The sequence below is a fragment of the Intrasporangium sp. DVR genome (assembly GCF_040365325.1).
In the GTDB taxonomy this organism is placed as follows: Bacteria; Actinomycetota; Actinomycetes; order Actinomycetales; family Dermatophilaceae; genus Intrasporangium.
On record NZ_BAABZW010000013.1, the window covers coordinates 57,672 to 172,008 of the forward strand.

Below are 114,337 nucleotides of genomic sequence, written 5' to 3' on the forward strand. Positions count from 1 at the left end.
GACCGGCGCGGAGCTCGTCGTGCTGCCCGAGTCGGCCACGACCGGCTTCACACCCGGCTGCTCCACGGAGGAGCTCTGGGACCTCGTCACCGAGCTACCCGGCGCGATGATCGAACCGATCCAGCAGGTCGCCCGTGAGACCGGCGCGCACGTGTGCCTCGGGACGTACGAGCGGGGGCAGGAGCGCGGGGTCGTCCACAACGCGTCTGCGCTCATCTCCCCCGCCGGCGAGCTGCTCGACGTCTACCGCAAGACGCACCCGTTCTGCACCGAGGCGGTCAGCGGCGGCGGCTGGGTGACGCCAGGCTCGTCCGTGACGGTCTGCGACACCGACCTGGGCAGGATCGGCATGATCATCTGCTTCGACGGTGACTACCCGGAGCTCACGCGGATCCAGGCCGTGCAGGGTGCCGAGATCATCTGCCGGCCCTCGGCGCTGCTGCGCTCGGCCGACATCTGGGACCTCACCTCGCGTGCCCGCGCCTACGACAACCACGTCTACGTCATCGGGGCCAACGCGACCGGGATCGACCCGGCCGGGGTGATCTACTTCGGCAACTCCCACATCGTCACCCCGATCGGGCACGTCGTCGCGAGGGCGGCGAGCCACGAGAGCTGGATCTCGGCGCGGCTCGACCCCGCAGAGGCGCTCGCCTCGCTCACGCCGGGGTCGAGCGTCGGCCAGGGCTTCGACCACCTGCGGGACCGCAACCTCGACCTGATCCGTGGTCATCGCGACGAGCTCGAGCGCCCGGCTGCCAGCTCGTTCTGGCACGACCCGGCCAGGCGCGGCAACGACGGCTGACCCCGCCGGCCGGGCCGGGCCGCGTCGGGCCGCGTCGGGCCGCGACGGGCCGCGTCCTCGTCGCCCTCGTCGCCCTCGTCGCCCTCGAATCAGCCCGACCCCTCGTCGAACCGCCGCAGCAGCTCCCGGATCGCGCGCATCTCCTCCTCCAGCGCCTGCCGCCCGGTCCGCGTGATCGTGACCCGCGTGCGGGGGCGCCGGCCCGAGTAGCCCTTCTCCACCTGGACGAGGCCCTGGCCCGCGAGCACCTCGAGGTGGCGTCCGAGGTTGCCGTCGGTCAGCTGGAGCAGCGACTTGAGGTAGGTGAAGTCGGCCCGGTCGGCCTCCGCGAGGACGGCGAGGATGCCGAGTCGCGCCTTCTGGTGGACGACGTCGTTGATCGTGCTCGTCGGGTGCGGCGCGCCCTCCGCGTTCACTCCCCCTCGCCACCCAGGGATGCCCGCTCTCGGAGGTCGGCCTGCCGGGCGCGCCATCCGGTCACGAGCAGGAGAGCCCCCAGCGTGGTCAGCGCCAGCACGTCAGCGGTCCCCCCGATGGCGTGCGCCGCGTCCGACGGGACCCTGAGCATCTCGAGGAGGTCGTAGGTGCGGTTGTTGACGAAACCACGGACGCGAGCACGGTCACGACCCCGAAGAGCAGCACCCACCGGGCCAGTCGACCGTTGTGCCGCCGCCGCGCCACGAGGAGAAGGGCCAGGGTGATCAGGGCGGTGGGATAGAGGAACCCGATCACCCACAGGAACACGCCGAGGATCGGCACGACGTCACTGACGACCATCAACATGAGGACGCCGACACCTGCGGCGATCCACGTCGAGGCACCCGCGCCGGCCCCGGTCTGCCGACCCCGCCACCAGAACCAGAGGCCGATCCCGATCAGGCCCAGGGCCCCGATGGTGCCCCAGTAGGTCTGGACGACGGTGTCGAGAGCCAAGCGGGCCCCGGTCAGCTGGCCGGCCGCCCCCGGGACCTCGTCCGTGAAGAGCCACACCTGCTCGGCCAGGAGCAGAGCGGCGTAGACGACCGTCAGCGGCCCCAGCACCAGGAGGGGAATCGCGACGCCCTGCTGGTCAGCGCGGGCGAGCCGCCGCACTGCCTCGGTGCGGGTGAGCACGTCGCGCGCGGACGCGGCGGCCGCAGCCTCCCGTTGTCCGTCGGTCATCTGGGCCCCTTCGTCGGATCCGCGCTGCTCCATGCGTTGACTCTGCACCGCAGAGTAGTCGAGAGTCAAGAGTGACGGCGCGACGGGTAGGAGCAGGACCATGAGCATCCACGACGAGACCAACCCCCGCGGCTCCTTCCCCCGGCTCGCCGTCGTCACGGGCGCCGACTCCGGGATCGGCCGCGCGACCGCCCTGCTGCTGGCGGCGGAGGGCTTCGACATCGGGCTCACCGTCCATGACGACGTCGCCGGCGCCGAGGAGACGGCCCGTGAGGTCGCCACTCGCGGCCAGCGATGCGTGCAGGCGCGGTTCGACGCGTCAGGGCCGGACGCCGGCGAGGTCGTCGACCAGCTCGCCGACCAGCTCGGCGGGCTCGGCGTCCTCGTCAACGTCGCCGGCACGGGGCAGTCCGAGCTCGCGGCGGACCTGCCCCTCGAGACCTGGAACCATGTCCTCGCCACCGACCTGACGGGCCCGTTCCTCTGTGCCCAACGGGCCGCGCGCAGGATGGTCGCGGCGGGCCACGGAGGACGGATCATCAACGTCACGAGCGTCCACGAGCACGTCCCCCGTGTCGGTTCGGCCGCCTACTGCGCCGCCAAGGCCGGGCTCGGCATGCTGACCAAGGTCCTCGCCCTCGAGCTGGCCGAGCACGGGATCACCGTGAACTCGGTCGCGCCGGGCGAGATCGCGACGGAGATGACGGGCCAGCAGGAGCAGGACGCCTACCGGGAGGAGCGGCCGGGCAACCCGCTCGGCCGCCCGGGCCACGTCAACGAGGTGGCCTCCGTCATCGGCTTCCTCGCGTCGCCTCGGTCGGCCTACGTCACGGGGTCGTCCTACGCCGTCGACGGCGGGCTCATGCTCATGGCCGCGCACGGCCACGACGAGGCCGGCTCCTCCTGGCGCCGCCCCTGACCCCCATCCCGTATGCCGCTGAGCTCCCCGAGTGCCCACGCGCGGTGGGCAGCCTCCCGTCCCATCAGGAGGCCGGGTCGGGCTCGGCGGCGCGGCTGGGCCACACGCCGGAGGTCAGCCGCTCGTAGGACCGGCGGACGAGCTCGCACAGGAGACGCTCGGGGGCCCGACCGAGCGGTCGGGGCCCCGAGAAGGCGATGTCGGTGGCGCGTCAGTAGGCGAGCGCGTGGGTCAGGGCCCAGGCGTTGTAGCCGCCGACGATGTCGGAGACGTCGGTGAAGCCCTTGGCGCGAAGCAGGCTCGCCCCGACGTTGCTCCGCCAGCCGCCGGCGCAGTAGAGGACGACGGGCTTCTGCGGGTCGAGCTCGCCCATCCGACCCGGCAGCTCGGCCAGGGGCAGGTGCACGGCGCCGGGGATCGTCCCGCCCGCGAGCTCACCGATGTTGCGGATGTCGAGGAGCTGGACCTGCTCGCTCTCGCAGATCTCCTCGACCTGCGAGACGGTGAGCCGGCTCGAGCGCTCGACGCGGTCCTCGCGGGCGAGCAGGTAGCTCTCCGGGTCGGCGACGTGGCCGAGGACGTGGTCGAAGCCGATCCGGTGGAAGCGCACCGCCGTCTCCTGGGCCTCCTCGTCCGAGGCGAGGATGACGAACTGCTGCGTCGGGTCGAGCACGGTGCCCACGGTCTCGGCGAGGCGGCCGTCGGTGGGGATGCTGATCGAGCCCTTGAGGTGGCCGGCGGCGAACTCCTGCTGGTCGCGGGCGTCGACGAGGATCGCACCGGCGGCGAGGGCCTCGTCGACCTGCTCATCCGTCAGCGGTGGGATCGTCGCGTCCGTGTCGCGGACCGAACGCTCGGCCTTGTTGAGCGTCGCGTTGTAGACGAAGTAGGCGGGGGCAGCCGACTGGCCCTCGGTGACGACGTCGAGGAAGGCCTCCTCGCTCATCGGCTGGCAGGCGTAGTTGAGCTTGCGCTGCTCGCCGATCGTGGACTGCTTCTCGGTCGAGAGGTTCTTGCCGCACGCCGAGCCGGCACCGTGGGCGGGGAAGACGCGGACCTCGTCGGGCAGGCCCATGAGCTTGTGCTGGACCGAGTCGTAGAGCATCCGGCCCAGCTCCTCGGCGGTGACGCCGACCGAGGCGAGCAGGTCGGGGCGGCCGACGTCGCCGATGAAGAGCGCGTCGCCGGTGAGGACGCCGTAGGCGACCTCGTCGTCGGCGTGCTCGTAGACGAGGACGCTGACCGACTCGGGGGTGTGGCCCGGGGTGGACATGATCTCGAGGGTGACGTCGCCGAGGCTGATGCGCTCACCGTCGTCCAGCGAACGGACCTCGAACTCCGGCTGCGCCGCGGCGCCGTAGCCGATCCAGGCGCCCGTCTCGCGAGCCAGCTCGAGATGGCCGGAGAGGAAGTCGGCGTGGAAGTGGGTGTTGATGATCCCGACGATGGTCAGGCCGTGCTCACGGGCGTCCGCGAGGTACTCGGCGACGTCGCGGCGCGGGTCGACGATGACGGCCTGGCCGGTGGTGTCGTCGGCGACGAGGTAGGACGCCTGAGAGAGGCAGTCGAGGTAGTACTGCGTGAAACGCATTGCGTGCTCCTTGGCTGGGCGGTTGCCTGTTTCACCGATCCTAACTCATACCCCCGGGGGTATATTTCCCGAGCTCGTCTCAGGCATGCTCTCAGCATGACCGTCATCAAGATCAATGCCATCACCGTCTCCGCCGACAGCGGCGACGAGCTCGCCCGGCGCTTCGCCGCCCGGGCCGGCGCGGTCGACGACCAGGACGGCTTCGAAGGCTTCGAGCTGCTCAAGCCGACCGACGACCGGACGACGTGGCTCGTCGTGACGCGGTGGCGTGACGAGGCGGCCTTCGAGGCGTGGACCAGCTCGAGGGCCTTCGGCCAGGGCCACGCGCGCCCCGCGACGGGCGAGGGTGAGGCCGCGCGGCCCGTCGGCATGAGCGCCGAGCTGTGGTCCTACGAGGTGGCAGGCGGCTCCACCCCCTGACGCACGAACCTCACCGATGCGGCCTCAAAAGTCGCCGCTCCACCGTGCCACCCAGTCGGTGCGGGCGCCCACGCGACCCACCCTCGCAACCCTTTTCGGGATGTTTCACGTATCGGTGGGTGTCGGTCATCTGCCGACGTCTCACCACCAGGCGAAGGACACGGGGGTATGAGCGCAAGCGACGACGAATTCACCGAGCTCGTCAGGGCGAACCAGTCTCGACTGGTCCATGCAGCAACGCTGATCACAGGCAGTCGGGCCCGCGGCGAGGACCTGGGCCCAGGAAGCACTCCTCAAGACGTATCTCGCGTGGGGACGCGTCCGGCAGGGCCAGGCGTACGCCTACACCCGGCGGGTCATGGTCAACCACAACATCGACCGCTGGCGGCTGCGCCACCGCGAACCGGATCATGGTCTTCGGTTCCGAGGAGGACGCCGTCAGTGCGATGGCCTGGCTGGTGGACAACGGGGACGGATGCCCGTCAGGCTCCCCCGACAAGCCGGGGACGGCGGCTGCTGACCGGCACCGGACCGCGCGAGCCGGGAGGCGGGTCCGCCTCCCGGCTCGTGGCGGATCTACGCGGCCCGAGTGGCTTCCATTGGCAGGTTGTGCCAACGAAAGCGCCCCACCGGCCCGGTTGAATCGCTGGAGCACCACAGCACGGAGACGACCGAGGAGCGCGCATGCCCGCAGGAGGGGCCCCGGCCCGACGGATCAGGATCGGCATCGACACCGGGGGGACCTTCACGGACGTGGTCGCTCTCGACGAGCACACCGGCGAGCTGGTGACGACGAAGACCCCGTCGACGCCGAGCAACCCCGCCGACGGCTTCATCAACGGCCTGCGCAAGGTGCTCGAGGTCATGGGTGCGACCGGCGAGGACATCTCGGCCGTCTCACACGGCACCACGGTGGCGACGAACAAGCTCCTCGAGGGCAAGGTCGACCGGCTCGGCTTCATCACGACCGAGGGCTACGAGTTCATCCTCGAGATCGCCCGACAGGCCGTGCCCGACGGGTACGGCAACTCGTACTTCTGGGTCAAGCCGCCGCGCATCGTGCCCGCGGACCTCGTGCGCACCGTCGGGGGGCGATTCGACTTCGAGGGCAACGAGGTCCGGCCCTTCGACGAGGAGGGCGCCGTCGCCGCCGCCCGCTGGTTCCGCCACCGCGGGATCACCACCATCGGCGTGTGCCTGCTGCACTCCTACGCCAACGACACGCACGAGCTCGCGCTGCGCGAGGTGCTGCTGAGGGAGCACCCCGAGGCCGTCGTGTCGATCAGCTCGGAGGTGCTGCGGGAGTACCGCGAGTACGAGCGCTCCATGACGACCCTCGTCGATGCCGCGGTCAAGCCCAGCGTCTCCCGCTACGTCGCCAACATCCACCGACGACTCGATGATTTCCTGAGCCAGCCACGCGGGTCTTCCGGGGGGAGCACGGGGGGCGAAGCCCCCCGTGGGTTGCCCTTCTACGTCATGAAGAGCAACGGCGGGGTGCTCTCTGCCGACGAGGTGGTCCACCAGCCGATCACGACCGTCCTGTCGGGTCCGGCGGCCGGCGCGCTCGGCGCCGGCCTCATCGCCCGGCGGGCCGGCTTCCCGAAGGTGCTCACCTGTGACGGCGGCGGCACCTCCACCGACGTCTCGGTCGTCCTCGACGGCGAGCCGACCCTCACGACGGAAGGCACGGTCGGCGCCTACCCGAGCAAGATCCCGATGATCGACGTGGTGACGGTCGGGGCGGGCGGAGGCTCCATCGCGTGGATCTCGCCGGAGGGCACGCTCAAGGTGGGCCCGCAGTCGGCCGGCGCCGACCCGGGGCCGCTCTGCTACGCCAAGGGCGGCACGGAGCCGACGATCACCGACGCCCACGTCGTGCTCGGCCGCATCCCGCCACATCTCCTCGGCGGCGAGATCCCCCTCGACGTCGAGGCGGCCCGTAGCGGCATCGAGGCGCTGGCCGGGCGACTCGGCCTCGACGTCGACCGCTGCGCCACCGGGATCCTCGAGATCTCCGCGTGGAACCAGGCCAACGCCCTGCGCCAGGTCAGCGTCAAACGCGGTCTCGATGTCCGCGACTTCATGCTGACCACCTTCGGGGGTTCCGGCTCGCTGCTGGCCTGCCGACTCGTCGACATCCTCGGGCTCGCGGGGGTCGTCGTCCCGCAGAACCCCGGCAACGTCTCGGCGTTCGGGCTACTCACCGTCGACGTCAAGAACGACTACGTCCAGACGGCGGTCGCCCGCCACGCCCACCTCGACCACGGCGCTGTCCAGAAGACCTTCGCCGAGCTGACCGACCGGGCGGCGAAGGCCCTCGACGTGGAGGGCTTCCCCCGGGACACGCACCGCTACACGCGGACCGTCGACCTCCGCTACTTCGGGCAGGCCTACGAGGTTCGCGTCCCCGCCCCGGAGGGTGACGTCGACGAGCCGTATGCCGCTGACGTCGCCTCCCGCTTCCACGCCGGGCACCGCGCCACGTACGGCTACGACTTCCGTGACGACCCCACGCAGCAGGTCGAGTGGGTCAACCTGCGCGTCACCGGCATCGGCCCGATCACTCGCCCTGAGCTCCGCGAGATCGCCTCGGCGACGGCCGAGTCGACCCCCTTGGCAGAGCGGGCCCTGACGTCGCGCCGGCCGGTCTGCTTCGAGGCCGCCGACGGCTACGTCGAGACGGCGGTCTGGTGGCGGCCCGACCTGCGCGCCGGCGACGAGATCGAGGGCCCGGCGGTCATCGAGGAGTTCGGCTCGACCGTGCCGGTCCATCCCGGTTTCACGGTCCGCGTCGACGCGCTCGGAAACCTCGTCATCACCGGGGGAGCCTGACATGTGCCTGTCCTGCCAGACCGCCGTCACCAAGCTCGCCCCCCAGGACGGGGCCGCTTCGAGCGGCAGCGAGCCCAGCGGCATACGGCCTGGTTCTGCTGAGCCACCGGCGAACCCGGCCGGCCTGCCCACCGCCTACGAGCACGGGAACCGGCTCACCCCGGAAGGGACGACGGTCGACCCGATCCTCGTCGAGATCGTCGAGGGCACCCTCGCCAGTGTCGAGATGGAGGTCGAGACGGCGATCTCACGCACGTCCCGGTCCCCGATGATCCGCGACGCCCACGACTTCCGCGCCGGCATCCACGACCGCCAGCTGCGCAAGCTGACCGGCCGGTCCTACTCCGCCCTCGTCCACCCCATCGTCCGCGACTTCCCGGTCGCGGAGATGAACGAGGGCGACGTGTTCTTCCACAACGACGTCTACGAGTCGGAGGGCGGCATCGGACACCTGCCCGACCTGTGCGTCACCGTTCCGGTCTTCCACCTCGGGGAGGTCGTCGCGTTCGTCCAGGCCTTCGGCCACCACGACGACATCGGCGGGGCCGTGCCCGGGTCGATGCCCTCCAACGCCCGATCAGTCTTCGAGGAGGGCCTGTCCGTCCCACCGATCAAGCTGTGGGACAGCGGAGTTCCCAACAAGTCCGCCCTGCGGATCATGACCCGCAACTCCCGGATGCCGGACTCCCTCGCCGCCGACCTCGACGCCGAGTGCTCCGCCTGCCTCATGGGCGCCCGGCGGCTGGCGGAGCTCTTCGAGCGCTACGGCCGCGACACCATCGAGGCGGCGTTCGACGCGATCCTCGACAGGACGACCGAGACCTACCGCCGCGAGATCCTCTCCAAGATCCCTGACGGGACGTACGTGTGGGAGGACTACGCCGAGCACGACGGCGTGGACCAGCCGCGTCTGCACACCCAGCGGATCACCCTGACCAAGACGAGCGACGACGGTGGTCGGATCATCATCGACTTCACCGGGACGAGCCCGCAGGCCAAGGGGCCGATCAACCACTGCGGCGACTACGTCGGCGGCAACTTCCTCAAGAAGTGGCTCGCCCCGATCCTCCGCAACCTCGCCGACACCCCCGAGCGGATGGCCGAGCTCGACGTCAACGAGGGCATCGTGCCGCTCATCGAGATGCGGTTCCCGCCCAAGGGGACGTTGCTGACGCCGATCTACCCCGCGCCGACCAACGCGCGGACCTTCGTCATCCTCCGCCTCCTCGGCGTGCTGGCCGGCGTCGTGGCCAAGGCTGTCGACGGGAAGATGCCCGCGGACCAGGAGACGATCCGCTACACCGGCGTCTACGGCAAGGACCGCGACGGCAACGACTACCTCATGCGCGAGGTGCTCGGCGGCGGGTCGGGCGGGCGCTACTACGCCGACGGCGAGGACACCATCCACGTCGTCCCCGACAGCCGCAACCTGCCGACCGAGTTCACCGAGAGCCGGTTCCCGTTCATCGTCGAGCGGCTCGGGCTCGCGGTCGACTCGGGTGGCGCGGGGCGCCATCGGGGCGGGCTCGGCTACGAGAAGCACATCCGGATGCTGCGCGACGCGAGCTTCATGTCCATCGCGGACCGTTCGATCCTCTCCTGCTGGGGGGTCAAGGGCGGCAAGGCGGGCCGCCCCTTCGAGGTGACCATCGACGTCGGCGGCCCGACCGAGCGGGTCGTGGACGCCCTCGCCAACGACGAGCCCGTGCGGGCCGGCCAGGTGATCCGGATCCGCACGACCGGCGGGGGCGGGTGGGGCGACCCGCTGGAACGGCCCTATGACGAGGTCGAGCGCGACCTGCGGTGGGGGAAGGTGTCCTTCGACGGCGCGCGATCGGACTACGGGGTGGTCGCCGCGGGCACCAAGGACGAGCCCGTCGTCGACGTGGCCGCCTCGGACGGTTTGCGTGCGCAGCTGCGCGCGGCGCGCGAGATGACCCCGCAGCCGTTCTTCGACCGCGGGCCGGGCTACGCGCGGCTGGCGTCCGGCGCGACGGCGGCGGAGGTCGACTGGGTGTGACCTGAGCGGCCGGATGCCGCTGGGCTCGCTCCCCGGGTCCCGTGGGGTCCCGCTCCAGCCCCCCGCGTCGCACGCGTCGAGTGGCCCAGCTGTCCCCACCCACCGGGGGACACCGGGGCCACTCGAGTGGGACGGGAGGCTCCCGACCTGCCGGGGCTCAGGTGCGCAGCAGGGTCCGCATCGCGTCGACGGCGCCGGTGAGGTAGGTCTCGACGACAGCGCGCTCGCCATCGGTGAGCGAGGCCTCCAGGGAGGCGAGCGCCTCGAACATCGGGCGGAGCCAGCCGATCACCTCTGCCCGGCCCGAGGCGGTCACGACGACGACCGTCCGCCGGCCGTCGTCCGGGTGCGGTCGCCGCTCCGCATGGCCGTGGGCGACGAGGCGGTCGACGACTCCGGACGAGGCCGCCGAGGTGATCCGCAGCCGGCGCGCGAGCTCGACCGGCCCGAGCGGCTCCGCCGACAGGTGCTTCAAGGCGTGCAGCTCGCTGACCGACATGCCCGCTCGCCGGGCCACGACGTCGGGCAGCTCGTCGGCCACGTCGAGAAGCTCCTGGAGGGCCTCCAAGGTGCGGCTGGGTCGCCACGCGGGCACCGCTGACTGCATCGCCTCGGACGGGGCATTCGCCATTTCGCTAACCAACTTAGTAAGATCCTTACAGACTTTCCCTCATCGTATCTGGAGAAACCGTGTCACGACTGGCCGATCGTCTCACCGCCCGGTGGTGGGCCGGGCTCATCGCCACCATCGCCCTGCTCGCCTCCGGGACCGTCATCGGTCTGGTCGGCGACGCCGACCGCACACCACGGGTCACCGACACCGTGGCGGCAGGGGCCGACAGCACCAGCGCCGCGGAGCTTCGCGAGCGCCTGCCCCAGTCCAACGACTCCACTGCCGTCGTGCTCTTCAGCCGAGATGGCGCACCACTGACCCAGGAGGACCGGACCGCCATCGCGGAGCGAGCGGCGAGCCTGCCCGGCGCGACCGGGATGCCTGCGGTGCCCAGCGAGGACGGGACCGCCGCGCTGGTCGTCGTGCCGGTGTCGGCCGCCAACGCGCCCGCCGCGGCCGACGTGGTCGGCGAGATCCGCACGGCTGCCAAGGCAGACCTCCCGGAGGGCCTCAGCGCACAGGTGACCGGGCCCGCGGCGATCGAGGCCGACCTCTCAGCGGTCTTCGACGGGGCCAACGTCCGGCTGCTCATCACGACGGCCTCGATCGTCGCGATCCTCCTCGTGGTCACCTACCGAAGTCCGATCCTCTGGCTCATCCCGCTGACCGTCGTCGGCATCGCCGATCGCGTCGCCACCGTGGTCGCCACTCACACCCTCCAGCTCTTCGACGTCGCCTGGGACGAGTCGACCGTCGGGATCCTCTCCGTCCTCGTCTTCGGCGCCGGCACCGACTACGCCCTGCTGCTCATCTCGAGGTACCGCGACGAGCTGCGCCGCTACGCTGACCGCCGACGCGCGATGGCGGTGGCCGTGTCGCGCACGGCTGAGGCCGTCATCAGCAGTGCATCGACGGTCGTCCTCGGGGTGCTCACCCTCGCCCTGTCGGCCTTCCCCGCCACGCGCGGCCTCGGCGTGGCATCCGCGGTCGGGATCGTCGTTGCCGCGGCCTTCGCGCTCCTCGTGCTGCCCCCCGCCCTCGTCGTCTTCGGTCGATGGGTCTTCTGGCCCAAGATCCCGCACGAGGGCGAGCCGGCCCTCGCCGACTCCCGCTCCGTCTGGCGCAGGATCGGCGACGTCGTCGCAGCGCGCCCCAGGACCGTCGTCGCCGTGAGCGCAGCGGCGCTCTTCGCCATGTCCCTGGGTGCCCTCGGCATCAACACCGGCCTGTCCGTCTCGGACCAGTTCCTCGAGAAGCCCGAGGCGATCACGGCGTCCGAGCGCCTCGCCGAGTCGTTCCCCGCCAGCGCCGCCGACCCGGCCATCGTGATGACCACGGGCGACGCGCAGGCGGTGCTCGCTGCCGTCGAGCGAGCCGACGGGGTCGCCTCTGCCAAGGTCAGCGCGCAGGGCAACGGCGTGACCCAGATCGACGCGGTCCTCTCGGGAGCACCGTCCACCGACGAGGCGCGGCAGGGCGTCGAGAGCCTCCGTGCGGCAGTGGCGGGGCAGGCCGGCACCCACGTCGGAGGCACGGAGGCAGCTGCCCTCGACACGGCCGAGGCCTCGGCGAGCGATCGCGCCCTCATCCTCCCGCTCATCCTCGTGCTCGTCCTGGTCGTCCTCATGCTGCTGCTGCGCTCGGTCGTCGCCCCGATCGTCCTCGTGACGACGGTCGTCGCCACGTTCGTCGCGAGCCTCGGCCTGTCGTGGGTGCTCTTCACCCAGGTCTTCGGGTTCCAGCGGCTCGACGACACCGCCCCGCTCTACGCCTTCGTCTTCCTCGTCGCCCTCGGCGTGGACTACAACATCTTCCTCGTCAGCCGGGCACGGGAGGAGGCCCGCGACCACGGCGCGAGGCAGGGCATGCTGCGCGGCCTCGCCGCCACCGGCGGGGTCATCACGAGTGCCGGCATCCTGCTCGCCGCCGTCTTCGCCGTCCTCGGCGTCCTGCCGCTCGTCGTCCTGGCCCAGGTCGGTGTCATCATCTGCGTCGGCGTCCTGCTCGACACCCTCGTCGTCCGGACCCTCGTGGTCCCGGCCATCGCGCTCATCCTCGGTGACCGGTTCTGGTGGCCACGTCGTGTCTCCCGTGTCGAGGACCAGGTCGAGGCAGCGCCCCAGCCCGTCTAGGGGAGGGCGTCGCCGCGGCCGGTCAGTCGACCCGTGCCGGCGTGAGCGATTTGGCTGATTTGGAGCATGGCGAGATCGGGCATACGGCTGATTTGATGGCATGAACGACCTCGACGAAGAGGGTGGATCATGAACGTCACAGCCAGCCACGTCCCCGACGGCGATGTCCACACGCAGAGCGCCGGCACGCGCCGCACGGTCCGTTACGTCGCCGCCGCCATGAGCGCCGCGGTCGCGCTCCTCTACGTGGTGCTCATGCTCCTCGTCAGGAACGCCGAGCTCGAGCCGGGCGCGACGGACACGACGACCTACGGGGGCTACCTCGGGCTCGCCGTCGCCTACGGGATCGGTGCGGTGATCCTGTTCGCGCTCGACAACCGGACCCTCCACCTGCTGGGAGCCGGCGTCCAGATCGCTGTGCTCCTGCTCTTCGTCGTCTTCGGCATCGGGCTGCTCGGCGAGGGCGTCTTCGAGTACGAGGCGATCAGCGACCTTCCCATCGGTCTGTGGGCAGCAGTCATCACCGGCGCCCAGGTCGTCCTCCTGGCCCTGCTCGGCTACCTGGCGGACCGCCGCTTCGAGCAGCCGACGACCTGACCCGCTGCCCGCACCCACCCCCTGAGCGGGAGCGCGCTCCACGTGCGCCGCTGCCTCAGCAGACGTGGATGGGGTCCTCCGTGTAGGTGCCGTCGGGCTCCAACCGGATCTCGAACTCCATGGCGCCCTCGGTCCCGACCACGGTCAGCAGTGAGCACGCCTGACACTCCCCCGGCCCCGCGCAGAATGGCAGAGTGGAGGCTCACGCCGGCCCAGCGGCATACGGCATCGAAGGAGCGCCCGTGAGCGGACCCCTGGACGACGTCGTCGTCATCGACCTCTCCCGCGCGCTCGCAGGCCCCCATGCGGGCATGATGCTCGGCGACATGGGAGCCCGCGTCATCAAGGTCGAGACGCCCGGCCACGGGGACGACACGCGAGGGTGGGGACCCCCCTTCGTCGGCCCCGAGGACGACCCGATCTCGACGTACTACCTGTCGTGCAACCGCAACAAGGAGTCCGTCACCCTCGACCTCAAGTCCGACGACGGGCGCGACACCCTGACCCGCCTCGTCCGCCACGGCGACGTCCTCATCGAGAACTTCCGGCCCGGCGTCCTCGACCGGCTCGGTTTCCCCACCGCACGCCTGCACGAGATCAACCCCCGGCTCGTCATCCTCTCGATCAGCGGCTTCGGCCACGACGGGCCGGAGGGCGGGCGCGCGGGCTACGACCAGATCGCGCAGGGCGAGGCCGGGCTGATGTCGCTGACCGGCTCGTCGCCCGACGAGCCGCAGCGGGTGGGGGTGCCGATCGGCGACCTCCTCGCCGGGATGTACGGCGCCTACGGCGTCGTCGCCGCCCTGCACGAGCGGCACCGCACGGGTCGGGGTCGCGTCGTGCGCACGTCCCTGCTCGCAGCGATCGTCGGGGTCCACGCCTTCCAGGGCACCCGCTACACGGTCGCCGGTGAGGTCGGGCACGCCCAGGGCAACCACCATCCCTCGATCGCGCCGTACGGCCTCTTCCATGCGCAGGACGGGATCATCCAGCTTGCTTGTGGCAGTGAGGGCCTGTGGGTCAAGCTGGCGGACGCCTTCGGCATCGACCCCGCGACAGCCGGTCTGGCCACCAACCGCGAGCGCGTCCGGCACCGGGACCGGCTCATCGAGATCCTCGAGGCGGCCTTCGCCGGCTACGACGTCGTGACGCTGCTCGCCCGGCTCGCCGAGGCCGGGGTCCCCGCCGGGGAGGTCCGGTCGATCGACCGGGTCTACGAGTGGGACCAGACGAGGTCACAGGGCCTCATCCTCGACGTCGACCACCCGGTCCTGGGCGGCATCAGGATCCCCGGCCCGCCGATCCGGCTGGACGACAACGCCTTTGCCGGAGGACGCACCGAGCACCTCCACCCACCGCTGCTCGGGGAGCACAACGAGCTCGTCCGTGCGTGGCTCGACCAGCAGGACGCGGATGGCTGAGAAGGCGCGCCGACTCGGCGCACGCGAGCTCCTCGGCACCGTCCTCGACGATGGTTCCTGGGTCGGCTGGGACACGGCGCCCGTGCAGCCCACGACCGAGGGGAGCCCGTATGCCGCTGAGCTGGCTGCCGCTCGCCAGCGCAGCGGGTGCGACGAGGCGATCATCACCGGCGAGGGTCGGATTCACGGGCGTCGCGTGGCCATCATCGCGGGTGAGTTCCGGTTCCTCGCCGGCTCCATCGGGGCGGTCGCGGCCGAGCGGGTCGTCGTCGCCTTCGAGCGGGCCCGCCGCGAGGAGCTGCCCATGTTCGCGGCACCCAGCTCCGGTGGGACGCGGATGCAGGAGGGCACCCCGGCGTTCGTCGCGATGGTGAAGATCAGCGCCGCCTGTGCGCAGTTCAAGGCGGCGCGGCTGCCCTACCTCGTCTACCTGCGGCATCCGACCACGGGTGGGGTCCTCGCGTCCTGGGGCTCGCTCGGGCAGGTGACCGTCGCCGAGCCCGGGGCGATGATCGGCTTCCTCGGGCCACGGGTCTACGAGGCGCTCTACGGCCGGCCGTTTCCGGAGGGCGTGCAGACCGCCGAGAACCTCTTCGAGCACGGCCTCATCGACGCCATCCTGCCCGTCGAGGCCCTCGCCGAGACCGCCGACCGGGCCCTCAACGTGCTCATGGGTCCTCGTGAGGCCCTGCCCGACGTGCCCGACGTCGTCACGGAACCGCTGCCCGACATCCCGGCGTGGGAGTCGATCGAGCGCTCGCGACGGGAGCACCGTCCGGGCGTCCGAGCCCTGCTCAAGCTCGGGGCGACCGACGTGCTTCCGCTGCACGGGTCGGGGTCCGGGGAGTACGACCCCGGGCTGCTCATGGCCCTGGCCCGCTTCGGCGGCGCACCCTGCGTCGTCCTCGGCCAGGACCGCCGCGGCCAGACCCTCGAGGAGCCCCTCTCCCCCAAGGGCCTTCGGGTCGCCCGGCGCGGCATGGGCCTGGCCCGCGAGCTCAACCTCCCGCTCGTCAGCATCATCGACACCGCCGGCGCCGCCCTGTCCAAGGAGGCGGAGGAAGGGGGAATGGCCGGCGAGATCGCCCGATCCCTGGCGGACCTCGTCACCCTGGAGGCCCCGACGCTCTGCGTCCTCCTCGGCCAGGGCACCGGTGGTGGTGCGCTCGCACTCATGCCGGCCGACCGCGTCATCTGCGCGCAGCACTCGTGGCTCTCACCGCTCCCACCCGAGGGCGCGTCGGCCATCCTGCACCGCGACACGACGCACGCCCCCGAGCTCGCGACGGCGCAGCGTGTCCGCTCCCTCGACCTGCTCGCCGACGGCATCGTCGACCGCATCGTCGCCGAGCACCCGGACGCCGCTGACGAGCCCGAAGCCTTCTGCCGGCGCATGAGCCAGGCGATCCAGCAGGAGCTGGCGACACTGGCCCACGAGCACCCACGAGAACGGCTCGAGGCGCGGCTCGCCCGCTACCGCACGCTGTGACAGGGCGGGAGGAGCGGGCGGGGCGGACGTCGGGAGCGCGCTCAGCGGCATACCGACAAGTGACAAGGGGGAAGCCCGCGTTGGGCAGGACCTGCCAACGCGCCCACCCCGTGCGCCTGCCTAGGCTCGCGGCAACGACACCGAGGAGAGTGGCATGAGGGTGCTCGTCGCACTCGGCGGCAACGCGATGACCGGCCCCGATGGGAGCGCGGCCCCGCACGAGCAGCGCCGCGCGATCCGCAGGGCGATGTCCCACGTCGCCGACCTCGTGGCCGCAGGGCACGACGTCGCGATCACCCACGGCAACGGCCCCCAGGTCGGCAACATCCTCGTCAAGAACGAGCTCGCCGCCCATGTCGTCCCGCCCGTCCCGCTGGACTGGTGTGGGGCGCAGACCCAGGGAACCATCGGGTTCACCATGCTCGACGCGCTCGAGGCCTCGCTCGCCAGGCGCGGCGTGGACCGTCCCGTCGCCGCCATCGTCACCCGGACCCTCGTCGATGCCGACGACCCCGGTTTCACCAAGCCCACCAAGCCCATCGGCCGCTACCTCAGCAAGGACGAGGCCGCCCCGCTCATCGCGCTCGGCCAGGTCTGGGAGGACCGCGGCGAGAAGGGCTGGCGCCGCGTCGTCGCCTCCCCCGAGCCCCTCGAGGTGCTCGACGCCCACACGCTGCTCACCCTGATGCGCGCCGGCTACGTCGTCGTGGCCGCCGGCGGGGGCGGCATCCCGGTCGTGCGCTCCGACGCCGCCACCGTGCACGGCGTCGAGGCCGTCATCGACAAGGACCGCACCGCGGCCCTGCTCGCCCGGGCCATCGACGCCGACGCGCTCGTCATCGCCACCGACGTCCCCCACGCCGTCGTCGGCTGGGGAACCCCGGAGGCGCGGCCGCTCGAGCGCGTGACGCCCGAGGAGCTCGAGGAGTACGCCGCCGCCGGCCACTTCGCCTCGGGCTCGATGGGGCCGAAGGTCGAGGCCGCGTTGCGGTTCGTGCGGTCGGGCGGCCGGCGGAGCATCATCACCGCCCTCGACCGGATCACCGACGCCGTGGAGCACGGAGTCGGCACAGTCATCGAGAACCCTACGCCCGCAAACGATTTCGAGAGGTGAGTCCCGTGCCAGAAGCCATCGAGGTACGCAAGGTCCCGATCCACTCCGTCGCCGACGCGTCCGAGCTCGCCCGGCTCATCGACGACGGTGTCATGGAGGCGGGCCGGGTCGTCGCGATCATCGGCAAGACCGAGGGCAACGGCGGGGTGAACGACTACACGCGCATCATCGCCGACCGGGCCTTTCGTGAGGTGCTCGTCGACAAGGGAGCCCCGGCCGAGCAGGTGAAGCAGATCCCGATCGTGTGGTCCGGGGGGACCGACGGGGTGATCAGCCCGCACGCGACCATCTTCGCCACCCTGCCGGCGGACCGGGTCGAGCCGTCCGACGAGCTCAGGCTGACCGTCGGCTTCGCGATGAGCGAGCCGATCAAGCCCGAGGAGATCGGCTATACCGCGATGGTCGAGAAGGTCGCGGCCGGAGTGAGAGCCGCGATGGAGAAGGCCGGGATCACCGACCCTGCCGATGTCCACTACGTCCAGACGAAGACCCCCCTGCTGACGATCCACACGATCCGGGACGCCAAGGCGCGTGGGATGAAGGTGTGGACCGAGCACACGCACGAGTCGATGGACCTGTCGAACGGCACGACCGGGCTCGGCGTCGCCGTCGCCCTCGGCGAGATCGACATGCCGACGGACGCGGACATCATGCACAACCGGTCGCTGTTCTCCTCGGTGGCCTCGTGCTCCTCCGGCGTCGAGCTGGACCAGGCGCAGGTCGTCGTCGTCGGCAACACCCGTGGGGTCGGCGGGCGCTACCGCATCGGTCACTCGGTGATGCGCGACGCGCTCGATGCCGACGGCATCTGGGAGGCCATCAAGGACGCGGGCCTCGAGCTGCCCGAGCGACCGCACTGGACCGACATCGACGGGCGCCTCGTCAACGTCTTCCTCAAGTGCGAGGTGAGTCAGGACGGGATGGTCCACGGGCGGCGCAACGCCATGCTCGACGACTCGGACGTCCACTGGCACCGCCAGATCAAGGCCGCCGTCGGCGGCGTGACGGCCGCGGTGACCGGTGACCCAGCGGTCTTCGTGTCGGTGTCGGCGGCGCACCAGGGGCCGGACGGGGGCGGGCCGGTCGCGGCGATCGTCGACCTGGGAGAGGGCGAGCCGACGGGCTACCGCTGGACCCGCTGAGCCGAGCTGCCCACCATCGAGAGAGCACTTCGCGACACGGGTTGTCGCGAAGTGCTCTCTCGACTGACGCCGGTCAGTGGGCGAAGTGGCGCGTGCCCGTGAAGTACATCGTCACGCCCGCGGCCTGCGCCGCCTCGATGACCTCGGCGTCACGCACCGACCCACCCGGGGCCACCACGGCGCGCACCCCTGCGTCGAGGAGGATCTGCAGTCCGTCCGCGAACGGGAAGAACGCGTCCGACGCGGCAACCGAGGCCCGGGCCCGGTCCTCCCCCGCACGACGCACCGCCAGGTAGCACGAGTCGACCCGGTTGACCTGCCCCATGCCGATGCCGACCGCGGCGCCGTCGTCGGCGAGCAGGATCGCGTTGGACCGCACCGCTCGGATCGCCCGCCACGCGAACTGCAGGTCCGCCAGCGTCGCCTCGTCCGCCGCCGCGCCGGACACGAGCCGCCACGAGGAGGCGTCGTCCCCGCCCGTCACGGCCCCGGCGGCATCGCGCACGACGGCGTCGACCCGGTCCGGGCTCTGCATGAGCAGCCCCCCGGAGATCGGGCGGGTCTCCAGCGCAGCGCTGTCCACGGCCAGCTCAGCAGGGAGCCGAAGGATGCGGATGTTCTTCTTGCCCTGGAGGATCGACAGCGCCTCGTCCTCGAAGTCCGGTGCCACGATGACCTCGGTGAAGACGTCCTTGACCCGGTCGGCCATCGCCGCCGTCACCGGCCGGTTCGCGGCGATGATGCCACCGAACGCGGAGACGGGGTCCGTCGCGTGGGCCCGCTCGTAGGCCTCCTCGATCGTCGAGCCGACCGCGACCCCGCACGGGTTGGCGTGCTTGATGATGGCGACGGTCGGCTGGTCGCCGTGGTCGTGGGCCGCACGGACCGCGGCATCGGTGTCGACGTAGTTGTTGTAGGACATCTCCTTGCCGTGCAGCTGCTCCGCCGAGGCGACGCCCGGCGTCCCACTGCGATAGAGCGCAGCCTGCTGGTGCGGGTTCTCGCCGTAGCGCAGCGTCGTCGCGAGTGCGTAGTCGCCGCCGGTCCAGGCGGGGAAGCCGCCCTCGCCCGCCTCGGCATAGTCCTGCATCCAGCCGGCCACCGCGTTGTCGTAGCTCGCCGTGTGGACGAACGCCTCCGCCGCCAGCCGCTTGCGCTGGGCCAGCGTGAAGCCGCCGGCTCCCAGCGCCTCCGAGACGAGGCCGTATGCCGCTGGGCTCGTCACGATCGCGACGCTGGGGTGGTTCTTGGCTGCGGCGCGCACCATCGAGGGCCCGCCGATGTCGATCTGCTCGACACACTCGTCGTCCCCGGCGCCGGAGGCCACGGTCTCGCGGAAGGGGTAGAGGTTGACGACGACGAGCTCGAACGCCTCGACGCCGAGGTCGGCGAGCTGCTCGAGGTGGTCCGGCTTGCGGGTGTCGGCGAGGATGCCGGCGTGCACCTTCGGGTGCAGGGTCTTGACGCGGCCCTCCAGGCACTCGGGGAAACCCGTCAGCTCCTCCACGGGTGTGACGTCGATGCCGAGGGCGGCGATCGTCCTGGCCGTGGACCCGGTGGAGACGATGGCCACGCCGGCGCCGTCGAGAGCACGGGCCAGGTCCTCGAGACCGGTCTTGTCGTAGACGGAGATGAGTGCGCGCTTGATCGGGCGGCGACCGTCGGGCATTGCTGGCTCCTGCGCTGTGAGGACGGGACTACGGATCACGGGAGCACCCAGGCGGTCGATGCTCCGACGGTCACTCCCCGGTGGTTGCCCACCTGCGCCAGTCGTGTGGTGCCAGCGTACCGGCCGGGCACCCGGCGGCCCCAATCGACCGACGTGCCTCAGCCGCCGAGGCGGACGCGCCGACCCTCCACGGCGAAGCCCTCTCGCGCGAGCCGTCCCACGTAGTCGACGAGCTGCGGCCGCTCGGCCTCCTTGATCCGCTCCGTGAGGCTGTCGACGGTGTCGTCGTCGAGGACGGGCACGGCGCACTGGGCGACGATGGCCCCGGTGTCGACGCCCTCGTCGACGACGAAGAGCGTCGCCCCGGCGAGCTTGACGCCGTAGTCGAGCGCGTCGCGGGGCCCATGAATGCCGGGGAAGGCGGGCAGCAGGGCATTGTGGCTGTTGAGGTACCGGCCCCCGAACCTGCCGAGGAAAGTCGCCCCGACAAGCTTGAGGAAGCCGGCCGAGACGACGAGCGCGGGGTCGTGTCGCGCGACGCGGTCGGTGAGCGCGCCGTCCCACTCCTCACGGGTCGCGAAGTCCCCGACCTCGAGAACGAAGGTCTCGATGCCTGCGCGCTCCGCCCGCTCGATCCCCACGCACGGGCGGTCTGCGCCGACGGCGGCGATGCGCACCCCGTAGGCCGGGTCCTCGGCGGCGTCGATCAGAGCCTGGAGGAGGGTGCCCGACCCGGACACGAGCACGACGATGTCGACAGGGGCTGCTTCCGCGGACGTCACGCGCGGAGTCTAGCGAGCGACCCACCGGCGGGCGTCGGGCGCTGATGGGTGAGGATGGAGCAATGAGCACCCCCGACCAGCGGCCGGACCTGGCCTTCGCGCGCGAGAAGGCCCGACGAACCTTCCCGGTGACGCTGCTCGTCCTGCTGGGCATCATCGCGATGTACCTGCCGCTGCCGAAGCGGTTCGTCGCCGTGGTCCCCTTGGCGCTGGCGGCGGTCCTCACCATCCGGCTGCTCCGGTTCCTCGCGCTGCGTCGAGGCCGCGAGAAGGTCTGGCCGGCCGTCACCCTCGGGATCGTCGGGCTGATGCTCTCCACCCTTGCCGTGCAGGCGGTCTTCTACGACGACGTCAGCGCCTACGAGCAGTGCATCGAGTCGGCCCAGACCCAGCAGGCGCGAGGCGCATGCGAGCAGCTGCGCGAGGACAGCTCCTTCGGGGCCCGGTTCCTGCTCCAGTGACCGCCCTACGGGCTGACGCCACGAGCCTGCTCGTCGACCGGCTCCGGCTCCCCCTGCGGGCTCGCGTCCGGCCGTGCCTGCTCGGGCCCCTGCGCGGATCCCCCCGGCCCGGGCTGCGCCGAGTCGTCCGGCTCGGGCACGCCGGCGGCTGACTCCTCCGGCGACGCCGCACGATCCCGCCACAGGCTCCATCCCGCCCAGGCGAGTGCGCCCACCAGCACCTCGACGAGCAGGGCGCCGACCATCGGAGCCACGGCCGGGCCCACGGCCGCCAGTCGTTCGACACCGACGGACCCGTTGGCCAGCCAGGTGAGCAGGCCGATGACCGTCACCGCGATCACCGCCGCCGCGCTCGTCGCGATCAGCCGCGCGCGCACGTTGCCGAAGAACTCGACCTCCCGGTCGAGCCACCGTCCGATGGCGATCCCGCACGCGACGGGCAGGAGGACCACGGCGAACAGGGCCGCCGGGTAGTCCGCCTGGCTGGGCAGCGCGCCCAGGATCGGCACCATCGGCATCAGGCCCGGCTCGGCCGACGCGGGCGAGATCATCGAGTCGGTCGCGATCGAGAAGCCTGGCCCCGCCAGGAACGCCAGAGCCCAGGTCGTGGCGTTGCCGAGCAGCATGGCCTGGGCGAGGACGACGACGACCCCGGCCGCGAGGTTCAGCCCGTAGTCGCCCTGGATGCGCAGCACCTCGGGCGCACTCACCAGCAGCCGCAGGACGACGACACCCAGCCCGACGAGCAGGAGCATCCCGGCACCGCGCCAACCGACGCGCCAGGCGAACGGCAGCCAGCTCGGACCCCGCAGGAACCACGCCCGCACGAATCCCGGAGCATCAGCGTCGGCTGGACGCAGGAGTAGGTAGCCCAGGGCGGCCAGGGGCACCACCGCCGTGCCCGGAACCGCGGCGACGCCCGGAGCGACCGGCGCGCCGAGAGTCAGGAGCGAGAAGACCGCGCCGGCGCCGACGTAGCCGACGAGGAACCCCGGCACGATTCCGCGCTGGGCGACCCGGTTCCACTCGGACCGGGATGCGACCGCCCGCTCGATGGCGATCAGCCGCCTGCACCAGCGGACCGCGACGTAGCCGAAGAGCAGGAAGAGGACCAGCGGCGTCAGCGAGATGCTCACCCCGCCGCCGCCGATCGACTGGCCGTGGCCGACGAACCAGATCGCAGCCCCGACCTGCACGGCAGAGAACCACCCCAGGGTCCCCTCCGGCGCCGCCAGCCAGCCGACCAGCGCCGGCAGGACCACGATGGCGAGCGTGCCGGCCGCCGCGAGCGCACCGGCTCGGATCGCCGCCGAACGGGCTCGCGACGTGGCGGAGACGTGGTGGGCGTAGGACAGGTGACTCACTCCAGACAGGCGACTCGAGGACCGGTGCCCCCATGGTCACAAGCCGCACGGCCGAGGGCGAGCCCCCACGCCGACGCAACACACCCGCATATCGCCTGCCACCCCCATCTGCAGCCGGCACCGGCAGTCCAGGAGCGGGTGTGTTGCGGAGGGACGCGGCGGGAGGGCTGGGAGGGCTGGGAGGGCTGGGAGGTCAGGGAGGTCAGGGACGTGCGGGCGCGAGCTCAGCGGCATACGGCCATGGGAACGGCGGCCACCCCGTGAGGGATGGCCGCCGTCGGGACGTGCCGGAGGCCTACGCGGACAGGCCCCGCATGATCTCGCGCATCAGGGCGGCCGTCTCGGACGGCGTCTTGCCGACCTTGACACCGGCGGCCTCGAGGGCCTCCTTCTTCGCCTGCGCCGTGCCCGAGGAGCCGGACACGATCGCCCCGGCGTGGCCCATCGTCTTGCCCTCTGGGGCCGTGAAGCCGGCGACGTAGCCGACGACCGGCTTCGTGACGTGGTCCTTGATGTAGGCCGCGGCGCGCTCCTCGGCGTCGCCGCCGATCTCACCGATCATGACGATCGCGTCGGTGTCGGGGTCCTCCTGGAAGGCAGCCAGGCAGTCGATGTGCGTCGTGCCGATGATCGGGTCGCCGCCGATGCCGACGGCCGTGGAGAAGCCGAAGTCACGCAGCTCGTACATCATCTGGTAGGTCAGCGTCCCCGACTTCGAGACGAGACCGATGCGGCCGCCGCCGGAGATGTCGGCGGGGATGATGCCCGCGTTGGACACGCCGGGAGTGATCAGGCCGGGGCAGTTCGGGCCGACGATGCGCGTCGTGCCCTTCTCCTGCGCGTAGTTGAAGAACTCCGCCGTGTCCTTGACGGCAACGCCCTCGGTGATGACGACCGCGAGCGGGATCTCGGCATCGATCGCCTCGAGGGCCGCGTCCTTGGTGAACGTCGCAGGCACGAAGATGACCGTGACGTTGGCCCCGGTCGCATCCATCGCCTCCTGGACCGTGCCGAAGACCGGCACCGACACGCCGCCCTCGAAGTCGACCGTCGTGCCCGCCTTGCGCGGGTTGACGCCGCCGACGATGGTCGTGCCGGACTTGAGCATGCGCTGCGTGTGCTTCATGCCCTCCGAGCCGGTCATGCCCTGGACGATGACCTTGGAGTCAGCGTTGAGGAAGATAGCCATGTTCTGTGTCTCTCTCTGGTCTCTGCTGTCTCGGGCGGTTCAGTTCGCGGCCGCGGCGAGCTCGGCGGCGCGGCGCGCGGCGCCGTCCATCGTCTCCTCGATGATGACGCGGGGGTGGTTGCGCTCGGCGAGGATGCGGCGCCCCTCCTCCACGTTGTTGCCGTCGAGGCGCACGACGAGCGGTCGGTCCTCTTCGTCACCGAGCGCGTCGAGCGCGCCCACGATGCCGTTGGCCACCGCGTCACACGAGGTGATGCCGCCGAAGACGTTGACGAACACGGACTTGACCTGCGGGTCGGACAGGATGATGTGCAGGCCGTTGGCCATCACCTCGGCGCTCGCACCGCCGCCGATGTCGAGGAAGTTCGCGGGCTTCTGGCCGCCGAACTCCTCACCGGCGTAGGCGACGACGTCAAGGGTGCTCATGACCAGGCCGGCGCCGTTGCCGATGATGCCGACGGAGCCCTCGAGACGGACGTAGTTGAGGTCCTTCGCCTTCGCCTCCGCCTCGAACGGGTCGGCAGCGGACTTGTCCTCGAGCGCCTCGTGGTCGGGGTGACGGAAGCCGGCGTTCTCGTCGAGGGTGACCTTGCCGTCCAGCGCGATGATCTCGCCGTCCTCGGTCTTGACGAGGGGGTTGACCTCGACGAGGGTCGCGTCCTCGTCGCGGTAGACCTCCCAGAGACGCAGGAGCACGGGCACGATCTTGGCGCCGGTCTCGGCGTCGAAGCCGGCCGTGTCGACGATCTCGCGGGCCTTGGCCTCGTCGATGCCGACGTTGGGGTCCACCTGGACCTTGGCGAGCGCCTCGGGCCGCTCGACGGCGAGCTGCTCGATGTCCATGCCGCCCTCCTTGGAGCACATGGCCAGGTAGCTGCGGTTGGCCCGGTCGAGCAGGATCGAGAAGTAGTACTCCTCGGCGATCCGAGCGCCCTGGGCGATCATCACCGTGTGGACGGTGTGGCCCTTGATGTCCATGCCGAGGATCTGCTCGGCGTGCGCCTGCGCCTCGTCGGTGGACTTGGCGACCTTGACACCGCCGGCCTTGCCGCGGCCTCCCGTCTTGACCTGGGCCTTGACGACCGTGACGCCGCCCGACGTCTGCCCGATTCGCTCGGCCGCGGCGCGGGCCTCCTCGGGGGTGGTGGCGATGGCGCCGGCGAGAACCGGGACGCCGTGCGCCTCGAACATGTCGCGCGCTTGGTACTCGAAGAGATCCACGGGTGCTTTCCGTCCTCATCATCGATCGGGAGTCGGCTTACCCTCGGACTCTAGTGCCCGGCGCAAGACGCCCCGAAGTCGGCTGTTGCCGACCGGACGAAGATCACACGGCCGTCTCAGCACCCGGCCGCCGCACCAGATGCCGTATGCCGCTTGGCCGGCTGGGTGCCTCAGTCGGCGTTGACGTGGGCGCGGACCCAGTCGACGATCTCGTGCGTCGTCGCACCGGGGGTGAAGACCCTGGCGACGCCCATCTCCGCGAGCTGCGGGATGTCGCCGTCCGGGATGATCCCGCCCCCGAAGACGACGATGTCACTGGCGTCGCGCTCCGCGAGCAGCTCCACGACACGCTTGAACAGCGTCAGGTGCGCACCGCTGAGCACCGAGAGCCCGATCGCGTCCGCGTCCTCCTGGATCGCCGCCTCGACGATCTGCTCGGGCGTCTGGTGCAGCCCGGTGTAGATGACCTCCATCCCGGCGTCGCGCAGGGCGCGGGCGACCACCTTGGCGCCACGGTCATGGCCGTCCAGACCCGGCTTGGCCACGATGACGCGGATGACGGCTCCGGTGGGCGCGCTTGAGTCAGAGGAGGTAGTCATGCGGCGCACTCTAGCCAGCCGCTGCAGTCGGAGGAACCAAACGTGATTGATCGCCCACCGGCGCGGGTACCGTCAGCGCGTGCCTGTCGCAGCGCGGTCCACGACGTCGCCGGATGAGCCGACCCCTGCGAGTCGGCCGAGCCGGCCGAGCCGGCCGAGCGGCGTCCTCGGACACGTCGGCGCGATCGCCAAGGCCCTGCTCACCCCGACCGGCCTCGTGGGAGCCGCCCTGGAGGCGACCTGGCTCGGGCTGCACCTCGGTCTCTACCCCCTCGGGCTGATCGGCGTCGGGGCCTCGCACCACCGCGACGGCTACCGGGTCGACCATCTGCCCCCGAGCCAGCGGGGGCTCTCCGTGTGCGACCTCGACGCCGCGCAGACGCCGATCGTGCTCATCCACGGGATGGTCGACAACCGGTCGATCTTCACCGTGCTGCGCCGGGGCCTGGTGCGGCGAGGCTTCGGCCGGATCGAGACGGTCACCTACCCGATCGGCACCCGCGACGTGCGGGCGGCAGCGGCGCGGCTCGGTGACGAGGTGGACCGGATCGTCGCCGAGACCGGGTACGAGCGGATCCACGTCATCGGGCACTCCCTGGGTGGACTGATCGCCCGCTACTACGTGACGCGCCTCGGTGGCGACCAACGGGTCCACACCCTCGTCACGCTCGGGACCCCCCATCACGGCAGCTACCTCGCGTACGCCTGGAACACCGGCCTGACGCGCCAGCTGCGACCGGGCAGCGAGCTGCTGAGGGAGCTCGCCCAGCCGGTGCGTGACTGCCGGACACGGTTCATTGCCTACTGGTCCGACCTCGACCAGGTGGTGGTGCCCCAGCACCACGCCGCGCTTCGCCATCCCGACCTCAACGTCCACAACATCGAGCTCCACGGGGTCGGGCACGGGAGCCTGCCGTTCACCCGCACCGTCGTCCGCGGGATCTCGACCGCGCTGGCTCACCTGGACACGGCGGGGACGACGGTGACACCGGGTGTGAGCGAGGTCACACGACGTCGGGTCGGGCAGGTCTGACAGGCGGATCCAGCAGGCCCTCGCGAGGGGCGCCGCTGATTTCGCGGCAGATCCGCCAAATCGGGAGAAATTCGGTTGCGCGGGTGCTTTCTCTTCCGGGCCTTCATCCCCTAGTGTCATGGCTGGTCGTGATCCCTCCTCCACGACGCAAACCAAAGGAGAACCGTGACCGATTTTTCGATAACGAATCGGTCACGGTACTCTCGGGTTTCGCAATCGGTCTGAGATAGGTAAGCGCTGCGTGTCCACACACCACTACGTGGGTCGTCATCGGCCCGCGACGAAGCCCGCGCGGGGTCGGCAGTTCATCGTCCCCGTGGCCCTGCTCTCCTCCACCGTCGCTGCTGGACTCATCGTCCGTGACGCGGGTGCCACCCCGCTGAGCGCCGAGGCCGCGGCCATGAAGAACGTGTCGAACTCCGTCGCGGGCCTGGGGCTCGTGGCCGACACCGACGCCATCGCGGCCGCCACCGGCGACCGCGGCAGCCTGCGGGCCTCGCGTGACGGCGTCCGCGCCGAGGCCGCCCTCGGGCTGGCCGCGAGCTCGGCCGCCGAGGTGGGCGCCGAGGCTGCGTCGGAGGCACTGGAGCGGATCGCCGCCGAGAAGGCCGCGGCCAAGAAGGCCGCAGCGGCCAAGGCCGCGGCTGCCAAGAAGAAGGCTGAGGCGGAGGCCAAGCGCCGCCTCGCTCTTGCCCAGCGCTGGATCACCCCCTTCCACGGCTACACCCTCACCTCCGGCTACGGCTGGCGTTGGGGCCGGATGCACCCCGCACAGGACCTCGCCGCCCCGACCGGGACCCCGGTCTACGCGTTGTCCACCGGCACGGTGATCTTCTCCGGCTGGTCCAACGAGGGCTACGGCTACATGGTGAAGATCCGCTACTGGGACGGCACGGTCTCGTGGTACGCGCACAACAGCCGTCTCCTCGTCAGCATCGGCGAGGAGGTCTCCCCCGGCCAGCGGGTCTCCTACAGCGGCAACACCGGCAACTCCACCGGCCCGCACCTGCACCTTGAGATCCACCCGGGCGGTGGCGCTGCTGTCGCCCCGCGCAGCTGGCTCGCCGCTCGCGGCGTCTACCTCTGACCCCAGGTCAAGCGCACGTCGCGACACCGCCCGCGCTCGATCGAGAGAGCAGTTCGCGACACCTCTGCGCCGGGTTCGACCCGCGCAGGCGTGTCGCGAACTGCTCTCTCGATCGGCGTGGGGGCGCGTGCTCTCTCGCCGGTGAGTGACCAGTGACCTCGCGCCTCAGAGCTTGACCACGGGGGCATAGCGCAGCAGGAGCCGCTTGACACCGAGGTCGGCGCCGAAGTCGACGTGCGCCAGGGACTTGTCCCCCTCGCCCTCGACCCGCACCACGGTGCCGAGCCCGAACGCGTCGTGGGTGACCCGGTCCCCCGCCTTGAGCGAGATGACCGTGCGGTTGCCCGGGCTGCGCACACCCGGCCGCGCCGCCAACGTGGCGACCGCCGGCTGCCCCGAGCCACGCGCACCGGAGAAGCTCGGGCCGAGCCGCTGCCAGTCGAGCAGGTCGCCGGGGATCTCGTCGAGGAAGCGCGACGGCGGGCCGTACTGCGGCGCCCCCCAGGCAGATCGGACGGCGGCCCGGGTCAGGTAGAGCCGCTCCCGGGCGCGGGTGATGCCGACGTACGCGAGCCGGCGCTCCTCCTCGAGCTCCTTGGGGTCACCGAGGGATCGCAGGTGCGGGAACGTCCCGTCCTCCAGCCCGGTGAGGAAGACGACCGGGAACTCCAGCCCCTTGGCGGTGTGCAGGGTCATCAGGGTCACCACGCCCTGTGCCTTGGCGTCGGGCGAGTCCGGGATCTCGTCCGCATCGGCCACGAGGGAGACCTGCTCGAGGAACTCCTCCAGGGCCCCGGCAGGTCCGACGTCCTCGGGCTCCTGACCGGGGGGCAGCTCGCCCTCGGCCACCGCGACGGCGCTCTCCTCCGCCTTGCGCTCGTCGAACTCCTGGGCGACGGCGACGAGCTCGGCGAGGTTCTCGAGCCGGGTCTCGTCCTGGGGGTCATGGCTGGCCCTGAGCTCGGCGACGTAACCGCTCTGCTCGAGAGTGGCCTCGAGCAGGCCGGCGATCCCGGCGCCGCCGTCGTACACTGTGCGCAGCGCCTCGAGGAGCTGGGTGAAGCCCTTGATCGCCGCAACAGAGCGGGTGGCGATGCCGGGCGCGTCCTCCGGCCGGCCGAGGGCCGCGACGAAGGGGATGCGCTCCCGCTCGGCGAGCGCCGCGATGCACGCCTCAGCGCGGTCGCCGATCCCGCGCTTGGGGACGTTGAGGATGCGGCGGAGGTTGACCGTGTCGGTCGGGTTGGAGATGACGCGCAGGTAGGCCAGGGCGTCCTTGATCTCGCGCCGCTCGTAGAACCGCGTCCCCCCGACGACCTTGTAGGGCAACCCGACCCGGACGAGCACCTCCTCGATGGCCCGGGACTGGGCGTTGGTGCGGTAGAAGATGGCGACGTCACCGGGCCGCACACCGTGCTCGGCGAGCTCGTCGATCTGCTTGGCGACGAAGGCGGCCTCGTCGTGCTCGTTGTCGGCGACGTAGCCCACGATCAGCGGCCCGTCGCCGGAGTCGGTCCAGAGGTTCTTGGCGCGCCGGCTCTCGTTGCGGGCGATGACGGAGTTCGCGGCGCGGAGGATGCGCTGGGTGGACCGGTAGTTCTGCTCGAGCAGGATGGTGCGCGCGTCGGGGTAGTCCTGCTCGAACTCGAGGATGTTGCGGATCGTCGCGCCCCGGAAGGCGTAGATGGACTGGTCGGAGTCCCCGACCACGCACAGCTCACCGGGCGGCACCACGTAGTCGTCCTCGCCCGGACCGCGCACGCCCTCGCCGACCAGCTCCTTGATCAGCTGGTACTGCGCCTGGTTGGTGTCCTGGTACTCGTCGACGAGGATGTGCCGGAAGCGCCGCCGGTAGTACTCCGCGACGTCGGGGAAGGCCTGGAGCATGTTGACGGTCATCATGATGATGTCGTCGAAGTCGAGCGCGTTGGCCTGCCGCAGGCGTCGTTGGTACTGCGTGTAGGCCGCCGACAGGGTGCGCTCGTGGTGCGAGTGGGCGCTGGTGCCCTCCCCGACTCGGGAAGCGTAGGTCTCCTCGTCGATGAGCTCGTTCTTCAGGTTGCTCACCTGCGCCGAGAAGCTCCGGGGCGCGTAGCGCTTCGGGTCGAGGTTGAGGTCGCGGATGACGAGGCTCATCAGGCGCTGACTGTCGGCCGCGTCGTAGATCGAGAACGTCGACTTCATCCCGACCTTGGCGGCCTCGCGGCGCAGGATCCGCACGCAGGCCGAGTGGAAGGTCATCACCCACATCGACCGGGCGCGCGGGCCGACGAGCGCCTCGACCCGCTCCCGCATCTCGGCGGCGGCCTTGTTGGTGAAGGTGATGGCGAGGATCTGCCCGGGCTGGGCACCCCGCTTGCCGAGGAGCCAGGCGATCCGGTGCGTCAGCACCCGGGTCTTGCCCGAGCCTGCGCCGGCGACGATGAGCAGCGGGCTCCCCTCGTGGACGACAGCCTCGCGCTGGTGCGGGTTGAGCCCCTCGAGCAGCGTCTCGGGGTCGGCTGAGCCCCACGGGGCAGCCGTATGCCGCTGGGCTGGGTCCGCGGCCGACTCTCCTCCGCGCGCAGCCGCGTCCGCCCACGTGGGCACGCCACTGGCCGTCACGTGCGGGTCGGTCGGGTGCTGACCGCCGGGAGGGCTCGCCTGCCGCACCGACGACGTCGGCCCCGGTCCCGTCTGCGGCGGCCCGTCGGGCCCGAAGAGGTCGTCGAAGAGCGTGCTCATGATCGTCCAAGCCTACGTCGGCGGCCCGACAGCACCGACCAGCCTCGCGCACGGGCTGACCTCTCCTGCGAGGGTGCCGACAGTGCAGACAGTGCCGACAGTGCCGACACGGACTGCGCCCCGCGACGTGGAGGATGATGGCGCCGTGCCTGATTCCGCCCCCGAACCAGCCGGGCCCCCGTTCACCATTCGTCCGGCGACCGTTGACGATGTCGACGACCTCGCCCGGCTCGTGCGGGAACTGGCCCGCTACGAGAAGGAGCCCGACGCGGCCGTCGCCACACCCGACCACTTCCGCGAGGCGCTCTTCCCCCGGGGAGCGAGCCCAGCGGCATACGCCCATGTCGCGGAGCGGGACGGAACCGTCGTGGGGATGGCGGTGTGGTTCGTCAGCTTCTCCACCTGGACGGGGCGGCACGGCCTGTGGCTCGAGGACCTCTTCGTCGAGCCGCCGCAGCGCGGGCTCGGCATCGGCAAGGCCCTGCTCACGGAGCTCGCCCGGATCTGCACCGACCGCGGCTGGACCCGTCTCGAGTGGGTCGTCCTGGACTGGAACGCCCCGGCGATCGAGTTCTACCGGGCGCAGGGCGCGCACGCCCTGGACGAGTGGACGACCTACCGCGTCGCGGGTGAGGCACTTCACCGCCTCGCGGGAGGGTGACGGGCGCCATAGGTCCCGGTCCGACACCGGATTCGGCACCATGCTGAGGAGAGGAACCCCCGACACCGGAGACGCCATGCCTGCACCCACGAGGCGACGCATCGGGCCTGTTGACACCATCTGGCTCAACATGGACCGGCCCAACAACCTCATGGTCATCGAGTCGCTGATGTTCCTCGACGGCGTCCCCGACTGGGACGAGGTGACCGAGCTCATCCGCAGTCGGGTGGTCGAGCCGTTCCCCGTCTTCCGCCAGCGCCCCGAGTCGCCATCCATCGTCGGGCAGCCCTGGTGGGTCGACGACGAGGACTTCTCCCTGGCCCGGCACGTCCGGCGCGTCACCCTGCCGGGGCCCGGCGACGACGCCGCCCTGCAGTCGCACATCGAGGCCGAGCTCGACGTCCCCCTGGAACGCAGCCACCCCCTCTGGCGGCTGCACCTCATCGACGGCTACGGGGACGGCTCCGTCCTGCTGCTGCGCATCCACCACTCGCTGGCCGACGGCATCGCGCTGACCCGGGTCCTCATGTCCCTCACCGACGGCGACCCGGACGAGATCGCGGGCATGGCCGTCACGACGCACGCCGTCCCGGAGGCGAGCCTGACGGGGGCGCTGGACGACCCGCCCGTCGTGGAGGCGGCCGAGGCGACGTCGCACCCGCTGGAGCTGCCGATCGTCGGGCCGGGCCTCCGGCTCGCCAGGGACGGCGTCGGTCAGCTGCTCAGGCTGGCCACCCCGCAGGGCGCCCTCGACGCTGCCCGGTTCGCGGTGCGCACGACACGAGTCCTCGGTGACCTCGCCCTGGCGCGCAACCCGAGCAACCCGTTCGAGGGGCGGCCGGGCGGCGCCAAACGGGTCGTCTGGACGGATCCGCTGCCCCTCCTCGGCCCCAAGCAGCTCGGCCGACTGGCCGGGGCGACGCTCAACGACGTGCTGATGAGCGCCGTGGCGGCGGCGTTGCACCGCTACCAGCTCGAGGAGGGGCACGAGCCCGTCGACCTGCTCACCATGGTGCCGGTCAACGTGCGACCGCTCGACGAGCCGCTGCCTCCAGAGCTCGGCAACCGCTTCACGCTCGTCTACTTCCGCTTCCCCAGCGCTCTGGGGGCTCCGCTGGCCCGGCTCGCCGAGACGAAGCGGCGGATGGACTGGGTCAAGCGCTCCCCCGAGGCGGTGCTGACCTATGCGCTCATCAACGCCATCGGGCGCACCAACCCGACCCTGGAGCGCTTCCTGGTCGACTTCTTCGCCAACAAGGCGATCGGGGTGACGACGAACGTCGCCGGCCCGCGCTCTCCACGCACCCTCGCCGGGGTGCCGCTCAGCGGCGTCCTCGGGTGGGTCCCCGGGTCCGGGCGGCACGCGCTCGGCGTGTGCGTCTTCACGTATGCGGGGACGGTGCGGGTCGGCTTCATGACCGACGTCGACATCGTCCCTGACCCGGAGCGACTGCTCGCCGCCTTCGAGGACGAGCTCGACCACATCGTGCATCTCGGGCGGCCGCGGCCGAGCCGGGGAAGGAGCAGGCGTGCCAACCGACCACGCGCGACGTGACGTCGAGATCGACGCGGCCCCGGAGGTGGTCCTCCACACGCTTCGGGACGTCGGGAGCCAGCCCGAGTGGATCCCGACGATCAAGGAGGCCGAGGTCACCGAGAGCGACCCGGCCGGCCTGCCGGTCACGGCCCGTTTCGCTGCGGCGACGGCGGTGGGCACGGACCGCTACACGCTGGCCTATGAGCACGGGCCCGCCGGGATGAGCTGGACCATGGTCGAGGGCCGGCTGCAGACCGGCCAGGAGGGGCGCTACACGCTCGAGCCGCTCGGGCGGGGACGGACCCGGGTCACCTACGACCTGACGATCCACCACAACCTGCCGCTGCCCGGTTTCATCCGCTCGCGGATCATCACCGGCCTGGTCGACGAGACGCTGACCGGACTGCGCCGCCGACTGGAGGGCACGCCCTGACCGACGCCATCGGCGGTCGTAGGGTGTCGTCATGACGACTGCCAGAGGTGTCTTCGTCCGTGAGCACGGTGAGCGCGAGGTCCTCGAGGTCCGCGAGCACGACGTGCCCGACCCCGGTCCCGGCGAGGTGCAGGTCCGGGTCGCTGCCGCTGGGGTGAACTTCATCGACGTCTACCGACGCCAGGGCGTCTACCCGGGGGCGACCCCCTTCGTCCTCGGTGACGAGGGCGCCGGGACGGTCGCGGCCGTCGGCGCGGACGTCTCCTCCTTCGCCGTCGGCGACCGCGTCGCCTGGGCCCAGGCGAACGGCAGCGAGACGACCCTCGTCAACCAGCCCGCCCACCTGCTCGTGCCCGTGCCCGACAGTGTCGACCTCGAGGTCGCCGCCGCCGCGATGCTCCAGGGCATGACGGCGCACTACCTCACCACCAGCACGTATGCCGCTGGGCCGGGTGACGTCGCCCTCGTCCACGCCGCGGCGGGCGGAGTGGGGCAGCTCCTCGTGCAGCTCCTCGTGGCCAAGGGAGCCACGGTGGTCGCGACGGCAGGCTCGGACGAGAAGCTCCAGATCGCAAGGCAGCTCGGGGCCGCCCACCTGATCAACTATGCGACGGTCCCCGACCTCGCGGCGGCCGTGCGAGACGCGGCCGGCCGGGGCGTCGACGTGGCCTACGACGGGGTCGGCAGGGCGACGTTCGACGCCTCGCTCGCCTCGCTGCGGCCGCGGGGGCTCATGGTGCTCTTCGGTGGCGCGAGCGGGCAGGTGCCCCCCTTCGACCTGCAGCGCCTCAACTCGGGTGGCTCGCTCTTCGTGACGCGACCCAAGCTGGGCGACTACGTGGCCGACCGCGAGGAGCTGGAGTGGCGGGCACGCGAGGTCCTCGACGCCATCTCCTCGGGCAGCCTCCGGGTCGAGATCGGCGGCCGGTTCACCTTCGACGAGGCGGCGCAGGCGTATGCGGCCCTCGAGGGCCGCCGCACGACCGGCAAGCTCATCCTCGTGCCGGGCGACGAGGCGGCGGCGTGACCCGCAGGCTGTTCCGGCACGAACGCATCTGGACCGGAGCCGCACCCGCACCGGGGACGACCGCCCTCCTCGTCGAGGACGGCCGCGTCGTGGCCGTGGGCGACGAGGCGCGGCACGCCGCGGCCGCCGGGGCAGCCGAGGTGGTCGACCTGCCCGGTGCCGCGGTCATGCCGGGACTGCACGACGCCCACATCCACACCGAGTGGGTGTCCCGTGACCTCGCTGAGGTCGACCTGCGCGAGGCCCGATCGCTCGAGGAGGCGCTCGAGCTGATCCGCGAGCACGTCGCGTCCTCCCCCGCCGGCCGACCGCTCAGCTCGGGGCGGTGGAACAGCAACCGGTGGGCCCGACCGGTCCAGCCCGACCGCTACGCCCTCGATGCGGTGACCGACGGCCGGGTGGCGGTGCTCGACTCCGTCGACGGGCACACCGTCTGGGCCAACTCCCTTGCGCTGCAACGGGCCGGCATCACCCGCGACACTCCCGACCCGGTGGGAGGGCAGATCGTCCGGGATGCCGACGGCGAGCCGACCGGCATCCTCCGAGAGTCGGCACAACGCCTGGTCGACCCGCTCATCGCGGGCGAGGCGGCCGAGCCGCTTCGTCCACTGATCGAGCGCTGCCAGGAGTGGCTGCTCTCCGTGGGCTTGACCAGCATCACCGACATCGACGGTGAGGACGCCCGCGCCGCCTATCTGGCCATGCACGCGGACGGTGGGCTCCGCGTGCGCGTGACCACGTGCGTCCGGGACCCGGACCTCGAGCTGGCCGTGTCCGAGGGCCGCCGCTCCGGGCAGGGCGACGACGTCCTCCGGGTCGGGCCGGTCAAGTTCTTCAGCGACGGCGCCCTCGGGTCCCACACCGCCCACATGACCGAGCCCTATGTCGGTGGGATGGCCGGGCACGAGTCCTGTGGGATCGCGGTGACGCCCTACCCCGTTCTGCTGGAACGCATCCGGATGTCGCTCGCCGCCGGCCTGGACGTCGCCACCCACGCGATCGGCGACGAGGCCAACCGGTTGGTCCTCGACGCGTTCGGCGTCATGCGCGAAGAGGGGCAGCGCGGCATCCTGCGGGTCGAGCACGCCCAGCACGTCCGACCGGTGGATCTCCCCCGGTTCCGAGCCCTCGACGTCGTCGCCTCGATGCAGCCGAGCCACTGCACCGCGGACCTCGAGCTCGCCGACGAGATCATCGGGCCGCGGCGGCTCGCCTCCTATGCGTGGCGGTCGTTCCTCGACGCCGGGGTCCGGCTCGCCTTCGGGTCCGATGCCCCGGTCGAGGACCCCAACCCCTTCTACGGGCTGCACGCCGCGGTGACCCGACGCCGCGCGGACGGCTCCCCCATCGGTGGCTGGCGCCCCGAGGAGCGGATCACCCTGGACGAGGCGGTCGCCGCCTACACCGTCGGGGCCCACGGGGCGGTCGGCCGCACCGACGTGGGCCGGCTCGCCCCCGGCCAGCTCGCCGACCTCATCTGCCTGGACCGGGACCCCTGGCAGCTGGAGCACTCCGATCCCATGGCCATCCGGGACACGACGGTGCTGCAGACCTGGGTGGGAGCGGACCTCGCCTTCGAGCGCGGCTGAGCCCAGCGGCATACGGGCTGGTTCTGACGGACGGACGACCGTTGGTCGCCTCACCTCGCCGATGCGAGCCTGCCCGTGCGGGACTCAGGTGGCCGGTAGCCCCTCAGTGGAGCAATGGTCGTCCGGCGGGGGCCGTGCGCGCGTCCGGCGACCCGGGTAGGTTCGCGCCATGGGAGTCCCCCGGTACGTCTACACCGACAAGCAGCAGCCCACCGTCCACGGAGCCATGGCTGCGGTCTCCACGGAGATCCGCGAGCGCGCGGCGGAGCACGGGATCGACCACGTGACGCTCGAGCTCGTCAACCTGCGCGCCTCCCAGATCAACGGCTGCGCGTTCTGCCTTCACCTGCACACGCACCTGGCCCTGCGCGCCGGCGAGTCGCCGCAACGGATCGCGGTCCTGCCGGCGTGGCGCGAGTCGGGCCTGTTCACACGGGTCGAGCAGGCGGCGCTCCGGATCGCCGAGGCCGTCACCCTCGTGGCCGAGCGCCACCTGACCGACGACGAGTACGACCTGCTCAGGGAGGACCTGACCGACGACCAGCTGGCCCTGCTCATCTACGCGGCGTCGATGATCAACGCCTTCAACCGCATCTCCATCCTCAGCCACCACCCGGTGACCTACCGCGAGGAGTTCGGCGCCCTTCCGAGGACAAGCCGGGGGACGAGCCGGGGGACGAGCCGGGCTGCCGACCGGTAGCGGCTGGTCAGGTCAGTCGTTGCCGGGGACGACGGCCAGCAGCAGCGTCGCGAAGAGCGTCAGCGCACCGACGACGATGAGGAAGATGCCGATGATCCCGACGCCGCCGGCCCCGTCGGCGGTCGATCCCAGCCGTCGTCGGCGCCCGATGACGGCGAGGAGCGTGCCGGCGGCGACCCACGCAAGCCCGATGAGGAGCCCGGCGAGGACCCCGGTGTTCCAGCGCACCTAGCTGACCCGGGTCGAGGTCACCACAGGGCGGCGACGAGGGTGGCGAGGACTCCTGCACCGCCGGCCGCGTCGAGCTGTGTGCGTGCCGACTGGCCCTTGCGCGACCGGGCGTTGCCGATCTCGGCCATCGCCACGACGACGAGGGAGAGGACGAGCTTGGTCGTGATCTTCGCGTAGTTCAGCGGCCGGCCCCCCTCGTCCATCTCGAGCAGCCCGACGATGAGGATCCCGAGAAGCAGCTGTGCCCTGGCGGCCCAGACGATCGCAACGGGGAAACGCTTCGCGCCGCGGGTCACCACCCAGCCGCCGACGATGACGGCCATGCCGAGCAGGTGCAGCGCGACGATGACGTCGTAGAGGAAGTCCATGGCCGCATCCTATGGAGAGCCGAGGGCGAGCTCGGACACGTGGTGCCACGGCGCGCTGAGGGAGAGCTCTCCCAGCAGGTCGAGCGGCACCCATCGCGCGTCGGCGGTCGTGCCCCCGACGTCGTGGACGGTGGTGTCCGTCGGCTGGGGACACGACGCGCGGTAGACGATCCGCACCGCGTGGAAGTCCTCGACGACGCCGTTGGGCGCTCGCCCGATCCAGTGCGAGGACTGCACCTCGGCCAGCCCGCCGAGCTCGATGCGCTGTCCGGTCTCCTCCCACACCTCGCGGTGCACGCCCTCGACCGGGGACTCGCCGTCGTCGAGCCCGCCACCGGGCAGCCCCCACGAGCCGGCCACGTGCGTGAGGTCGTTGTACTGGGTCAGGAGCAGTCCGCGGTCGCTCCGGACGACTGCGTAGGCGGCCACCCGCTGGTAGGGGTCGCCGGCTTCGTCCGGGGCCACGTCCGGGTCGCGCGGAACGTCCACCTCCCCCGGCCGTATGCCGCTCAGCCGGCTCACGACGTAGGCCAGCTCGAGCGCGCCGTCCGCCGCGAGGTCGGCACCGACCGCTCGGTCGGCCCGCCACCCGTGGCGGGCCAGGAGGGCCTCGGGGTGCTGTCCCTGCGCCAGGCGGCCGGCCTCGACGCGCGCGCCGCCATCGGTGCGGCCGACGACCCGGATGCCACCCGGGACGTTCGTCCTCATCGGCGGCCGGTCGCCAGTGCGATGGCGCGCTCGTACTCGCCCAGCGCCAGTGCTGCCACCTGCGTCCAGTCCTGCTCGGGTGGGTTGTCGAGGTTCCAGCGCCGCATTCGCGCCACCCTCGCCCGGTCGGCTGAGAGGCCGGCGAGCGCACCGGCCATGGCGGCGTCGTCCGCGACGATGAGTCCGCCGACCCCGTGCGTCACGAACTCGCCGATCCCCGAGCCGGACCGGCCCACGACCGGAAGCCCGGTGGTCCGGGCCTCCAGCGCTGCGATCCCGAACGACTCGAGAGCCGACGGTGAGACGTAGACGTCGGCGGCGGCATACCGCTCGCGCAGCTCGTCGCGGGTGACCCGGCCGGGGAGCGCGACCCAGTCGATGTCGTGGGCGGCCAGGTAGGCCTCCACCTTTCGGCGATCCGGGCCCTCGCCGAGGATGGTCAGCCTGAGCGACCCCCGGCCGGCGAGACGGTCGGCGCGCGCGACGAGCTCGACGAGGGCGCGGGCGCGCTTGCGTGGGGCGAGCCGCATGGCCGTGATGAGCTCCAGGGGTGGCTGGGCCGAGCCCGGGCTGTGCGCCGCGGGGCCACTCGAGGTGGTGGGGGTCCCGCCGCCCGTCGAGTGTCCAGCTTCTGCCGGGCGCCAGCGTGCCACGTCGATGCCGTTCGGCAGGACCGACACGGTGGCGGCCGGACCCACCAGCTCACGGAGCGGCTGGGCCGCGACCGCCGACACCGCCGACATCGCGACGCCACGGGCGGCCCAGCGCCGGACGAACCCGGCTGCGGCGAAGCCCGGCGCGACCTGCCCGAGCATGCAGTGCCACGTCATCGCCGTCGGCAGCCCGAGGTCGAGGGTGACGCGGGTGCTGTCCCAGGCGAACGGCGAGACGACACCGGTCTGGACGTGGGCGACGTCGAAACCACCCCCCTTCAGGCGTCGGCGCAGCTCTCGGGGGGCGAGTGGGTTGACCGGGAGCTCCCACGGCAACCGGATCGCCAGGCGGTGCACGGGGATGCCGTCGACGGGAGTGATCTCGCCGCGCAGCTGGCCCTGCGGACCGGGCGTCGCGGTGAACACCTCCACCTCGTGCCCGAGAGTCACGAGATGACGGGCGAGATCGTGGGACTGCACCTCGATCCCGCCCAGCCTGGGCAGATAGCAGTCCGTCAGCAGAGCCACCTTCACGGGAATCACTCTGTCATGCGTCGATCCCTGCCGAGGGCGCCGGATCGGACGCTCGCGAGGAGCAACCGACCGTCGGCGAAGACGGGGACGAGAAAGACGACGTGCGCGGCGTACCACCAGGCCAGGCCTGACCCCGGAAGGGCCACCCACCACGCGGGGACGGTGAGCAGGCAGGCTCCCGGGCCGGCCACAGCCACGAGCCCGACCTGCCGTGCCGTGAGCGTGCCGACCGGGACGACAGAGAACCGGAAGGACGTGCGCTCGAGCGTGATGTGGGTGATGCCGGGGATCCGCCTCAGCAGGACCACGTGGGCGACCTCGTGCACCGCGAAGGAGCCGACGAGTCCCACCACCACCGTCCTGCCGAACGCCGCCGCGACATCGACGAGGCTGCCGTCCCCCGAGGCGGCAAACCACACCGCGGCCGCGCCGACGAGCAGGGCCACGAGCACGAGGAGGGGCCAGACCTGCGCAGCGACTCCCCCGACGATGTGACGCAGGTGCAGCTCAGCGGCCGGCCAGGTTCGCAGGCTAGCTATGGGACCGCTCCCGAATGAGGTCGGCCCGGTACGCCTTCAGGCTATGGAAGGCGAGCTGGGTGAGCGTGACGAGCCCGAAGAGGACCACGAAGAGCACGACCAGCCCCACGGGGTTGTCGACGCCCATCGACGAGCCGACGACCCCCTCCCGCACCTCGCGGGTCTCGAAGAAGACGGACCCGAAGAGCCCCTCCTTGCGAATGTTGTCCTCATCCGTCGAGAACATGAGATAGAGCAGAGCTCCCGCCGCGATCACGAGGGTGAGCAAACCCGCCCCGACCGCGCTGTTGACGAACAGAAGCGCCTTTTTCATTTCTTCTCCTTGAATCGAACGCACGTATGGCTTGAACGCTGTACCAGACCATGAGCGCACCCGTGCCGATGACAATGGTGAAAACCATCGGCCGGGGCAGCTGGAGAATTCCCAGTGCAATTCCGACGCATCCGAGAGTTGCCGCCGTCACGGTGAGACCGAGGAACACCGAGAAGGGATTGTCGTTCTCGGCGGGAAACGCGATTCCAATACAGATGGCGATGAGAGCGCCCCCGATGCAGCCGGCGAGGGACAGGCCCGCGCCGGCGAGCTGGTCCGGGCGCACGACCGCGACCACGGCGACGGTGGGGATGGCACCGCTGAGGAGCAGGACCAGCTGTGCCTTGACGAGCCGGCCGTAGGTGCGCCAGGGCGAGCCGCCGTCGGCGACCAGGGCCCGCAACGGCTCGGTCGAGGCGAACTGGTAGAGGCCGCTCATCGACAGCACGGCGAGCGCCCAGAGCGGGTTGGTCACGGGCTCGAGGCACAGACCGACGAAGACGGCCACCGAGACGGCGATCGCCAGCCAGGTCTGCGAGCTGCGCAGGAGGCATCGGTCGTAGGGCCCCATCCGGCGAGCGAGCGGCCAGTCGAAGGGCGCGTTGAGGTAGCGGGAGTGGCGAACGTGCTGGTTGGGCGTGGCCCAGAGCGCGAGCGCCACCAGAGCCGCCGAGGCGACGAGGAAGACGGTCACCATGGCGACCGGTCCGTACCTCGCCGAGATCCAGGCGAGGGTGGCGACCCACACGAGCTCGCGGCGGTCCGACAGGTAGGCCTCGGTGGCCTGCGACGCGAGCGGGCCCAGCCTCGACGCATAGACGAGGAGCACCGCGAACATGACGAGAATGAGGACGACGTGCTCGATACGCCTGAGGCCGATCAAGGCGAGGAGCCGTCCCAGCAACAGGTACGCGGCGCTGAGCACGAGGTAGGTCAGGACCATCGGGAAGACGATCGCCTCGAGCAGCCGGACCAGCGCCGCAGGACCCAGCAGGACCACCGCAGCGGCCGTCAGGGAGGTGAAGCCGACGGTCGAGACGATCCCCGCCATGGTGGCCTCGTACATGAGCAGGGCCCCGGCGCGTTCCCGGTTGGTCAACGGCAGGTGGAAGCTCAGCTCCAGCATGCCCGACGCGTTGAGGAACAGGACCTTGACGAGGAGGAAGGCGATCTGGACCCAGAGCACCACCGACACCGTCGACATCTCGAACAGCAGGCCCCACACCTTGGCCTCGGCGGTCATCGGTTCGAGGAAGAAGTACGCTGCGACGGCCCCGGTCACGAGCACGGTGGCGACCGTCGCCAGCGCGAGGGCCTTGACCGCGGTCGACCCCAGCACGCCCATCCGGGAGACGCGGCGGATGAAGAAGCGCAGCAGCATTCGCGCGAGGACCAGGGAGCTGCGCAGTCTCATGGCCGGTTGTGCTCCGCGTCGAGCCGGCCGAAGACCATGGCCGCGAGGGACCCGTGCTCGTCGACGAGCGAAGCGGTGCTGGCGTCAGCGACGAGCACGCCGTGGTCGAGGAAGAGGACCCGGTCCGCGAGCCGCTCGAGCAGCGCGAAGTCGTGGGTGCACAGGACGACGGAGCGGCCCTCGTCCCGAAGGCGTCCCAGCTCCTTCCCGGTGAGGTGGAGCGCCTCGATGTCGATCCCGTTGAGCGTCTCGTCGATGATCGTGAGCGGACGACGCAGGAGCAGCGCGGAGACGATCTGCGTCTTCTTGCGCATCCCGTGGGAGTAGTCCTCGATGAGGTCACCGAAGCGCCCCGACATCGAGAAGGTCTCGAAGAGCCGAGCGGCAGCGGCGTGGTCCACGTCGACGCCGTAGAGGCGGCCGAGCATCTCGATGTACTCGCGGCCCGTGAGGAACTGGGGCAGGTAGTCGTTGCTGGCGAGGTATATCGCCGCCGACTTGGCCGCGGGCGAAGCGTGCTCGTGGCCGCTGACGGTGATCGACCCGGCCTGCAGGCGCAGGAGGTCGAAGACGGTCTTGATGAGGGTCGACTTCCCCGAGCCGTTGGGGCCGAGGAGACCGACGATCTCCCCGGCGTCGACGGTGAAGCCGACCTCCTCGAGGACGGTGACGTATCCGTCGTACGAGTAGGTGACGCCGTGGGCTTCGAGCACTGGCATGGCGGTGTCCTTTCTCGGCGCTCCGTGCGGGCAACGTGTGGCCGGCGCCGACCTCTGGCCGTGAGCCGGCCACACGTTGTCGAGCTCAGCGGGTCGGCGTCAGCCGTTCACCCGCTACACGCACTCGAAGTAGACGCTGAGCCCGAAGTTGCGGAAGGACCACCGCCCGGTGAACCTCTTGCCCTTGTAGACCACGCACCAGATCGCCATCCCGATGAGGAGGGTGGCGCCGAGGGCGAGGATGACGGCCACGAAGACGAGGTACCAGGCGTCGTACCGGACGAGGGTGTTGTCGAACTTGGTCCGGGCCGCGCCGAGAGCGCGCAGCGACATTTCGTAGGCGCGCTCCGAAGCCGTGTCGGAAACGCTGGTCAGGGACATGCTGGAAACAGACATGTGAACCACTTTCCTTTCCGTGAACTAGTTTTCCCCTGAGTCGTTCGAAGAGAACGAAAAACGTCGCGTTCTGGATAGAAAGGGCCCCCTGCGACAGCACAACCCAAGCAACCTCCCATGAGCGGTGTCAACCAATTCCGGGTAAAGGACTGGATCCTTTACCCGCCCTTTACCCATACTCGCGGTAGGCTCGGTCCCGCCCGATGCTGCAGCCTCCCACCACGTGCCCACGGCGAGATGCGGTGGGGCCGCCGCGGGTGCCGGGCGGCCGAGCCGGCTGGGGTCGAGGACGCAGGTTGACGGGGGAACGCCACGCGATGCGCAAAGATGGCCGAGACATGTCATACACGCTGCTCGCGTTCCATGCGCACCCTGACGACGAGGCCCTTCTCACGTCAGGGACGATGGCGCGCGCCGCGGCTGAGGGGCACCGGGTCGTCCTGGTCGTCGCCACGGACGGGGCGCTGGGGCAGGCCGCTGCGGAGTTCTCCTCCGGGGGGCTCGCCACCAGGCGGCTGCGCGAGCTCGAGCAGAGCGCCCGCGCCCTCGGCGTCGCGCGGGTCGAGCAGCTCGGCTACGCCGACAGCGGGCTGGACCCCGAGCCGCCCCCTGACCCGCCCGGCCGGACCCGCTTCGTCCGGGCCCCCACGGAGGAGGCCGCGCGGCGTCTCGCCGACATCCTCGACGAGGAGCGCGCCGACGTGCTCCTGGGCTATGACGCGAACGGCGGCTACGGCCACCCCGACCACCGCAAGGTCCACCACGTGGCTCGCCGGGCGGCCGAGCTCGCCGGCACCGCCCGGCTGCTCGAGGCCACCGTGCCCCGAGACGCGATCACCACGGCCCTCGACCTCGCCGCGAAGGTCTACCGCTTCCCGCCGGAGTTCGACCGGGCGAGCTTCGACCGCGCCTTCTCGGCGCGTCGCGACATCACCCACCGGATCAATGTCCGGCGGCACATCGCGGCCAAGCGCGCCTCGATGCGGGCGCACGCCTCGCAGGCCAGCGCCGATGGTGGAGCCGACCGCACGCTGGCCGCCCTCCTGCGCATCCCGCGCCCGGTCTACGACCTCGTCTTCGGGCGCGAGTGGTACGTCGACGCGACCCCGCTGCTGAGGGGGCGCGCCCCGGGAAGCGAGCCCAGCGGCATCAGGCACGACGTCTTTGCGGGTCTCGCGTGAGCGGCTCGACCGTCCGCAAGGTCGTCCAGTTCGTCGTCGGCATCGGGCTGGCCGTCTTCCTCCTCTGGTGGGGACTGCCGCGGGTCGCGCACACGACGTGGACGGACGTGTGGCGCACCCTGTCCGGCCTCCAGCTCGGCACCGTCGTCGGACTGACCGTCCTCATGATCTCGGGCCTGTGGCTCGTCACCTTCCTCTACACCGGCTCCCTCAAGGGCCTGAGCCATGCGCAGGCGATGATCGTCAACGCGTGCGGCAGCTCGATCGGAAACCTCCTACCGGGGGGTGGCGCGGCGGGGGTCGTCGTCACCTACAAGCAGCTGCGGTCCTGGGGCTTCCTGCGCCGCGACATCTCGACGATGGTCATCGTCACCGGCGTGTGGAACGTCCTGGCCCGCGTCGTGCTGCCCGTCGTCGGGATCCTCGCCATCCTCATCGGGATCGGCCAGCTCAACCCGGTCGTCGCGCAGGCCGCCATCATGGGCGCGCTCATCGGCCTCGCCGTGATCGTCGCCTTCTGGGGGATCCTCGCGTCCGAGGACTTCGCCCACAAGCTCGGGGAGCGGGCGACGCGCGTGTGGCGCCGCGTGCGCGGCAAGAAGGCTGCCCACACCGACCTCGAGAAGACGATCGTCGGGATGCGGCACGACATCATCGAGATCGTCCGCTACGGCTGGCTCGAGATGACCTACGGGCTCATCGGCTTCTTCGGCGTCTACTACATCCTCTTCTGGTTCTGCCTCAACTCGATGGGCGTCCAGATGCCCTTCGCCTACATGTTCGGCGCCTACACCGTCGGTCGCCTGCTCACCGCGGTCGGGATCACCCCCGGCGGCCTCGGGGTCACCGAGGCGGGGACGGCGGCGGTGCTCGTGGGCTGGGGCGCCGACCCGGCCCAGGCAACGGCCGGCGTCGTCCTCTTCTCGCTCTACACCCACTTCTTCGAGGTGCCCCTGGGCGTCCTCGGCTGGGTGCTCTGGTCGCTCAGCCCGAAAAAGATCCCTGCCGACGCGGCCTACGACGAGGACGCGCCCGCGGATGAGTCCGTGCCCACGGCCGGCCCTTCCGGGCCGGCGGAGCAGGGCCGCGGCCCTCGACCCGAACAGATCTAGCCTCGCCGCCACGACCCGCCCGCCCCCCACAGACGTGTCGTATGCCGCTGAGCCCGGACCGCGGCACACGGGCACCTTCCGTTCCTCCCGCCCGAGGCTGGGCTTACCGTGGACCCAGGTGTCACCGTCGTCGGGTTGAGGAGCGAGCCGTGGCTGAGCAGGGAGCTGGAACCGCCGGAGCCGCCCGAAGCGGTGACCACCGCGGTCTGGAGCGGATCTGGCTGGACAGCTACGCCGAGGGCGTCCCGTCCGACATCGAGCCGGTGACGGGGCCCCTGACCGACCTGCTCGACGGTGCGGTGACGCGCTTCCCCGACCGGACCGCCCTGGAGTTCTTCGGCGCCGAGACGACGTACGCGCAGCTGGGTGACCAGGTGTCTCGCGCGGCCGAGGGGCTGCGCCGGCTCGGCGTCGGCAAGGGGGACCGGGTGGCGCTGGTGCTGCCCAACTGCCCCCAGCACGTCGTGGCCTTCTATGCGGCGCTCAGGCTCGGCGCCGTGGTCGTGGAGCACAACCCGCTCTACACCAGCTCGGAGCTCGCGACCCAGTTCACGGACCACGGTGCCGAGGTCGCCATCGCCTGGGACAAGGTGGCGCCGACCGTGGGCCGGCTCCCCGGGGTCAGGCACGTCGTCGCGGTCAACCTCGTCCACGCGATGCCGGTCGCCAAGCGACTCGCCCTCACCCTCCCCGTCCCCAGGGTGCGAGCCCTCCGCTCGGCGCTGACCTCGCCTGCCCCGGGGGCCGTCCCGTGGGGCCAGCTGCTCCGGCAGGGCCACCTCGACCCGGGCCATCCCCGGCCGACCGTCGACGACCTCGCCGCCATCCAGTACACGAGCGGCACAACCGGGGTCCCCAAGGGGGCCATGCTCACCCACGGCAACCTCGGTGCCAACGCAGCGCAGGGCCGGGCCTGGGTGCCCGGGATGGTGGCGGGAGCCGAGACGATCTACGCGATCCTGCCGATGTTCCACGCCTACGGCCTGACCCTGTGCGTCACCTTCGCGGTGAGTGCCGGTGCGCGCCTCGTCCTCTTCCCGCGGTTCGACATCGACCTCGTCCTCGCCGCGGCCCGCAAGCACCCGCCGACCTTCCTCCCGGCCGTGCCGCCGATCTATGCGCAGCTCGCCGCGGCCGCGTCGGAGCAAGGGGTGGACCTGTCGGCGTGCCGGTGGGCCATCTCCGGGGCGATGACCCTGCCGCCCGAGACCCTCGAGCTCTGGGAGTCCGTGACCGGCGGGCTGCTCGTCGAGGGCTACGGGCTCACCGAGGCCTCCCCCGTCGCGCTGGGCAACCCGATCGGCCCGAGCCGGCGGGCGGGCGCCGTCGGCGTCCCCTTCCCGAGCACCGAGATCCGCGTCGTCGACCCCGACCAGCCCGACGTCGACCGGCCCCGCGGCGAGCTGCTCATCCGGGGGCCGCAGGTCTTCACCGGCTACTGGCGCAGGCCTGAGGAGACCGCCATGTCACTCCTCGACGGCGGCTGGCTGCGCACCGGCGACATCGTCGAGGTCGACGACGACGGTTTCGTCCACGTCGTCGACCGGATCAAGGAGATCATCATCACCGGCGGCTTCAACGTCATGCCGTCCGAGGTCGAGACCGTCCTCAAGCTCTATCCCGGCATCACCGATGCCGCGGTCGTCGGCCTCCCGAAGGAGGACGGCAGCGAGCAGGTCGTCGCAGCGGTCACCGTCGCGGACCGCGCGGCCTTCGACGCTGACGCGGCCCGGGAGCACTGCCGTGAGCACCTCGCGGCGTACAAGATCCCCCGTCGGGTCGAGGTCGTCGAGGAGCTGCCGAAGACGATCATCGGCAAGGTGCTCCGCCGTCACATCCGCGAGGAGCTGATGGCGCGCTGACCGGCACTCTCGGTCAGGACCGCTCGAAGACGATCGCCATCGGCGTCTGCTCCGAGCCCTGACCGAGCGGGTTGTCGGCGAACATCGCCTCGTAGCGCTCCTTGGGGCCCGGCGCGTCGGTGCCGAGGACGTTGCGGCCGATGTCGTTCGCGTCCATGACGACGGTGCCGCCGAAGCTGTCGCGCCAGGGTGCCGGCACGCGCTCCCGGATGCGGGCCGAGAGCCGGGCCGCGACCTGGTCCGGGTCCTTGGGGGCGAGCTTCGCCGAGACGTTGGCCGGGTAGACGGAGTACTCGGTCGGGCCGTCGATGGCCCGGATGTCCCCACCGACCAGCTCGTAGAAGAGCCCGCGCCTGCCGATGAGCTTGCCGATCGCGCCGCCCGCCGAGGCGTAGAGCACCCGCAGCAGCCCGGCCTCCTCGATGGCCAGCTGCATCGTGAACGGCGAGCCCAGGCCGATGCCCGCAGGGGTGCGGGTCACGTAGCGGGACAGCACGCGGGCCGGGCGCGAGACCTTGATGTCCCAGATGAAGTAGGAGCGACCCTGGGTGATCGCGACGATCTTCTCGGAGATGAAGAAGTACCACGTCCCCTTCGTCGCGGCGTCGTGGTCGGCACCGGCCTCGGGCAGTCCGGCGAAGAAGCGGTCGATGTAGGCCAGCGTCTTCTCCTCGAGGTCGTCCTCGCGGGCGTAGAGGTCCGTGCGCAGCGGGTAGCGACGCACCGTCCTGCCGGTGTCGGCCCCGGCGCCGTGGGCGCCGTCGAGGACGAGGTCGAGCTCCTTGCGCGCGTTGGGCTCGTAGTCGGTCTTGACGCGAGGCGCGGTCTCGGCCTCGGCCGGCTTGTCGTCGAAGTACTCCTGGAGCCACAGCTCGAGGTTGAGCAGACGCCAGAACGTCATCGAGTCGACGTCGTTGGTGCCCTTGATCCAGCCCTCGAACGCGTGCAGCACCTCGGTCTGGTTGACGTACGGGCGGCTCGCGAAGGTCTCGGAGAGGAAGATCCCGTAGAAGTGGTTCTTCAGCCGCATGAACCACTCCCCCTGCGGTGTCGTGAAGCCGATCTTGTTGCGGCGCCGGTTGATCGACTCGGGGAGCAGGTCACGGGTGGCGTCGCGCAGGATGCGCTTGTTCCACCCGTCCTTGATGATCGCCTCGTCCGACAGGGAGAAGATGAACTTGACGACCTCCTTGTCGAGGAACGGCACCCGGCCCTCGAGGGAGAAGCGCATGGTGTTCTTGTCCTCATAGCGCAGCAGGGACGGGAGGGACCCGACGAAGAGGTCCTCGACGAGGCGCTTCTTGAGGTTGCTTCCCTCGACGGCGTACCGCTCCCCCGCGTGTGCCGCGACGAAGCCCCGCCCGAGCAGCTGTGTCGTCGGGATCTCCTTGCGGCCGCGCAGCTTCGCCTTAAGCTTGAACCGGCCCAGCCGGTAGAGGACGTCGAGCGACTTCGACAGCTCGGCCGCCGCCTTGGCGGCGCCCTGGGCGCGCAGCTGGCGCAGGTAGACGAAGTAGTACGGGATGTAGCCGGCCATCATCTCGTCGGCGCCCTGGCCGTCGAGCAGGACCGTCACGTGCTTGGTCGCCTCGCGCATGACCTGGTACTGCGCGTACGGGCCGCTCGAGATGAGCGGCTCCTCCTGGGTGCGCACGAAGTCGAGGAGGTCTTCCTTGAACTCCGAGGCGGTCGGCTTGATCTTGTGGCCGTCGACGTGGCCGCGGCAGATCTCGAGGACGTCGTCGACGTAGCGCTCCTCGTCGTTGATCGAGTTGGGGAAGACCGCGGAGAAGGTGTTCTGCTGCTGGCCGACCGACTCCGTCGTGCGGTCTCCCTCGTTGATCAGCCGGTTGATGATGACGGCGACCGCGGACGAGTCGAGGCCGCCCGAGAGGGAGGTCCCGACCGGCACCTCGGACTGGAGGCGCAGCCGCACCGCCTCGGTCAGCCGCTCGCGGTACTCGCGCACCGCAGCCTCGTCGTAGGGCCGCTGCTCCTTCGCCAGCTCGAGCAGCTCCTCACGCAGCCGCGTGAAGGGCCGCCGCTCCACGGAGCCATCGGCGGAGATGGTCATCAGCTCGCCGGGCTCGAGGCGCTCGATCCCGTCGAAGAAGGTCTCGCGCCCGTCCTCGTGGATGCGGAACCTCAGGTAGCGGTAGATCGTCCGGTCGTTCGGCTTCTTCTCGTAGAGGCCGGACTCGAGGATCGGCTTGATCTCGGAGGCGAACACCCACGCGTCCGCGCCGTTCGCGCCCGAGCCGGCTGAGCGGCATACGTAGAGGGGTTTGATCCCGAAGTGGTCGCGTGCGAGCGTCAGCGAGCGCTCCTGCGCGTCCCAGATGGCCAGCCCGAACATCCCGTTGAACCGGTCGAACGCGTCGGGGCCCCACTCCGCGAAGGCCTGGAGCACGACCTCGGTGTCACTGTCGGTCTCGAAGGTGTGGCCGAGGGGCTCGAGCTCCGCCCGCAGCGCGAGGTAGTTGTAGACCTCGCCGTTGTAGATGATCGTGTAGCGCCCGTCGCGGGTCGTCATCGGCTGCTGGCCGTGGGCGCGGTCGATGATCGACAGGCGCCGGTGCGCGAGGCCGACGGGGCCCTCGGTGAAGACACCCTCGCCGTCGGGCCCCCGGTGCACCTGGCAGTCGTTCATCCGGCGCAGCAGCGCCTCGTCGGCCGGCAGCCCGTGGTACCCCGCGATTCCGCACATGCGGACCACCCTAATGGCGTATGCCGCTGAGCTCGCACCCGCTCGAAGGTGCCGCCCGACCCTCCCGCCCGACCCTCCCGCCCGACCCTCCCGCCCGGTCACTCCCGGGGCCGCCGGAACGGACCGGTCACGCCCGTACTCAGGCGAGCGCGGCAGCGGTGCGGGTGATGGCGTCCCGGATGGAAGGCAGACTCACGCCGGCAGATGCCGCGAAGTCCGCCGCCGCCGTGGCGTCGAGGCGCTCGGTCCGCAGGAAGCCGAGGCTTTCGGGTGACGAGCCCGTCAGCCGTTGTGCGCCGGGGAGGCCGAGCAGAGCCCGGAGCACACCGACCGGGACGCGTCGCCGGGGCACGGGGACGGCCAGCTGCTCGGCGACGAGGGCCACCGTCGAGGCCAGGTCAGGCGTGTCCGGGTCGAGGACGACGAGCTCCTGCTGCGGCGGCCACGGATGCTGGGCGAGGGCAGCGAGGAGGGCCGCCAGGTGATCCACCGTGACGAGCGGCAGCCAGTGCGAGGGGCCGCCCGGGACGACGGCCATCCGGCGGGTCCGGATCCCGTCGACCAGCTCCGCGAAGGGCTGACCGGCGGCGATCTCCCCGGTGCGGCTGTGCCCGCACAACCCCGCCGGATGCACGCCGAGCCACTCGACGCCGAGGTCCGCGGCACGCCGGGCCGCCGCGAAGAACGACTCGAGCTTGCTCGCCTCGTAGGCGCCGACTCGTGCATAGGTCCGACCCCAGTCCGTCCGCGTCGGGTCGGTCGGGTCGACCCGCAGCTCGGCGAGGTAGGTGGGGTTCTGCGACATGAAGCCGCCGACCAGGACGAGACGGGCACCGAGCCGTCCAGCCAGGTCGGCGACGCGGAGGCTCCCCCCGACGTTGGTCTCCCGCGCCTCGGCGACACCCAGCCCCCAGGCGAACCGGGCCCCGAGGTGATAGACCAGCTCGACCTCGGGCAGCTCCGCCGCGCCCAGCCCGGGCAGGTCGAGGTCGCCGACCAGCCCGTGCAGACGCGCCCTGAGCCCGCCGCGCCGCTCGCACTCCTGCCGCAGCAGCTCGAGCTGCTCCGGTCGTCGGATCAGGGCGTGCACCTCGTGGCCGGCCGCGGTCAGCTCGGCGCAGAGCCATTGGCCGATGAATCCGGTGGCTCCGGTCACCATCACAGTTGTCATGTCCGTCCTTCGTCGGGGTCGACCCGACGCTAAACTGTCGAGTCGGCTCTACAGTCAAGCGGGACGAGAATGCGCATCGGTGAAGTCGAGCGGGCGAGCGGATGCAGTCGCCACACCATCCGCTACTACGAGCCGAGGGTCTCATCGCACCCCAGCCGCGGGACGGCAACAACTACCGCAGCTACGCCCCGACGGTGGTCGAGGAGCTGTCCTTCATCCGCTCGGCGAAGGAGATCGGCTTCAGCTTGGCCGAGATCCGTGCGGTGCTCGAGGCGCGGCGGTCATCGTCGCTCGACTGCCTTCAGGGCGCCGAGCTCGTGGATGCCAAGATCACCGAGATCAGGGGCCACCTCGCCCGGCTCCGGCAGACGAAGCTGGCGCTGGAGGCGATGCGTGCCGAGCTCGTCGCCAGCGCCCTCCATCAGGGCCTGGCCGTCCCGACTCGGCTGGCGAGGCACGGCTCGGCGGCACCGGGGACGCGGTGACCGGGTCCGGCGGCTACTCCCACTCGATGGTGCCCGGCGGCTTGCTCGTCACGTCGAGGACGACGCGGTTGACCTCCGCGACCTCGTTGGTGATCCGCGTGGAGATCTGGGCGAGCACGTCGTAGGGCACGCGAGCCCAGTCGGCCGTCATCGCGTCCTCCGAGGCGACCGGGCGCAGCACGACCGGGTGACCGTAGGTGCGGAAGTCACCCTGGACGCCGACGGAGCGCACGTCGGCGAGCAGGACCACGGGGCACTGCCAGATGTCGCGGTCGAGCCCGGCCCTGGTCAGCTCCTCGCGCGCGATGGCGTCGGCCCGGCGGAGGATGGCGAGCCGCTCCGCGTCGACGGCGCCGATGATCCGGATGCCCAGCCCGGGACCCGGGAACGGCTGGCGCCACACGATGACCTCGGGCACGCCGAGCTCGAGACCGACCTGCCGCACCTCGTCCTTGAAGAGGGTCCGCAGCGGCTCGATGAGCTGGAACTGCAGGTCGTCCGGCAGGCCACCGACGTTGTGGTGGCTCTTGATGTTGGCCGCGCCCTCGCCGCCGCCCGACTCGACGACGTCGGGATAGAGCGTGCCCTGGACCAGCCACTTGACCGGGTGCTCCTCGTCGGCGTGCGAGCCGACGACGTCGCGCGCGGCCTGCTCGAAGACCCGGATGAACTGCTCCCCGATGATCTTGCGCTTCGTCTCCGGATCAGTGACTCCCGCGAGCGCCGTGAGGAACCGCTCCTGCGCGTCGACGACGACGAGGTCGACACCGGTGGCCTCGACGAAGTCCTTCTCGACCTGCTCGGCCTCGCCCTCGCGGAGCAGCCCGTGGTCGACGAAGACGCAGGTCAGCTGGTCACCGACGGCCCGCTGGACGAGCGCGGCCGCCACGGAGGAGTCGACCCCACCGGAGAGCGCGCAGAGGACCCGATCCTCGCCGACCTGCTCACGGATCGACTCGACGAGCTCCTCGACGACGTTGCCCGGCGTCCAGTCGGGCGTGATGCCCGCGCCGTTGCGCAGGAAGTTCTCGAGGACGCGCTGACCCTGCTCCGAGTGGAGCACCTCCGGGTGCCACTGGACCCCGTAGAGGTGCTGCTCGTCGTTCTCGAAGGCGGCGACCGGTGTGCTCAGTGTCGAGGCCGTGACGAGGAAGCCCTCCGGGGCCTCCCCCACGGAGTCGCCGTGCGACATCCACACGACCTGCTCCTCGGGCTGGCCGTCGAAGAGCGTCGAGTCGGTGCGGGAGATCGAGGCCTGGGTCTTGCCGTACTCCCTGGCTCCGGTCCGGTCCACCGTGCCGCCGAGGGCCTGGGCCATGGCCTGGAACCCGTAGCACATGCCGAACACCGGGACACCGGCCTCGAGCAGCGCGGGGTCGAGCCGGGGCGCGCCCTCCTCGTAGACCGAGCTCGGCCCGCCGGAGAGGATGAGCGCGGCGGGCTGCTTGGCCAGCAGGTCGGCGACGGGCATGGAATGCGGCACCACCTCGCTGTAGACCTGCGCCTCGCGGACCCGTCGCGCGATCAGCTGCGCGTACTGGGCGCCGAAGTCGACGACGAGGACGGGATGGGCCTGGAGGTCGGGCGCGTCACTCACCCCGGAAGCGTACCGGCCATCGAGAGAGCAGTTCGCGACACGTCCGCGCGGCCGCGCCACGCTGCCCGCTGTCGCGAACTGCTCTCTCGATGAGGGTGGGTGGGCTCAGGCGACGTAGGCCCGCTGGAGCATCGCGTTGATCTCCCGGGTGTTGCGGTGCTCCGCGACCCACGGCACCACCGGGACGAAGCCGGCGAGCAGGTTGAGCACGATCCGCTTCAGACCCCACGCAACCTTGACCCCGAGGTTGGCGACGGAGGCGGCGAAGGCCATGTAGATGAAGCCGTGGATGTAGCTCCAGTTCTCCGTCAGGAAGTTCTCCTGGTCGAAGCCGTACTTCATGATCATCTCCGCGATGAGGATGAACAACGCGACACCTGCGATGACCGCCATGACCCGGTAGATGGCGAGGGCTGTCCTGATCTGCTTCGGCTTGGCCAGGTTGGTCGGGTACGTGCTCACGCGTGCGCGTCCTCTCTCGATGCGACCGGCTCGGAACTGGCCGGCTGCTGCTCTGCTCGGAACATCTTCCACCACATCCAGATCGCGAACAGACCGAAGACCCACCACTGGATCGCGTAGGCGAGGTTCTTCACGTTGAGCGGCGCCTCGACGTCCGGGGGCGGCACCCGGACGAGTCCGGGTGCCGCCGGGCCCGGCGAGGCCGACTCGCCCGACCCGGCAGACTCGGCAGACTCGGATGCGGCCAGCAGCACGACGTTGTAGATGTCGCCGGGCCAGTCGTTGACGAGCTGGGCCAGGTCGATGCCGCTGCGCTGTCCGTCCGGGAGCCGCCCGCCGGCGCGGGGAGACTCTCCCGGCCCGAGCGTCCCGAGCACCGTCACCGGTCCGGGCGGTGGGGACGGGACCGCCGCTGGCGTGCCCTCGACGAAACCGCGGAGGACGGCAACCACACCGTCGGGCGTCTCCAGGGCCCCGACGACCCAGGAGCCCTCCCGGCCGCCCAGCCGACGGTCCGGGACCACGAAACCCAGCTCAGCGGCATACGTCCCCGTTGCGGTGACCTGCCGGTTGGAGAACTCCGCCTCGAACTCGGAGTGCGGTCTCGTCACCTCCGCCAGCGGCGCACGCGGGAGGGCGGACGCGGCCGCAACCGCCTCCTTGCGACCTTCGTCCTGCGCGACCCCGAGCTGCCACAGGCCGAGGAAGACGCAGGCGGTGACCGCGAGGAGCATGACGATCGTCAGGCCCACCCAGCGGGGGGTGAGCAGGCCACGGAACACCCGACCAGCGTAGGTCACCGGTGGACCCCGCCGATCCCCAGCCCGCCGCCGCCCAGTCGGGCCTCATCGCGGACGCGGAGGGCCGTCGCCCGGGCGGCCCTCAGCCGCGAGGGAGCGTCGCGCGGTAGGGCTGCCCCTGAGCCGGCCGTGCGTCGGGCTCTCCCCGGCCCGGCCACAGTGAGATGGCCCGCTCGGCGAGCGCCGTGATCGTCAGGCTCGGGTTGACGCCGAGGTTCGCCGAGATGGCCGCCCCATCGACCACGTGCAGCCCGGGATAGCTCCACACGCGGTGATAGGGGTCGATGACGCCCCGATCGGGCGAGTCGGAGATGACCGCGCCGCCGATGAAGTGAGCCGTCATCGGGACGTCGATGATCTCGCCGAGGGACGAGCCCGGCATCGCCCGGGTCCCGGTGGCCTGCTCGAGGCGCCGGGCCATCGCCCGCACCGCGGCGTTGCCCTCGGGGATGTAGGTGGGGCTCGGGGCGCCATGTCCGCGGCTGGAGGTCAGGTGCGGCCCGAAGAGCCCCCGCCGGCGAGAGACCCGGATCGAGTTGTCCGTCGTCTGCATGACGAGGGCGATGACCGTCCGCTCGCTCCAGCGGTACTTCGAGAGGCTGAGCAGGAAGACCACCGGGTGTCGCACCAGCCGTCCCAGGAACCTGAGCCACCGCGGCACGCGACCGCCACCGTCGACCTGCATGGTCGCGAGGAAGCCCATCGCGTTTGAGCCCTTGCCGTAGCGGACGTTCTCGACGTGGGTCGTGTCGTTGACGTGGAAGCTCGACGTGATCGCGACGCCCTTCGTCAGGTCGATGCCGCGCGGGACCCGCGCGGTCGAGACGCCGCCCAGGGCCTCGGAGTTGGTGCGGGTGAGCTCGCCGAGCCGGCTCGAGAGCCGCGGCAGGTGGCTCGAGCGCATGGCCTGCAGGAGCTCGGCCGTCCCCCAGGCCCCCGCCGCGATGACCACCTGGCTGGTCGTGACGGTTCGCGTCGCCTTGCCGCGCCGGGTCCACGCACCAGACTGCTCGGTGGTCACGGCGTAGCCGTCCCCGGGGCGGGCGGCGTCGAGGGGGCGGATCGCGGTCACGGTCCGCAGCGGCTCGACGGTGACCCCGCGACGCTCGGCCAGGGCGAGGTAGTTCTTGACCAGGGTGTTCTTGGCGCCGACCTTGCACCCGACCATGCAGTTGCCGCACTCGGTGCAGCCCGTCCGGGCCGGGCCCTGTCCCCCGAAGTAGGGGTCGGGCACCGTCTCACCGGGCTCGCCGAAGAACACGGCGACCGGCGTCTTGCGGAAGGTGCCAGCGACGCCGAGGTCGTCGGCCGTCTCGCGCATCAGCTGCTCGACCGGGCCGTCGCAGGGGTTCTCGACGACCCCGAGCATCCGCTGCGCGGTGCGGTAGTGCGGCGCGAGCTCGGCCTGCCAGTCGGTGATGCCGGCCCACTGCGGGTCCCGGAAGAACGGCTCCGGGGGGACGTACAGCGTGTTGGCGTAGTTGAGCGAGCCGCCCCCCACTCCCGCGCCCGCGAGCACCAGACAGTGCGGCAGCTTGTGGATGCGCTGCACGCCGTAGCAGCCGAGACGCGGGGCCCAGAGGTAGCGCCGCAGGTTCCAGCTCGTGTCCGCGAAGTCCGCGTCGGCGAACCGTCGACCCGCCTCGTAGACCTGGACCCGGTAGCCCTTCTCGGCGAGCCGGAGCGCGGCCACCGACCCTCCGAAGCCCGAGCCGATCACCACGACGTCGTGGTCGTACGCCTGCGTCATACGCGGCAGCCTAGATGTCGGCCGGCCCCTCGGCTACTCCCGGGTAACGAAGCCCACAGGGCCAGGGGCCGCGGCTGCGCCGACTATCCGCCCAGGTAGGGCGAGACGACGACCTCGACGCGCTGGAACTCCTTGACGTCGCTGTAGCCGGTCGTGGCCATGGCCCGGCGCAGCGCTCCGACGAGGTTCGTCGTGCCGTCGGCCTGCCGTCCCGGGCCGAAGAGGATCTCCTCGAGCGAGGTCTGGGCGCCGAGCTCGATCCGCAGCCCGCGGGGCAGCTCGGAGTGGTGCGCCTCCGGCCCCCAGTGGTAGCCACGGCCCGGCGCGTCGGTCGCCCGGGCCAGCGCCGCACCGAGCATCACCGCGTCGGCGCCGCACGCGACCGCCTTGACGATGTCGCCCGACGTGCCGACGCCACCGTCGGCGATGACGTGGACGTAGCGGCCGCCCGACTCGTCGAGGTAGTCGCGCCGCGCGGCTGCGACGTCGGCCACCGCCGACGCCATCGGGGCGTGGATGCCGAGCGCGGTGCGAGTGGTGTGGGCCGCTCCGCCGCCGAAGCCGACGAGGACGCCGGCCGCCCCGGTCCGCATCAGGTGCAGGGCGGCCGTGTAGGACGCCGCGCCGCCGACGATGACGGGCACGTCGAGCTCGTAGATGAACCGCTTGAGGTTGAGCGGCTCGGCCCGGCCGGAGACGTGCTCGGCCGACACCGTGGTCCCGCGGATGACGAAGAGGTCGACGCCCGCATCGACGACCGTCTTCCAGTGCTGCTGGGTGCGCTGCGGCGAGAGCGCACCGGCCACGGTCACGCCGGCCTCGCGCAGCTGGCGCAGTCGCTCCGTGATGAGCTCGGGCTTGATCGGCTCGGCGTAGATCTCCTGCATCCGCGGCGTGGCCAGCACGGGGTCGAGACTCGCGATCTCGGCGAGCTGCGCGGTCGGGTCCTCATAGCGGGTCCAGAGCCCCTCGAGGTCGAGCACGGGCAGGGCGCCGAGCTTGCCGAGCGCGATCGCGGACTCGGGCGAGACGACCGAGTCCATCGGGGCCGCCATGACGGGGATGTCGAAGTGGTACGCGTCGATCTGCCACGAGACGGAGACCTCCTCCGGGTCGCGGGTGCGCCGGGAGGGCACCACCGCGATGTCGTCGAAGGAGTAGGCACGCCGCCCGCGCTTGCCTCTGCCGATCTCGATCTCAGTCACCCGGTCAGCCTAGCGATCGCACGGGGTCGGCTCGCCCACTCGTCCGTATGCCGCTGAGCGTGCTCCGCGCCCACGCCCCCGCCGAGTCCTCCCGCCGTTCGATCGGGTGCCGGCGAAGGCACGAGCCCGACACGTGCGCACTCGTGGCCGGCATGCCGGTCCGTCGCAGAAGTGCGCCCGGCAACGCGCACTGCTGCAGCAGCCCTGCCCACCTGCGGGAAGTGCGCACTCCTCACGAGCGTGAGGGAGGTCGGTCGACGGGGCCGGCCCAGCGGCATACGGCCTGCTCGTCAGCTGACGGAGTAGTTGGGAGCCTCCACGATGCCCTGGATGTCGTGCGGGTGGCTCTCCTTGAGCGAAGCGGAGGTGATGCGGACGAACGTGCCCTTCTGCTGCAGCTCGGGGATCGTCTGCGCGCCCACGTAGAACATCGACTGGCGCAGCCCACCGACCATCTGGTGCGCCACCTGCGACAGCGGGCCCCGGTAGGCGACGCGCCCCTCGATCCCCTCCGGGACGAGCTTGTCGTCGGAGTCGACCTCGGCCTGGAAGTAGCGGTCCTTGGAGTAGGACTTCTTGCCGCGGGAGCTCATCGCCCCGAGGGAGCCCATGCCGCGGTAGCTCTTGAACTGCTTGCCGTTGACGAAGATCAGCTCGCCCGGCGACTCCTCACAGCCTGCGAGGAGGGAGCCGATCATGACCGAGTCGGCGCCGGCGACGATGGCCTTGGCGATGTCACCGGAGTACTGGAGGCCGCCGTCGGCGATGACGGGGACGCCGGCCGCCCGCGCGGCGAGCGCGGCCGAGTGCACGGCGGTGATCTGCGGAGCGCCGACCCCGGTGACGATCCGGGTCGTGCAGATCGAGCCCGGCCCGACCCCGACCTTGATCGCGTCCGCCCCCGCGTCGACGAACGCCTGGGCGCCCTCGCGGGTCGCGACGTTGCCGCCGATGACCTGCACATCCCTGGTCGCCGGGTCCTTCTTCAGCCGGTCGACCATCTCGATGAGCATGCGCACGTGGCCGTGCGCCGTGTCGGCGACGAGGACGTCGACGCCGGCCTCGATGAGGGTGGTCGCGCGCTCCCAGGCGTCACCGAAGTAGCCGATGGCGGCCCCGACCATGAGACGACCGGCGCCGTCCTGGCTGGCGTTGGGGAACTGCTCGCCCTTGACGAAGTCCTTGACCGTGATCAGCCCGACGAGGTGCCCCTGGTCGTCGACGAGCGGGAGCCGCTCGCGCTTGTGCTGCCGGAGCAGGAGGGTCGCGTCCTCCCGGCTGATGCCCTCGGGGCCGGTGATGAGGGGCATCGGGGTCATGACCTCGTGCACGCGGGTCGTCGCCCACTCCTTGACCGGTGTGAAGCGCAGGTCCCGGTTGGTGACGATCCCGATCAGCTTCTTGTCGCCGTCGACGACCGGCAGCCCGGAGACGCGGTACTCCCCGCACTTCTGGTCGAGGTCCTCGAGCGTCGCGTCCGGGCCGATGGTGATCGGGTTGGAGATGATCCCGGTCTGGGTCCGCTTGACGAGGTCGACCTGGTAGGCCTGGTCGTTGATCGACAGGTTGCGGTGCAGCACACCGATGCCCCCCTGGCGCGCCATCGCGATCGCCATGCGCGCCTCGGTGACGGTGTCCATCGCGGCTGAGATGAGCGGCGTCTTGATGGTCAGCTCGCGGGTCAGCCGGGTCGACGTGTCGATGTCGTTGGGCGCCAAGTCGGTGTAGCCCGGCAGGAGCAGCACGTCGTCGTAGGTCAGGCCGAGGGTCTCGAACGGGGAGGGGACGTCATTCGTACCGAGGGGCATTGCGCAATTCTACGGGAGGTGCGCCCACGGCCCGGACCACCCGGATCTGCGGGGACGGACAGGACGGAGCCTAGGACGCGTCGGCCGGCGGCTCGGCCGGGAGGGACTCTGCGGGCGCGGGCGGTGGGGTCTCCTGGTCCGGTGCGGGGCCGGCGCCATCCACTGCGCCGGCCGGGTCATTCACCCCGGGGACCTCTGGCCCGGGGACGTCTGGCCCGGGGACGTCTGGCCCCGGAACCGCTGTCTCGGGGACGTCTGGCCCCGGAACCGCTGTCTCGGGGACGTCTGACTCGGGGACGTCTGACTCCGGCACCACTGACCCCGGCACCACTGACCCCGGCACCACTGCCTCAGGGACCACTGGCTCGGGCACCCCTGGCTCGGGCACCCCTGGCTCGGAGACCCCTGGCTCGGAGACCCTTGGCTCGGGCACGGTCGGCAAGGCCGGCGCCGAGGGTCCTGCTGGCGAGTCCGGAGGCGCCGGCACCGGGAGTGCCGGCTCAGCGGTTCGGCCGGGCGTCGGCCGGTCATCGCGGCCCTGCGGCGCCTTCCCCGACGCAGCGGGCGACCTCGTGCCGGCGTCGGCCGGTCGTCCGGTCTGCGGCGGGCGGTGCGAGGTGGTCGCCCGGTCGGGCTTCGCCGCCGTGTGGTCCCGGGCGACCTTCGCCCGGTCGGCCGTGGCGTCCGCCTCAGCGACATGGGGCTTCGGCTTCGGCGCATCCGCCGAACCCCGGTCCTCCGGCTGCCCCAGGCTTCGCGGCGCCGAGGCAGGGGTGTGGCCGGGCGGCGACGGAGCGGCCTCGCCGGGAGAACCGGTCCCGGACTCGAGCGGGTCTGCTCCAGCGGACTCGAGGTCGGTCGGCAGCACGGGGCGCGACGGGCTCTCCAGCCCCGCCACGACGAGGGCCCGGGACACGGTCAGGCCGGCCCACCTGGCGCGGCTCACATCCGAGCCGGACGCGCGACCGAGCGGCGAGGGGCCGAGGAGATGCGCGGGGCCCAACGCACTCGGCAGCACGGGGGACGCGGTCCGCCCGTCCGCACCGCGCACGACCACTTGCCCGGTCGTGTCACGCACGAGGGCGGCGCCATGGCCCGGAGCCTTCGGGCCGGGGGCGACCACGGCCGGCGCGGCGGAGGGGCGGCCCTCCGGCGTGGTCACGGCCGCGGCGACACCGGCGCCCGAAGCACCCACCGCGAGGGCTGCCAGGGCGGACAGCACGCGTCGGCGGCCTGCCCGGCGCACGGCGGGGGGCTGGCCCAGCGGGCGGTCCGCGTGCGCCGCCAGCGCAGCGAGCAGTCGCTCGACGGGCTCCTCGCCCGCGGCACGGCGTCCTGCGACGCGGTCAAGGAGGAGGTCGTCGGCGACCAGGTCACTCAAGGGGATCGGCTTGGTCACGCCACATCACCAGCCTCCAGCTCGGCGATCATGGTGCGCAGTCGTCCCAGGGCTCGGTGCTGGGCCACCCGCACCGCTCCGGTCGACATCCCGAGGGCGTCGGCGGTCTCCTCGGTCGACAGCCCCACGGCGACCCGGAGGATCAGGATCTCGCGCTGCGCGTCGGGCAGCCGCCTCATCAACGAGAGCGCGGTCGCCGCCTCGTCGCGGACGACGGCGGCCGCCTCGGGCGTGGGCGCCTCGTCGACCCGGTCGGGGACGTCGCCGACCGGTGTCGGGCCGCGCATCGCCGCGCGCTGCACGTCCGCGACCTTCCGTGCCGTGATGCGGTAGACGAAGGCCTCGAAGGGCAGGCCCCGCTCCTCGTAGGTGGGCACGGCGGTCAGAACGGCCATGCACACCTCCTGGGCGACGTCCTGGGCAAGGTCCTCGGCGCCGAAGCGACCGAGCCGGACACGGGCGTACCTCACGGCCAGATCGCGAACCCGTCGCAGCAGGTCGTCGCGCGCGGCAGCGTCCTGGGGTGCACGAGAGGCGAGCTCACCGAGGGAGGTGGGAGTGTCCACACCTTCCATCGCCGCGTCCGCGCGTCGCGTTACTCCGGACCGCGCGGTCCAGATGAGTCCCATCGGTTGCCGAACCCCCGACATCTCCCGCACTGGGTCCCACCCACCAGGACCCACGGGCTGCGTTTTCACATCTTACGTGCGGTCACCTCCCGGCGGGCGGCAACCGACCTGTGAGCTCGGAGCAATACCTGCCATCTCGAGGGGATTTCTTGAACAAGTCTTGAAACTTCTGGCCTTCAATCGTGACCGCGCCCCCCGTTAGTTTCGAGCCACGGCGCCGTGAGCGGTGCATGCGGCAGAGCAGCCTGCCGCCGAAGCGAAAGACGAGGACGACCACACCATGGCCGAGATCACCCGCCTCCCGGGTCCGGTGGCGGATCTGTGGGACTGGCAGCTCGAGGGGGCATGCCGGGGCGTCAGCCCCGAGGTCTTCTTCCACCCCGAGGGCGAGCGCGGTCCCCGACGCCGCAACCGTGATGCCGCCGCCAAGGCGGTCTGCGCCGCCTGCCCGGTCCTGGCCGAGTGCCGCAGCCACGCGCTGCAGGTGCGCGAGCCCTACGGCGTCTGGGGCGGCCTCACCGAGACGGAGCGAGAGCTCTTCTACGGCGAGCCCACCGACGCTCCGGTCCGCACCATCGCCACGGCCTCCTGACGCCGGGGACCCGGGGAGCGAGCCCAGCGGCATACGCCCCCCGGGCCGGGACGACGAAGGGCCACCCTCGGCTGAGGGTGGCCCTTCGCGAAGGGGGAAGGTCAGTGACCGTGGCCGTGGCCGTGGCCGTGGCCGGCCGGCTCCGACTCCTCCTCGGGCTTGTCGACGACGAGCGTGTCCGTCGTCAGGATCATCGAGGCGATCGACTCGGCGTTGCGCAGTGCCGAGCGCGTCACCTTGACCGGGTCGATGACCCCGGCCGCGATGAGGTCGCCGTACTCACCCGTGGCGGCGTTGAGGCCCTGACCGAGCGGGAGCTCGGCCACCTTGGAGGTCACGACGTAGCCCTGGTGTCCGGCGTTCTCGGCGATCCACCGCAGGGGCTCCTGAACCGCCTTGCGGACGATCGTCGCACCGGTCGCCTCGTCACCCTCGAGCCCGAGCCCGTCGATGACCTCGGCGGCGTGGATGAGGGCCGTGCCGCCGCCGGCGACGATACCCTCCTCGATCGCGGCGCGCGTCGCCGAGATGGCGTCCTCGATCCGGTGCTTCTTCTCCTTGAGCTCCACCTCGGTGTGCGCGCCGACCTTGATGACGCAGACGCCACCGGCGAGCTTGGCGAGGCGCTCCTGGAGCTTCTCGCGGTCCCAGTCGGAATCGGTGCGCTCGATCTCGGACTTGATCTGGTTGACGCGACCGGCCACCTCGGACGCGTCACCGGCGCCGTCGATGATCGTCGTGTTGTCCTTGGTGAGGACGACGCGACGGGCCTGGCCGAGCACGGTCAGGTCGGCCTGGTCGAGCTTGAGGCCGACCTCCTCGGCGATGACCTGGCCACCGGTGAGGATCGCGATGTCCTGCAGCATGGCCTTGCGGCGGTCCCCGAACCCGGGCGCCTTGACGGCCGCCACGGTGAACGTGCCGCGGATCTTGTTGACGACGAGCGTCGACAGGGCCTCGCCCTCGACGTCCTCGGCGATGATCAGCAGCGGCTTGCCGGACTGGACGACCTTCTCGAGCACCGGGAGGACGTCGGCGACGGCCGAGATCTTGCCCTGGTTGATCAGGACGTAGGCGTCCTCGAGGACCGTCTCCATGCGCTCGGTGTCGGTCACGAAGTAGGCCGACAGGTAGCCCTTGTCGAACTGCATGCCCTCGGTGAACTCGAGCTCGGTCGCCGTCGTCGAGGACTCCTCGACGGTGATGACGCCGTCCTTGCCGACCTTGTCGAAGGCCTCACCGATGAGGGCGCCGAGGGTCGAGTCCTGCGCGGAGAGGGTCGCGACCGAGGCGATCTCCTCCTTGCCGTTGACGTCGCGGGCGATCTCGAGCAGGCGGTCGTTGACCGCGCTGACGGCCTTGTCCATGCCGCGCTTGAGGGCGGCGGGGGCGGCCCCGGCGGCGACGTTGCGCAGGCCCTCCTTGACCATCGCCTGGGCGAGGACCGTCGCGGTGGTCGTGCCGTCACCGGCGATGTCGTTCGTCTTGGTGGCGACCTCCTTGGCGAGCTGGGCCCCGAGGTTCTCGTAGGGGTCCTCGAGCTCGATCTCGCGGGCGATCGTGACACCGTCGTTGGTGATGGTGGGAGCGCCCCACTTCTTGTCGATGACGACGTTGCGGCCCTTCGGGCCGAGCGTCACCTTGACGGCATTGGCGAGCGCGTCGACGCCGCGCTCCAGGGACTTTCGGGCGGAGTCGTCGAACTCCAGTTGCTTGGCCATGGTGTTCCTTCTGGCAGGTGGTGCGCGAAACGGTGGGCGAATGAACCGCACCCCGGTGCGACCCCGAGGGGCGCCACCGGGGTGCGGTCAGAGCATGTGACTGCTGGCAGGCACTCAGCCGACGACGGCGAGGACGTCGCGGGCGGAGAGGATGAGGTACTCCTCGCCGCCGTACTTGACCTCGGTGCCGCCGTACTTGCTGTAGATGACCTTGTCGCCGACCTTGACGTCGAGCGGGACGCGCTGGTCGCCGTCCTCGTTCCAGCGACCGGGGCCGACGGCGAGGACCTCGCCCTCCTGCGGCTTCTCCTTCGCCGTGTCCGGGATGACCAGGCCGGACGCAGTGGTCTGCTCGGCCTCGAGGGACTTGACGACGATGCGGTCTTCGAGCGGCTTGATGGAAACCGACACGGTGGTGACCTTCCCTTCGGGATGTCGAATGTTCAGTCTGGACGCGTTCTTGATCTCCGTGAGGCTGGCCGCCGTCGCGGGGGTCGGCCGTTCTCCGGAGAGAACTGGCACTTTCGAGGTGAGAGTGCCAACAAGCAGAAATCTAGGTTTCAGTTAGCACTCGGTCAAGTCGAGTGCCAACACACGGCGGCTCAGGGCCCTTGCCGGGCCTCCGCCGAGGGGACCGTGAAAGGCCCGCGTGGCCGGATCCGTGGCGCGAGACACCCCATGCCGGATGCCGCTGGGCTCGCTCCCCGGCGCCCGCCCCGGCCCAGCCCGGCCGCGCCTGCGAGGATTCCCGCATGGATGCTGCGATGGTCGATCGGCTCGCCGCTGGAGAGGGCTGGGCGCTGCTCCAGTCCCTGCCGCCCTATGACGAGTCCAGCGCACTGCAGCTCCAGGACAAGCTCCGCGAGGCCTTCGACCCCGAGCTCGTCGCAGCAGCCATGGCGCAGTCCCGACTGAGAGCGCGGGCCCGTGACAAGTTCGGCGACTTCGCCGCCGGGATGCTCTTCACCCCGGACGGCCTCGAGCAGGCGACCCGCCTCTCCCTCGCCGCACGCCACGCCCACCGGTTCGCCGCGGCCGGTGTCCGCGAGGCCTACGACCTCGGCTGCGGCATCGGGTCCGACGCGATGGCGTTCGCCGGGCTCGACCTGCTCGTGCGGGCCGTCGACTCGGATCCGACCACCGCGCGCGTCGCCGCTGCCAACCTGCGCCACTGGCCGGGTGCACGGGTGACGTGCGCCCGGGCCGACGAGGTCCGGCTCCCCCTCGGCGAGGCCACCCGCCACCTGGGCGTCTGGCTCGACCCCGCCCGGCGCGTCTCGGGAGTGGCAGACATCCGGGGCCGTGCCAAGCGCGTCTTCTCCCTCGACGCCATCTCGCCGTCCTGGGACGAGGTGCAGCAGTTCGCCGCCCAGGCCCCGGCGGCCGGCGCCAAGCTCTCGCCCGCCTTCCCCCACGCCGCCCTGCCGCCCGGTGCTGAAGCCCAGTGGAGCTCGTGGAACGGCGAGGTGCTCGAGTGCGCGGTGTGGTGGGGCGCCGTGGTCACCCAGCCCGGCCGCACCGCCGCGGTGTGCTCCGCCGACGCCACCCACGTCATCACGGAGGCCGAGGCGGCCCCGGCACGCGAGACGCCGGCTCTCCCGTCGTTGACGTCCCTCCACGAGTGGCTCTACGAGCCGGATCGCGCCGTCATCCGGGCCGGCCTGACCCCAGCCCTGGTCGCCGCGGTGGACGGAGCCGAGCTGGGAGCCGGCGTCGGGTACGTGACGAGCCCAGCGGCATACGACATCCCGTGGGCACGGCGCTACCGCGTCCTCGAGGCCATGCCGCTCTCCCCCAAGGCCTTGTCACGATGGCTGCGCGACCACGGCCACGACCGCGTCACGATCAAGAAGCGGGGGGTCACGCTCGACGCTGACCTGCTCCGTCGGCAGCTGAAGATGACCGGGCGCGGCAAGGGGGGCTCCGAGGCGACCCTCGTCCTCACCAGGGTGGCCGGGCACCAGGTGGCGCTGGTCGTCACCCCGGGTTGAGCGTCAGGACCACGGCGTCGCCGGCCGCTCGACGGCCACCCCGTCCACGGTGAGGTCCACACGCTCACCGTAGAAGCAGATGAGACCGGCCACGGGCGTCGCGTCGTGAAGCGGATCCTCGTAGGCCCACGCCAGGTCGGGGACGATCGTGTCGCCCGCCCGCGCCGACCAGTAGGTGGCGACGCCCTTGTACGCGCAGACGGTGTGCGTGTCGGAGGGGACGAGCAGGTCCTGCCGGACGTCCTCCCTCGGCAGGTAGTAGCGCGCCGGCAAGCCCGTCTCGAAGAGCAGCGTGGGCCGTCGTGAGTCGGCGAGGATCTGGCCGTGGACCGCGATCACCACGTGTCGGGAGCTGCGCAGGCAGTCGATACGGCTGAAAGGGTCATGCGGATGGCCCATCACCGGCTCGTCCTCCTCGGTCCACTGCGAGAAGGCGTCCCAGTCCAGCACCACGTATCCGTCGAGGTCCGGGTCGGCAGGCTGGAACGCCGCGCCTGGGAGGTCGCCCCATCCGCCCCGGACCGTCAGCGGAGACCCGGGCGCCGTGTGCACTGAGAACGGCGTGCGCGGGTCGAGGACGGGCGGGCCGTCGCTCCCTACTGCCGCGGCCTGATCGCTGCCCACCGGTGCGTCCCAGGGGACGAGCCGACCCGCGATGTCCGCCGCCGGCACCGCATAGCTCGGGATGACTCGGCGTGGTTCCCAGACGAGCCGCGCCCGTGTGGAGTCGACGATCGTCACGCCGGCTAGGACCGCACGGACCCGCTTCTCCACGGGGTGGGTGCGCAGCTCGGGAAGGGCCCGACCGAGCACCCTCGTCATTCGCAGGGCCATGCGCCACCGTATCGCGGCGAAGAAGCCGGCTCACAGGGCCGCGTCAGGCTGGGCTCCCGTCCACTGGACCGCCTCGGCCCCGGCGCGGTTGGCTGCCTCGAGGGCCTCCCGCCGCGTCCCGCCGGCCGCGAGCGCTGCCGCGAGGGCACCACAGAAGGCGTCGCCGGCACCGACCGTGTCCACGACGTCAGCGTCATCGAGCCGTATGCCGCTGACCTCCTCCCCGTCCCACCTGGCCCCCGCTGCCCCGAACGTCACGAGCAGCGACCCGGGGATGAGGTCGGAGTCGGCGAGCTCGCGCATCTCGGACTCGTTGACGACGAGGGGGTCGGCGAGATCGATGACGTCGTGGGGCAACCAGGTGTACGGCGCGAGGTTGATGATGACGCGGGCGCCCGCCTCCGCTGCCTGCCGGGCGGCCCCCGCGACGACGGCAGCGGGGACCTCGAGGGTGCACAGCAGGACGTCTCCGGGGCCGAGGGCCGCGGCGGTCACGGACTGCTCCTCGACCCGCTCGTTGGCTCCGGGGACGACGATGATGACGTTCTCGCCGTGCTCGTCGAGGGTGATGTAGGCGGTTCCCGTGGGCGCGTCGGCGCACTGCGGGACCTCGGTGCGGACACCGTGGCGGTTGAGCCGGTCGAGGTAGGCGGCGCCGGCGTCGTCGGCACCGACCCGACCGATCATGACGACGTCAGCCCCCGCGCGTCGGGCGGCCATCGCCTGGTTGCCGCCCTTGCCGCCGGCGAACCGTCCGGCCGACTCGCCGAGGACGGTCTCACCGGGCCCCGGCAGCCGAGCCACCCGGGTGACCACGTCGACGTTGAGCGAGCCGAGCACGGCGACGCGCCCCATCAGCGAGCCCCCGCCTGGCGAAGGATCGACTCTCGCCACAGGTCGACGTAGCGGTCGTGGTCGACGCCGAGCGCCACTCGCACCCGAACCGGCGGTTCACCGTGCGGGTCGTGGGACAGGTCGCCGCTCCAGTCGCGCCGGTCCACGATCGTGCGGCCCCGGGACCAGTGGCCGGCGAGCTCGACCCGGATCGGCAGCACCTGCGTGGTCAGGGCATCGGGGTCGATGACGGCGCAGACCGCACCGGCGTCGCCGATCGTCGCCGCATCGCGACCGAAGCGGTCGCACTGGAACTGGATCAGCCGGCCGGCCAGCTCGGCCCCGGTGCCGCCGCCCACCGCGACGAGCTCGGCTGCCTGCTCGCGGCTCACCACCGGGTCGTAGAAGACGTCGAGCCCGTACATCGTCACCGGGATGGACAGCTCCGCTGCCGCATCGAGCGCGATGGCGGCGGCCTCCGGGTCGTGGAAGACGTTGAACTCCGCCGACGCGGTGGCATTGCCCACCTGAGCGGCCCCACCCATGAAGACGATCTCCGCGATCCCCCGGGCGACGTCAGGGTAGGTCCGCAGCAGCAGGGCGATGTTGGTCATCGGCGCGGTCGGGACGACCGTCACGTGCTCGCCGGAGGCGGCGGCGGCCAGGCAGACGTCGCGCAAGAGCTCGACGGCGTGACGGGTGTCGGGCTGCACGGTCGGGCGCCGCCAACCGAGGTCGCCCATGCCGTCGTCACCGTGGACGTGCCTCGCGTCGTGCGGGTGCTCGAGCAGGGGCCGGGCCGCCCCGCGGGACACCGGCACGTCGGTCCGCCCGACCGTCTCGAGCACGCTCAGGGTGTTGCGGACGACGTCGTCAACGGGCGCGTTGCCACCGACACACGTGACCGCACGCAGGTCGAGGGCAGGATGCGTCGCGGCCAGCAGGAGTGCACAGGCGTCGTCGACCCCGGTGTCGACATCGAGGACGATCGGTTTCGGCTCTCCGGTCACATCGGCAAGGTATCGCCCCGAACCCGTCCCCCGTCGAGGCCGGAGACCCACGGCTCCGTGGGTATGGGCGGGGCGTGCTCGTGACCCGACCTCGCAACCGCTCCCGATCGTCCACCATCGCCGCCCTGGTGGTCGCCGCGCTCGCCTCGGCGTGCACCGGCCCGAGCGGCACGCCCACCCCGGTGGCGCCGACCGGAGCGGCGTCAGCGCCGGCCGGGGCGACCACACCGGCTGCCACCGGTGCCACGACCGCATCGTCCACGGCGACGCCGACCTCCCCCGCACCATCCTCCGGCCCGACCTCCCCACCGCCGGATGACCCGAGCTCCGAGCGGTGCGCCCGCGCCATCGTGCAGGACATGACCGCGGCACAGCGCGCCGGCCAGCTCATCATGGTCGGGCTCGACGCCAACGCCGCACGCGGCAGCCTCGACGGGCTCATCCGCGACCGCCACGTCGGTGGTGTCATCCTGCTCGGCGGGTGGTCGGGCGGAGCGGACGTGGTCCGGGCCACGACGAAGCACCTCAACTCCGTCGCCGACGGCTCGGGTGGCGCTCCCGGGCTGCTCCTCGCCGCCGACCAGGAGGGCGGCCGCGTCCAGCAGCTCCGTGGCGACGGTTTCACTCGGATCCCGAGCGCCCTCGACCAGGGGTCGCTGGCACCGACCGAGCTGGCGCGCCGGGCGAAGACGTGGGCGCAGCAGCTGCACGCGGTCGGGATCAACGTCAACCTGGCTCCCGTCGCCGACACGGTTCCTGCGAGCATCGGGCGCGACAACGACCCGATCGGCCAGTGGGACCGCCAGTTCTCGTCCGATCCCGACGTCGTGGCCAGCCGGGTCGCGGCGTTCGTCGAGGGAATGCACCAGGGACGGGTCGCCACGGCCGTCAAGCACTTCCCCGGCATCGGTCGGATCACGGGCAACACCGACCTCACGACGGACGGGATCGTCGACCGGACGACGACACGGACGGACAGCTTCCTGCGTCCGTTCGCCAGTGGCGTCAAGGCCGGGACGGATCTCGTCATGGTCGGGTCGGCGGTCTACAGCCGCATCGACCCCGGAGTGCAGGCGGTGTTCTCCCGGCGCATCGTGACCGACCTGCTGCGGGGCCGGCTGGGCTATCGGGGTGTCGTGGTCACCGACGACGTCGGCGCCGCCAAGGCCGTCGCAGACACCCCTGTGGGGCAACGGGCGACGAGGTTCGTCGAGGCCGGTGGCGACATCGTCCTGACGGCGCGGCCGAGCACGGTCCCGACCCTGCATCGTGCGCTGACCAGCCGGATGAGCGCGAACGCCCGCTTTGCGTCGAAGGTCTCCGCGGCAGCGACCCGCATCATGACGCTCAAGGCGGCTCTGGGTCTCGTCGGCTGCGACTGACCTCCCCGCCACCCTTCGCATTCGATGTGATCGATCGAGGAATGACCCGATCGATCACATCGAACCGCAGGGCTTGGGTCAGGACTGGACCAGCTCGACCGGCATCGACGAGTCCGTCGGCAGGCTGAGCTCGCTCGGCTCGCGCCCCTTGGCCACGATCTGCGCCCCGAGCGCCGCGACCATGGCTCCGTTGTCGGTGCACAACCCGGGGCGGGGGACGCGCAGTGCGATCCCGGCCTTCGCGCACCGCTCCTCCGCGAGCGCCCGCAGGCGGGAGTTGGCCGCGACGCCACCGCCGATGAGGAGGTGGTCGACCCCGTGGTCCTTGCAGGCGAGGACCGCCTTGCGTGTCAGCACGTCGACGACGGCCTCCTGGAACGATGCGGCCACGTCGGCCACCGGCACCGACTCGCCGTCCCGGTGCCGCGTCTCGACCCACCTCGCCACGGCGGTCTTGAGGCCGGAGAAGGAGAAGTCGAAGCGATGGCGGTCCATGTCGCGGCCCGAGGTCAGGCCACGGGGGAAGTCGATGGCGATCCGGTTGCCTTCACGCGCGGCCCGGTCGATGTGCGGGCCGCCCGGGAAGGGCAGGCCGAGGACTCGGGCGACCTTGTCGAAGGCCTCCCCCGCGGCGTCGTCCATCGTCGAGCCGAGCGACCGGACGTCGTTGGTGACGTCGGGCACGAGGAGGAGCGACGAATGTCCACCTGAGACGAGCATGGCCATCGTCGGCTCGGGCAGCGGTCCGTGCTCGACGATGTCGACCGCCACGTGCGACGCGAGGTGGTTGACCCCGTAGATCGGCCGGTCGAGCGCCACCGCGAGGGCCTTGGCCGCGGCCACCCCGACGAGGAGCGAGCCGGCGAGACCCGGGCCCGAGGTGACGGCGATCGCGTCCAGGTCACGGAGGCCGACCCCGGCGTCGTGACACGCCCGCTCGATCGTCGGCACCATGGCCTCCAGGTGGGCACGGCTCGCCACCTCGGGGACCACCCCTCCGAAGCGGGCGTGCTCGTCGACGCTGCTGGCGACCGTGTCGACGAGCAGGGTCTGCCCGCGCACGATGCCGACCCCGGTCTCGTCGCACGAGGTCTCGATGCCGAGCACGAGGGGTTCGTCAGCCATGGGTACCTCCGATGAGCTTGCGCATGACGAGGGCGTCGACGTCACCCGGTTGGTAGTAGCGGCGCCGCACCGAGATGACGTCGAACCCGGTCCGCTCGTAGAGGCGCCTCGCCGGGTCGTTGTCGGCGCGGACCTCGAGGAGCAGCGCCGTCGCGCCGTGCTGCTCGGCCCGTCGCACGAGGTCGTCGAGGAGCCGTCGGCCGAGCCCACGCCCCTGCACCTCCGGAGCCGCGGCGATCGTCATGATGTCGGCGACCTCCCCCGCCACGTCGATGCCCCCGTAGCCGACGACCCGGTCGCCGTCGACCGCGACGACGTAGTCCCGTCTGGGCCGGGCGGCGAGCTCGGCCCACCACGTCTCGGCGGACCAGGCGTGGTCGGCGAAGAGGTCGGTCTCGAGCGCCGCGACCGACTCGATGTCGGTCCACTCGAGCTCGCGGAGCAGCGCGCCGCTCATCCGAGGGTGGACTTCTGGCTGGGTGGAGCGCTCGAGACATCCGGCCGGCGCAGATAGAGCGGCTCCAGGCCGTCCAACGGGTCACCGGTGGCGAGCCGGCGGACGGCGAGGTCGGCGAGGGCGCCCGCCGACACGTCACGAGGGAGCCGTATGCCGCTGGGCTCGCTCCCGTCGTCGGCCGACGTCGCGAACTCGGCCGGGTAGAGGAGCGGGCCACGGCCGGCCGCGGGCAGGCTCCGCCAGGCGATGTCGAGGTCGGCAGGCCGGCTGACGACAGGCCCGGCCAACCGGGTGAGCCCGCGGTCGTCGAGGACGAACTCAGCGGCATACACCTCCTTGCGGCGGGCGTCGGTGGCGACGAGGAGGCCGCCACGGCGACCACCCAGCCACGCCTCGTGCGCGAGGGCGTCGAGGCTGCACAGGCCGTGGACCGGAAGCCCGAGCGCGAAGGCGAAGGTGCGGGCCGACACGATCCCCACGCGCAGGCCGGTGAAGGGCCCGGGACCGACACCGACGACGACACCCGTGACGTCACCCGGTGCCGCCCCCGCGTCGTCGAGGACGGACCGGATCCCGGGCGCCAGGTGCTCGGCATGGGCCCGGGCGTCGAGGGTCGCTGCTTCGCCGACGACCCGGGCGCCGTCGTGCAGCGCGACGCTGATCGCCGTGGTGGAGGTGTCGATGCCGAGGATGAGCACGGTGGTCAGGCTATCCGGCCCCGACCGGATGGCCCGAAAGCCGCTCGTCAGCTGTGCGCGGCGGGGGCCGGCGGCTGCACCCGCGGCACGCGCGGAGCGGTCGCGGGCCGGTCGAGGAACCCTGCGGCGAGGAAGAGCAGCGCGAGCACCGTGAGCGGGACCACCACGGCCCCGGTGGAGGTGCCCAGCAGGTCCCGCATCGCGGGTCCCTCAACGCTCGACTCGGTGAAGAACCGGATCACAACGAGCGTGAACGGCAGAGCCGCGTCCGCGAGCAGGAGCTCGGCGGCGCGCATCGGGCGACGCAGACCGAGGACCGCGATGGGCAGCGCCAGCACGAGGGCGATGATCGGGACCGACGGGAGCTCGATGTCAACGAAGAGCGTGATCGCCGCCCAGGCCGTGAAGACGACCAGGGCCGCGACGAGGACCATGAGCGCCACGGGCTCGGACCGCGCCGCGAGGAGGCTCAGGCCGACGATCGGCCCGAGCACCGCGGCGGCGATCAGGACGGCGGTCCAGCCGCCCGGATCCTCGAAGGCGTAGCCGAGGGCGAAGAGCACCCCACCGAGGACGAACAGGGACGTGAGTGCCACAGCGGTTCTGCGAAGGATGGTTGCGAGTGACATGGGACAACACCTGCCTTCCTGCTTTCAGGCTGGTGCGGACCGGGGGTCCCGCGGCAGGGCCGAAAGACCCGGTCTGCGTCTCAGATCGAGGCGAGCACCGAGTCGCTGAGCCGCTCCCACCGTGGCCCGACGGCGTGGAGACGCGCCGTGCGCACCTCTTCGCCCGTGAGCGTGATGCCCAGGCGGTCGCTCGACAGCTGCTCGGCCATGCCCGCTCCCCACTCGATGACGGTCACGCTCTGGTCGAGATCGGCGTCGAGGTCGAGGTCGTCCAGCTCCATGGCGCTGCCGAGACGGTAGGCGTCGACGTGCACCAGCGCCGGACCGCCCACCAGCGAGGGGTGGACGCGGGCGATGACGAACGTCGGTGACGTGATCGGCCCGCGGACGCCGAGCCCCTCTGCCAAGCCCTGCGTCAGCGTGGTCTTGCCCGCTCCGAGGTCGCCGGTGAGGACGAGGACGTCCCCCGCGCGCAGGAGCCGGCCGAGCCTTCTGCCGAAGGCCCGGGTGTCCTCTGGCGTCTCCAGCATCACCTCACGACTCACGGTGTACCTCCTCCTTTGATCCTGCTGCGACCTTGGCTCGACGCAGCCGAGCCAGCGCTCTGGCCCGCTCGGCCCTGGCCGCCTCGTCGGCCTCCAGCTCGATGCGGCGCTGACGGCGGTTCTTCGCGACGTCCGTGACGACCTTGCGCACCCGCGGCCGACGGGGCAGGTCCATGTGCTCCTCGCGGGCGCGGACGCCCTCTTCGACCAGCTCGAGCAGGTGCGCGCTGAGGAGGTCCGGGTGCTCGAGCATGATGATGTGCCCGGCGTCGTTGACGACGACATGCTCCGCACCCGGGATCCCCTCGACGATGAGCTCGCTGTGCGCCGGCGGGGTGAGGACGTCCTCACGGCCGTTGAAGACCAGGGTCACCGAGTCCTTGAACTCGGCGAGCGCGGGCCGCTTGTCGAAGCCGTCGAAGGTCAGCAGGTAGTCGTTGATGACGTCGAACGGGGTGCTGAGGAGCATGTCGGCGGTGTAGCGGACCACCTTGCGCGGCACCGGTGACGCGAAGGAGTTCTGGTCGACGAGGAACTCCTCGACGTCGCGACCGACGCGGCGCAGACGTCTGACCAGCTCGGGCCGCTCCCCGAGGGGACCGAGCAGGGACGGACCCAGGCGCTCGAGCAGGAGCCGGCCCAGCGTCGCGCTCCGGCCGCCGTTGGCAAGGGTCAGCCCACCCGCGCTGGTGCTGATGAAGGCTGCCCCCACGACGCGGTCACGGATGAGGTCAGGGTGTCGTTCGCCCAGGGCGAGCATGGTCATGCCGCCCATCGAGTGGCCGGCCAGGACGAGGCGGCCCTCGGGCACGGCGTCCTCGATCACAGCCCGGAGGTCCTCGCCGAGCTGGTCGATGACATAGGAGTCGCTCGCACCGGGGCCGGACTGGCCGTGGCCTCGGTGGTCCCAGCTGACGACCCGGAAGCCGGCCGCCTTGAGCGCCCGCCGCTGGTACACCCAGGACTTGAGGCTCAGGCAGTAGCCGTGGGTGAAGACCACGGTCGGCAGCCGGGTGGGGTCGTCGCCGCGGGTGAGGCCCGCGGCAGCGGCGGCAGCCGCCTCCGGCGCCGGCTCGTCGATCTCGAGGTGCAGCGCGACTCCGTCCGAGGTGAGCACGACCCGCTCCTCGTCCGGCGTGATCTCGAGCTGCTCCGTGGTCTCCAGCGCGTCGAGCGCCGCCCGGTGCCGTCCCGCCCGGTCGGCAGCGATGCCCGCTGCCACGCCGGCGGCGACACCGGCGGCACCGAGGACGATGCCGAGCAGTGGGTTCCGGCTGGCCGGGCTCATGCGCCGGCTCCCTGGTCGGACCCGCCGCTCCAGAGTCTGGGGACCCGGGCCCCGATCCGGGCGACGATCTCGTAGCTGATGGTGTCGGTGGCGTCGGCCCAGTCCTGCGCCGTCGGTCCCTCGGACGGACTGCCGAACAGCGTCACCACGTCGCCGGCGACCGCATCACTGCCAGGACCCAGGTCGACGACGAACTGGTCCATGCAGACCCGGCCGGCGACCGTCGTGGACAGGTCCCCCACCCGCACCGGGCCGACGTTCGTCGCCTCGCGCGGAATGCCGTCGGCGTAACCCGCGGGGACCAGACCCACGACGGTGTCCGACTCGGGTGCGTAGACGTGCCCGTAGCTGATGCCTCGACCCGCGGGCCACCGCTTGACGAGGGCGAGCCGCGCCCGAAGCGTCATGACCGGGCGCAGACCGAAGTCGTCGTCGACCTGGGGCACCGGGGAGAGGCCGTAGATCGCGATCCCCGGCCGCACGAGGTCGGCGTGCGCGTCGGGATGGACCAGGGTCGCCGCCGAGTTGGCCAGGTGCCGCACCTCCGGGCGGACGCCGGCCCGCTCGGCGAGGGCGACGGCCTCGAAGAACGTGTCCTGCTGCGCGAGGACGGTGGGGTGCTCGGGCGCGTCGGCCATGGCGAAGTGCGTCCAGACCCCGACGACGGAGATCGCGCCCTCGGCCTCCAACCTCCGGGCATGGACGACGAGCGCCGGCCAGTCGGGCCCGTGGGCGCCGCCCCGACCCAGTCCGGTGTCGACCTTGAGGTGCACACGGGCGGATCGGCCCTGCTCCCGCGCTGCCGCGGCGATGGCGTCCAGGGTCCACGGCGCCGACGCGGACAGGTCGATGTCGCGCCGGACCGCCCCGGAGAAGTCGCTGCCCGGCACCGAGAGCCACGCGAGGAGCCGTGTGGTGACACCGGCGTCCCGCAGCGCGCAGGCCTCGGCCAGCTGGGCGACACCGAGCCAGTCCGCGCCGGCCCGCACGGCGGCCCTGGCCACCGGCAGGAGGCCATGCCCGTAGGCGTCGGCCTTGACGACCGCCATGAGCTGCGACTGCGCAGCCCGGGCACGCAGGGTGCGGATGTTGTGCTCGAGGGCGTCCAGGTCGATCTCCGCCCAGACGGTCAGTCCGGCGGTCGTGTCAGTGGAGTTCATCGAGCGCATCTTCGCACGGGTCGACGGTCGCGCCGCGCGGCAGTGACCTGATACTCGTTCACCGTTGGCTCCGGGATCCGCCCGGGCTACCTCAGGAGTCCCTCAGGGCCGCCTCAGGGCTGCCTCAGGGCTGCCTCAGGGCTGCCTCACGTCTCACGCCGGCCTCCACCGAACGGACACTGGACTCCCTGCGGGCGCTCCCCTCAGGCCCGCCGGAGCAGGTCGCGGATCGTCGGCCGCAGCGCCTCGGCCACGGCAAGGGCGCGCAGCGGCCCTCCGCCGGAGGCGCGGTCGGCCGCGACACCGTGGACGAGGGCGGCGAGCGAGCCGGCGTCGAGCGGGATGAGCCCCGCGGCGAGGAGCATCCCCGCGACGCCGGCCAGCACGTCACCCGCGCCCGCCGTGGCCAGCCAGGCCGGCGCCTCGGCCTGGGATCGGACGGGTCCCTCTGGGTCCGGGCCCACGACGAGGGTGGTCGACCCCTTGAGCAGCACCGTCGCACCGGTCCGCTCGGCCGCGAGGCGGGCATACCGGACCGGCTCGCGCTCCACCTCCGCCCGCGTGACGGGCGCCGACCCGTCGAGCCGCGTCAGCAGCCGGGCCAGCTCGCCGGCGTGCGGAGTGAGCAGGGTGGGCGCGTCGCGGTGTCCGTCCAGCAGGTCGAGACCACCGGCATCGACGACGACGGGCAGGTCGCCGGCGACGGCGTCACGCGCCCCCTGCAGCTGCGCAGCCGCCCCGGCCCCGGTCGACTCGGGATCGAGGCCGGGCCCGATGAGCCAGGCCTGGACCCTGCCCTCGCCGACGACGGCCTCGGGGACCGCTCTCCGGACGAGCTCGGTGGGCGTCGGTGTGCCGACGTAGCGGACCATGCCGACGCCCGACTCGACCGCGGCGGTCACCGCGAGCACGGCCGCCCCCGTGTAGCGCTCACCGCCGGCGACGACGCCGAGCACGCCTCGCGAGTACTTGTCGTCGCCCGGTCCCGGAACCGGCCAGAGCCCCGCGACGTCGTCATGGTTCAGCCGCTCCACAGCCGAGGACACCTCATCGGTGTCGAGCCCGATGTCGACGACCGTCAGCCGCCCGGTGGCTCCCTCTCCTGCCGGCAGCAGATGGGCCGCCTTGGGGACACCGAACGTCACGGTCTCGTCAGCCCACACGGCGTCCCCGTCCGGGTCGAGACCGTCAGGGTCCAGGCCGCTCGCGACGTCGACGGCAACCACCCAGGCGTCATCGGCGATCGCGTCGACGAGACCGGCAGCCGCGGGACGAAGTCCGGGCCGGCCGCCGATACCCACGATGCCGTCGAGGACGAGGTCGCCCTCGGCGACCGCCCGGGCCGCCCGCGACGGGTCCTCCGCCGCGACGACAACCGCAGCCCCGGCCAGCTCCGCGGCCTGCAGGCCCGCCTCGTGCACACCGGCGCGGCCGGAGTCCGGCAACAGGACCACAGCGCAGGCAAAGCCTGCGTCGGAGAGGAGCCCAGCGGCATACAGCGTGTCTCCCCCGTTGTCACCGGCGCCGACGAGCGCGACGACGGTGCGACCGTCCCGTTCGGCCAGGCGGGCCGCTGCGACCCCGGCGAGCCCCTCGGCAGCACGCTGCATGAGCTCACCCTCCGGCAGCTCGGCCATGGCCGCCGCCTCGGCAGCGCGGACGTCGGCGACCGACAGTGCCCTGATCATCAGCCCTCCGCGATGACGATCGCCGACGCGATGCCGGCGTCATGGGACATGGAGACGTGGAAGCTGTCCACGCCGAGGTCGTTGGCCCGAGCCTGGACCGAGCCACCGATCTCGAGGGACGGCTTGCCATCGTCGTTGGTCACCACACGCGCATCCGTCCAGTGCAGGCCCACCGGGGCGCCGAGCGCCTTGGCGAGGGCCTCCTTCGTGGCGAACCGGGCCGCCAGGGAAGCGATGCCGAGGCCGCGTTCCTCCGGCGTGAAGAGCCTCTCGAGCAGGGCGGGGGTGCGCTCCAGCGTCTCGTGGAAACGCGCGATGTCCACGACGTCGATGCCGACACCGATGATCACGTCAGGCTCGTTCTCGCCCGGTCGCGTGGCCCGACAGTGCGCTGGTCACTCGACCGTGACCGACTTGGCGAGGTTGCGCGGCTGGTCGACGTCGAGGCCCTTGGCCGTCGAGAGCCAGAGGGCGAAGACCTGCAGCGGCACGACGGTGAGGAGCGGAGCCAGCAGCTGCGACGTGGCAGGCACCCTGATCACCTCGTCGGCGAACGGGGCGACCGACTCGTCGCCCTCCTCGGCGATGACGAGCGTGCGCGCCCCGCGGGCCCGGATCTCCTGGATGTTGGAGACGACCTTGCCGTGGAGGCCGTGCTCGCTCGACGGCGACGGGACGATGACGAAGACCGGCTGACCGGGCTCGATGAGCGCGATCGGCCCGTGCTTCAGCTCCCCGGCCGCGAAGCCCTCGGCGTGGATGTAGGCCAGCTCCTTGAGCTTGAGCGCACCCTCCATGGCGACCGGGTAGCCGACGTGGCGCCCGAGGAAGAGGACCGAGCGGGTGTCGGCCATGAACTTGGCGATCTCCTTGACGCGGTCCATCCGCCCGAGGAGGGTCTCGATCTTGGCGGGGACCTCGCCGAGCTCCTTCATGACCGCCTGAGCATCATCGGCGTAGGCGCCGCCACGGAGCTGGGCGAGGTAGAGGCCGAGGATGTAGGACGCGGTGATCTGGGCCAGGAATGCCTTCGTCGACGCGACCGCGATCTCCGGGCCGGCGTGGGTGTAGAGCACGGCGTCCGACTCACGGGGGATCGTCGAGCCGTGCGTGTTGCAGATCGAGATGGTCAGGGCGCCGAGGTCCCGGGCGTGCTTGACGGCCATGAGCGTGTCCATGGTCTCGCCCGACTGGCTGATCGAGACCACCAGCGTCCGCTCGTCGACGATGGGGTCGCAGTAGCGGAACTCGTGGGCGAGGGCGACCTCGACGGGGATGCGGGTCCAGTGCTCGATGGCGTACTTCGCCGTCATCCCCGCGTAGGCAGCGGTCCCGCACGCGACCACGGTGATGCGGTTGACGTCGCGGAGCTTCTCCTCGGGGATGCGCAGCTCGTCGAGGACGAGCCGCCCGTCGGGGTCCGTCCTGCCGAGGAGCGTGTCGCGGACCGCGTGCGGCTGGTCGTTGATCTCCTTCTCCATGAACGTGTCGTAGCCGCCCTTCTCGGCGGCAGCGGCGTCCCACGTCACCTCGTAGGCCTTGCCGTCGGCGGGGGTGCCGTCGAAGTTGATGACGGTGGCCCCGTCCGGGGTGATCGTGACGATCTGGTCCTGCGCGAGCTCCAGAGCATGCCGCGTGTGGCCGATGAAGGCGGCGACGTCGGAGCCGAGGTAGTTGGCGTCGTCGCCGAGGCCGACGACGAGCGGGCTGTTGCGTCGGGCCCCGACGACGACGCCGGGCTGGTCGGCGTGGATCGCGAGGAGGGTGAAGGCTCCCTCGAGGTCGGCGACGGTGGACTGCATCGCCCGGGTCAGGTCTCCGCTGCGCTCGTAGGCCTCGGCCAGCAGGTGCGCGACCACCTCCGTGTCGGTCTCGCTCGTGAAGGCGACGCCCTTGTCGATGAGACCGTTCTTGAGGGAGTGGAAGTTCTCGATGATGCCGTTGTGGATGAGCGCGAGCTTGCCGTCGGCCCCGCCGCGGTGCGGGTGGGCGTTCTCGTCCGTCGGCCCGCCGTGCGTCGCCCAGCGGGTGTGCCCGATGCCCGTCGAGGAGACGGGCATGGGGTGCGACTCGATCTCCGCCTTGAGGTTGGCCAGCTTGCCCGACTTCTTGCGGGTCTCCACGTGGTCACCGTCGATGAGCGCGACCCCGGCGGAGTCGTATCCCCGGTACTCCAGACGGGCGAGACCCTCCATGACGACATCGAGCGCCGTGCCGTCCTGGGCCCTGCCCACGTAGCCAACGATTCCGCACATGCGGAACAGCCTAAGGGACCCTCACTCGGCCCGAGTCCACGCCCGGGCGCTGCGTCCGCAACAATGGCAGGCGTGTCGCAGCCATCCCGCGGAGACGACCCCACGGACGCGGTCGCCGTCGACGACCACGGCCCCAACGGCCGTGGTCCGACGGCCATCCCGTCTCCCTACGTCGAGCTCGACCGCGCGGCGTGGTCCCGCTTGCGGGAGAACTACCCCCTCAACCTCGACGAGAAGGACCTGGCTCGGCTGCAGGGACTCGGCGACCGCGTCGACCTCAGGGAGGTCGAGGAGGTCTACCTCCCGCTGTCCCGGTTGCTCAACTTCTACGTCGGCGCCACCCGTGAGCTGCACGACGTGACGACGAACTTCCTCGGCGAGCGGCCCGCCAAGACCCCGTTCGTCATCGGCGTCGCCGGGTCGGTGGCGGTCGGCAAGTCGACGACGGCCCGCATCCTGCGCGAGATGCTCGCCCGCTGGCCGGACACGCCCCGTGTCGAGCTCGTCACGACCGACGGCTTCCTCTTCCCCAACGCCGAGCTCGAGCGCCGTGGGCTGCTCCAGCGCAAGGGCTTCCCGGAGTCGTACAACCGACGGGCGCTGCTGCGGTTCGTCGCGGAGGTCAAGTCGGGCAAGGCGGAGGTCACCGCGCCGGTGTACTCGCACCTGACCTACGACATCGTCCCGGGCGAGCGCATCGCCGTGCGCCAGCCGGACGTCCTCATCGTCGAGGGCCTCAACGTGCTGCAGGCGCCCGAGGTCCACCCTGTCCGCGGCACCGGCCTCGCGGTGAGCGACTTCTTCGACTTCTCCGTCTATGTGGACGCGTGGGTCGACGACGTGCGCAAGTGGTACGTCCAGCGGTTCCTGCGGCTGCGGGAGACGGCCTTCTCCAACCCCGACTCCTACTTCCACCGCTACGCAGCGCTCTCCGACGAGGAGGCCGTCCGCACCGCGAACACCATCTGGCGGGAGATCAACGGACCCAACCTCGTGCAGAACATCCTCCCGACGAGGTCCCGGGCGACGCTCGTGCTCTCCAAGGGGGAGAACCACGAGGTCCGCCGGGTCCGCCTCCGCAAGATCTGAAGCCCCGGAGGCCTCACGACCGGGGCCGGGGTCGCACGCTGCCTTCTCGGCCGTATGCCGCTGGGCTCGCTCCTCCGTGGGTCCTCCCTCCCGCGGGTGGCGAGGACCCAGGAGTGCGGGCTGGCGGCCTGTCCTCGGTCAGTACCAGTGCGGGGAGCGGGACAACCAGGTCGACCAGGCGTTGCACGGAGAGCCGTAGACCTGCTCGATGTACCAGATGCCCCACTTCATCTGGGTGATCGGGTTGGTGCGGTAGTCCGCCCCGAAGCTGCCCATCTTGCTCGCCGGCAGGGACTGGGGGATGCCGTAGGCGCCGGAGCTGGGGTTCTCGGCGTACCAGCGCCAGCCGCTCTCGCCGTTCCAGAGGTTGACGAGGCAGTTGAACTGCGCGTCGCTCGTGAAGCCGTGGTCGGCCAGGAGGATCCGGGCGGCGGCCTGCGGGTTCTCCTTGGCGTTGGCGATGACCTGCTCGCGCATCCGTTCGCGCTCGGCGGCCTCCTCGGCGAGGCGCCTCTGCTCGGCGAGCCGGGCCGCCTCCTCCTTCTTCTTGGCCTCGAGCGCAGCCGCGGAGCGCAGGCCGGTGGCGACGATGGCGGTTCGCCGCTCGTTGCGCGACACGGACGCTGCCGCCCGGTAGGTCATGTCGACGGTGCTCGTCCGGGCCAGCTCAGCGGTCTGGGCGACGACGTTGTCACCGACGACGAAGGCTGCGTCGGCGGTGCGCATGTCGGCGGTCGCGAAGCCGACAGCGCTGGCACCCAGCCCGAGGGCCAGGGCGCCGACGAGGACGGGGCGCCCCGAACGGCGGGGTTGGTTGGTGCGCGCCTTGAGGGCGCGCCGCGTCAGTGGTGGCGCGGCGGCGTTCCCACCGCCGCCGACTCCGCTGCGGGCGCGGCTCGACGCCCGGTCGTAGAAGGTGGCCGCCGTCGGGAGCTCGACCTGCGGTCCGCCCCGGACCGCCTCGTGCCGTCCGCTGCGTGGCAGCGACCCAGCCCGGGGCGGCGAAGCGACCCTGGTGGCCGCCGGCGTGCCGGAGCGGGAACTGGGGATGCCTGGGACCGTGGGGACAGCTGGGGCGGAGGTCGCTCTACTGGCGCGATGGCGGCCTTCGTACCGTGCCATGAACCGGGGTCACGCCTTCCTGGTCGACTTGACGTTGCGGTCAGGTCTCCCGTGCGATCCGCGTGCGGATCCCCCCGTGCACGGAACAGGACCTGTGGAGAACTGAGGAGAGCTACAGATCCGACTGCTCGACGCCCCCAAAGGTGCCAGTCCATCGCGAGTCAGGCAAGCCCGCGGAGCGCTGGACCGGAAACCCCCTCAGAGTCGGGCGAACCCGGACAGGTTCCCGCACACGGCGAGCGTGCGGGGACCCTCGGACCCGTGACTCAGATCACACCCACGACGGCTCGGGCGCGTCACGCGTCGGGCCCCTCCAAGAGCTCGGTGACGAGGGCGGCGATGGGGCTGCGCTCGCTGCGGGTGAGCGTGACGTGGGCGAAGAGAGGGTGACCCTTGAGCCTCTCGATGACCGCGGCCACCCCGTCGTGTCGACCGACCCGCAAGTTGTCGCGCTGGGCGACGTCGTGGGTGAGGACGACCTTGGAGTTCTGCCCGATCCGGGACAGCACGGTGAGCAGGACGTTGCGCTCGAGGGACTGCGCCTCGTCGACGATGACGAACGCGTCATGCAGGCTGCGTCCGCGGATGTGGGTCAGCGGCAGCACCTCGAGCAGGCCGCGGTCCAGCACCTCGTCGACGACCTCGGGCGAGACGAGCGCGCTCAGGGTGTCGAACACCGCCTGTCCCCAGGGGTTCATCTTCTCCTGCTCCGTGCCGGGCAGGTAGCCGAGCTCCTGGCCCCCGACGGCGAAGAGCGGCCGGAAGACGAGGACCTTGCGCTGGGCCCGCCGCTCCATGACGGACTCCAGACCGGCACAGAGGGCCAGCGCGGACTTGCCGGTGCCGGCCCGTCCGCCGAGGGACACGATGCCGATGTCGGGGTCGAGCAGCAGGTCGAGCGCGATCCGCTGCTCGGCGCTCCTCCCGTGCAGGCCGAAGGCGTCCCGGTCTCCGCGGACGAGACGGACCTGGTGGTCCGCCCCCACGCGGCCGAGGCCGCTGCCTCGCGGGGACAGCAGCACGAGGCCCGTGTGGCAGGGCAGCTCCGCGGCCCGGGCGTTCTCGATGCGCCCCCGGTCGTAGAGCTGGTCCAGCTCGTCCGCGGTGAGCTCGAGCTCGTCCATCCCGGTCCACCCGGAGTCCACCCCCTGCTCGTGCCGGTACTCCTCGGCCTCGAGCCCACAGGCCGAGGCCTTGACCCGCATGGGCAGGTCCTTGCTGACGATCGTGACGTCGCAGCCGTCGTTCGAGAGGTTCTTGGCCACCGCCAGGATCCGCGTGTCGTTGTCGCCCAGCCGGAACCCGGCGGGAAGCGCCATCGGGTCGGTGTGGTTGAGCTCGACCCGCAGCGTCCCGCCGTCGTCCCCGACCGGGACGGGCTTGTCCAGCCGGCCCTCGCTGATCCGCAGGTCGTCGAGGAGCCGGAGCGCCTGCCGGGCGAAGAAACCGAGCTCGGGGTGGTGCCGCTTGCCCTCGAGCTCGGTGACGACGACGACCGGAAGCACGACCTCGTGCTCGGCGAATCGCACCATGGCCTTGGGGTCGGACAGCAGGACCGAGGTGTCGAGGACGTAGGTCTTGCGCTCGGGGGCGCGCTTGCGGGTGCGGCGACGGGTGGGCGCAGTGTCGGACGAGGTCGTGGTGTCGTCGGAAACCTGGTGCTCCACCTGGTTCTTGGAGGCCATGCCCACTCCTTGCCGGCGCGGTCGCCGCGCCTACTCGCTCGCGAGGTTCCGGGTGGCCCACGGACGGCTGGGCCGGACCCGGCCCTCCGTCCGAAGCGTCTGCTCCATGCGTGGGCCTCCTGGTGGCGGTGACGGGTGCCTCCGCTGTCTCGACGGTACGTCGCGGGACCGGCTTCGCAGGCGATCTGGGCGTCGTGTCGCGCAGAGTTCACCGGCCCTTCAGCCGGATGCCGCTGGGCCGGCTCCCCCGTCAGGCGCCGTGTCTGCGGTGCCGGCCCGCATAGGCGCGGAGGGCGCGCAGGAAGTCGACGTGCCGGAAGTCCGGCCAGTAGGCCTCGCAGAAGTAGAACTCGGAGGTGGCGCTCTGCCAGAGCAGGAAGCCGCCGAGCCGCTGCTCGCCGGACGTCCGGATCACGAGGTCGGGATCGGGTTGACCTTTGGTGTAGAGGTGCTGGGCGATGTCCTCGATCGTCAGCCCGGCCGCGATCTCCTCGATGCTCTCGCCCTTCTCGGCCTGCTCGAGGAGCAGGTCGCGCACGGCGTCGGCGATCTCGCGCCGACCGCCGTAGGCGACGGCGACGTTGACCGTCATCCCGGTGACGCCATCGGTGGCTGCGACGGAACGTTGCAGGCTCTCGGCCGTCTCCGACGGGAGCAGGTCGACCGCGCCGGCGATCCGCAGCCGCCAACGACCCGTCGCGGCGAGGTCGGCGACGGCGTTCTCGATGATCTTGAGCAGCGGCGCGAGCTCCGCCTCGGCACGCCGGAGGTTGTCGGTCGACAGGAGCCAGAGCGTGACGTACTCGACGCCGGCCTCCTCGCACCAGTGCAGCAGCTCCTCGATCTTGTCGGCCCCCGCCTGGTGGCCGTGCGCCGTGCCGGCACCGCGCGCCTTGGCCCACCTGCGGTTGCCGTCGAGCATCACCGCGACGTGGCGGGGCAGGGCCTCACGGGGCAGGCTCTTGAGGACACGACGCTCGTAGGCGCCGTAGACCAGATCCCGCCAACCCACTGGGCCTCACTCTCGCCTCGTCCTACACGACCGGGCCCGGACCAGGGGGCCGGGACCCAACGTTACTCCGGCGCGCGGCGGCCCCTGAGGGGGTGGGGCAGACCGGCTAGGCCGTGGTTACCCCTACGTAACCTACGGTGGCGTAGGTTATAGTGGCGCCATGGCAGAGCAACCGAACCGCCAGGCTGGAGCCGTTGCCGACCTCGTCGCTGCCGTGAAGCCGCGGCTGCGCGGCTGGTTGCACCTGGGCATGTTCCCCGTGGCCCTCATCGGCGGCATCATCCTCGTCGTCATCTCCGAGCCCGGATCCGTGCGGACGGCGGCGGCGATCTTCACGGTGAGCGCCGCGCTGCTGTTCGGGGTGTCCGCGATCTACCACCGCGGGACATGGGGCCCCAGGATGTCGGCCCTGCTCAAGCGTTTCGACCACTCGAACATCTACCTCATCATCGCCGGCACCTACACCCCGTTCGCGGTGACGCTGCTGCCCGAGGACGACGCCAGGCTGCTCCTCACCGTCATCTGGGGGGCCGCCATCGCCGGCGTGCTCTTCCGGGTCCTGTGGACCAGCGCCCCTCGGTGGCTCTACACGGCGCTCTACATCGCCCTCGGCTGGGCTGCGGTCTTCTATGTCGTGCCGTTCTGGAGGTCCGGAGGGCCCCTCGTCGGCTCGCTCATCGCCCTCGGCGGTCTGCTCTACACGGCGGGCGGGATCGTCTACGGCGCCAAGCGGCCCAACCCGTCGCCGCGGTGGTTCGGCTTCCACGAGGTCTTCCACGCCTTGACCCTCGGTGGCTTCACCGCCCACTTCGCGGCCGTCGCCCTGGCGATCGTCGCGACGCCGGCCCTCGCCTGACCCCAACACCCCAGCCGCAACACACCCGGTTACGGGCAACACACCGGGATCGCACGCCGGTGTGTTGCCCGTAACCGGGTGTGTTGCGGCGGTGGAGGGACGGGAGGGCTGGGAGCGAGCCCAGCGGCATACGGCCCAGCGACCCCGCCGCCCCGAGCGGGCGGCGTCCTCAGCCCTGCTCGGTCGAACGGGGACCTTCCTCGGCACCGGGGTCCGGGCCCTGGTCCCCCTCGACCGAACGCTGGGCCTCGAGGCGCTCGTGCTCCCGATAGGCCATCCGGCGCAGCCGTGAGTTCATGTTGCGCACGAGGAGCCACAGCGCGATCGCAAGGACGAAGAGGGCCAGGAACCCCCACACGCCCGGTCCGATCGGCAGGTTGCCGCCGTCACCCATCAGTCCTCGTTTCCTTCCGCCTGCTCGTTGGGGTGCTCGACCCGCTCAGCGGGGTCGAACGTGTCCTCGTCGTCCGGCGCGAGCCGCCCGTCATAGGCGATCTCGAGCGCTCCCGACTTCGCCAGTGCGTCCGCCTCGGCGGCCGAGGCGAGGCCGGCGAAGAGGTCGTCCTCGGGTGGGTCGACCGGCACGTAGGAGACGGCGAGCTCGAACTCCTCGACCGGCCAGACCTGCTGCTGCACCTCGCGCGGCACCTGGAACCAGAAGCCGTCCGGGTCCACCTGCGTGGCGTGGGCGAGCAGTGCCCGGTCCCGCACCTCGAAGTACTCGCCGCACTCGATGCGGGTCGTCACCCGCCCGGCCCGCCGCGGCTTCCAGTTCGCGAGCCAGTCGGCGTACGGGCTCTCGAGCCCCTCGGCGACCATCGCCTCGTGCATCGCCGTCAGGCGCTCCTTCGACCAGCCGCCGTTGTAGTAGATCTTGAGCGGCTGCCACGGCTCACCCGCGTGCGGATAGCGTGCCGGGTCGCCCGCCGCCTCGAAGGCCGACATCGCCACCACGTGGGTCATGATGTGGTCCGGGTGGGGGTAGCCGCCCTTCTCGTCATAGGTGGTCATCACGTGCGGCCGCCACTCGCGGATCACCCGCACCAGCGCCTCCGTGGTCACATCGAGATCCTCGAGGGCGAAGCAGCCGGCCGGTAGGGGCGGCAGGGGGTCGCCCTCCGGCAGGCCCGAGTCGACGAACCCGAGCCACGTGTGCTCGACGCCGAGCACCTCCTGCGCCGCCTTCATCTCGTTGCGCCTGACCTGGGCGATGTCGCGCAGGATCTGCGGGTCGTCCTTCAGCTTCTCGTTGAGGATGTCGCCGCGCTCACCGCCGGTGCAGGACACCACCATGACCGACGCTCCGGCTGCGACGTACCTGGCCGTCGTCGCCGCGCCCTTGCTCGACTCGTCATCGGGGTGCGCGTGCACCGCCATCAGTCGCAGACCTTCGGACACCGTCTTCCTGGCTCCCTGTTCGTCATGGATCTGGCTCGTCGTATCGTTCTGACCGTCTCGTACCGACGGCCATCCTCTCATCACGCCAGGACATCGAATGCCGCTCCCCCGCCCCGCCCCCGGAACCCTCAAGTGGTGGGTCGTCGGCACCATCGGCATCGGTCTCGGGATCGCCCTCGCCGTGTGGTTCGGCCTCTCCGCGACGCTGGGCCTGCCCGCGTGGAAGACGCTGGGCTTCAAGGTCGTGGACAACGCGAGCGTGTGGGTCGACTTCGAGGTCTACAGCCCCGGCGGCAAGGATCTCGTCTGCACCGTGCACGCCCTGTCGAGGGACTTCGCCGTCGTGGGGTCGACCGACGTACCGGTCGAGCTCGCGGGCGCCGACTCCGGCCGCCGGCAGGTGACGCTGCGCACGACGAGCCGGGCTGTCACGGGTGCGGTCGAGACCTGCGTCACGGCCCCCTGAGCGCGTCGGCCCGAGGTTCGCATGTGCACTTCGGGGGCATTTTGCTATTCTTGGTGTTTCACCACGGGTCGCGACCGATCACCTCTCAAGAGGATGGCTCATCGGTCCGGCCCCTTCTTCGGTGAATGTCTGACGAGCTAGGCGCCCACGCGAGCACCGCGTGGGCGTTGGTACTTACAGGAGTTGACCGTGACCGAGACTGCCGCTGGCTTCCTCACGAAGGAGGCCTATGACCGCCTCAAGGCTGAGCTCGACCAGCTGACAGGGGAAGGTCGCATCGAGATCGCCCGCAAGATCGAGGAGGCCCGCGAGGAGGGTGACCTCAAGGAGAACGGCGGCTACCACGCCGCGCGCGAGGAGCAGGGCAAGATGGAGGCCCGGATCCGCCAGCTCCAGGACCTGCTCCACAACGCCGTGATCGGCGAGACGCCGCCCGACGACGGTGTCGTCGAGCCCGGGATGGTCGTCACGGTCGAGATCTTCGGTGACGAGGAGACCTTCCTCCTCGGCAACCGCGAGATCGCCGACGGCGGGCTTCAGGTCTTCTCGGAGAAGTCGCCGATGGGCGCCGCCGTCAACGGCAAGAGCGTCGGCGACACGACGAGCTACGTGGCCCCGACGGGCAAGACGATCGACGTCAAGATCCTCGACGCGAAGCCCTACACCGGCTGAGAGCCGCCCCAGCAGACACGGGTCGGCCCCCTTCGTGGGGCCGACCCGTTCTTCGTGCCCGGTCCCGTATGCCGCTGAGCTCGCTCCCGCCGGCCCGCGCGTCCCGGCCCTCCCGACCTACCCGAGTCGGATCCGGTCACTCGGGTGGGCGCTGTGGATGGCGGGGCCACTCGAGCTGGCCAGGGTGCCTCAGGCGAGCTGGGCCGCGACCGTTCGCGCGAGCGCCGGGTCGTGGGCGTCGAGCAGTCCGACCGCGAAGAGCAGATACGCCGTGTCGACGAGGGCCCGCGCCGACCGGGGCACCTTCCAGCCTCCGGCGTGGTCGGCGAGCACGGCATCGAGCACGAGGTCACGGCCTCCGTCGTCGGTGTGCCGTAGGACGCCGCCGGACCCGATCAGGGTGGTGACGTTCGCGAGCGGCCGCGGGGACTCGGTCGGCTGGGCGGGTCGGGCGTGCCGGCGGACGGCGACGAGCGCCGCCAGCCGGGCCAGCTCGAGGTCGAGGCGGCGCTCCACGTCGTCGCGCGGAAGGGAGCCGGGGCGCGCGTGGACGTGAGCGGCATACGCCCGGAGGCTCTCCGCGTCGACGACCCCGCCGAGGAGGTGCTCGGCCTCGGCCGCCTCGATGACGTGCTCGGCGTTCCAGCGCATCCCGAGGTCGCCCTCGACCGTCCGCGCGTGCCACAGCGGCGCGACGACGTCCTTGTGCAGGGTCGCGTCCTCCCCCTCCGGGGTGATGACGGAGTAGACGTCGGTCGTCGCGCCGCCGATGTCGACGACGAGGACGTCACCGTCGGCGCGGGCGTCGGCGACGACCTCGACGCCGCGCAACACGGCGTCCGGGGTCGCTGCCTCCACGAGCTGCCCGAAGGCCTCGTCGCGGGACAGCCCCTTGCCCCCGATCACGTGTCGAAGGAAGGCCTCGCGGATCGCCGCTCGCGCTGATTCGGGGGCGATGACGCCGATGTCCGGCAGGACGTTGTCGGCGTGGATGACGGGCCTCCCCGCACTCTCGAGAACTGCGGTGGCCTGCGCCCGCACCTCTCGGTTGCCGGCGAGGACGATCGGCACCGCATGCCCCCCGTGACCGCCGATCGCCGCCTTGGCCAGTCGGGTGGCGTTGTGGAGCAGGACGTCGGCGTTGCCGCCGTCCGTGCCGCCGACGAGAAGGACGATGTCCGGGCGGGCGCGCCGCACGCCGGCCACCCCGGCGACGCCCGCGACCCTCAGGGGCCCACTGGCGACGTGGACGACCTTCGCGCCCGCGGAGAGCCCGACCCGGTGCCCCGCCTCGGCGGTGACGGTGCGCTCGTAGCCGACGACGGCGAGCCGGAGTCCCCCGCCGGCGCTCGAACACGCGTGGACCCGGGCGTCCTCGGGTGCGTCCAGGACCCCACGCAGGGCGCGGTAGCCGTCGAGGATGTCGCTGCGTGGGTCTCCGGTCTGCGGTCCCGTCGTGGGAGTCGCGGCGGTGCCGAGGAGCGTCCCGTCGCCGGCGAAGAGGGCAGCCTTGGTGAAGGTCGACCCGAAGTCGACCGTGAGGATCGCCATCTCAGCCGTGGATGTCGAGCGCCTCGCGCAGGTCCGCGATGAGGTCGTCGACGTCCTCGATGCCGACGGACAGCCGGATCAGGTCGGCGGGCACCTCGAGCTCGGTGCCGGCGACGGAGGCATGCGTCATCCGGGCCGGGTGCTCGATGAGGGACTCGACGCCCCCAAGCGACTCCCCCAGCGTCCAGAGCTGGACGGCGGCGCACGCCTTGACGGCAGCGTCCTCGCCCTTCTTCATGCGGAACGAGACCATGCCGCCGAACCGCTTCATCTGCCGGGCTGCGACGTCGTGGTTGGCGTGGGTCTCGAGACCGGGATAGAAGACCTGGGCGACACCGTCGTGGGCCGTCAGGAAGTCGACGACCTTCTCGGCGTTGTCGCAGTGGCGCTCCATCCGGATGGCGAGGGTGCGCAGGCCACGGAGCGTCAGCCATGAGTCGAAGGGTCCTGCCACCCCGCCGATCGAGTTCTGGTGGAAGGCGATCCGCTCCTCGGCGTCCTCGTGGCCCGGGACCCGGATGTCGGGTGCGGTGACGACGGCACCACCGACGACGTCGCTGTGGCCACCTGAGTACTTCGTCGTCGAGTGGGTGACGATGTCGGCGCCGAGGGCGATCGGGTTCTGCAGGTAGGCGGTGGCGAAGGTGTTGTCGACGACGAGCACGGCACCCGCGGCGTGCGCGATCTCGGCGATCGCCTCGATGTCGGCGATGCCGAGCAGTGGGTTGGTCGGCGTCTCGAGCCAGACCATCTTCGTGCGACCGGGGATGATCGCGGCGCGGACGGCCTCGGGGTCGCCGATCCGGGCGATGGAGTGGTCCAGCCCCTGCGGCTTGGCGACCTTGTTGAAGTAGCGGTAGGTGCCGCCGTAGGCGTCACTCGGCACGACGACGTGGTCCCCGGGGACGAGGAGCGACCGCACGACACAGTCCTGCCCGGCGAGCCCGGACGCGAAGGCGAAGCCGCGGCTGCCGCCCTCGAGCGCGGCGATGCACTCCTCGAGCGCCGTCCGGGTGGGGTTGGCCGAGCGGCTGTACTCGTAGCCGCCGCGGAAGCCGCCGATGCCGTCCTGCTTGTAGGTCGAGACCTGGTAGATCGGCGGGACCACTGCCCCCGTGGACGCATCAGCCTCCTGGCCGGCGTGGATGGCGCGCGTGGAGAAGCCGTGCTCGTCAGACATGGCGGCCAGCCTAGTCCGAGCCCGTACCCGCCCCGACGCTTGCCGCGTCCCGAGCGGTCGAGTATGCAGTTCGCGCCGTTGGACTCAGCCGAGGCGCTTCTGCCACAGCCGGCTGTAGCCGTCGACGTGGTACCCCAGCGCTCGGTTCACCGCGAGCATGTGGTCGTTCGAGGCAGCGTTCCACGTGCGCACCGCTGCCACCTCGGGGAGCGCCTCCATCAGGGCGAGGACGTTGGCGGCCTTGAGACGCGCGCCCAGAGAGTGCCCCCGGTGCTCGACCAGGACGAGGGTGTCCTGCTGGTAGCCGAGGCCCGGCTGCTCGGCGGAGACCTCGATCCGCGTGAAGCCGACGAGACGGCCCGAAGGCACGTGGCGCGCGACGGACTCGATGACCCTGCGACCGGCGGAGCGAGTCGCTGCATGCTCGGCGCGGAGCCGGTCCGCGTCCCAGCTCTCCTCGCGCCAGTCCATGTCGTCGTGCGGTGCGTCGGTGCTCATCCGCTGCTGGAGCAGGGCACGGTCCTCGAGCCACGACTCGGGCAGGTCGTCGACCACGGACTCGATAAGGTGGTCGGGCGCCCCGGGTGCGTCGACGAGGGACTGCAGGGACGGTCGCTCCGCCGGGAGTGCCATCTCGCTGCGGAGGACGGTCTGGGCGACCACGTAGCCGCGGTGTTGCGCGAAGCTCTCGCCGATGTCGGCCCCCTCAGCAGCCCACTCGGTCTCCGACACGGTCGTGGACCGGTCGTGCTGGGCCGCCACCTCCTCGGCGGCCCGGACCAGGGCGGAACCGACCCCCTGGTGACGGTGCTCGGACAAGACCGCCGGGAAGAGCAGGGCCAGGGTGTGGTTGTCGAGCATCGGCAGCATGATCGAGACGGCTCCGACGATCCGGTCCCCGACCCATGCCGCGAGCGCCATGCGCTTGGTGTCGACCTTGCGGAACATCGCCTGGATCTCGGGCAAGGTCCACGCGCTCCCCTTTTGGCCGAAGAGCTCACGCTGCACGGCACAGTGGACCTCGACCCACGCCTGGGCATCGGCGCGCAGGGAGTCGTCGAGAGGGTCCAGGGGCCGGAGCTCGAACGCTTCACTCACCCGTCAAGTCTGGCCACCGCGCGCCTGGGGCGCGACCGATATCTCTCCGGATTCATTTCTCCGGGTGCATCTCTCCGGGTGCCGGACCGCGCCGTGCAGCGGGTGCCGGCTCAGTCGGCGCCCTACAGCTCCGATCCCGGGAAGATCCAGTCGTCGCGCCACGAGTTCGGTCGGTCGGGGGCCTCTCCACCGAACCGCCATGGACTTCGTCCGAGGTCGACGACTCGCTCACACGCTCCGTCGGTGGTGGCGCAGCGCACGAGGTGGCTGCGCCCCTCGACGACGGCTTCCAGCAGCAGGCTGTCGTCGGTCTCCCACCACACGAACGGCGTCCCGTAGTCGATGGAGGAGCTGAAGAGGGGCTTGTGGGGAATCCCCTCGGGCAGCTGCAGCGTCGTGATGTCGGACAGCTCCATCGACTCGACCGGCCGCAACGGGCCGACCCTGAGCCGGCGGGCGCAGCACCCGGGCGGGTCCTGCGGCGTGGTCGCGGTGAAGGCCCGCCTCGTGCCATCGGGAGACAGGACGTTCTCGTCGAGGCCGAGCCACACCTCGCCCAGGGCCGCGAGCTGCGGGTACAACGGCAGCGCGGAGTCGTAGGTCACGTCGGTCGGGCGAACCGTGTCGGCCCGGACGTCCCAGCGGGTGACCTGAGGGTCGGCCACCTCCCGCAGCCAGTAGGCGATCCCGTCCGATCCCACTCCCAGCAGGTAGGGCCCGTCGCCCGGGGTGACTCCGTACCGCCCAGGCACGTCGCGCGCGGCCACCTGCTCGTTCGTCGTCGTGTCCCACACGACGAAGCGGGTGCTGTCCCGGCCGCGCATGCTGGTGGCTTCCCAGGACGCGAACCGGCCGTCGGGACTCAGCTCGAGGTCCGCGTCCGCGGGCGTCGGTAGGGCCTCGAGCCGGTCACCGCGGACCAGCGCCCACCGGGCCGGGCTGGCCGCGGCCGCTTCCAGCTTCACGGCGACGACGTCTCGCCGGGCTCGGATCGCGACGACCGGCCGAGGCGTGGAGACCTCCACACCTCGCACGTGCAGCACACCGTCACGCGCGAACGCCAGCAGAGGGCCCGGACCGTCGGGCAGACCCTCGACCCAGATCTGCAGCGGCGTGCGTGCCGTCGCACTCTGCCGTGGCTGCTGCGCCGGCAGGACCGGTGCGCTCGTGTCGCGTCCCGCACCGAGCGCCGCGCCCACCACGATCGCCGCAGCCACCGCAGCGGTCAGGGCCACCGACACGGTCCGGTGACGGATTCTGCGCACCCGTGCGCGGACCGTGGCGACGTCGACCTCGGGCGGGACGACGGAGTCCGCGACACGATGGGCGGCCTGCCGCAGCTGCTGGTCCACGCTCATGACGTCGCCCCTTCCACGGTCTGTGTCGGCGTCACGACGGCTTCTCCGAGCAGCAGCGCCAACTGCCGGGCGGCCCGGTGGGCGTGGCTCTTCACGGTTCCGGGTGCCATGTTCAGGACCTCGGCGATCTCTGCCTCGGACAGGTCCTCGTAGTACTTGAGAACCATGACGGCGCGCTGCCGGGGCGGAAGACTCAGCACCGCCTGCCAGACTCGCTGGTGCTCCGGCACCTCGTCGATCCGACCCGCCCAGCCGAGCTCCTCGCCGCCGCCCACGGGCAGCTCCCGCGACGATCGCCGACGCCACCACGACACCGACTGGCTCACGAGCACCGTGCGGGCGTACGCAGCCGGTCGCTCCATCGCATCCACGCGGGTCCACCGCTGGTAGATCCGGATCAGGGTCGTCTGAAGGAGGTCCTCGGCGCGTTGGTAGTCGCCCGTCATCAGGTAGGCGGTGCGAAACAGCCTCGCGCTGTGCGCGCGCACGAAGTCGACGAACCGCTCCTCGTCCTCCTGGAGCATGTCACCGCCTCCTCGCTCTCCAGATCAGGATGGGGGAGGGCGACCACGCCCGGATGGGTTTCGCCGATCCCCCCGGGCGCGGCCGCCTGTGCACCTAGCACCGAACGTCGGGATTCCAGTCCGCGTACATCCCGTCCGGGTTGTGACCCCACACCCACGCGTGGGCGAGGTAGAACGCCGGTCCCGGGGGCGGGACGAGGATGTGCATCTCCATCCCGAGAACCGACGGCGGCGCCCCGACCCCGGGAGGGTTGGACTGCAGGCTGCGGACGACCCACTCCACGGCGACGAGCCGCAACCCGCCGTCCGGGGCCGGCGCATAGACCAGCGCCTCCGGCTCGGTTGCGCTGACGTCGTCGTCGGCCATCAGCTCGGGGTTGAAGTAGTGGTAGCCCATCGCCCCCTTCGTCGGGTGCGAGACGCAGCCGGTGATGATCCGCACGCCCGCGCCGTTCACCCACCCGAGCTCGTAGCCGGCCGCGACGGCCTCCTCCACCCGGTGGAACCGCGCCGTCGCCGCGCGCACGGCAGCGAGCTCGGCCTGTTCGGCGCCCTGGTCGTGGGTGTGGTCCCCGTCCCCGGCGAGTGCCACCGTGGAACCCAGCGCCAACCCGGCGGCCACCCCCAACCCGACCAGGAGCCGCACTCCCCTTCGCCACCTACTGGATGGTGCTCCGATGGCCATGTCCGCCTCGCTCTCCCCCCGGTTCAGCGTCTGTCCTGAACCCTCACCTCATCAACGCCGTGAGGCCGTTCCCAGGTTCAGCCGTCGAGCCGACGAGTTGTCGGTCGCGTGCGGCCGCCGCGGCCGTACCATCGCGCCATGGTCAGTGCAGGGTTTGCAACGGTCGCCCGTCGGGCCATCGCGACCACCGCGATCGCCCTACCGCTGCTGGTCGGCTGCGCCTCCGAGGACACGGCGTGCGATCCCGGGATCGTGGAGGCCTTTCGCGCCCTTCCGCCGGTTGCCGGTGTCGAGGTGGCGCTCCGGCCCTCGACCGGGATCGGCTGCACGGACACGGTCACCGTTGCCGACCCGGGAGCCTTCGTCGAGCACTACGCGCGGGTCGTGCGAGAGGCCGGGTGGAGCGTCTTGGCCGACGGCGACGGCGTCCTCGGCAGCGGCCCCTCCGGCCGCGTGCGGGTGGACCGGTTGGAGGGGCGGCAGGTCGGCGTCTACGCGATGTCTCCCGACGACCTGTAGCGCGCCACCGGGAGCCGCCCGTCCCACGACCGCTCAGACCACATGGAACTCGACCCGGTGGACGAGAGTCCCTTCGCCGATCGGACCCGAGTGCGCGGCCCGGGCACGGAGCGCCTCTCGGTCGGCCTCTCCCGAGGCGCGGACGTCCTCCTCCGTCACCGCGGAGAAGGGCAGGACCTCGATCGAGTCGATCTCGATCAGCGCGCCGCACGTCTGGTAGCGGCCACCGACCTTGACCTGCGGACGGCTCCACAGCCGGATCGAGACGCAGATCTCGCCCCGCGCCACGGCGTCGCGAAGGTCCCTGCTGAACATCACCTCGCCACACTACGTCCGCCGCGCAGCGGACCCGCGCCCGAGCCCGCCTTCGTCCGGGACCGAGCCCAGCGGCATACGGCAGCCTCGCCGGACGTTGCACGAGCGCACGGTCAGGTCAACGGGAAGGGTGTGACACTGGGATGGTGTTCGGATTCGGCAGGAGAACGACGATGCCCGCTCGCGACGAGGCGTTGCCGGGGCGCGACCAGCGCCCCTTCACGCTCGCACCCGACCATGTCGTCCTCGGGACACCCCTCGAGGGCCCCTGGCCGGAGGGCTCCGAGGTGCTCCACGTCGCCATGGGGTGCTTCTGGGGCGTCGAGCGGATCTTCTGGCGGTTGCCGGGTGTGGTCAACACCGCAGCGGGCTACATGGGCGGCTACACGCCCAATCCCACCTACGAGGAGACCTGCACCGGCCTGACGGGCCACGCCGAGACGGTGCGCGTCGTCTACGACCCGACGAGGACCTCGCCGGAGCAGCTGCTCAAGGAGTTCTGGGAGAACCACGACCCGACCACCGCGAACCGGCAGGGCAACGACATCGGCACCGCGTACCGCTCCGCGATCTACTGGACGACGCCCGAGCAGGAGGCGGCAGCGCTCGCGACCCGGGACGCCTTCCAGTCGGTCCTGCACGCCAACGGCTACGGCGAGATCACGACGGAGATCCGCTCGGCCGACGACGCAGGCCCGTTCTACCTCGCCGAGGACTACCACCAGGGCTACCTGCACAAGAACCCCGGCGGCTACTGCAACCACGGCCCCAACGGGATGACGTGCCCCGTCGGGATCGTGCGCCAGGACCAGCTGCCCGCCCAGCAGGACGTCGCGCCGCCGGCGCCCTAGGCCGTGCGCCGCTCAGCTCGCCCGCGGACGCGGCGTCGTCCCTGCGTGCCGGGCTGAGCTGAGGGCGCGGGCCACCCGCTCTCGGAGGGCCACCGGCCGGGCCACCGACGCGGGGCTCGTGGTGAGCCGCTCCGTGTCGGCGTGTGAGAGCACGAGCAGCTCGGCGGCCATCCGGTCCAGGTCGCGGTCCACGACCAGGGACCACGTGGAGCCCGCGACGAAGCCGCGGCGGCGGCTGGCGGACAGAGCGCGGAGCGAGGCGAGCGAGGGGAAGGATGTCGTGGTCATGTCTCCATCCTTCGACATCGAACGCTTCAGCACAAGCGATGTTTTCTGCACCACGGTTAAGAACTTCTATATGATGAGCTCATGCTTGACACCCACCGCATCAGGGTCTTCCGGTCGGTGATGGCCAGCGGATCCATCCAGGCGGCCGCCGACAACCTCGGGTACACCCCCTCCGCCATCAGCCAGCAGATCTCAGCGCTTCAGAAGGAGACCGGGCTCACCCTCTTCGAACGCGAGGGTCGGGGCCTCGCCCCCACGGCCGCGGCCCGCGCTCTCGTCGTCCACACGAACGACCTCATGGGTGAGCTGAGCAAGCTCGACAGCGTGGTCACCGATCTCCGGGAAGGGCGTTCCGGCCGGCTGACCATCGGCTACTTCGCCTCCGCCGGTGCCGAGTGGATGCCGAACCTCGCGCGGCGGCTCAGCGCGGAGATGCCCGACCTGACCCTCGAGCTCGTCCTCAACGAGATCCCCCGACGCGGAGGCGCGCCGCTCGACCTCAACATCGTCGTCGAGGTCGCCGGAGCCCACGACCCGCACGGGTCCCGGCGGATCCCCCTTGCGGTCGACCCCTATGTCGCGCTGCTCCCGGCGGACCATCCCCTCGCCGACGCGTCCGAGGTGACGCTGGCAGAGCTCGAGGGCGACACGTGGATCAGCAACGACCTGCCCCAGGCCATCTGTTCCAAGATCCTCGCGGCCTCGTGCGAGGCCGCCGGTTTCCAGCCTCGGTTCGCCGTGCAGGCCCAGGATCACTACACAGCCATCGCCTTCGTCAGGGCCGGGGTGGGGATCACCGTCATCCCCGGGCTCGCGGCCCATCTGTCGCCAACGGACTCCCGGGTGCGGACCTTGCCCATTGCGGCACCACAGCCGGTGCGGCACATCGCGGCCGTGGTGCGCGACCCCGGCAGTCATCGCGCCGCCAACCGCGCCGTCGAGCTGCTCCTCGAGCTGATCGGCTGAGTGCCCGGTCGGCAGGTCCGGGCCGAGTGGCGTGCGGGCGAGCAGGCCCGACGCCGTATGCCGCTGGGCCGGCTCCCCGGGGAAACGCCGTCCGCCTCAGGCCAGGACCCGCAGCGCGCCGGGCTCGCAGGTGATCTCGACCGGAAGCACTGCGACCGGGTCGCCGTCCGCGAAGAGCACGAGCGGCTCGTCTGCGTCGATGTGGATCGTGCGAGCGCGGCCGGTGGACACTCCGGGACGGGACAGGTGAGTCCCGGGGAAGGTGTGCAGCAGGATCCGCGCGAAGGCGGTCCGTGACACCTCGGCCACCGTCACGAGGTCGAGGTGCCCGTCGTCGAGCTCGGCAGAGGGGCAGATGCGCATTCCCCCGCCGTACCTGCCGGAGTTCCCGACGGCGACGTTGAGGCCCACGAGGGTGCGGTGCTCCCCGTCGACCGTGATGTGGAACGTCCGGGGACGCGTGGCGAGCAGAGCGCGCACGCCACCCCACGCATAGACCAGCGGGCCTGCGAGCCAGGTCGTCTCGTTGGCGATGGTGTTGGCGACGCTGTCGAAGCCGACGGTCGCCACGCCCACGAAGTGACGGCCCCCGACGCGACCCACGTCGACCCTGCGCTCGGTCGCGACCGACAGCGCCTGCGCGGCGGCCCGCGCGTCGTGCGGCACCCGAAGGGCCCGGACGAAGTCGTTGCCGCGGCCACCCGGCAGGGGCGCCAGGACCGCTCCGCCGCGGACGGCACCGGCGACCACCCGCGCGTGGAGTCCGTCCCCACCCAAGGACACGACGAGGTCTGACGGGCCAGCCTCGGCAGCGACCGACTCAGCATGGTCACCGCTGTCGGTGACCACGAGCTCCGGCGAACGCCCTTGGGCGACGAGGATGTCATGCACGTGACGTGACGCTCGGAGCGCACGCCCACCGCCGGAGACGGGGCTGACCACCAGGATGGTGCGGTCGGACGTGGGTCCGCTCATGCTCCCGCCCGAGCGTGCTGCGCCTGCGGCGACGTCTCCGCGAGGTGCGGGCGCGTCGGCAGGTCCGGGATGAGCTTGCCCGGGTTGAGGACACCGGCAGGGTCCAGCTGCTCCTTGACGGCGCGGAGGAGGCCGACCCCGAGCGGCCCGATCTCGGCGGCGAGGTGCGCACGGTGGTCCGTGCCCACCGCGTGATGGTGGGTGATCGTGCCACCGGCGCGGATGATGGCGTCACAGGCGGCGGTCTTCACCGAACGCCATTGCGCAAGTGGGTCCTTCGCCTGCGCCGTGAGGAAGGTGTAGTACAGGGAGGCACCTGCCGCGTAGACGTGCGAGACGTGGCACATGACGACGGAGCGCCGGCCGTCGACCTCGAGCGCACCCCTGATGGCTGCCGACACGGCGGCGTGCAGATCACTCAGGTTGTCCCACGTCGTCGCCGTCTCCAGGGTCTCGGCGAGGACCCGACGGTCCATCAGCTCGTCACGCAGATAGGGGCCCGAGAAGCGCGACCGCTCCCAGGCCCGAGCGACCTGGGTCGGGAGCCGGCGCCCGCCGGATCGGCGGAGGACGTGGCCCGCTGCGGTCCGGCGGTGCCGGACCTCGGCCCGGTCCGTGCCCTCCCAGACCAGCACGAGGAGGGCCGGCGTGGCCGTCCCCCGCAGGTCCGCGTACTGCAGCAGCCGCTGGCCCGTCGCTCCGGCCAGCGTGAGGTTGACACGCGTCTCGTCCTCGTCGGAGAGGCGGCAGACGTCGGGCATCCCGCCGTGACCGACGGACTGGACGAGGGTGCGCAGGGCGGTCGTCGCCGCAGCGAAGGAAGGAAAGAACCAGGCGCCGTGACGCTTCACGGTCGGCAGGGGTGCCACGCGGACGGTCGCCTCGGTGATGACGCCGAGCGTTCCCTCGCTACCGACGACGACGTCGAGCAGGCGCGGCCCCGCGGCGGACGCCGGCGCCCGACCGCCGAGCACCAGCTCACCCCTGGGGGTGACGACCCGCGCGCCGACGACGAGCTCGTCCACCCTGCCGTAGCCCGTGGACGCCTGGCCGGCCGACCGTGTCGCGACGTAGCCGCCGAAGGTCGCCTCCTGATGGCTCTGGGGGTAGTGGCCCAGGGTGAGGCCGTGCGGGCGCAGGGCCTGCTCGATCTCGGGTCCGCGGAGACCTGCCTCCAGCGTGGCCAGCCGGCTCGTTGCGTCGACCTTGATCACGCGGGTGAGCCGGCGCAGGTCCAGGGTGACGACCGCACGCTCACGGCCCGGCTCACCCGTGCTTTCCGGCGCCGCGCCGACACCTCCGACGACGCTCGTCCCGCCGCCGAACGGGACCACCGCCACACCGTGCTCCTCACACGCTCGCAGCACGTCGCCCACCTGGGCCGCCGACCCCGGCACGACGACCGCGTCAGGGGCCTGGGAGGCGTCGCCGGTGCGCAGGCGATAGAGGTCGGGATAGCTCTTCCCGCCCGCGTGCTCGATCCGCCACGTGCGGTCGGTGTGCACGTGCTCGGGTCCCACCGCGTCCACGAGCGCGGCCAGCACGGGATCGGCCAGCCTCGACGGCCGAAGCCGCACCGCGTCGATGGGAACGGGTGGCGTGAAGCCCTTACGGTTCGCGCCGACCCGCGCGGACAGCTCCGCCCAGACGTCGTCGCTGAGCGTCGGTCGCTCGGTCGGGTCCCCCCACCCGTGCCACACGGAGCGCGGGATGGAGTGCGTGAGGATATCCGTCATGTGAAACACTGTTACATACTTTGTTACATCGGTACAGTGGGGACCATGACGAGTCACGACGACGCCCTCCTCGCCGCGGTCCGCGACGAGGTCCTCGACTACGGCGTCCGGCGGGCCACCGCCACGTCGATCGCCCACCGCGCCGGGGTGTCACGCATCACCGTGCACCGGCGCGGCGGCACGATCAGACAGCTGGTGCTCGACGCCCTCGTCGCAGAGTTCACCCGGACGATGGAGGAGTGCGCCGAGCGTGTCGCCACCAGGGCGCAGCCGCGGACCGGCCGAGACACCGTCGTCGAGATGGCCGTCGCGCTCGTGGACGCCCTGAGCCAAGCACCGCTCGTGGGGGCGCTGCTCAAACATGACCCCGACCTGCTGCTCCCCTACCTCGTCGACCGATACGGCCGGAGCCAGCTGCTCGCGCTCGACTCGCTCAGCGCCGCTCTGCGCGCCGGGGTCGCGGACGGGTCGATCGTCGCCCCGGACCCGGACCTCACGGCACGCGTGCTGCTTCAGGCCATGACACCGTTCGTCGTCGGGATGCGCATCCTCACCACCGACCACGACCGGGCCGCCGTCCTGGGGGAGGTGCGTCGGCTCGTGTCGCACTACCTCGCGCCTGCCTCGCACCCCGAGCACGGACATGGGGACGCGCGATGAATGCACCTGTCATCGACCGCCGGAGCAGGACCCGGGCGCTGGAGAGCCTGGCGACGAGCCGCTACGACTGCATCGTCGTCGGCGGCGGAGTGACCGGTGCCGGAGTCGCCCTCGACGCAGCCTCTCGTGGCCTGCGCACCGCGCTCATCGAGCGGGTCGACCTGGCCGCGGGGACGAGCCGCTGGAGCAGCAAGCTCGTCCACGGCGGCCTGCGCTACCTCGCCAAGGGCGATGTCGGCATTGCCTGGGAGTCGGCCAGGGAGCGACACGCGCTGATGACGACCATCGCGCCCCACCTCACGCACGCCGCCGCCAACATCGTGCCGCTCGACGGCTCGACGCCGCCATCCCTGGGGCTGCTCGTCGAGGCCGGCATCCGACTGGCTGACGGACTGCGCCTGGCCTCCCACACCTCGCGACACCTGCTCCCGAGGCCGTCCCGCATCAGCGCGTCCGAGGCCCTCGTCATGGCGCCCGGCCTGCGCCAGGACGGCCTGCGCGGCGGGATCCTCTACTGGGACGGCCAGCTCGAGGACGATGCCCGGCTGGTCACGGCGATCGCCAGGACGGCGGTCGCCCACGGAGCCGATGTCGTGACGCGCTGCGCCGCGACAGAGCTGACCGACACCACGGTGACGCTGCGCGACGAGCTGGCGGGCGTGTCCTTCACGGCGCACGGCCACGTGGTCAACGCGACCGGCGTCTGGGCCGGCGACCACGAGCCGTCCGTGCACATCGAGCCGAGCCGGGGCTCGCACGTCGTCGTCCGCAGCGAGGCGGTCGGCCGCCCGCGAGCCATCTTCACCGCGCCGGTCCCGGGTCACTTCGGTCGCTTCGTGTTCGCGATGCCGCAGCCGGACGGCCTGGTGATCATCGGCCTCACCGACGAGCCGGTCGAGGAGGTGGACGGCGTGGCCCCGGACGTGCCGCCGGACGACACGCGGTTCCTCCTCCACACGATCAACCAGGTCCTCGAGCAGCCGCTCACCGGGTCGGACGTCGTCGGGCGCTATGCCGGGCTGCGACCCCTCGTCACCACCGCCGGAGGCGGCCCCAGCGCCGACATCTCCCGCCGGCATCTCCTCGTCGACCAGCCCGGGGGTCCGGTCACCATCACGGGGGGCAAGCTGACGACCTACCGGCAGATGGCCGAGGCCACCGTCGATGCCGTATGCCGCCGAGCCCGCTCCACGGCCGGCTGCCGGACCCGCTCCCTCCCCCTCCTCGGCGCCGCCTCGCGGGAGGTGCTGTCCCGGGTCGCGGCTCCCGAACGCCTCGTGCGGCGCTACGGCACCGAGGCGACCGAGGTGGCGGCCCTCGGGCTCGTCCACCCGGAGCTGATGCGTCCGGTCAGCGAGACGTGCCCCACCCTGGGCGTGGAGCTGCTCTTCGGGGTGCTGCACGAGGGTGCCCTCACCGCAGCGGACCTGGTCGAGCGGCGCACCCGGATCTCGTTCGACGCACAGGCGGTCGACGCCGCACGAGAGGTCGCCGACCGCGTCCTGGCGCTCGCCGCCGAGCACGCGCGGGCCTGACAGATCGCCCCGCCCGATCGGCCACCACAGATCGGACCCGGGCCCCCCTCGCGGTGGGCCCCCACCCGATCGGCCACCACAGATCGGACCCGGGCCCCCCTCGCGGTGGGCGCCCACCCGATCGGCCACCACAGATCGGACCCGGGCCCCCTCGCGGTGGGCCCCCGCCCGATCCACCCCCACCGATCACCCAGCGAGCCGCGGGCAGTGCTGGAAGGCCGGGAAGCTCGGGTCCGGCTCGATCAGCTGCAGGTAGAGCGGCCCGGCCGGGGTCGAGCCGATGACGACGTACTGCCCCGTTCCCTGGACCTTCGAGGCCGGGTGGTCGAAGCTGAAGTCGACGAGCAGGCCTGGGCCGGCAGGGCCGACGAAGGGCACCGGCTCCCCGATGAAGCCGTTGGCGTTGAGGGGCTGGGCGAAGTTGTCGGCTGAGCTGCCGCCGGTGATGCCGGGCGGGGCGAGCGGATCCTGTCCGCTGCACCACTGCGCCACGATCTCGTGGACCGTGGCGTTGGCCGGCAGGGCCGGCCAGGAGAGCGCAGCCGCGGCGAGGAGTGCCGCACCCGCTCGAACGGTGAATCTGGACATGTCGAAACCCCCTCGTTGGCGATGCGACCCGGACGGGTCCTCAACGGAGACGACGGCTGGCTGCGCCGGGTTCACATCGAATCCGGTTGTCTGACAAACGGATACAAACGTGAACGAAGGTGGCAGGACGTCCGGGCCCAGCGGCATACGGGATGATCCGTATGCCGCTGGGCTGGCTTGCGCACGTCACTGCGGTCGCGCTCCGCGGACGGTCACGGCTGGCAGGCGACCTCCTCGAAGTGTCCCGGCGTCGTCGGGTAGGCCGAGCCGGAACCGTGGCCGTTGATGTCGGAGGTGTAGACCAGCGCCAGCTCCACGAAGGCCGAGGTGCCGGACGTGGTCACGTCCGTGGCCTCGCGGCCCGCTCCCGACGCCCAGGCAAGGCGCTGGAGGAAGGTGAGCAGGTCCGGCGACATCTGGCGGATGTCGTTGAAGCCGCCGTAGGCCGCGTTGCAGTGGGTGTAGAGGTTGTAGACGCCGCTCCAGTCGATGAGGCGGTCGCCGGGGTTCGGCCCGTTGGCCGCCACGTCGCCCTGCATGACGTCACGGTCCCAACCGCCGTAGAGCCAGTCCGTGCCCTGGTGGTGGTTGTTGTTCGCGACGTCGGCGTCGTGGGTGTCGGTCATCTCGAACCAGAGGCACGGGTCGACCGTGACCTGGCTCTTCTTCGAGCCGGAGGTCGTCGGCCAGTCGCCGGTGGCGCAGCCGCCCGGGTAGGTGCCGCGAGGCCGCAGGTCGATCACGTCCGAACCGAGGATGTCCCGCTTGGCCGGGTCCGGCTCCCCCTTGCCGCCGAAGACGTGGTCGACGAACCGGTCGTTCGTCCCCCGCGCTGCCGCGTCGAAGGCACCGTCCGTCTGGCAGTCGAGGGCTGCCGCGTCGAGGGCCGGGTCGCAGCCACGGCCGCCCCACAGGACGTCCTCACCGTCCCCGCCGAAGACGTTGTCGCCCCCACTGTCGCCGTTGGCCACGTCGTCACCGAAGCCGGCGTGGATCGTGTCGGCGTCGGGACCGCCTCGGATGAGGTCACGCCCGCCCTCGAGGAGACCGGGGTGCGGCATGGACGGGCTCGTCGACGAACCGAGCCACTGGTCACCGTCGACGTCGTGGAGCAGGTCCACCCGCCGGTCGTAGTCGCCGCGACGGAAGCCGGTGAAGGACTCCATCGGCACGTTCGACAGCGCGTGGGTGAACTCGGCCGGCTCGTCCCCCGGGCTGAGGAGCTCGTTGACGACACCACCGCGGTCACCGAGGATCGCGTCGCGACCCGCGTCACCGTTGATCCGGTCGTCGCCGAGCTCACCGTAGAGGTCGTCGTCGCCGGCACCACCGGAGATGGCGTCGTCGCCGTCCTGACCCCAGATGCCGTCGTTGCCGCCGTCACCCCAGATGGTGTCGTTGCCGGAGGCTCCGGACAGGTCACACGTGGCCTGGTCCTCCGTGCAGAATCGGGTGCTCGGCCCGGGCAGTGCCGGGTCGTGCGTCCGGGACCGCGTGGCGTCCGCGGGGACGGCGCCGTCGGGATAGCGGTCCGTGTAGACCTGCTCCGTCAGCGCACCCGGGCTGCCCTGCAAGGTGCGCAGGAGCGCGCCGTTGTCGCCCAGGACCACGTCGTCGGCCCCGTTGCCCTCGACGGTGTCGCCACCATCGCGGTAGCCGGGGGTCGGCGTGCCACCGATGAGGTCGTCCTGGCCGGCGGTCGAGCTCGTGCCGACCCGCAGGGCAGCACCGCTCGGCGTGCCCGGCCACGCGGCGACCAGCGCGGTCGCCGGCGTGCCGTGCTCGGAAGCCGTGCCGAAGGGCAGGTCGCCGAAGATGCTGTCGACTCCCCCGTTGCCCTCGACGTAGTCGCCGTGCGCGTCGCCGGTGATGACGTCGTCACCGTCCTGCCCGAGGAGGACATCCACGCCGTCTCCGCCCGAGACGCGGTCGTTGCCGTAGCGGGTCGCCGGCGGGCCCTCGAGGTGGCCGGTGCCCATGCTGCGGTCCCACGTCTCGATGATGCGCGGCGCCATGGCCGTGCCGGCAGTGCTGCCGAGCCGCACGGTGACGGACGACGGTGTCCGACCGGTCTCGGGGCGCAGGACCTGGCCGTTGTCGCCCAGGGCCACGTCGTCACCGGGACCGCCGAAGAGGGCGTCCGCGGCGTCGCGCTGCCCCGCTCGGGCCTCGCCGGTGCCCCCGGACGGGTCGGAGCTGCCGCCGACGAGGTCGTCGTCTCCGGCGTCGCCCTCGACCCAGTCGGTGTCCGGCCCACCCTCGGCGTAGTCGTCGTCGGCGTCGCCCTTGATCCGGTCGTCGCCACGCTGGCCGAAGATCACGTCCTCGTCGGCGCCGCCGTAGATCTCGTCCCCGCCCCAGTTCCCTGGGGTGTTCGTGGGGTCGAGGTCGAGCAGCTGCACGCCGTGGTTGGACGCGAAGCCGCGCGCCCGCGTCACGGGCGTCGTGTCGGCGTCGATGACCCCGGACACGAGGACCGCGTTGTCGCCGGCGATGAGGTCGGGCCCGGCGTCACCGTGGAGCCGGTCGCCCGCGTCGGGCCGTCCGGTCCCTGGTGATGCCTGCTGGAAGGAGCCGCCGACGATCTGGTCCTCCCCGCCATCACCGTGGACGATGTCGGAGTCGTTGTTGCCCTCCAGGTGGTCGTCGTCGCTGCCGCCGTTGACCTGGTCCGGGCCGAGGCCGCCGTAGGCGGTGTCGGTGCCGTCGCCGCCGAAGATCGTGTCACCGCGACCCGCGCTGGCAGTTGTGCCGTCGAGGTCGAACGGGATGGCCGGCGGGTCATTCGGGTTCAGCGGGTCGTCGACCGTGCCGTTGTCACCGATGATCCGGTCGGTGCCGATGTCACCCGAGAGGATGTCGCCGGCATCGGTGTCGCCGGCCGGCCCGGTGTCTGCCCGGCCTGCCGCCCGCGTCCCGCCGTAGACGAGGTCGTCGCCGTCGCCACCGCTGGCGCGGTCGCGGCCGTCGTTGCCCTCGATGACGTCCTCGCCGGTCTGGCCGTAGAGCTGGTCCTCGTCGTCGTTGCCGAAGACGCGGTCGTGGCCGGCCTCACCGTAGGCGCGATCGTCTCCTGACCCTGCCCACAGGCCGTCGGCACCATCGCCGCCGAAGAGGACGTCGTCCCCGTGCTGGCCGCAGACGAGGTCGTCGGAGCCATGGGCGAGCACGCGGTCGCGCGCACCGCCAGTGGAGATGGTGTCGACACCGGCGCCGCCCTCGATGAGGTCGTTGCCGTCACCCGTGCCCGACGTCGTGCCCTCGGGCACGGGGTCGGAGCTGACTGGCGACCCGTCACGGCAGGTCTCGTCGGCTGCGGCACCGACCGTCGCGGCGTTGCGCAGGGTGTCGCCGAAGATCGTGGCAGGCCCGTCACCGCCGAGGATGTGGTCGCTCCCCAGGCCTCCGACCAAGGTCTTGGCCGAGGGCGAGGTGTTCGGCGGCAGGGGCAGGTGGCGCACCACCCGGAAGTCGCCGAAGCCGACGCCCTCGATGACGTCCGGTCCGCGCGGCTTGCCCTGCTCGTCCAGGCCTCGCGCGCCGACCTCGCTCGGCTCGGCGATGACGTAGTCGTCACCGGGACCGCCGTACACCGCGTCGGTCCCGTAGCCGCCGACCAGGGCGTCCTTGCCGCCGCCGCCCCTGATGGTCGCCGTCTCGGTCGTCTTCGAGTGGCTCGTGACGATGTCCTCGGACTCGCTGCCGTAGACCTCGTCGTTGCCGGTGCCGGTCTCGATGATGTTCGGGACCGCCTTGCCGTCCTTGGTCGTGAGGGTCTCGGCAGCACCGGGCTCGTCCACCTCGAAGGTCGTCTCACTCGACGCGTAGATGACGTCCTTGGCCGAGCCGCCGGCGATGCTGTCGCTGCCCACGCCACCGATGAGGGTGTTGCCCTTGGACATGACCGTCCCGCCATTGCCGTCAGGCCGGTCCGCCGCGACGCCGATCTTGTCGTCCCCGGCGCCCCCGTGGACGCGGTTCACGCCGAGCCCGACGCTGATGACGTCGATGCCGGTCCCGGCCTGCGAACCCGAGGTGGGGTCCCCGGCGAGCTGGGTCCAGTCGATGAGCTGCTTGAGCTCGACGGTCGCCACATCCTTGTGGTTCTTCTTGTCGATGTCATTGACCGTGACCGTCTGCGTGAGCTCTGGCGCGCCGAGCGTGCCGTCGCCGGAGACGAAGTCGTTGCCCTCACCAGTCGTGATGGCGTCGGCGCCGTCACCACCAGCCACCCGGGCGACCTTGCCCACGACGTCGGCCGTGACGATGCGGTCGTCGCCCTTGCCGCCGTCGACCCAGGACGAGCCGGTGCCGGTCTGGATCTGGTCGGCGTGGTCAGAGCCGATGGCGACGGCGTCCTTGCTGAAGACGGTGAGGTCTGCCGCCGCCGTCGGTGTGGCCGGGTCGGCGTCCTTCTTGCCGTCACCGACGAGGCTGACGATGAGCGGCGCCGCGGATCCTCGCCCGTCGACGATGACGCGCTCCAGGTTGGCGTTGAGATAGTCGCGACGCTCACCGAGCATCTGGACGGAGAAGCCGTCGAAGTCCGGGTTGGTGCCGGCGTCGTCGCCGGCCTTCTGGGCGAAGTGCAGCTGGGTCACCTTGACCACGTCGGCCTCGGTGTCCGCGGTGTTGCCCCACGGAGCCCCTCTGGCCCCGTCCGTCCCGAACTTGCCCGCGAAGACGACCAGGGTCGTCTCCACCGTGCCACCGAGTCGCGGTGGTGGTGGCTCACAGTCCGGCTGAGCGGTGAAGTCGAGCAGCGTGATGTCGGCCAGCGTGAACGAGAACGTCGTGCTGAACGGGGAGAACCCGATCGTGATGTAGACGCGCAGGAAGAGGCTGAGCCGTCCCGTCGTCGTGAACAGGCAGATCGGGTTGTTGATCGCCGCCTTGAGGAACTCGCTCACCCGGAACTTCCCGTCGTTGTTCGGGTCGTTCCAGTGAAAGCCGATCGTCAGATGGAGGCCACCCTCGATGCCGACCTCGATGATGAGCGCCGTCACCGAGGCCCCGGCGGCGATCTCACCGTCGAGTCGCACGACGGGGACGGGCTTGCCGCTGCTGTCGGTGGTCTTGAAGTAGAGCCCGTCGATGACCCTCAGGGCGTCGACCTGCTCCTTGGACTGCGCCGCCTCGACGGCGTAGCGGATGCCGGCGGTGTCGAGACCGGCCATGAACCGCAGGGAGACCGAGGCAGACCCGGACAGCGTCACCATGACCGGCGGCGGCGCGTAGACCGGACCGAAGGACTGGCGCCACGTGAAGCCGAGCGTCAGCGGCCCACTGTCGAACTCGACGAGCGCCACGTCGCTGCCCATGAGGACACCGAAGATCGACTCGGGGTGGTCGAGGATCGGGAAGGTGAAGCCGGACTTGTTGGCCGATCCCTCTCCGGCGGTCGGGGTGCCGAAGACCGTGCCCTTGCCGCCCGCCGCGTTGAGCTCTGCCTTGAGCGCGTCGCCCGACTTCGTCGTCGGGTCCTTGAGAACGAGGGAGTCGGCGCTCGTCGGGGACACACTCGTGGTCAGGGCCTTGTCCCCCGGCACGCTGAAGGCACCGACGTCGATGAGGCAGCTGGTCCCGCCTCCGCACTTGGGCATGTTGTTGACGAGCGTCACCAGCGCGGTGATCCGCTCGACGAACTCGAGGTCGGGCCCACCGGCCAGGGTGTTGAACGCCTTGGCCAGGGTGATCAGGCTGACGTCGCCACCCCCGGCCAGCTTGCTGAGGTCGGAGAGCACCGGGATGGGCGCATAGAGCGTGTCGATCACCGGCTGGATGGGGCCGGTCACCGACTTGATCTTGTTCAGCACCGGTCCCAACAGCTCCGAGAAGAAGCCGCCGGCGTCGAGCTTGACCGCCTTGAAGTCGATCTTCGGCAGTCCGAGGTTCTTGAGGTCCTTGTTCGTGAAAGCCCAGTCGAGGACGAAGGTGGTCTGCACCCCCGGAAGCACGGAGGACGCGCTCGCCTTGACGATCCAGTCGGCCTTGATCGCGGCCGTCAGCTTGATGTCGAACAGCTTCGAAGGGTCGAGGCTGCCGAAGTCGCTGATCGTGAGGACGGAGCTGGCTGTCTCGCTCGCGTCGCCGGACCTGACGTCGATCATGAAGGCGCCCGCGAAGAGCGGCACGGTGCCGTTGTTCTTCGTCACGTCGATGTCGAGGAAGGCCAGCTCGGCCTTCATGGACGCGGGCATGTCGAAACGGGCCCCGATGCCGAGCTCGGGTGCGGCCGCATCATGGGTGTGGACGAAGAAGCCACGGTCGGTGTCGATCCCGGCCCTGACGTGCAGCTGGAGGCCCAGACCGTACGTGATGGCGTCGGCGTCCCCGGCCCGCAGGGCGAGCCCCGGGATGCCGATGTCGAGCGGCAGGGTCTGGCCGTCACCGAGGCACCCTGTCCCGGGCTTGCAGCCCAAGGTGGAGTCGACCTCGCCGACGTTGAGGTCGATGGTGATGTTGACGCCCTCGATGTCCTCTGCGGCGCAGGCGTCGAGGTCGGGCTTGGTCATGACCGGCGGGTAGGTCGCCGGGGCTGCCGGGTCCTTGTCGACGTAGGTCTGGGTCGCGCCCGCGGTCGCGTCGACGACCTTGACCAGGCCGAACGTCGATCCGGCCTTGCGGAGGACCTTGTACTTCGTGGCCCCGGTCACCGACGGCCAGGTCACGGTGTTGAAGTGGTCGTTGTCGAGGGTCGACCACGTCGTCTGCGAGGACCCTTCGCCGGAGACGACGGTGTCCCCGTCGTTGCCGGTGCCGTCACCCTGGCTGGCGACGATCTTGTAGGCCCACGTGTGGTCCGTGCCACCGTCTGCCGGCGTCGGGGTGACGGTCGGCGCTGCCGCCGGCTCGAGCCGGGCCGAGCACTCGTAACCGACCTTCACGGTGGTGTTGGTCAGCCCGGCGTCGGAGATCGCCTTGGCGATCTGCGTGTTGAGGTAGGTGCGGGCCTCGGCCGGCGTGGCCGGGATCGAGCCGAGCGCGGCCTTCAGCTCCGCACGGAGCTTGGCGACCTTGTCCGCGCCCTGCTGCAGGTCCTTGCCGACGAACGGCAGCTTGCCGTCGAAGGTCGCCAGCCGCATGGCCTGCTCGAGCTTCTCGAGGTAGCCGTCGAGGCCCGGCTTGATCTGCGTGAAGTCCGCGATGGCGGTGGCGAGGGCGGCGGCCAAGCCGGTGGGGGCCTCGAGCTCCGGCACGCTGTCCGGCGCCGGAAGCGTGTCGTCGAGGTCGGTGAGGTCGGCGGGGTCGGTCGAGCTCGCCACGCGCAGCTGGGCGGTGCCGAGGGAGGTCGGAGCGCCGCCTGCCACGGTCGCGTAGAGCGGGATGCGGCCGCACAGCATCAGCGGCGTGCTCAAGCCCTGGCCGCAGTCGACCTTCGTCGGGTCGTTGCTCGCGTTGAAGGTCGCGCCGAGATCGGCAAGGAAGCTCCCGAAGGTCACGGGCGTGTTCGTCGGCGCCGTCTTCTTGGCCAGGTCGAGGCTGAGGTTGGCCCGGGCCTTCGCCTGGTCGCTCGGAATGCCTGCGGACACCGTGAGTGGCCCGAGCGTCCCGGCAGCCGTGCCGGTGAACTCGGCGTTGGCCTTGACCGTGAGCTTCGACGAGTCGAGGACCTTGAGCGTTGCCGCGTCCGTCGCGCCGGGGCCCACCTGGAGGGGGACGACCACTGCGACGTCGATGGTCCCTTCGACGCCGACCTTGCCTGCACCGGTTGTCGACGCAGACACGAGCGCCGGCACGCCGTCGAGCTGCAGCCGGAGCGGTGTGGAAGCGGTGTAGGCGCGGTTCCAGTCGAAGTCGAGGACGATGCTGGGTGTCCCGCCGTCGTCGAGGAAGCGGAACGTCAGGGACTTGTTCCCGAGCCGGGTGTTGAGGACCTCGACGAGGTCCTGGATGTTCTGGGGCGGGTGTGCCGACATCGCGTCGAGCGCGTCGTCGAGCGGTGACCGGAACGTGTACGCAGCGCCGGTGGCCGGTTGGGTCTCCCATGGCTTGGTGAGCGTGACCGTGTTCGCGCCGTCGGTCTGCTTGACCACGGCGACCTGGGTGCCCACGACGACCGCGCGACCGGCCAGGGCGGTCGGGAAGGTCCGGCTGGTGTCGGTGAGCGTGTCGGCGGTGTACGTCACGCTGGTCCCGACGCCCGAGAGGTCGCGACGGAGCAGGTCGCGCAGGGACGTCCCGGTGCCGGGGATCTGCGTGCTGAAGACCCCCGTGGGTCCGCCGGGCTGCGCCTCGGCGAGCTGGGCGGCGAGCGTCTGCAGCGTCTTGAGCACGATGGCGAAGAGCTCTGCCTGCGATCCCGGCTTGAAGTCGAGGGCGAAGACCCGGTCGAGGCCACTCACGTCGAACTGCGGGCCGTCGGCACCCGACGTCTTCGTCAGGTCGTTCCACGTCGCGCCCGCACTCAGCGTGGCGCCGCCGGGGAAGAAGCCGCTGGCTTCGGGGACCGACACCGTGAGGTCGCCGAAGGCACGGACGTTGACGGCCACGTCGAGCAGGTCGCCGGCCTGGCTCGGGCCGGTCGGCGTCGCCGTCACGAGGCCTTTGAAGAGCTCGCGCAGCCTCAGGTCGTGCTGCGCGTCACCGGCCTGCTTGAGGCCGATCGTCACCATGTTCCCGGTCCCGGGACCGGAGCAGTTCGCCGGTGCGGAGCTGTTGCAGACCTCGAGCTTGCCTTCGAGGCGGACCTGGAAGAAGCCGGCGTTGGCGGTGAGGTCCACCTTGGTCTTGATCGGGAAGTCGGCCTTGAGCAGCGGCAGCCCGGTGCGGATCATGACCCGGTCGGCTCCGAGTGGGAGCGACTCGACCTGGGTCTTGAAGGTCCCGGACTCGAGCGTGAACGGGCACGGCTTGGTGTTGCCCTCGAAGCCGACACAGGCCGAGCCGGTCCGCGGCTGCTGGAGGTCCAGGACGAGGGTGAGGTCGGCGGTGAACGACGGCGTGACGGTGGCGAAGGTCTGGGCCGAGTTGGCCTTGAGGATGCCCTGTCGGGGCCCGTCGGCGGGGCTCCCGGCAGGCAGCTTGCTCAAGCCGTCTCCGAAGGTGACGGCCCCGAGCTGTGCCTCCGGGCCCAGGATGACGAACGGTGTCGTGTCGGCGGGTTTCCCGCCGATCCAGTCGGTCGAGAGGGTGAGCGTGTTCGCGGTGTTGGCGCTGACCTCGCCGGCCGAGGTGCCGGCCACGACCCGCATGCCGATCCACTGGCCGGGCTCCCACGACGTCCCGTCGGAGATGCTCAGCCCGTCGGCTGTGTAGGTCGCGCCGGGCTTCGACACCTTGGCCGCGCCGGCGTCCATGGGCACGGGTGCGGACGGGGCCGCCTTGGTCATCCTCAGGTGGAACGAGAGCTTGTCGGTGGTCGGGCTCCAGTCGAGCCCGTCGACGAGGATCCCCGCTGCCTTGAGCTCGGTGATGAGGTCCTGCAGGGACGTGAACTTCGGGTTGCCGACGGTGCTCGCGTCGAAACCGGGTGGGGTCGGCTTGGACGGGTCCGGAGCCTGGACGACGTTCTTCTCGAGGAAGTCGACGAGGACCTCGTTGGCCTTGACGGCGTCCGAGACCGTGCCGCGGAGGAAGGGCAGGTCGAGGTCTCCGACGATGGCGGTGCCGGGGCCCGACCCGTCGGCGTCGAACTTCGCCTTCTGGATCCCCGTCAGCGCGGTGGCCACCTGGGCCAGCCCGTCGGCGAGGTCGCGCAGGCTCAGGTTCTGGAACTTCCCGACGACCGCGGCGAGGTCGGGGGCGGAGATCACCGGGTCGCCCGACGCGATGGTGGGCCACGTGACGGTGACGTCGGCCGAGAACGTCGGGAACGCCGAGCCGAGTCCGCTCGGGTCGGCGTGCACGGACAGGGTCCCGGCCACGGATCCGGCTGTCCCCGGGTCACCGGGTGAGCCTGCGGGGTCGAGTCCGGCGCTGACCAGTCCTTGGAGCGACCCATCCGCAGCGAGCTCTCCGTCGCCCGGGGCGGACTCGGTGAACGCCAGGACGCCGTCGTTGTTGGGGTCGTTGAGCTTGGCGAACGCGTGGGCCTTGACGGTGAAGTCGGTGCTCGAGAGCGAGACGTCGAGGATGCCGAGAGCAGCCTTGGCCGACGCGGAGAGCTGCGCGGTCGCGTCCACGTCCACGCGGGGAGCGTGGCCGGCGTCGCTGGCGAGGTACACCCGGTTCGTGGTCGGGCCGGTCCACACGATCCACAGTGAGAGGGCCGCCTCGACCGACACGGTGACCCCCTCGGGGGAGGCCAGCTCGACCTTGGGGCTCGCCGAGCTGATGGTGAGCGCCTGGTTCGCCGCGGTGCGGGTGATGGTGAGGTCGACGTGCACGCGCTTGCCGTCCGCGAGGTCCTCGAGGCCGATGTCGAGCGTGCCGGTTCGGCCGCCCGGCAGGGAGACGGACCCGTCCGCTGCGTCGAGCGCGGCCCACGTGGTCAAGCCGGCCACCGTGCCGGCGACGCCCTCCTTCACGAGGTCGTCGAGGCCGGCCAGCCCGCCGGGGCTCGCGCTGACGAAGGGGATCGGCCTGCCGAAGGCGCCGATCGCAGCCAGCCCGGACGTCCACGACGCCAGGTCCTTGGCTGCGCCTCCGCCTCCGAGGATGGCGACCACCTGGTCGACACCGGGATCCGGATCCGCTGCCCGGGCCGGGAACTGGCTCCCCATGCCCCAGCCGGTGATCAGCACCGCCGACACAGTCGCAGCGATGAGACGGTTGACAGACCTGCGCACCATCGGTCGCACCCCCAAGAGCGCCCCGCCGGCCCAGTGGAGGTGGGCCGAACCACGAGTCGCGATAACCATTCAAGGTAGCGAGGCGTCCACCACCTGTCCGGCGATTGCGGAAAAGCCACCACGCCGGCCGTATGCCGCTGGGCTCGTTTCCGGACGAAAGGGGCCTTTGCCCCCAGCGGGCTTCCCCGGCCGAAGGCGGCGCCGAGGGTCGCCGCTCAGCGCAGCTGGTCGCGGCGGCGGGTCAGGTAGGCGACCTCCGCGGAGTTGCCGGCCAGCTCGATCGCCCGGTCGTAGGCGACCCTCGACTCCTGGCTGCGGCCGAGGCGGCGCAGCAGGTCGGCGCGGGTTGCGTGGTAGGCGTGATAGCCGGCCAGCGCCTCGTCGAGGCGGTCCACGGCTGCGAGGGCAACGTCAGGGCTGTCGAGCTCGGCGACGGCGACGGCCCGGTTCAGCGCCACGACCGGCGAGCGGTCGAGACGGACGAGCTGGTCGTAGAGCGCGACGACCTGCGACCAGTCGGTGTCGCGCACGTCCGGCACCGAGGTGTGCACCGCGCTGATCGCGGCGAGGACCTGGTAGCGGCCGGGACCCATCCCTGAGGCGAGCCGCTCGCGGACCAGTCGGTGGCCCTCGGCGATGAGGGTGACGTCCCACGACGCCCGGTCCTGCTCGGCGAGCGGAACCAGCTCGCCGTTCGCCGAGACCCGGGCCGTGCGGCGCGCCTCGGTGAGGAGCATGAGGGCCAGCAGCCCGGCCACCTCACCGTCGTGCGGCAGGAGGCCGCGGACCAGGCGGGTCAGCCGGATCGCCTCGGCGGTCAGGTCGGGCCGCACGGGGTCGCTGTCGGAGCCGCTCGCGAGGTAGCCCTCGTTGAAGATGAGGAAGAGGACCGCGAGCACACCGGAGAGGCGCGCCGAGAGGTCCTCCGCCGACGGCACCCGGTACGGGATGCGAGCCGCTCTGATCTTCGCCTTCGCACGGGTGATCCGCCGACCCATGGCTGCTTCCCGGACGAGGAAGGCTCGGGCGATCTCGGGCACGGTGAGGCCGCCGACCATGCGCAGTGTCAACGCGACGCGGGTCTCCATCGCGAGCGCCGGGTGGCAGCAGGTGAAGATCAGCCGGAGCCGGTCGTCGTCGATCGGGCCGAGCGGCTCGGGCGCGTCGCCGTCGTACGCCACCTGGGCCTCCCTCTGCTTGTCGCCTCGCTTGCTCTCGCGGCGGAGGCGGTCGATCGCCTTCCGGTTCGCGGTGGTCGTCAGCCAGCCCCCCGGGTTCGGGGGGACCCCGTCGACGGGCCACCGCTCGACGGCGGCCGCGAACGCCTCCGCCGCTGCTTCCTCGGCGATGTCGAGGTCCCCGAACCGCCTGGCCAGGGCGGCGACCACCCGCGCCCACTCCTCGTGGTGGGCCCGGGTGATCGCCTGGTGCACGTCGAGCCGCTTCACAGGAACGGCCGCACCTCGATCTTCCGGTTGCAGGCCTTCGATCCCGCGGTGGCGAGCCGGAGCGCGACGTCGAGGTCGGCGGCCTCGATGATCCAGAAGCCCGCGAGGAACTCCTTCGACTCCAGGAAGGGCCCGTCGGTGACCACCGTCTCGGGGCCCCGGTTGTCGATGACGGTGGCCGAGTCGGGCGTCGCCAGGCCGCCGGCGAAGACCCAGTGACCGTCGTCCCGGAGCCCCTCGTTGAACGTGTCGATCGCCGCCATCTCCTCCGGGGTGGCGAGGTCGGTCTGGTCGTGGATCACCGAGAAGAGGTACTGCATCTGAGATCGTCTCCTGTGGTTGGAGCCCTCATGGGCGGGTCAGTCGGTGGCGTACTCAGGCCGCCCGGCGGGGCGGTAGACCTGGAGCGTGATCCCCTTGGGGAAGGAGCGGGACTCGAC

At 71.4% G+C, this 114,337-nt stretch carries 100 protein-coding genes, 1 pseudogene and 1 riboswitch (2 of these 102 only partly in view); of the genes and pseudogenes, 36 read left to right on the forward strand and 65 right to left on the reverse strand.

Features of this window, described 5'->3' with window-relative positions:
• On the forward strand, positions 1–805 hold the 3' portion of the coding sequence (locus ABWV20_RS09935) for a carbon-nitrogen hydrolase family protein (RefSeq protein WP_353354958.1). Its footprint begins 119 nt before the window's first position; 805 of the gene's 924 nt are visible here — the last part of the coding sequence; its start codon lies beyond the left edge, outside the window; it ends in the stop codon at positions 803–805.
• A gap of 89 nt (positions 806–894) precedes the next feature.
• Here ABWV20_RS09935 and ABWV20_RS09940 read toward each other — a convergent pair whose 3' ends face one another.
• A complete protein-coding gene (locus tag ABWV20_RS09940; protein ID WP_353354959.1) occupies positions 895–1,221 on the reverse strand; it encodes a winged helix-turn-helix domain-containing protein in 327 nt (108 codons plus the stop codon).
• Positions 1,222–1,309: 88 nt separating this feature from the next.
• Positions 1,310–1,999 (reverse strand): hypothetical protein, encoded by a 690-nt coding sequence (locus ABWV20_RS09945; protein ID WP_353354960.1) that lies wholly within the window; start codon positions 1,997–1,999, stop codon positions 1,310–1,312.
• A gap of 67 nt (positions 2,000–2,066) precedes the next feature.
• Between ABWV20_RS09945 and ABWV20_RS09950 the strand changes: the two genes are divergently transcribed.
• Entirely contained in the window at positions 2,067–2,885 is an 819-nt protein-coding gene (locus tag ABWV20_RS09950; RefSeq protein ID WP_353354962.1) for an SDR family oxidoreductase, read from the forward strand.
• Between the two features lie 211 nt (positions 2,886–3,096).
• Here the strand turns inward: ABWV20_RS09950 and ABWV20_RS09955 are convergent, their stop codons facing one another.
• The gene (locus tag ABWV20_RS09955) at positions 3,097–4,476 is read right to left on the reverse strand and encodes an MBL fold metallo-hydrolase (protein WP_353354964.1); all 1,380 of its coding nucleotides are present in this window, start codon (positions 4,474–4,476) and stop codon (positions 3,097–3,099) included.
• A gap of 96 nt (positions 4,477–4,572) precedes the next feature.
• Between ABWV20_RS09955 and ABWV20_RS09960 the strand changes: the two genes are divergently transcribed.
• The 3 genes from ABWV20_RS09960 (at position 4,573) to ABWV20_RS09970 (ending at position 9,751) form a co-directional block, all read left to right on the forward strand.
• Complete coding sequence (locus ABWV20_RS09960) at positions 4,573–4,896, forward strand: antibiotic biosynthesis monooxygenase family protein (RefSeq protein ID WP_353354966.1); 324 nt, start codon at positions 4,573–4,575, stop codon at positions 4,894–4,896.
• A gap of 684 nt (positions 4,897–5,580) precedes the next feature.
• On the forward strand, positions 5,581–7,731 hold the full coding sequence (locus ABWV20_RS09965; RefSeq protein WP_353354968.1) for a hydantoinase/oxoprolinase family protein: 2,151 nt from the start codon (positions 5,581–5,583) through the stop codon (positions 7,729–7,731).
• 1 nt (position 7,732) lies between these two features.
• Complete coding sequence (locus ABWV20_RS09970; protein WP_353354969.1) at positions 7,733–9,751, forward strand: hydantoinase B/oxoprolinase family protein; 2,019 nt, start codon at positions 7,733–7,735, stop codon at positions 9,749–9,751.
• A 157-nt stretch (positions 9,752–9,908) separates the two neighbouring features.
• Here the strand turns inward: ABWV20_RS09970 and ABWV20_RS09975 are convergent, their stop codons facing one another.
• Positions 9,909–10,382 carry a MarR family winged helix-turn-helix transcriptional regulator gene (locus tag ABWV20_RS09975; protein WP_353354971.1) on the reverse strand — a complete coding sequence of 158 codons (474 nt, stop codon included), beginning with the start codon at positions 10,380–10,382 and terminating at the stop codon, positions 9,909–9,911.
• Positions 10,383–10,441: 59 nt separating this feature from the next.
• Here ABWV20_RS09975 and ABWV20_RS09980 point away from each other — a divergent pair, with 59 nt between their 5' ends.
• The 6 genes from ABWV20_RS09980 (at position 10,442) to bar (ending at position 18,259) form a co-directional block, all read left to right on the forward strand.
• The gene (locus tag ABWV20_RS09980) at positions 10,442–12,496 is read left to right on the forward strand and encodes an MMPL family transporter (protein WP_353354973.1); all 2,055 of its coding nucleotides are present in this window, start codon (positions 10,442–10,444) and stop codon (positions 12,494–12,496) included.
• A gap of 129 nt (positions 12,497–12,625) precedes the next feature.
• A complete protein-coding gene (locus tag ABWV20_RS09985; protein WP_353354975.1) occupies positions 12,626–13,093 on the forward strand; it encodes a hypothetical protein in 468 nt (155 codons plus the stop codon).
• 242 nt (positions 13,094–13,335) lie between these two features.
• Positions 13,336–14,514, forward strand: a complete 1,179-nt coding sequence (locus ABWV20_RS09990; protein ID WP_353354977.1) for a CaiB/BaiF CoA transferase family protein — start codon at positions 13,336–13,338, stop codon at positions 14,512–14,514.
• Complete coding sequence (locus tag ABWV20_RS09995) at positions 14,507–16,003, forward strand: carboxyl transferase domain-containing protein (RefSeq protein ID WP_353355196.1); 1,497 nt, start codon at positions 14,507–14,509, stop codon at positions 16,001–16,003. The genes ABWV20_RS09990 and ABWV20_RS09995 overlap by 8 nt, the downstream gene beginning before the upstream one ends.
• 154 nt (positions 16,004–16,157) lie before the next feature.
• Complete coding sequence (locus ABWV20_RS10000; RefSeq protein ID WP_353354978.1) at positions 16,158–17,117, forward strand: carbamate kinase; 960 nt, start codon at positions 16,158–16,160, stop codon at positions 17,115–17,117.
• 5 nt (positions 17,118–17,122) lie between these two features.
• A complete protein-coding gene (bar, locus tag ABWV20_RS10005) occupies positions 17,123–18,259 on the forward strand; it encodes a barbiturase (RefSeq protein WP_353354979.1) in 1,137 nt (378 codons plus the stop codon).
• 73 nt (positions 18,260–18,332) lie between these two features.
• On the opposite strand, the gene purH is transcribed toward bar, so the two are convergent.
• Together purH and purN are read right to left on the reverse strand one after the other, a co-directional pair.
• A complete protein-coding gene (gene purH, locus ABWV20_RS10010) occupies positions 18,333–19,928 on the reverse strand; it encodes a bifunctional phosphoribosylaminoimidazolecarboxamide formyltransferase/IMP cyclohydrolase (RefSeq protein WP_353354981.1) in 1,596 nt (531 codons plus the stop codon).
• A 38-nt stretch (positions 19,929–19,966) separates the two neighbouring features.
• Positions 19,967–20,043, reverse strand: a riboswitch (ZMP/ZTP riboswitch).
• Between the two features lie 43 nt (positions 20,044–20,086).
• Positions 20,087–20,710 (reverse strand): phosphoribosylglycinamide formyltransferase, encoded by a 624-nt coding sequence (gene purN, locus ABWV20_RS10015; RefSeq protein WP_353354983.1) that lies wholly within the window; start codon positions 20,708–20,710, stop codon positions 20,087–20,089.
• 62 nt (positions 20,711–20,772) lie between these two features.
• Here purN and ABWV20_RS10020 point away from each other — a divergent pair, with 62 nt between their 5' ends.
• Positions 20,773–21,171, forward strand: coding sequence for a hypothetical protein (locus ABWV20_RS10020; RefSeq protein WP_353354985.1), 399 nt, complete (start codon positions 20,773–20,775; stop codon positions 21,169–21,171).
• A 5-nt stretch (positions 21,172–21,176) separates the two neighbouring features.
• Here the strand turns inward: ABWV20_RS10020 and ABWV20_RS10025 are convergent, their stop codons facing one another.
• The 4 genes from ABWV20_RS10025 to ABWV20_RS10040 all read right to left on the reverse strand — a co-directional run bounded on the left by ABWV20_RS10025 (position 21,177) and on the right by ABWV20_RS10040 (position 25,544).
• Positions 21,177–22,535: a cell division protein PerM gene (locus ABWV20_RS10025; protein ID WP_353354987.1), complete on the reverse strand. Its 1,359-nt coding sequence runs from the start codon at positions 22,533–22,535 to the stop codon at positions 21,177–21,179.
• 295 nt (positions 22,536–22,830) lie between these two features.
• The gene (sucD, locus tag ABWV20_RS10030) at positions 22,831–23,724 is read right to left on the reverse strand and encodes a succinate--CoA ligase subunit alpha (RefSeq protein WP_353354989.1); all 894 of its coding nucleotides are present in this window, start codon (positions 23,722–23,724) and stop codon (positions 22,831–22,833) included.
• A 39-nt stretch (positions 23,725–23,763) separates the two neighbouring features.
• Positions 23,764–24,945, reverse strand: a complete 1,182-nt coding sequence (gene sucC / locus ABWV20_RS10035; RefSeq protein WP_353354991.1) for an ADP-forming succinate--CoA ligase subunit beta — start codon at positions 24,943–24,945, stop codon at positions 23,764–23,766.
• Between the two features lie 170 nt (positions 24,946–25,115).
• Entirely contained in the window at positions 25,116–25,544 is a 429-nt protein-coding gene (locus ABWV20_RS10040) for a cobalamin B12-binding domain-containing protein (RefSeq protein ID WP_353354992.1), read from the reverse strand.
• 79 nt (positions 25,545–25,623) lie between these two features.
• Here ABWV20_RS10040 and ABWV20_RS10045 point away from each other — a divergent pair, with 79 nt between their 5' ends.
• Entirely contained in the window at positions 25,624–26,577 is a 954-nt protein-coding gene (locus ABWV20_RS10045; protein WP_353354994.1) for an esterase/lipase family protein, read from the forward strand.
• 241 nt (positions 26,578–26,818) lie between these two features.
• Positions 26,819–27,664 carry a M23 family metallopeptidase gene (locus tag ABWV20_RS10050; RefSeq protein ID WP_353354996.1) on the forward strand — a complete coding sequence of 282 codons (846 nt, stop codon included), beginning with the start codon at positions 26,819–26,821 and terminating at the stop codon, positions 27,662–27,664.
• Positions 27,665–27,829: 165 nt separating this feature from the next.
• Here the strand turns inward: ABWV20_RS10050 and pcrA are convergent, their stop codons facing one another.
• Positions 27,830–30,388, reverse strand: a complete 2,559-nt coding sequence (gene pcrA, locus ABWV20_RS10055; RefSeq protein WP_353354997.1) for a DNA helicase PcrA — start codon at positions 30,386–30,388, stop codon at positions 27,830–27,832.
• A 145-nt stretch (positions 30,389–30,533) separates the two neighbouring features.
• On the opposite strand from pcrA, the gene ABWV20_RS10060 reads away from it, so the two are divergent.
• The 6 genes from ABWV20_RS10060 (at position 30,534) to ABWV20_RS10085 (ending at position 36,335) form a co-directional block, all read left to right on the forward strand.
• Complete coding sequence (locus ABWV20_RS10060) at positions 30,534–31,049, forward strand: GNAT family N-acetyltransferase (protein ID WP_353354998.1); 516 nt, start codon at positions 30,534–30,536, stop codon at positions 31,047–31,049.
• A gap of 76 nt (positions 31,050–31,125) precedes the next feature.
• Entirely contained in the window at positions 31,126–32,604 is a 1,479-nt protein-coding gene (locus ABWV20_RS10065) for a wax ester/triacylglycerol synthase family O-acyltransferase (protein ID WP_353354999.1), read from the forward strand.
• On the forward strand, positions 32,579–33,019 hold the full coding sequence (locus ABWV20_RS10070) for an SRPBCC family protein (RefSeq protein ID WP_353355000.1): 441 nt from the start codon (positions 32,579–32,581) through the stop codon (positions 33,017–33,019). The genes ABWV20_RS10065 and ABWV20_RS10070 overlap by 26 nt, the downstream gene beginning before the upstream one ends.
• Positions 33,020–33,050: 31 nt before the next feature.
• On the forward strand, positions 33,051–34,046 hold the full coding sequence (locus ABWV20_RS10075; protein WP_353355002.1) for a quinone oxidoreductase family protein: 996 nt from the start codon (positions 33,051–33,053) through the stop codon (positions 34,044–34,046).
• On the forward strand, positions 34,043–35,635 hold the full coding sequence (locus ABWV20_RS10080) for an amidohydrolase (RefSeq protein WP_353355004.1): 1,593 nt from the start codon (positions 34,043–34,045) through the stop codon (positions 35,633–35,635). The genes ABWV20_RS10075 and ABWV20_RS10080 overlap by 4 nt, the downstream gene beginning before the upstream one ends.
• A 169-nt stretch (positions 35,636–35,804) precedes the next feature.
• Positions 35,805–36,335, forward strand: coding sequence for a carboxymuconolactone decarboxylase family protein (locus ABWV20_RS10085; protein WP_353355006.1), 531 nt, complete (start codon positions 35,805–35,807; stop codon positions 36,333–36,335).
• 12 nt (positions 36,336–36,347) lie between these two features.
• On the opposite strand, the gene ABWV20_RS10090 is transcribed toward ABWV20_RS10085, so the two are convergent.
• The 9 genes from ABWV20_RS10090 to ABWV20_RS10130 all read right to left on the reverse strand — a co-directional run bounded on the left by ABWV20_RS10090 (position 36,348) and on the right by ABWV20_RS10130 (position 42,210).
• On the reverse strand, positions 36,348–36,563 hold the full coding sequence (locus ABWV20_RS10090; RefSeq protein WP_353355008.1) for a hypothetical protein: 216 nt from the start codon (positions 36,561–36,563) through the stop codon (positions 36,348–36,350).
• Positions 36,564–36,583: 20 nt separating this feature from the next.
• Positions 36,584–36,934: a hypothetical protein gene (locus ABWV20_RS10095; RefSeq protein ID WP_353355010.1), complete on the reverse strand. Its 351-nt coding sequence runs from the start codon at positions 36,932–36,934 to the stop codon at positions 36,584–36,586.
• Between the two features lie 9 nt (positions 36,935–36,943).
• The gene (locus ABWV20_RS10100) at positions 36,944–37,642 is read right to left on the reverse strand and encodes an NUDIX hydrolase (RefSeq protein WP_353355012.1); all 699 of its coding nucleotides are present in this window, start codon (positions 37,640–37,642) and stop codon (positions 36,944–36,946) included.
• Positions 37,639–38,829 (reverse strand): glycosyltransferase family 4 protein, encoded by a 1,191-nt coding sequence (locus ABWV20_RS10105; RefSeq protein ID WP_353355013.1) that lies wholly within the window; start codon positions 38,827–38,829, stop codon positions 37,639–37,641. The genes ABWV20_RS10100 and ABWV20_RS10105 overlap by 4 nt, the downstream gene beginning before the upstream one ends.
• A gap of 5 nt (positions 38,830–38,834) precedes the next feature.
• On the reverse strand, positions 38,835–39,275 hold the full coding sequence (locus ABWV20_RS10110; protein WP_353355015.1) for a hypothetical protein: 441 nt from the start codon (positions 39,273–39,275) through the stop codon (positions 38,835–38,837).
• A gap of 85 nt (positions 39,276–39,360) precedes the next feature.
• Positions 39,361–39,594: a hypothetical protein gene (locus ABWV20_RS10115; RefSeq protein WP_353355017.1), complete on the reverse strand. Its 234-nt coding sequence runs from the start codon at positions 39,592–39,594 to the stop codon at positions 39,361–39,363.
• Entirely contained in the window at positions 39,578–41,095 is a 1,518-nt protein-coding gene (locus tag ABWV20_RS10120) for a hypothetical protein (RefSeq protein ID WP_353355019.1), read from the reverse strand. Before ABWV20_RS10120 ends, ABWV20_RS10115 begins: the two co-directional genes overlap by 17 nt.
• Positions 41,092–41,814 carry an ABC transporter ATP-binding protein gene (locus ABWV20_RS10125; RefSeq protein ID WP_353355021.1) on the reverse strand — a complete coding sequence of 241 codons (723 nt, stop codon included), beginning with the start codon at positions 41,812–41,814 and terminating at the stop codon, positions 41,092–41,094. The genes ABWV20_RS10120 and ABWV20_RS10125 overlap by 4 nt, the downstream gene beginning before the upstream one ends.
• A gap of 114 nt (positions 41,815–41,928) precedes the next feature.
• On the reverse strand, positions 41,929–42,210 hold the full coding sequence (locus ABWV20_RS10130) for a hypothetical protein (protein ID WP_353355022.1): 282 nt from the start codon (positions 42,208–42,210) through the stop codon (positions 41,929–41,931).
• A gap of 338 nt (positions 42,211–42,548) precedes the next feature.
• Between ABWV20_RS10130 and ABWV20_RS10135 the strand changes: the two genes are divergently transcribed.
• The 3 genes from ABWV20_RS10135 (at position 42,549) to ABWV20_RS10145 (ending at position 46,365) form a co-directional block, all read left to right on the forward strand.
• The gene (locus ABWV20_RS10135; RefSeq protein WP_353355024.1) at positions 42,549–43,391 is read left to right on the forward strand and encodes a PIG-L deacetylase family protein; all 843 of its coding nucleotides are present in this window, start codon (positions 42,549–42,551) and stop codon (positions 43,389–43,391) included.
• A complete protein-coding gene (locus tag ABWV20_RS10140; RefSeq protein ID WP_353355026.1) occupies positions 43,388–44,503 on the forward strand; it encodes a lysylphosphatidylglycerol synthase transmembrane domain-containing protein in 1,116 nt (371 codons plus the stop codon). The genes ABWV20_RS10135 and ABWV20_RS10140 overlap by 4 nt, the downstream gene beginning before the upstream one ends.
• Positions 44,504–44,709: 206 nt before the next feature.
• Positions 44,710–46,365 carry a long-chain-fatty-acid--CoA ligase gene (locus ABWV20_RS10145; RefSeq protein WP_353355197.1) on the forward strand — a complete coding sequence of 552 codons (1,656 nt, stop codon included), beginning with the start codon at positions 44,710–44,712 and terminating at the stop codon, positions 46,363–46,365.
• A gap of 13 nt (positions 46,366–46,378) precedes the next feature.
• Here the strand turns inward: ABWV20_RS10145 and asnB are convergent, their stop codons facing one another.
• On the reverse strand, positions 46,379–49,072 hold the full coding sequence (gene asnB / locus ABWV20_RS10150) for an asparagine synthase (glutamine-hydrolyzing) (protein WP_353355028.1): 2,694 nt from the start codon (positions 49,070–49,072) through the stop codon (positions 46,379–46,381).
• 139 nt (positions 49,073–49,211) lie between these two features.
• On the reverse strand, positions 49,212–50,243 hold the full coding sequence (locus ABWV20_RS10155; protein ID WP_353355030.1) for an NAD-dependent epimerase/dehydratase family protein: 1,032 nt from the start codon (positions 50,241–50,243) through the stop codon (positions 49,212–49,214).
• Between the two features lie 69 nt (positions 50,244–50,312).
• Between ABWV20_RS10155 and ABWV20_RS10160 the strand changes: the two are divergent.
• Positions 50,313–50,728: pseudogene (locus tag ABWV20_RS10160) on the forward strand (MerR family transcriptional regulator).
• 13 nt (positions 50,729–50,741) lie between these two features.
• Here ABWV20_RS10160 and guaA read toward each other — a convergent pair.
• The 8 genes from guaA to ABWV20_RS10200 all read right to left on the reverse strand — a co-directional run bounded on the left by guaA (position 50,742) and on the right by ABWV20_RS10200 (position 60,324).
• Positions 50,742–52,325, reverse strand: a complete 1,584-nt coding sequence (gene guaA, locus ABWV20_RS10165; RefSeq protein ID WP_353355032.1) for a glutamine-hydrolyzing GMP synthase — start codon at positions 52,323–52,325, stop codon at positions 50,742–50,744.
• A gap of 105 nt (positions 52,326–52,430) precedes the next feature.
• Positions 52,431–52,787, reverse strand: a complete 357-nt coding sequence (locus ABWV20_RS10170; RefSeq protein WP_353355034.1) for a DUF3817 domain-containing protein — start codon at positions 52,785–52,787, stop codon at positions 52,431–52,433.
• The gene (locus ABWV20_RS10175; protein ID WP_353355035.1) at positions 52,784–53,587 is read right to left on the reverse strand and encodes an SURF1 family protein; all 804 of its coding nucleotides are present in this window, start codon (positions 53,585–53,587) and stop codon (positions 52,784–52,786) included. The genes ABWV20_RS10170 and ABWV20_RS10175 overlap by 4 nt, the downstream gene beginning before the upstream one ends.
• A gap of 82 nt (positions 53,588–53,669) precedes the next feature.
• Positions 53,670–55,337 (reverse strand): GMC oxidoreductase, encoded by a 1,668-nt coding sequence (locus ABWV20_RS10180; protein WP_353355036.1) that lies wholly within the window; start codon positions 55,335–55,337, stop codon positions 53,670–53,672.
• An 83-nt stretch (positions 55,338–55,420) separates the two neighbouring features.
• The gene (locus ABWV20_RS10185) at positions 55,421–56,542 is read right to left on the reverse strand and encodes a GuaB3 family IMP dehydrogenase-related protein (RefSeq protein ID WP_353355038.1); all 1,122 of its coding nucleotides are present in this window, start codon (positions 56,540–56,542) and stop codon (positions 55,421–55,423) included.
• Between the two features lie 290 nt (positions 56,543–56,832).
• On the reverse strand, positions 56,833–58,350 hold the full coding sequence (gene guaB, locus ABWV20_RS10190) for an IMP dehydrogenase (RefSeq protein ID WP_353355039.1): 1,518 nt from the start codon (positions 58,348–58,350) through the stop codon (positions 56,833–56,835).
• A 70-nt stretch (positions 58,351–58,420) separates the two neighbouring features.
• The gene (locus tag ABWV20_RS10195) at positions 58,421–59,749 is read right to left on the reverse strand and encodes a hypothetical protein (RefSeq protein WP_353355041.1); all 1,329 of its coding nucleotides are present in this window, start codon (positions 59,747–59,749) and stop codon (positions 58,421–58,423) included.
• Positions 59,746–60,324 carry a sigma-70 family RNA polymerase sigma factor gene (locus tag ABWV20_RS10200; protein ID WP_353355043.1) on the reverse strand — a complete coding sequence of 193 codons (579 nt, stop codon included), beginning with the start codon at positions 60,322–60,324 and terminating at the stop codon, positions 59,746–59,748. The genes ABWV20_RS10195 and ABWV20_RS10200 overlap by 4 nt, the downstream gene beginning before the upstream one ends.
• 334 nt (positions 60,325–60,658) lie before the next feature.
• Between ABWV20_RS10200 and ABWV20_RS10205 the strand changes: the two genes are divergently transcribed.
• Complete coding sequence (locus tag ABWV20_RS10205) at positions 60,659–60,970, forward strand: WhiB family transcriptional regulator (RefSeq protein WP_353355045.1); 312 nt, start codon at positions 60,659–60,661, stop codon at positions 60,968–60,970.
• A 101-nt stretch (positions 60,971–61,071) separates the two neighbouring features.
• Here the strand turns inward: ABWV20_RS10205 and groL are convergent, their stop codons facing one another.
• Both groL and groES read right to left on the reverse strand, forming a co-directional pair.
• Entirely contained in the window at positions 61,072–62,691 is a 1,620-nt protein-coding gene (gene groL, locus ABWV20_RS10210; protein WP_353355046.1) for a chaperonin GroEL, read from the reverse strand.
• A 114-nt stretch (positions 62,692–62,805) separates the two neighbouring features.
• Positions 62,806–63,102, reverse strand: coding sequence for a co-chaperone GroES (gene groES, locus ABWV20_RS10215; RefSeq protein WP_041308421.1), 297 nt, complete (start codon positions 63,100–63,102; stop codon positions 62,806–62,808).
• Positions 63,103–63,443: 341 nt separating this feature from the next.
• Between groES and ABWV20_RS10220 the strand changes: the two genes are divergently transcribed.
• Complete coding sequence (locus tag ABWV20_RS10220) at positions 63,444–64,682, forward strand: class I SAM-dependent methyltransferase (RefSeq protein WP_353355047.1); 1,239 nt, start codon at positions 63,444–63,446, stop codon at positions 64,680–64,682.
• A 3-nt stretch (positions 64,683–64,685) separates the two neighbouring features.
• Here the strand turns inward: ABWV20_RS10220 and ABWV20_RS10225 are convergent, their stop codons facing one another.
• From ABWV20_RS10225 to ABWV20_RS10235, 3 genes are read right to left on the reverse strand one after another with little or no spacing between them, the layout of a single operon-like run.
• On the reverse strand, positions 64,686–65,516 hold the full coding sequence (locus tag ABWV20_RS10225) for a DUF427 domain-containing protein (protein ID WP_353355048.1): 831 nt from the start codon (positions 65,514–65,516) through the stop codon (positions 64,686–64,688).
• 30 nt (positions 65,517–65,546) lie between these two features.
• Positions 65,547–66,371, reverse strand: a complete 825-nt coding sequence (locus ABWV20_RS10230; RefSeq protein ID WP_353355049.1) for a ribokinase — start codon at positions 66,369–66,371, stop codon at positions 65,547–65,549.
• Positions 66,371–67,360, reverse strand: a complete 990-nt coding sequence (locus tag ABWV20_RS10235) for a nucleoside hydrolase (protein WP_353355050.1) — start codon at positions 67,358–67,360, stop codon at positions 66,371–66,373. Before ABWV20_RS10235 ends, ABWV20_RS10230 begins: the two co-directional genes overlap by 1 nt.
• Before the next feature lie 80 nt (positions 67,361–67,440).
• Between ABWV20_RS10235 and ABWV20_RS10240 the strand changes: the two genes are divergently transcribed.
• Positions 67,441–68,742 (forward strand): glycoside hydrolase family 3 N-terminal domain-containing protein, encoded by a 1,302-nt coding sequence (locus ABWV20_RS10240; protein WP_353355051.1) that lies wholly within the window; start codon positions 67,441–67,443, stop codon positions 68,740–68,742.
• A 78-nt stretch (positions 68,743–68,820) separates the two neighbouring features.
• Here ABWV20_RS10240 and tsaD read toward each other — a convergent pair whose 3' ends face one another.
• The 10 genes from tsaD to glmS all read right to left on the reverse strand — a co-directional run bounded on the left by tsaD (position 68,821) and on the right by glmS (position 78,587).
• Complete coding sequence (gene tsaD, locus ABWV20_RS10245; RefSeq protein WP_353355052.1) at positions 68,821–69,867, reverse strand: tRNA (adenosine(37)-N6)-threonylcarbamoyltransferase complex transferase subunit TsaD; 1,047 nt, start codon at positions 69,865–69,867, stop codon at positions 68,821–68,823.
• The gene (rimI, locus tag ABWV20_RS10250) at positions 69,860–70,324 is read right to left on the reverse strand and encodes a ribosomal protein S18-alanine N-acetyltransferase (RefSeq protein ID WP_353355053.1); all 465 of its coding nucleotides are present in this window, start codon (positions 70,322–70,324) and stop codon (positions 69,860–69,862) included. Before rimI ends, tsaD begins: the two co-directional genes overlap by 8 nt.
• Entirely contained in the window at positions 70,321–71,022 is a 702-nt protein-coding gene (gene tsaB / locus ABWV20_RS10255) for a tRNA (adenosine(37)-N6)-threonylcarbamoyltransferase complex dimerization subunit type 1 TsaB (RefSeq protein ID WP_353355054.1), read from the reverse strand. The genes rimI and tsaB overlap by 4 nt, the downstream gene beginning before the upstream one ends.
• 47 nt (positions 71,023–71,069) lie before the next feature.
• Positions 71,070–71,651: a hypothetical protein gene (locus ABWV20_RS10260; RefSeq protein ID WP_353355055.1), complete on the reverse strand. Its 582-nt coding sequence runs from the start codon at positions 71,649–71,651 to the stop codon at positions 71,070–71,072.
• A gap of 80 nt (positions 71,652–71,731) precedes the next feature.
• The gene (gene tsaE, locus ABWV20_RS10265) at positions 71,732–72,181 is read right to left on the reverse strand and encodes a tRNA (adenosine(37)-N6)-threonylcarbamoyltransferase complex ATPase subunit type 1 TsaE (RefSeq protein WP_353355198.1); all 450 of its coding nucleotides are present in this window, start codon (positions 72,179–72,181) and stop codon (positions 71,732–71,734) included.
• 4 nt (positions 72,182–72,185) lie between these two features.
• Positions 72,186–73,484, reverse strand: a complete 1,299-nt coding sequence (locus ABWV20_RS10270; protein ID WP_353355056.1) for an alpha/beta fold hydrolase — start codon at positions 73,482–73,484, stop codon at positions 72,186–72,188.
• Complete coding sequence (gene alr, locus ABWV20_RS10275; protein WP_353355057.1) at positions 73,481–74,644, reverse strand: alanine racemase; 1,164 nt, start codon at positions 74,642–74,644, stop codon at positions 73,481–73,483. The genes ABWV20_RS10270 and alr overlap by 4 nt, the downstream gene beginning before the upstream one ends.
• Before the next feature lie 203 nt (positions 74,645–74,847).
• Positions 74,848–76,332, reverse strand: a complete 1,485-nt coding sequence (locus ABWV20_RS10280) for a bifunctional ADP-dependent NAD(P)H-hydrate dehydratase/NAD(P)H-hydrate epimerase (RefSeq protein ID WP_353355058.1) — start codon at positions 76,330–76,332, stop codon at positions 74,848–74,850.
• Positions 76,332–76,682 (reverse strand): holo-ACP synthase, encoded by a 351-nt coding sequence (locus ABWV20_RS10285; RefSeq protein WP_353355059.1) that lies wholly within the window; start codon positions 76,680–76,682, stop codon positions 76,332–76,334. Before ABWV20_RS10285 ends, ABWV20_RS10280 begins: the two co-directional genes overlap by 1 nt.
• A 45-nt stretch (positions 76,683–76,727) precedes the next feature.
• The gene (glmS, locus tag ABWV20_RS10290) at positions 76,728–78,587 is read right to left on the reverse strand and encodes a glutamine--fructose-6-phosphate transaminase (isomerizing) (RefSeq protein ID WP_353355060.1); all 1,860 of its coding nucleotides are present in this window, start codon (positions 78,585–78,587) and stop codon (positions 76,728–76,730) included.
• Positions 78,588–78,650: 63 nt separating this feature from the next.
• Here glmS and coaA point away from each other — a divergent pair, with 63 nt between their 5' ends.
• Complete coding sequence (gene coaA / locus ABWV20_RS10295; protein WP_502901777.1) at positions 78,651–79,676, forward strand: type I pantothenate kinase; 1,026 nt, start codon at positions 78,651–78,653, stop codon at positions 79,674–79,676.
• 138 nt (positions 79,677–79,814) lie between these two features.
• Here the strand turns inward: coaA and ABWV20_RS10300 are convergent, their stop codons facing one another.
• From ABWV20_RS10300 to ABWV20_RS10310, 3 genes are all read right to left on the reverse strand, one after another.
• Complete coding sequence (locus tag ABWV20_RS10300) at positions 79,815–80,798, reverse strand: aggregation-promoting factor C-terminal-like domain-containing protein (RefSeq protein WP_353355061.1); 984 nt, start codon at positions 80,796–80,798, stop codon at positions 79,815–79,817.
• Positions 80,799–81,094: 296 nt separating this feature from the next.
• Positions 81,095–82,330 (reverse strand): RNA 5'-3' helicase PhoH2, encoded by a 1,236-nt coding sequence (gene phoH2 / locus ABWV20_RS10305; protein WP_502901779.1) that lies wholly within the window; start codon positions 82,328–82,330, stop codon positions 81,095–81,097.
• A 403-nt stretch (positions 82,331–82,733) separates the two neighbouring features.
• A complete protein-coding gene (locus ABWV20_RS10310) occupies positions 82,734–83,495 on the reverse strand; it encodes an isoprenyl transferase (RefSeq protein WP_353355063.1) in 762 nt (253 codons plus the stop codon).
• Positions 83,496–83,655: 160 nt separating this feature from the next.
• Here ABWV20_RS10310 and trhA point away from each other — a divergent pair, with 160 nt between their 5' ends.
• Positions 83,656–84,351 carry a PAQR family membrane homeostasis protein TrhA gene (trhA, locus tag ABWV20_RS10315; protein ID WP_353355064.1) on the forward strand — a complete coding sequence of 232 codons (696 nt, stop codon included), beginning with the start codon at positions 83,656–83,658 and terminating at the stop codon, positions 84,349–84,351.
• A 169-nt stretch (positions 84,352–84,520) separates the two neighbouring features.
• Here the strand turns inward: trhA and ABWV20_RS10320 are convergent, their stop codons facing one another.
• Positions 84,521–84,745, reverse strand: a complete 225-nt coding sequence (locus ABWV20_RS10320) for a hypothetical protein (RefSeq protein ID WP_353355065.1) — start codon at positions 84,743–84,745, stop codon at positions 84,521–84,523.
• The gene (gene mca / locus ABWV20_RS10325; protein WP_353355066.1) at positions 84,745–85,728 is read right to left on the reverse strand and encodes a mycothiol conjugate amidase Mca; all 984 of its coding nucleotides are present in this window, start codon (positions 85,726–85,728) and stop codon (positions 84,745–84,747) included. Before mca ends, ABWV20_RS10320 begins: the two co-directional genes overlap by 1 nt.
• Before the next feature lie 118 nt (positions 85,729–85,846).
• Between mca and ABWV20_RS10330 the strand changes: the two genes are divergently transcribed.
• Both ABWV20_RS10330 and greA read left to right on the forward strand, forming a co-directional pair.
• A complete protein-coding gene (locus ABWV20_RS10330) occupies positions 85,847–86,215 on the forward strand; it encodes a DUF4307 domain-containing protein (RefSeq protein ID WP_353355067.1) in 369 nt (122 codons plus the stop codon).
• 189 nt (positions 86,216–86,404) lie between these two features.
• Positions 86,405–86,887: a transcription elongation factor GreA gene (gene greA / locus ABWV20_RS10335; RefSeq protein ID WP_353355068.1), complete on the forward strand. Its 483-nt coding sequence runs from the start codon at positions 86,405–86,407 to the stop codon at positions 86,885–86,887.
• A gap of 189 nt (positions 86,888–87,076) precedes the next feature.
• On the opposite strand, the gene ABWV20_RS10340 is transcribed toward greA, so the two are convergent.
• From ABWV20_RS10340 to ABWV20_RS10365, 6 genes are all read right to left on the reverse strand, one after another.
• Positions 87,077–88,438, reverse strand: coding sequence for a glutamate mutase L (locus tag ABWV20_RS10340; RefSeq protein ID WP_353355069.1), 1,362 nt, complete (start codon positions 88,436–88,438; stop codon positions 87,077–87,079).
• 1 nt (position 88,439) lies between these two features.
• On the reverse strand, positions 88,440–89,618 hold the full coding sequence (locus ABWV20_RS10345) for a cystathionine gamma-synthase (RefSeq protein ID WP_353355070.1): 1,179 nt from the start codon (positions 89,616–89,618) through the stop codon (positions 88,440–88,442).
• Positions 89,619–89,702: 84 nt separating this feature from the next.
• Complete coding sequence (locus ABWV20_RS10350) at positions 89,703–90,716, reverse strand: GNAT family N-acetyltransferase (protein WP_353355071.1); 1,014 nt, start codon at positions 90,714–90,716, stop codon at positions 89,703–89,705.
• 122 nt (positions 90,717–90,838) lie between these two features.
• Positions 90,839–92,074, reverse strand: coding sequence for a hypothetical protein (locus ABWV20_RS10355; protein WP_353355072.1), 1,236 nt, complete (start codon positions 92,072–92,074; stop codon positions 90,839–90,841).
• Entirely contained in the window at positions 92,071–92,598 is a 528-nt protein-coding gene (locus tag ABWV20_RS10360; RefSeq protein ID WP_353355073.1) for a SigE family RNA polymerase sigma factor, read from the reverse strand. Before ABWV20_RS10360 ends, ABWV20_RS10355 begins: the two co-directional genes overlap by 4 nt.
• A gap of 94 nt (positions 92,599–92,692) precedes the next feature.
• Positions 92,693–93,283, reverse strand: coding sequence for a hypothetical protein (locus tag ABWV20_RS10365; RefSeq protein ID WP_353355074.1), 591 nt, complete (start codon positions 93,281–93,283; stop codon positions 92,693–92,695).
• A gap of 138 nt (positions 93,284–93,421) precedes the next feature.
• On the opposite strand from ABWV20_RS10365, the gene ABWV20_RS10370 reads away from it, so the two are divergent.
• Complete coding sequence (locus ABWV20_RS10370) at positions 93,422–93,802, forward strand: hypothetical protein (protein WP_353355075.1); 381 nt, start codon at positions 93,422–93,424, stop codon at positions 93,800–93,802.
• Positions 93,803–93,835: 33 nt separating this feature from the next.
• Here the strand turns inward: ABWV20_RS10370 and ABWV20_RS10375 are convergent, their stop codons facing one another.
• On the reverse strand, positions 93,836–94,120 hold the full coding sequence (locus ABWV20_RS10375; protein ID WP_502901778.1) for an ASCH domain-containing protein: 285 nt from the start codon (positions 94,118–94,120) through the stop codon (positions 93,836–93,838).
• A gap of 170 nt (positions 94,121–94,290) precedes the next feature.
• Here ABWV20_RS10375 and msrA point away from each other — a divergent pair, with 170 nt between their 5' ends.
• Positions 94,291–94,968: a peptide-methionine (S)-S-oxide reductase MsrA gene (gene msrA, locus ABWV20_RS10380; protein WP_353355076.1), complete on the forward strand. Its 678-nt coding sequence runs from the start codon at positions 94,291–94,293 to the stop codon at positions 94,966–94,968.
• 12 nt (positions 94,969–94,980) lie between these two features.
• Here the strand turns inward: msrA and ABWV20_RS10385 are convergent, their stop codons facing one another.
• A complete protein-coding gene (locus ABWV20_RS10385) occupies positions 94,981–95,256 on the reverse strand; it encodes a hypothetical protein (RefSeq protein ID WP_353355077.1) in 276 nt (91 codons plus the stop codon).
• 81 nt (positions 95,257–95,337) lie between these two features.
• On the opposite strand from ABWV20_RS10385, the gene ABWV20_RS10390 reads away from it, so the two are divergent.
• On the forward strand, positions 95,338–96,222 hold the full coding sequence (locus tag ABWV20_RS10390; protein ID WP_353355078.1) for a LysR family transcriptional regulator: 885 nt from the start codon (positions 95,338–95,340) through the stop codon (positions 96,220–96,222).
• Positions 96,223–96,318: 96 nt separating this feature from the next.
• On the opposite strand, the gene ABWV20_RS10395 is transcribed toward ABWV20_RS10390, so the two are convergent.
• On the reverse strand, positions 96,319–97,197 hold the full coding sequence (locus tag ABWV20_RS10395) for a diacylglycerol/lipid kinase family protein (protein WP_353355079.1): 879 nt from the start codon (positions 97,195–97,197) through the stop codon (positions 96,319–96,321).
• The gene (locus ABWV20_RS10400; RefSeq protein WP_353355080.1) at positions 97,194–98,933 is read right to left on the reverse strand and encodes an FAD-binding oxidoreductase; all 1,740 of its coding nucleotides are present in this window, start codon (positions 98,931–98,933) and stop codon (positions 97,194–97,196) included. Before ABWV20_RS10400 ends, ABWV20_RS10395 begins: the two co-directional genes overlap by 4 nt.
• A 45-nt stretch (positions 98,934–98,978) precedes the next feature.
• On the opposite strand from ABWV20_RS10400, the gene ABWV20_RS10405 reads away from it, so the two are divergent.
• On the forward strand, positions 98,979–99,593 hold the full coding sequence (locus ABWV20_RS10405; protein WP_353355081.1) for a TetR/AcrR family transcriptional regulator: 615 nt from the start codon (positions 98,979–98,981) through the stop codon (positions 99,591–99,593).
• On the forward strand, positions 99,590–101,128 hold the full coding sequence (locus ABWV20_RS10410) for a glycerol-3-phosphate dehydrogenase/oxidase (protein ID WP_353355082.1): 1,539 nt from the start codon (positions 99,590–99,592) through the stop codon (positions 101,126–101,128). The genes ABWV20_RS10405 and ABWV20_RS10410 overlap by 4 nt, the downstream gene beginning before the upstream one ends.
• A 186-nt stretch (positions 101,129–101,314) precedes the next feature.
• Here ABWV20_RS10410 and ABWV20_RS10415 read toward each other — a convergent pair whose 3' ends face one another.
• The 5 genes from ABWV20_RS10415 to ABWV20_RS10435 all read right to left on the reverse strand — a co-directional run.
• The gene (locus ABWV20_RS10415) at positions 101,315–101,716 is read right to left on the reverse strand and encodes a hypothetical protein (RefSeq protein ID WP_353355083.1); all 402 of its coding nucleotides are present in this window, start codon (positions 101,714–101,716) and stop codon (positions 101,315–101,317) included.
• Between the two features lie 212 nt (positions 101,717–101,928).
• Complete coding sequence (locus ABWV20_RS10420; RefSeq protein WP_353355084.1) at positions 101,929–112,449, reverse strand: calcium-binding protein; 10,521 nt, start codon at positions 112,447–112,449, stop codon at positions 101,929–101,931.
• Between the two features lie 215 nt (positions 112,450–112,664).
• The gene (locus ABWV20_RS10425; protein ID WP_353355085.1) at positions 112,665–113,897 is read right to left on the reverse strand and encodes an RNA polymerase sigma factor; all 1,233 of its coding nucleotides are present in this window, start codon (positions 113,895–113,897) and stop codon (positions 112,665–112,667) included.
• The gene (locus tag ABWV20_RS10430) at positions 113,894–114,217 is read right to left on the reverse strand and encodes a YciI family protein (protein ID WP_353355086.1); all 324 of its coding nucleotides are present in this window, start codon (positions 114,215–114,217) and stop codon (positions 113,894–113,896) included. Before ABWV20_RS10430 ends, ABWV20_RS10425 begins: the two co-directional genes overlap by 4 nt.
• Positions 114,218–114,256: 39 nt before the next feature.
• Positions 114,257–114,337: the final stretch of a dihydrofolate reductase family protein gene (locus ABWV20_RS10435; RefSeq protein WP_353355087.1), read on the reverse strand. It continues 525 nt past the right edge of the window; only the last 81 of its 606 coding nucleotides appear in the window; the start codon falls outside the window, past its right edge; the stop codon is at positions 114,257–114,259.

Coding starts and splice junctions, on each gene's coding strand:
- ABWV20_RS09945 (WP_353354960.1), bottom strand. CDS start 1,999: ATGGAGCAGCGCGGATCCGACGAAGGGGCCCAGATGACCGACGGACAA.
- ABWV20_RS09950 (WP_353354962.1), top strand. CDS start 2,067: ATGAGCATCCACGACGAGACCAACCCCCGCGGCTCCTTCCCCCGGCTC.
- ABWV20_RS09955 (WP_353354964.1), bottom strand. CDS start 4,476: ATGCGTTTCACGCAGTACTACCTCGACTGCCTCTCTCAGGCGTCCTAC.
- ABWV20_RS09960 (WP_353354966.1), top strand. CDS start 4,573: ATGACCGTCATCAAGATCAATGCCATCACCGTCTCCGCCGACAGCGGC.
- ABWV20_RS09965 (WP_353354968.1), top strand. CDS start 5,581: ATGCCCGCAGGAGGGGCCCCGGCCCGACGGATCAGGATCGGCATCGAC.
- ABWV20_RS09970 (WP_353354969.1), top strand. CDS start 7,733: ATGTGCCTGTCCTGCCAGACCGCCGTCACCAAGCTCGCCCCCCAGGAC.
- ABWV20_RS09975 (WP_353354971.1), bottom strand. CDS start 10,382: ATGGCGAATGCCCCGTCCGAGGCGATGCAGTCAGCGGTGCCCGCGTGG.
- ABWV20_RS09985 (WP_353354975.1), top strand. CDS start 12,626: ATGAACGTCACAGCCAGCCACGTCCCCGACGGCGATGTCCACACGCAG.
- ABWV20_RS09995 (WP_353355196.1), top strand. CDS start 14,507: ATGGCTGAGAAGGCGCGCCGACTCGGCGCACGCGAGCTCCTCGGCACC.
- ABWV20_RS10000 (WP_353354978.1), top strand. CDS start 16,158: ATGAGGGTGCTCGTCGCACTCGGCGGCAACGCGATGACCGGCCCCGAT.
- purH (WP_353354981.1), bottom strand. CDS start 19,928: ATGCCCGACGGTCGCCGCCCGATCAAGCGCGCACTCATCTCCGTCTAC.
- ABWV20_RS10020 (WP_353354985.1), top strand. CDS start 20,773: ATGAGCACCCCCGACCAGCGGCCGGACCTGGCCTTCGCGCGCGAGAAG.
- sucD (WP_353354989.1), bottom strand. CDS start 23,724: ATGGCTATCTTCCTCAACGCTGACTCCAAGGTCATCGTCCAGGGCATG.
- ABWV20_RS10040 (WP_353354992.1), bottom strand. CDS start 25,544: ATGACTACCTCCTCTGACTCAAGCGCGCCCACCGGAGCCGTCATCCGC.
- pcrA (WP_353354997.1), bottom strand. CDS start 30,388: ATGAGCACGCTCTTCGACGACCTCTTCGGGCCCGACGGGCCGCCGCAG.
- ABWV20_RS10065 (WP_353354999.1), top strand. CDS start 31,126: ATGCCTGCACCCACGAGGCGACGCATCGGGCCTGTTGACACCATCTGG.
- ABWV20_RS10075 (WP_353355002.1), top strand. CDS start 33,051: ATGACGACTGCCAGAGGTGTCTTCGTCCGTGAGCACGGTGAGCGCGAG.
- ABWV20_RS10085 (WP_353355006.1), top strand. CDS start 35,805: ATGGGAGTCCCCCGGTACGTCTACACCGACAAGCAGCAGCCCACCGTC.
- ABWV20_RS10095 (WP_353355010.1), bottom strand. CDS start 36,934: ATGGACTTCCTCTACGACGTCATCGTCGCGCTGCACCTGCTCGGCATG.
- ABWV20_RS10100 (WP_353355012.1), bottom strand. CDS start 37,642: ATGAGGACGAACGTCCCGGGTGGCATCCGGGTCGTCGGCCGCACCGAT.
- ABWV20_RS10115 (WP_353355017.1), bottom strand. CDS start 39,594: ATGTTCTCGACGGATGAGGACAACATTCGCAAGGAGGGGCTCTTCGGG.
- ABWV20_RS10120 (WP_353355019.1), bottom strand. CDS start 41,095: ATGAGACTGCGCAGCTCCCTGGTCCTCGCGCGAATGCTGCTGCGCTTC.
- ABWV20_RS10125 (WP_353355021.1), bottom strand. CDS start 41,814: ATGCCAGTGCTCGAAGCCCACGGCGTCACCTACTCGTACGACGGATAC.
- ABWV20_RS10130 (WP_353355022.1), bottom strand. CDS start 42,210: ATGTCTGTTTCCAGCATGTCCCTGACCAGCGTTTCCGACACGGCTTCG.
- ABWV20_RS10135 (WP_353355024.1), top strand. CDS start 42,549: ATGTCATACACGCTGCTCGCGTTCCATGCGCACCCTGACGACGAGGCC.
- asnB (WP_353355028.1), bottom strand. CDS start 49,072: ATGTGCGGAATCGCGGGGTACCACGGGCTGCCGGCCGACGAGGCGCTG.
- ABWV20_RS10155 (WP_353355030.1), bottom strand. CDS start 50,243: ATGACAACTGTGATGGTGACCGGAGCCACCGGATTCATCGGCCAATGG.
- ABWV20_RS10180 (WP_353355036.1), bottom strand. CDS start 55,337: ATGACGCAGGCGTACGACCACGACGTCGTGGTGATCGGCTCGGGCTTC.
- guaB (WP_353355039.1), bottom strand. CDS start 58,350: ATGCCCCTCGGTACGAATGACGTCCCCTCCCCGTTCGAGACCCTCGGC.
- ABWV20_RS10200 (WP_353355043.1), bottom strand. CDS start 60,324: ATGGAAGGTGTGGACACTCCCACCTCCCTCGGTGAGCTCGCCTCTCGT.
- ABWV20_RS10205 (WP_353355045.1), top strand. CDS start 60,659: ATGGCCGAGATCACCCGCCTCCCGGGTCCGGTGGCGGATCTGTGGGAC.
- groL (WP_353355046.1), bottom strand. CDS start 62,691: ATGGCCAAGCAACTGGAGTTCGACGACTCCGCCCGAAAGTCCCTGGAG.
- ABWV20_RS10220 (WP_353355047.1), top strand. CDS start 63,444: ATGGATGCTGCGATGGTCGATCGGCTCGCCGCTGGAGAGGGCTGGGCG.
- ABWV20_RS10225 (WP_353355048.1), bottom strand. CDS start 65,516: ATGGCCCTGCGAATGACGAGGGTGCTCGGTCGGGCCCTTCCCGAGCTG.
- ABWV20_RS10230 (WP_353355049.1), bottom strand. CDS start 66,371: ATGGGGCGCGTCGCCGTGCTCGGCTCGCTCAACGTCGACGTGGTCACC.
- tsaD (WP_353355052.1), bottom strand. CDS start 69,867: ATGGCTGACGAACCCCTCGTGCTCGGCATCGAGACCTCGTGCGACGAG.
- rimI (WP_353355053.1), bottom strand. CDS start 70,324: ATGAGCGGCGCGCTGCTCCGCGAGCTCGAGTGGACCGACATCGAGTCG.
- ABWV20_RS10260 (WP_353355055.1), bottom strand. CDS start 71,651: ATGTCACTCGCAACCATCCTTCGCAGAACCGCTGTGGCACTCACGTCC.
- tsaE (WP_353355198.1), bottom strand. CDS start 72,181: ATGCTGGAGACGCCAGAGGACACCCGGGCCTTCGGCAGAAGGCTCGGC.
- ABWV20_RS10270 (WP_353355056.1), bottom strand. CDS start 73,484: ATGAGCCCGGCCAGCCGGAACCCACTGCTCGGCATCGTCCTCGGTGCC.
- alr (WP_353355057.1), bottom strand. CDS start 74,644: ATGAACTCCACTGACACGACCGCCGGACTGACCGTCTGGGCGGAGATC.
- ABWV20_RS10280 (WP_353355058.1), bottom strand. CDS start 76,332: ATGATCAGGGCACTGTCGGTCGCCGACGTCCGCGCTGCCGAGGCGGCG.
- glmS (WP_353355060.1), bottom strand. CDS start 78,587: ATGTGCGGAATCGTTGGCTACGTGGGCAGGGCCCAGGACGGCACGGCG.
- coaA (WP_502901777.1), top strand. CDS start 78,651: ATGGCAGGCGTGTCGCAGCCATCCCGCGGAGACGACCCCACGGACGCG.
- ABWV20_RS10300 (WP_353355061.1), bottom strand. CDS start 80,798: ATGGCACGGTACGAAGGCCGCCATCGCGCCAGTAGAGCGACCTCCGCC.
- phoH2 (WP_502901779.1), bottom strand. CDS start 82,330: ATGGTGCGATTCGCCGAGCACGAGGTCGTGCTTCCGGTCGTCGTCGTC.
- trhA (WP_353355064.1), top strand. CDS start 83,656: ATGGCAGAGCAACCGAACCGCCAGGCTGGAGCCGTTGCCGACCTCGTC.
- ABWV20_RS10320 (WP_353355065.1), bottom strand. CDS start 84,745: ATGGGTGACGGCGGCAACCTGCCGATCGGACCGGGCGTGTGGGGGTTC.
- mca (WP_353355066.1), bottom strand. CDS start 85,728: ATGGCGGTGCACGCGCACCCCGATGACGAGTCGAGCAAGGGCGCGGCG.
- ABWV20_RS10330 (WP_353355067.1), top strand. CDS start 85,847: ATGCCGCTCCCCCGCCCCGCCCCCGGAACCCTCAAGTGGTGGGTCGTC.
- ABWV20_RS10340 (WP_353355069.1), bottom strand. CDS start 88,438: ATGGCGATCCTCACGGTCGACTTCGGGTCGACCTTCACCAAGGCTGCC.
- ABWV20_RS10345 (WP_353355070.1), bottom strand. CDS start 89,618: ATGTCTGACGAGCACGGCTTCTCCACGCGCGCCATCCACGCCGGCCAG.
- ABWV20_RS10355 (WP_353355072.1), bottom strand. CDS start 92,074: ATGAGCGTGGACCAGCAGCTGCGGCAGGCCGCCCATCGTGTCGCGGAC.
- ABWV20_RS10360 (WP_353355073.1), bottom strand. CDS start 92,598: ATGCTCCAGGAGGACGAGGAGCGGTTCGTCGACTTCGTGCGCGCGCAC.
- ABWV20_RS10365 (WP_353355074.1), bottom strand. CDS start 93,283: ATGGCCATCGGAGCACCATCCAGTAGGTGGCGAAGGGGAGTGCGGCTC.
- ABWV20_RS10370 (WP_353355075.1), top strand. CDS start 93,422: ATGGTCAGTGCAGGGTTTGCAACGGTCGCCCGTCGGGCCATCGCGACC.
- msrA (WP_353355076.1), top strand. CDS start 94,291: ATGCCCGCTCGCGACGAGGCGTTGCCGGGGCGCGACCAGCGCCCCTTC.
- ABWV20_RS10385 (WP_353355077.1), bottom strand. CDS start 95,256: ATGACCACGACATCCTTCCCCTCGCTCGCCTCGCTCCGCGCTCTGTCC.
- ABWV20_RS10390 (WP_353355078.1), top strand. CDS start 95,338: ATGCTTGACACCCACCGCATCAGGGTCTTCCGGTCGGTGATGGCCAGC.
- ABWV20_RS10395 (WP_353355079.1), bottom strand. CDS start 97,197: ATGAGCGGACCCACGTCCGACCGCACCATCCTGGTGGTCAGCCCCGTC.
- ABWV20_RS10400 (WP_353355080.1), bottom strand. CDS start 98,933: ATGACGGATATCCTCACGCACTCCATCCCGCGCTCCGTGTGGCACGGG.
- ABWV20_RS10405 (WP_353355081.1), top strand. CDS start 98,979: ATGACGAGTCACGACGACGCCCTCCTCGCCGCGGTCCGCGACGAGGTC.
- ABWV20_RS10410 (WP_353355082.1), top strand. CDS start 99,590: ATGAATGCACCTGTCATCGACCGCCGGAGCAGGACCCGGGCGCTGGAG.
- ABWV20_RS10415 (WP_353355083.1), bottom strand. CDS start 101,716: ATGTCCAGATTCACCGTTCGAGCGGGTGCGGCACTCCTCGCCGCGGCT.
- ABWV20_RS10420 (WP_353355084.1), bottom strand. CDS start 112,449: ATGGTGCGCAGGTCTGTCAACCGTCTCATCGCTGCGACTGTGTCGGCG.
- ABWV20_RS10430 (WP_353355086.1), bottom strand. CDS start 114,217: ATGCAGTACCTCTTCTCGGTGATCCACGACCAGACCGACCTCGCCACC.